Annotated in this window: 105 protein-coding genes and 7 tRNA genes; 77 read left to right on the top strand and 35 right to left on the bottom strand. The window is 65.7% G+C overall.

All coding sequences use genetic code 11. The features are described from left to right. Nucleotides 1-263: hypothetical protein (locus G579_RS15210; RefSeq protein WP_038017591.1), on the bottom strand; the 263-nt coding region annotated here is incomplete at its 3' end. A gap of 273 nt (nt 264-536) precedes the next feature. Here G579_RS15210 and G579_RS18885 point away from each other — a divergent pair. Then, complete coding sequence (locus tag G579_RS18885) at nt 537-698, top strand: hypothetical protein (protein WP_155989700.1); 162 nt, start codon at nt 537-539, stop codon at nt 696-698. Between the two features lie 42 nt (nt 699-740). Continuing rightward, complete coding sequence (locus G579_RS18890; RefSeq protein ID WP_028988788.1) at nt 741-1,694, top strand: hypothetical protein; 954 nt, start codon at nt 741-743, stop codon at nt 1,692-1,694. A 173-nt stretch (nt 1,695-1,867) separates the two neighbouring features. Here the strand turns inward: G579_RS18890 and G579_RS0101570 are convergent, their stop codons facing one another. Continuing rightward, a complete protein-coding gene (locus tag G579_RS0101570; RefSeq protein ID WP_028988789.1) occupies nt 1,868-2,158 on the bottom strand; it encodes an addiction module antidote protein in 291 nt (96 codons plus the stop codon). Nucleotides 2,159-2,160: 2 nt separating this feature from the next. Continuing rightward, on the bottom strand, nt 2,161-2,457 hold the full coding sequence (locus G579_RS0101575; RefSeq protein WP_028988790.1) for a type II toxin-antitoxin system RelE/ParE family toxin: 297 nt from the start codon (nt 2,455-2,457) through the stop codon (nt 2,161-2,163). Nucleotides 2,458-2,582: 125 nt separating this feature from the next. On the opposite strand from G579_RS0101575, the gene G579_RS0101580 reads away from it, so the two are divergent. From G579_RS0101580 to G579_RS0101635, 12 genes are all read left to right on the top strand, one after another. Next, nucleotides 2,583-2,831, top strand: a complete 249-nt coding sequence (locus tag G579_RS0101580) for a hypothetical protein (protein ID WP_028988791.1) — start codon at nt 2,583-2,585, stop codon at nt 2,829-2,831. 8 nt (nt 2,832-2,839) lie between these two features. After that, nucleotides 2,840-3,085: a hypothetical protein gene (locus G579_RS0101585; RefSeq protein WP_028988792.1), complete on the top strand. Its 246-nt coding sequence runs from the start codon at nt 2,840-2,842 to the stop codon at nt 3,083-3,085. Next, nucleotides 3,082-4,866: a hypothetical protein gene (locus tag G579_RS0101590; RefSeq protein ID WP_028988793.1), complete on the top strand. Its 1,785-nt coding sequence runs from the start codon at nt 3,082-3,084 to the stop codon at nt 4,864-4,866. The genes G579_RS0101585 and G579_RS0101590 overlap by 4 nt, the downstream gene beginning before the upstream one ends. Before the next feature lie 98 nt (nt 4,867-4,964). Continuing rightward, nucleotides 4,965-6,053 (top strand): hypothetical protein, encoded by a 1,089-nt coding sequence (locus tag G579_RS0101595; RefSeq protein ID WP_155989701.1) that lies wholly within the window; start codon nt 4,965-4,967, stop codon nt 6,051-6,053. Between the two features lie 7 nt (nt 6,054-6,060). Continuing rightward, nucleotides 6,061-7,863: a type IV secretory system conjugative DNA transfer family protein gene (locus tag G579_RS0101600; protein ID WP_155989702.1), complete on the top strand. Its 1,803-nt coding sequence runs from the start codon at nt 6,061-6,063 to the stop codon at nt 7,861-7,863. Next, nucleotides 7,860-8,012, top strand: coding sequence for a hypothetical protein (locus G579_RS18895; RefSeq protein WP_155989703.1), 153 nt, complete (start codon nt 7,860-7,862; stop codon nt 8,010-8,012). Before G579_RS0101600 ends, G579_RS18895 begins: the two co-directional genes overlap by 4 nt. A gap of 58 nt (nt 8,013-8,070) precedes the next feature. Then, a complete protein-coding gene (locus G579_RS0101610) occupies nt 8,071-8,385 on the top strand; it encodes a hypothetical protein (protein ID WP_028988796.1) in 315 nt (104 codons plus the stop codon). Continuing rightward, nucleotides 8,372-8,578 (top strand): hypothetical protein, encoded by a 207-nt coding sequence (locus G579_RS0101615; protein ID WP_028988797.1) that lies wholly within the window; start codon nt 8,372-8,374, stop codon nt 8,576-8,578. Before G579_RS0101610 ends, G579_RS0101615 begins: the two co-directional genes overlap by 14 nt. A 7-nt stretch (nt 8,579-8,585) precedes the next feature. Further along, complete coding sequence (locus G579_RS19125; RefSeq protein WP_028988798.1) at nt 8,586-9,377, top strand: hypothetical protein; 792 nt, start codon at nt 8,586-8,588, stop codon at nt 9,375-9,377. Continuing rightward, nucleotides 9,370-10,752 carry an AAA family ATPase gene (locus G579_RS0101625; RefSeq protein WP_162142950.1) on the top strand — a complete coding sequence of 461 codons (1,383 nt, stop codon included), beginning with the start codon at nt 9,370-9,372 and terminating at the stop codon, nt 10,750-10,752. Before G579_RS19125 ends, G579_RS0101625 begins: the two co-directional genes overlap by 8 nt. Before the next feature lie 421 nt (nt 10,753-11,173). Then, nucleotides 11,174-11,452 (top strand): type II toxin-antitoxin system RelE/ParE family toxin, encoded by a 279-nt coding sequence (locus G579_RS0101630; RefSeq protein ID WP_028988800.1) that lies wholly within the window; start codon nt 11,174-11,176, stop codon nt 11,450-11,452. A gap of 15 nt (nt 11,453-11,467) precedes the next feature. Beyond that, nucleotides 11,468-11,767 carry a HigA family addiction module antitoxin gene (locus G579_RS0101635; RefSeq protein ID WP_028988801.1) on the top strand — a complete coding sequence of 100 codons (300 nt, stop codon included), beginning with the start codon at nt 11,468-11,470 and terminating at the stop codon, nt 11,765-11,767. 40 nt (nt 11,768-11,807) lie between these two features. Here the strand turns inward: G579_RS0101635 and G579_RS0101640 are convergent, their stop codons facing one another. The 4 genes from G579_RS0101640 to G579_RS0101655 all read right to left on the bottom strand — a co-directional run bounded on the left by G579_RS0101640 (nt 11,808) and on the right by G579_RS0101655 (nt 14,161). Then, nucleotides 11,808-12,797 carry a tyrosine-type recombinase/integrase gene (locus G579_RS0101640; RefSeq protein WP_028988802.1) on the bottom strand — a complete coding sequence of 330 codons (990 nt, stop codon included), beginning with the start codon at nt 12,795-12,797 and terminating at the stop codon, nt 11,808-11,810. 103 nt (nt 12,798-12,900) lie between these two features. After that, nucleotides 12,901-12,976 (bottom strand) — tRNA-Arg (locus G579_RS0101645). A gap of 43 nt (nt 12,977-13,019) precedes the next feature. Next, nucleotides 13,020-14,024 carry a sodium:calcium antiporter gene (locus G579_RS0101650; RefSeq protein ID WP_028988803.1) on the bottom strand — a complete coding sequence of 335 codons (1,005 nt, stop codon included), beginning with the start codon at nt 14,022-14,024 and terminating at the stop codon, nt 13,020-13,022. Nucleotides 14,025-14,085: 61 nt separating this feature from the next. Further along, a tRNA-Ala gene (locus G579_RS0101655) sits at nt 14,086-14,161 on the bottom strand. 94 nt (nt 14,162-14,255) lie between these two features. On the opposite strand from G579_RS0101655, the gene G579_RS0101660 reads away from it, so the two are divergent. The 9 genes from G579_RS0101660 to G579_RS0101700 all read left to right on the top strand — a co-directional run bounded on the left by G579_RS0101660 (nt 14,256) and on the right by G579_RS0101700 (nt 24,989). Further along, the gene (locus G579_RS0101660; RefSeq protein WP_155989705.1) at nt 14,256-14,582 is read left to right on the top strand and encodes a hypothetical protein; all 327 of its coding nucleotides are present in this window, start codon (nt 14,256-14,258) and stop codon (nt 14,580-14,582) included. A 91-nt stretch (nt 14,583-14,673) separates the two neighbouring features. Continuing rightward, on the top strand, nt 14,674-16,164 hold the full coding sequence (locus G579_RS0101665; protein WP_051180704.1) for a TonB-dependent receptor: 1,491 nt from the start codon (nt 14,674-14,676) through the stop codon (nt 16,162-16,164). Nucleotides 16,165-16,173: 9 nt separating this feature from the next. Further along, nucleotides 16,174-17,070: a metal ABC transporter substrate-binding protein gene (locus G579_RS0101670; RefSeq protein WP_028988806.1), complete on the top strand. Its 897-nt coding sequence runs from the start codon at nt 16,174-16,176 to the stop codon at nt 17,068-17,070. Continuing rightward, on the top strand, nt 17,070-17,633 hold the full coding sequence (locus tag G579_RS0101675; RefSeq protein ID WP_038017601.1) for an ATP-binding cassette domain-containing protein: 564 nt from the start codon (nt 17,070-17,072) through the stop codon (nt 17,631-17,633). The genes G579_RS0101670 and G579_RS0101675 overlap by 1 nt, the downstream gene beginning before the upstream one ends. After that, entirely contained in the window at nt 17,630-18,424 is a 795-nt protein-coding gene (locus G579_RS0101680) for a metal ABC transporter permease (protein ID WP_028988808.1), read from the top strand. Before G579_RS0101675 ends, G579_RS0101680 begins: the two co-directional genes overlap by 4 nt. Nucleotides 18,425-18,738: 314 nt before the next feature. Further along, complete coding sequence (locus G579_RS0101685; RefSeq protein WP_162142951.1) at nt 18,739-20,526, top strand: PAS domain-containing protein; 1,788 nt, start codon at nt 18,739-18,741, stop codon at nt 20,524-20,526. After that, entirely contained in the window at nt 20,526-22,553 is a 2,028-nt protein-coding gene (locus G579_RS15220; protein WP_051180705.1) for a putative bifunctional diguanylate cyclase/phosphodiesterase, read from the top strand. Before G579_RS0101685 ends, G579_RS15220 begins: the two co-directional genes overlap by 1 nt. Before the next feature lie 146 nt (nt 22,554-22,699). After that, nucleotides 22,700-24,784, top strand: a complete 2,085-nt coding sequence (locus tag G579_RS0101695) for a carbon starvation CstA family protein (protein ID WP_028988810.1) — start codon at nt 22,700-22,702, stop codon at nt 24,782-24,784. Nucleotides 24,785-24,797: 13 nt separating this feature from the next. Next, on the top strand, nt 24,798-24,989 hold the full coding sequence (locus G579_RS0101700; RefSeq protein WP_028988811.1) for a CstA-like transporter-associated (seleno)protein: 192 nt from the start codon (nt 24,798-24,800) through the stop codon (nt 24,987-24,989). Between the two features lie 415 nt (nt 24,990-25,404). On the opposite strand, the gene G579_RS0101705 is transcribed toward G579_RS0101700, so the two are convergent. Together G579_RS0101705 and G579_RS15230 are read right to left on the bottom strand one after the other, a co-directional pair. After that, complete coding sequence (locus tag G579_RS0101705; protein ID WP_028988812.1) at nt 25,405-25,950, bottom strand: DNA-3-methyladenine glycosylase; 546 nt, start codon at nt 25,948-25,950, stop codon at nt 25,405-25,407. Between the two features lie 51 nt (nt 25,951-26,001). Continuing rightward, nucleotides 26,002-26,535, bottom strand: a complete 534-nt coding sequence (locus G579_RS15230) for a DUF1003 domain-containing protein (protein WP_038017607.1) — start codon at nt 26,533-26,535, stop codon at nt 26,002-26,004. Nucleotides 26,536-26,881: 346 nt separating this feature from the next. Here G579_RS15230 and G579_RS18030 point away from each other — a divergent pair, with 346 nt between their 5' ends. From G579_RS18030 to G579_RS19315, 5 genes are all read left to right on the top strand, one after another. Beyond that, a complete protein-coding gene (locus tag G579_RS18030) occupies nt 26,882-29,914 on the top strand; it encodes a PAS domain S-box protein (RefSeq protein WP_051180706.1) in 3,033 nt (1,010 codons plus the stop codon). Between the two features lie 12 nt (nt 29,915-29,926). Further along, nucleotides 29,927-30,385 carry a response regulator gene (locus G579_RS0101720; protein ID WP_028988813.1) on the top strand — a complete coding sequence of 153 codons (459 nt, stop codon included), beginning with the start codon at nt 29,927-29,929 and terminating at the stop codon, nt 30,383-30,385. A gap of 168 nt (nt 30,386-30,553) precedes the next feature. Then, nucleotides 30,554-30,955 (top strand): DUF3135 domain-containing protein, encoded by a 402-nt coding sequence (locus G579_RS18035; RefSeq protein ID WP_051180707.1) that lies wholly within the window; start codon nt 30,554-30,556, stop codon nt 30,953-30,955. A gap of 564 nt (nt 30,956-31,519) precedes the next feature. Continuing rightward, nucleotides 31,520-31,852, top strand: coding sequence for a hypothetical protein (locus G579_RS19310; protein ID WP_211218629.1), 333 nt, complete (start codon nt 31,520-31,522; stop codon nt 31,850-31,852). Continuing rightward, nucleotides 31,849-31,998 (top strand): DUF421 domain-containing protein, encoded by a 150-nt coding sequence (locus G579_RS19315; RefSeq protein ID WP_230973768.1) that lies wholly within the window; start codon nt 31,849-31,851, stop codon nt 31,996-31,998. The genes G579_RS19310 and G579_RS19315 overlap by 4 nt, the downstream gene beginning before the upstream one ends. Nucleotides 31,999-32,037: 39 nt before the next feature. Here G579_RS19315 and G579_RS15250 read toward each other — a convergent pair whose 3' ends face one another. After that, on the bottom strand, nt 32,038-33,348 hold the full coding sequence (locus tag G579_RS15250) for an SAM-dependent methyltransferase (protein WP_051180708.1): 1,311 nt from the start codon (nt 33,346-33,348) through the stop codon (nt 32,038-32,040). A 390-nt stretch (nt 33,349-33,738) separates the two neighbouring features. Further along, nucleotides 33,739-34,119 carry a hypothetical protein gene (locus G579_RS0101755; RefSeq protein ID WP_028988816.1) on the bottom strand — a complete coding sequence of 127 codons (381 nt, stop codon included), beginning with the start codon at nt 34,117-34,119 and terminating at the stop codon, nt 33,739-33,741. 727 nt (nt 34,120-34,846) lie between these two features. On the opposite strand from G579_RS0101755, the gene G579_RS15255 reads away from it, so the two are divergent. The 13 genes from G579_RS15255 (at nt 34,847) to G579_RS0101820 (ending at nt 47,217) form a co-directional block, all read left to right on the top strand. Next, complete coding sequence (locus G579_RS15255) at nt 34,847-36,127, top strand: glycosyltransferase (RefSeq protein WP_162142952.1); 1,281 nt, start codon at nt 34,847-34,849, stop codon at nt 36,125-36,127. Nucleotides 36,128-36,157: 30 nt separating this feature from the next. Beyond that, complete coding sequence (locus tag G579_RS15260; RefSeq protein WP_051180710.1) at nt 36,158-37,072, top strand: YihY/virulence factor BrkB family protein; 915 nt, start codon at nt 36,158-36,160, stop codon at nt 37,070-37,072. A 143-nt stretch (nt 37,073-37,215) separates the two neighbouring features. Continuing rightward, complete coding sequence (gene apbC / locus G579_RS0101770; protein ID WP_028988817.1) at nt 37,216-38,307, top strand: iron-sulfur cluster carrier protein ApbC; 1,092 nt, start codon at nt 37,216-37,218, stop codon at nt 38,305-38,307. An 87-nt stretch (nt 38,308-38,394) separates the two neighbouring features. After that, entirely contained in the window at nt 38,395-38,961 is a 567-nt protein-coding gene (gene dcd, locus G579_RS0101775; RefSeq protein WP_028988818.1) for a dCTP deaminase, read from the top strand. Nucleotides 38,962-39,167: 206 nt separating this feature from the next. Continuing rightward, nucleotides 39,168-39,704 (top strand): Na+/H+ antiporter subunit E, encoded by a 537-nt coding sequence (locus G579_RS0101780; protein WP_028988819.1) that lies wholly within the window; start codon nt 39,168-39,170, stop codon nt 39,702-39,704. Then, complete coding sequence (locus tag G579_RS0101785) at nt 39,697-39,981, top strand: monovalent cation/H+ antiporter complex subunit F (RefSeq protein WP_028988820.1); 285 nt, start codon at nt 39,697-39,699, stop codon at nt 39,979-39,981. Before G579_RS0101780 ends, G579_RS0101785 begins: the two co-directional genes overlap by 8 nt. Then, nucleotides 39,971-40,279 carry a monovalent cation/H(+) antiporter subunit G gene (mnhG, locus tag G579_RS0101790; protein ID WP_028988821.1) on the top strand — a complete coding sequence of 103 codons (309 nt, stop codon included), beginning with the start codon at nt 39,971-39,973 and terminating at the stop codon, nt 40,277-40,279. Before G579_RS0101785 ends, mnhG begins: the two co-directional genes overlap by 11 nt. Beyond that, nucleotides 40,276-41,232 carry a hydrogen gas-evolving membrane-bound hydrogenase subunit E gene (mbhE, locus tag G579_RS15265; RefSeq protein WP_051180712.1) on the top strand — a complete coding sequence of 319 codons (957 nt, stop codon included), beginning with the start codon at nt 40,276-40,278 and terminating at the stop codon, nt 41,230-41,232. The genes mnhG and mbhE overlap by 4 nt, the downstream gene beginning before the upstream one ends. Further along, nucleotides 41,229-41,537, top strand: a complete 309-nt coding sequence (locus tag G579_RS0101800; RefSeq protein ID WP_028988822.1) for a sodium:proton antiporter — start codon at nt 41,229-41,231, stop codon at nt 41,535-41,537. The genes mbhE and G579_RS0101800 overlap by 4 nt, the downstream gene beginning before the upstream one ends. After that, nucleotides 41,534-43,036, top strand: a complete 1,503-nt coding sequence (locus G579_RS0101805; RefSeq protein ID WP_211218630.1) for a complex I subunit 5 family protein — start codon at nt 41,534-41,536, stop codon at nt 43,034-43,036. The genes G579_RS0101800 and G579_RS0101805 overlap by 4 nt, the downstream gene beginning before the upstream one ends. After that, the gene (locus G579_RS0101810) at nt 43,033-44,535 is read left to right on the top strand and encodes a complex I subunit 5 family protein (RefSeq protein ID WP_028988824.1); all 1,503 of its coding nucleotides are present in this window, start codon (nt 43,033-43,035) and stop codon (nt 44,533-44,535) included. Before G579_RS0101805 ends, G579_RS0101810 begins: the two co-directional genes overlap by 4 nt. Further along, nucleotides 44,523-46,229, top strand: a complete 1,707-nt coding sequence (locus tag G579_RS15270; protein ID WP_038017611.1) for a complex I subunit 5 family protein — start codon at nt 44,523-44,525, stop codon at nt 46,227-46,229. The genes G579_RS0101810 and G579_RS15270 overlap by 13 nt, the downstream gene beginning before the upstream one ends. Before the next feature lie 58 nt (nt 46,230-46,287). Next, nucleotides 46,288-47,217, top strand: coding sequence for a universal stress protein (locus G579_RS0101820; protein ID WP_081662515.1), 930 nt, complete (start codon nt 46,288-46,290; stop codon nt 47,215-47,217). Between the two features lie 15 nt (nt 47,218-47,232). Here G579_RS0101820 and G579_RS15275 read toward each other — a convergent pair whose 3' ends face one another. The 5 genes from G579_RS15275 to coaBC all read right to left on the bottom strand — a co-directional run bounded on the left by G579_RS15275 (nt 47,233) and on the right by coaBC (nt 53,276). Beyond that, on the bottom strand, nt 47,233-49,983 hold the full coding sequence (locus tag G579_RS15275; RefSeq protein WP_051180714.1) for a cation-transporting P-type ATPase: 2,751 nt from the start codon (nt 49,981-49,983) through the stop codon (nt 47,233-47,235). A gap of 144 nt (nt 49,984-50,127) precedes the next feature. Next, entirely contained in the window at nt 50,128-50,685 is a 558-nt protein-coding gene (locus G579_RS0101830) for a YqhA family protein (protein WP_028988826.1), read from the bottom strand. A gap of 53 nt (nt 50,686-50,738) precedes the next feature. Further along, the gene (locus G579_RS0101835; RefSeq protein ID WP_051180715.1) at nt 50,739-51,602 is read right to left on the bottom strand and encodes a DMT family transporter; all 864 of its coding nucleotides are present in this window, start codon (nt 51,600-51,602) and stop codon (nt 50,739-50,741) included. Next, nucleotides 51,599-52,054 (bottom strand): dUTP diphosphatase, encoded by a 456-nt coding sequence (gene dut, locus G579_RS0101840; RefSeq protein WP_028988828.1) that lies wholly within the window; start codon nt 52,052-52,054, stop codon nt 51,599-51,601. The genes G579_RS0101835 and dut overlap by 4 nt, the downstream gene beginning before the upstream one ends. 19 nt (nt 52,055-52,073) lie before the next feature. After that, nucleotides 52,074-53,276, bottom strand: a complete 1,203-nt coding sequence (gene coaBC, locus G579_RS0101845; RefSeq protein ID WP_028988829.1) for a bifunctional phosphopantothenoylcysteine decarboxylase/phosphopantothenate--cysteine ligase CoaBC — start codon at nt 53,274-53,276, stop codon at nt 52,074-52,076. A gap of 52 nt (nt 53,277-53,328) precedes the next feature. On the opposite strand from coaBC, the gene radC reads away from it, so the two are divergent. The 13 genes from radC (at nt 53,329) to G579_RS0101910 (ending at nt 64,355) form a co-directional block, all read left to right on the top strand. Further along, nucleotides 53,329-54,003, top strand: coding sequence for a RadC family protein (gene radC, locus G579_RS0101850; RefSeq protein WP_028988830.1), 675 nt, complete (start codon nt 53,329-53,331; stop codon nt 54,001-54,003). Between the two features lie 10 nt (nt 54,004-54,013). Beyond that, nucleotides 54,014-54,364 (top strand): diacylglycerol kinase, encoded by a 351-nt coding sequence (locus G579_RS0101855; protein WP_028988831.1) that lies wholly within the window; start codon nt 54,014-54,016, stop codon nt 54,362-54,364. Between the two features lie 182 nt (nt 54,365-54,546). After that, the gene (locus G579_RS0101860) at nt 54,547-54,900 is read left to right on the top strand and encodes a hypothetical protein (protein WP_038017617.1); all 354 of its coding nucleotides are present in this window, start codon (nt 54,547-54,549) and stop codon (nt 54,898-54,900) included. A gap of 40 nt (nt 54,901-54,940) precedes the next feature. Then, nucleotides 54,941-55,303, top strand: a complete 363-nt coding sequence (locus G579_RS0101865) for a YtxH domain-containing protein (RefSeq protein WP_028988833.1) — start codon at nt 54,941-54,943, stop codon at nt 55,301-55,303. Nucleotides 55,304-55,626: 323 nt separating this feature from the next. After that, nucleotides 55,627-55,711 (top strand) — tRNA-Leu (locus G579_RS0101870). Nucleotides 55,712-55,850: 139 nt separating this feature from the next. Beyond that, the gene (gene tig, locus G579_RS0101875) at nt 55,851-57,146 is read left to right on the top strand and encodes a trigger factor (RefSeq protein ID WP_028988834.1); all 1,296 of its coding nucleotides are present in this window, start codon (nt 55,851-55,853) and stop codon (nt 57,144-57,146) included. A gap of 33 nt (nt 57,147-57,179) precedes the next feature. Beyond that, nucleotides 57,180-57,821: an ATP-dependent Clp endopeptidase proteolytic subunit ClpP gene (clpP, locus tag G579_RS0101880; protein WP_028988835.1), complete on the top strand. Its 642-nt coding sequence runs from the start codon at nt 57,180-57,182 to the stop codon at nt 57,819-57,821. 15 nt (nt 57,822-57,836) lie between these two features. Beyond that, nucleotides 57,837-59,108 (top strand): ATP-dependent Clp protease ATP-binding subunit ClpX, encoded by a 1,272-nt coding sequence (clpX, locus tag G579_RS0101885; protein ID WP_028988836.1) that lies wholly within the window; start codon nt 57,837-57,839, stop codon nt 59,106-59,108. 187 nt (nt 59,109-59,295) lie between these two features. After that, nucleotides 59,296-61,719 carry an endopeptidase La gene (lon, locus tag G579_RS0101890; RefSeq protein ID WP_028988837.1) on the top strand — a complete coding sequence of 808 codons (2,424 nt, stop codon included), beginning with the start codon at nt 59,296-59,298 and terminating at the stop codon, nt 61,717-61,719. A gap of 97 nt (nt 61,720-61,816) precedes the next feature. Continuing rightward, nucleotides 61,817-62,089 carry an HU family DNA-binding protein gene (locus G579_RS0101895; RefSeq protein WP_028988838.1) on the top strand — a complete coding sequence of 91 codons (273 nt, stop codon included), beginning with the start codon at nt 61,817-61,819 and terminating at the stop codon, nt 62,087-62,089. Nucleotides 62,090-62,099: 10 nt separating this feature from the next. After that, nucleotides 62,100-62,175 (top strand) — tRNA-Val (locus G579_RS0101900). 19 nt (nt 62,176-62,194) lie between these two features. Next, nucleotides 62,195-62,271, top strand: a tRNA-Asp gene (locus G579_RS0101905). A gap of 170 nt (nt 62,272-62,441) precedes the next feature. Then, complete coding sequence (locus G579_RS0101910; RefSeq protein WP_081662516.1) at nt 62,442-64,355, top strand: SurA N-terminal domain-containing protein; 1,914 nt, start codon at nt 62,442-62,444, stop codon at nt 64,353-64,355. A 95-nt stretch (nt 64,356-64,450) separates the two neighbouring features. Here the strand turns inward: G579_RS0101910 and G579_RS0101915 are convergent, their stop codons facing one another. From G579_RS0101915 to G579_RS15285, 7 genes are read right to left on the bottom strand one after another with little or no spacing between them, the layout of a single operon-like run. Then, complete coding sequence (locus G579_RS0101915) at nt 64,451-65,224, bottom strand: enoyl-ACP reductase FabI (protein ID WP_028988840.1); 774 nt, start codon at nt 65,222-65,224, stop codon at nt 64,451-64,453. 32 nt (nt 65,225-65,256) lie between these two features. Beyond that, nucleotides 65,257-66,099, bottom strand: coding sequence for an ABC transporter permease (locus G579_RS0101920; RefSeq protein ID WP_028988841.1), 843 nt, complete (start codon nt 66,097-66,099; stop codon nt 65,257-65,259). Further along, nucleotides 66,096-67,079 carry an ABC transporter permease gene (locus tag G579_RS0101925; RefSeq protein WP_028988842.1) on the bottom strand — a complete coding sequence of 328 codons (984 nt, stop codon included), beginning with the start codon at nt 67,077-67,079 and terminating at the stop codon, nt 66,096-66,098. The genes G579_RS0101920 and G579_RS0101925 overlap by 4 nt, the downstream gene beginning before the upstream one ends. A 42-nt stretch (nt 67,080-67,121) precedes the next feature. Next, nucleotides 67,122-68,771 carry a peptide-binding protein gene (locus G579_RS0101930; RefSeq protein WP_028988843.1) on the bottom strand — a complete coding sequence of 550 codons (1,650 nt, stop codon included), beginning with the start codon at nt 68,769-68,771 and terminating at the stop codon, nt 67,122-67,124. 10 nt (nt 68,772-68,781) lie between these two features. Further along, nucleotides 68,782-70,677, bottom strand: a complete 1,896-nt coding sequence (locus tag G579_RS15280; protein WP_162142953.1) for a lytic transglycosylase — start codon at nt 70,675-70,677, stop codon at nt 68,782-68,784. Nucleotide 70,678: 1 nt separating this feature from the next. Then, the gene (locus tag G579_RS18900) at nt 70,679-71,014 is read right to left on the bottom strand and encodes a hypothetical protein (RefSeq protein WP_028988844.1); all 336 of its coding nucleotides are present in this window, start codon (nt 71,012-71,014) and stop codon (nt 70,679-70,681) included. 33 nt (nt 71,015-71,047) lie between these two features. Then, on the bottom strand, nt 71,048-72,097 hold the full coding sequence (locus G579_RS15285) for an NAD(P)/FAD-dependent oxidoreductase (protein ID WP_051180716.1): 1,050 nt from the start codon (nt 72,095-72,097) through the stop codon (nt 71,048-71,050). Nucleotides 72,098-72,121: 24 nt separating this feature from the next. On the opposite strand from G579_RS15285, the gene gltX reads away from it, so the two are divergent. From gltX to G579_RS0102020, 16 genes are all read left to right on the top strand, one after another. Next, nucleotides 72,122-73,540 carry a glutamate--tRNA ligase gene (gene gltX / locus G579_RS0101950; protein WP_028988845.1) on the top strand — a complete coding sequence of 473 codons (1,419 nt, stop codon included), beginning with the start codon at nt 72,122-72,124 and terminating at the stop codon, nt 73,538-73,540. A 37-nt stretch (nt 73,541-73,577) separates the two neighbouring features. Further along, nucleotides 73,578-73,653 (top strand) — tRNA-Ala (locus G579_RS0101955). A 56-nt stretch (nt 73,654-73,709) separates the two neighbouring features. Next, the gene (locus G579_RS18905) at nt 73,710-73,868 is read left to right on the top strand and encodes a hypothetical protein (protein ID WP_155989707.1); all 159 of its coding nucleotides are present in this window, start codon (nt 73,710-73,712) and stop codon (nt 73,866-73,868) included. Between the two features lie 53 nt (nt 73,869-73,921). Then, nucleotides 73,922-73,997: transfer RNA gene (locus tag G579_RS0101965), tRNA-Glu, on the top strand. Nucleotides 73,998-74,420: 423 nt separating this feature from the next. Further along, on the top strand, nt 74,421-74,615 hold the full coding sequence (hemP, locus tag G579_RS18490; protein WP_081662520.1) for a hemin uptake protein HemP: 195 nt from the start codon (nt 74,421-74,423) through the stop codon (nt 74,613-74,615). Between the two features lie 88 nt (nt 74,616-74,703). After that, complete coding sequence (locus G579_RS0101970) at nt 74,704-76,833, top strand: TonB-dependent receptor family protein (protein WP_081662521.1); 2,130 nt, start codon at nt 74,704-74,706, stop codon at nt 76,831-76,833. A gap of 78 nt (nt 76,834-76,911) precedes the next feature. Further along, complete coding sequence (locus G579_RS0101975) at nt 76,912-78,120, top strand: ATP-grasp domain-containing protein (protein ID WP_028988847.1); 1,209 nt, start codon at nt 76,912-76,914, stop codon at nt 78,118-78,120. Beyond that, nucleotides 78,117-79,928, top strand: a complete 1,812-nt coding sequence (locus G579_RS0101980) for an IucA/IucC family protein (protein WP_211218632.1) — start codon at nt 78,117-78,119, stop codon at nt 79,926-79,928. Before G579_RS0101975 ends, G579_RS0101980 begins: the two co-directional genes overlap by 4 nt. Then, nucleotides 79,925-81,100, top strand: coding sequence for an MFS transporter (locus G579_RS0101985; RefSeq protein ID WP_028988849.1), 1,176 nt, complete (start codon nt 79,925-79,927; stop codon nt 81,098-81,100). The genes G579_RS0101980 and G579_RS0101985 overlap by 4 nt, the downstream gene beginning before the upstream one ends. A gap of 11 nt (nt 81,101-81,111) precedes the next feature. Beyond that, a complete protein-coding gene (locus tag G579_RS0101990) occupies nt 81,112-82,935 on the top strand; it encodes an IucA/IucC family protein (RefSeq protein WP_155989708.1) in 1,824 nt (607 codons plus the stop codon). Continuing rightward, nucleotides 82,932-84,164 carry a type III PLP-dependent enzyme gene (locus G579_RS0101995; protein WP_028988851.1) on the top strand — a complete coding sequence of 411 codons (1,233 nt, stop codon included), beginning with the start codon at nt 82,932-82,934 and terminating at the stop codon, nt 84,162-84,164. Before G579_RS0101990 ends, G579_RS0101995 begins: the two co-directional genes overlap by 4 nt. Continuing rightward, nucleotides 84,148-84,933 carry an HpcH/HpaI aldolase family protein gene (locus G579_RS0102000; protein WP_028988852.1) on the top strand — a complete coding sequence of 262 codons (786 nt, stop codon included), beginning with the start codon at nt 84,148-84,150 and terminating at the stop codon, nt 84,931-84,933. Before G579_RS0101995 ends, G579_RS0102000 begins: the two co-directional genes overlap by 17 nt. Nucleotides 84,934-84,943: 10 nt before the next feature. Next, nucleotides 84,944-85,600, top strand: coding sequence for a MotA/TolQ/ExbB proton channel family protein (locus G579_RS15290; protein WP_038017624.1), 657 nt, complete (start codon nt 84,944-84,946; stop codon nt 85,598-85,600). Nucleotides 85,601-85,607: 7 nt separating this feature from the next. Then, complete coding sequence (locus G579_RS0102010; RefSeq protein WP_028988853.1) at nt 85,608-86,024, top strand: ExbD/TolR family protein; 417 nt, start codon at nt 85,608-85,610, stop codon at nt 86,022-86,024. A 356-nt stretch (nt 86,025-86,380) separates the two neighbouring features. Beyond that, nucleotides 86,381-86,785 carry an energy transducer TonB gene (locus G579_RS19130; RefSeq protein ID WP_162142954.1) on the top strand — a complete coding sequence of 135 codons (405 nt, stop codon included), beginning with the start codon at nt 86,381-86,383 and terminating at the stop codon, nt 86,783-86,785. A gap of 3 nt (nt 86,786-86,788) precedes the next feature. After that, nucleotides 86,789-87,784, top strand: coding sequence for a PepSY-associated TM helix domain-containing protein (locus G579_RS0102020; RefSeq protein WP_028988855.1), 996 nt, complete (start codon nt 86,789-86,791; stop codon nt 87,782-87,784). A gap of 33 nt (nt 87,785-87,817) precedes the next feature. On the opposite strand, the gene bfr is transcribed toward G579_RS0102020, so the two are convergent. Then, the gene (bfr, locus tag G579_RS0102025; protein WP_028988856.1) at nt 87,818-88,282 is read right to left on the bottom strand and encodes a bacterioferritin; all 465 of its coding nucleotides are present in this window, start codon (nt 88,280-88,282) and stop codon (nt 87,818-87,820) included. Nucleotides 88,283-88,548: 266 nt separating this feature from the next. Between bfr and metE the strand changes: the two genes are divergently transcribed. Beyond that, the gene (metE, locus tag G579_RS0102030) at nt 88,549-90,909 is read left to right on the top strand and encodes a 5-methyltetrahydropteroyltriglutamate--homocysteine S-methyltransferase (RefSeq protein WP_028988857.1); all 2,361 of its coding nucleotides are present in this window, start codon (nt 88,549-88,551) and stop codon (nt 90,907-90,909) included. A gap of 1 nt (nt 90,910) precedes the next feature. Here the strand turns inward: metE and G579_RS0102035 are convergent, their stop codons facing one another. The 5 genes from G579_RS0102035 to G579_RS0102055 are packed head-to-tail and all read right to left on the bottom strand — an operon-like array spanning nt 90,911 to nt 96,606. Next, the gene (locus G579_RS0102035) at nt 90,911-91,552 is read right to left on the bottom strand and encodes a DedA family protein (RefSeq protein ID WP_051180717.1); all 642 of its coding nucleotides are present in this window, start codon (nt 91,550-91,552) and stop codon (nt 90,911-90,913) included. Between the two features lie 31 nt (nt 91,553-91,583). Next, complete coding sequence (gene galK, locus G579_RS0102040) at nt 91,584-92,648, bottom strand: galactokinase (protein WP_028988859.1); 1,065 nt, start codon at nt 92,646-92,648, stop codon at nt 91,584-91,586. Further along, entirely contained in the window at nt 92,648-93,742 is a 1,095-nt protein-coding gene (locus tag G579_RS0102045) for a M24 family metallopeptidase (protein ID WP_028988860.1), read from the bottom strand. The genes galK and G579_RS0102045 overlap by 1 nt, the downstream gene beginning before the upstream one ends. A gap of 9 nt (nt 93,743-93,751) precedes the next feature. Beyond that, on the bottom strand, nt 93,752-94,834 hold the full coding sequence (galT, locus tag G579_RS0102050; protein ID WP_028988861.1) for a galactose-1-phosphate uridylyltransferase: 1,083 nt from the start codon (nt 94,832-94,834) through the stop codon (nt 93,752-93,754). 8 nt (nt 94,835-94,842) lie between these two features. Then, entirely contained in the window at nt 94,843-96,606 is a 1,764-nt protein-coding gene (locus G579_RS0102055; protein WP_081662537.1) for a glycoside hydrolase family 2 protein, read from the bottom strand. Nucleotides 96,607-96,963: 357 nt separating this feature from the next. Here G579_RS0102055 and G579_RS15295 point away from each other — a divergent pair, with 357 nt between their 5' ends. After that, nucleotides 96,964-98,211 carry a glycosyltransferase gene (locus G579_RS15295; protein WP_051180718.1) on the top strand — a complete coding sequence of 416 codons (1,248 nt, stop codon included), beginning with the start codon at nt 96,964-96,966 and terminating at the stop codon, nt 98,209-98,211. A gap of 65 nt (nt 98,212-98,276) precedes the next feature. Then, on the top strand, nt 98,277-99,389 hold the full coding sequence (gene glf, locus G579_RS0102065) for a UDP-galactopyranose mutase (RefSeq protein ID WP_028988863.1): 1,113 nt from the start codon (nt 98,277-98,279) through the stop codon (nt 99,387-99,389). A 57-nt stretch (nt 99,390-99,446) separates the two neighbouring features. Here the strand turns inward: glf and rfbD are convergent, their stop codons facing one another. Further along, nucleotides 99,447-101,720 carry a dTDP-4-dehydrorhamnose reductase gene (gene rfbD, locus G579_RS15300; protein ID WP_051180719.1) on the bottom strand — a complete coding sequence of 758 codons (2,274 nt, stop codon included), beginning with the start codon at nt 101,718-101,720 and terminating at the stop codon, nt 99,447-99,449. Between the two features lie 171 nt (nt 101,721-101,891). On the opposite strand from rfbD, the gene G579_RS0102075 reads away from it, so the two are divergent. Together G579_RS0102075 and G579_RS0102080 are read left to right on the top strand one after the other, a co-directional pair. Then, nucleotides 101,892-102,428 carry a DsrE family protein gene (locus G579_RS0102075; protein WP_038017628.1) on the top strand — a complete coding sequence of 179 codons (537 nt, stop codon included), beginning with the start codon at nt 101,892-101,894 and terminating at the stop codon, nt 102,426-102,428. Between the two features lie 24 nt (nt 102,429-102,452). Then, nucleotides 102,453-103,232, top strand: coding sequence for a PhzF family phenazine biosynthesis protein (locus G579_RS0102080; RefSeq protein WP_028988865.1), 780 nt, complete (start codon nt 102,453-102,455; stop codon nt 103,230-103,232). A 179-nt stretch (nt 103,233-103,411) separates the two neighbouring features. Here the strand turns inward: G579_RS0102080 and G579_RS0102085 are convergent, their stop codons facing one another. Beyond that, nucleotides 103,412-103,909 carry a hypothetical protein gene (locus tag G579_RS0102085; RefSeq protein ID WP_051180720.1) on the bottom strand — a complete coding sequence of 166 codons (498 nt, stop codon included), beginning with the start codon at nt 103,907-103,909 and terminating at the stop codon, nt 103,412-103,414. Nucleotides 103,910-104,158: 249 nt separating this feature from the next. On the opposite strand from G579_RS0102085, the gene G579_RS0102090 reads away from it, so the two are divergent. Beyond that, nucleotides 104,159-104,878 (top strand): hypothetical protein, encoded by a 720-nt coding sequence (locus G579_RS0102090; RefSeq protein WP_028988867.1) that lies wholly within the window; start codon nt 104,159-104,161, stop codon nt 104,876-104,878. Between the two features lie 84 nt (nt 104,879-104,962). Then, complete coding sequence (locus G579_RS15305) at nt 104,963-105,418, top strand: rhodanese-like domain-containing protein (RefSeq protein ID WP_051180721.1); 456 nt, start codon at nt 104,963-104,965, stop codon at nt 105,416-105,418. Between the two features lie 19 nt (nt 105,419-105,437). Here G579_RS15305 and G579_RS15310 read toward each other — a convergent pair whose 3' ends face one another. The 4 genes from G579_RS15310 to G579_RS0102115 all read right to left on the bottom strand — a co-directional run bounded on the left by G579_RS15310 (nt 105,438) and on the right by G579_RS0102115 (nt 112,402). Further along, on the bottom strand, nt 105,438-107,462 hold the full coding sequence (locus G579_RS15310) for a hypothetical protein (RefSeq protein WP_051180722.1): 2,025 nt from the start codon (nt 107,460-107,462) through the stop codon (nt 105,438-105,440). 128 nt (nt 107,463-107,590) lie between these two features. Further along, nucleotides 107,591-109,510: a PrkA family serine protein kinase gene (locus G579_RS0102105; RefSeq protein ID WP_038017631.1), complete on the bottom strand. Its 1,920-nt coding sequence runs from the start codon at nt 109,508-109,510 to the stop codon at nt 107,591-107,593. A gap of 154 nt (nt 109,511-109,664) precedes the next feature. Then, nucleotides 109,665-111,158 (bottom strand): SpoVR family protein, encoded by a 1,494-nt coding sequence (locus tag G579_RS0102110; protein WP_028988869.1) that lies wholly within the window; start codon nt 111,156-111,158, stop codon nt 109,665-109,667. Further along, a complete protein-coding gene (locus tag G579_RS0102115; protein WP_028988870.1) occupies nt 111,155-112,402 on the bottom strand; it encodes a YeaH/YhbH family protein in 1,248 nt (415 codons plus the stop codon). The genes G579_RS0102110 and G579_RS0102115 overlap by 4 nt, the downstream gene beginning before the upstream one ends. Nucleotides 112,403-112,767 lie beyond the last annotated feature (365 nt).

The following is a 112,767-nucleotide window of genomic DNA, read 5'->3' on the forward strand; positions in this document are numbered from 1 at the left end:
GTCTCCAGTTGGCTGCGCAGCAGCTTCACGTAGGCGTCGTCCGGCAGCACGTGGGAGGACTTGTCGGTGGGCTTGGTGATGTCCAGGTACACCCGCCCCAGGGTGAACGCGCGGCCCTGCAGCTCGTTCTGCACCGTGGCCTTGTCGGGCAGCACGGCACCGCGCCCGCCGTCCACCAGCGCGGTGGTGGCGCAGCCGCCGAGGGACAGCAGGGCGGCGAAGCTGCCGGCCAGCACGAGGGTCTTGTGGATCTGCTTCATCATGGGATCTCCCTTCTTTGGACTTGGTTCTGCCCAGACCGTTGTCTGAGCCTGAAGCGACTGTACCGCAGAAGCTAGTTGCCGCAAGAAAATTTTCAACCCCTACGAATCACCCCCAAAGAATCCGCAAAATCCGCTTCAAACCCCGCCCTTCTATATAGGGAGGGGCGAATACCGTCCCGCCCGCGGGCCGGGGAGCCGGCCTCTTGGATCACCAGACCCATTTCCTCCTCTCCGCATAACCTCTCGGGACCCAAAGCAGAGGAGTGACCCGCCGTGACAAATCAGAACAACCATGCAAGCCAGAAACTCGCCCAGGAAATCGCCCGCTGGCGGGCCGGCCGCCCCGGCCCGGCGCGGCGGCCGGAGGTGGAGTACCGCCGGCGCAAGCGCCAGGCGGCGGAAGCCGAGCGGCTTGATTTCCTCGGCAACGAATAAGCGGCTGGCCGCAAATTTTTAGCTCAAAAAAGGAGAATCAAAATGCTGAAAAAAGTACTGATTGCCGCACTGATGTTGCCCGCCGCCGCCCAGGCCGAGACCGCGCGAGTGGATCTTGCCCCTGTTTTTTCCGGCGGCACGGTTGAGCTGGGCGGAGCGGAGGGCAGTGTCCAAGCAAAAACCCGCACCCTGGGCCTGGGAGTGGATGTCACGCCCGCGCAGGCGCGGTGGCTCACCCTGAGCGCCCGCGTGCAGCAGATGCATCTGGATGCCGGCCCGGAAGAGGCGACGGTGGATACCCAGGCGGTGGCGGCGACCGCCCGGCAAAGCTTCATGATGGGCTGGTCGTCCTGGGTCACGCCGGGCTTGGCGATAGGCTACACCCGTGCGGAGGGAGGCGAAGGTTCGGCCCAGGGGTTCGCCCTGACTCCCCAGCTTGAGCTCAGCACCATGGTGGGCGACCCCTGGGGTCGCTTTGGCACCGTGGCGGTCGGTTTTCGCCAGGCGCCGTGGCGTTTGGCGGACCAGGGTGACAAGTTGGCGGCGCCGCGAGAAATCTATGGCCAGGTCAAGGGGGACGGCTGGTTCGCAGGTGCGTCATACCTTGTGCCTGTGACTGATCAAAGCGAGGGTGCGAGTATTAGTCATGGCTGGTCGGTGCAGGGCGGCTATCAGCTTGGGCGGACGCAACTCCGAGCCCAGTACATCGAGGGGCTGGAATTCCAGGACAGCTCGGGCTTGGCGGTCACGGGCGCCGTCCAGTCCTATCTGCCGCTTGACCTGGCGAACCCCGAAGATGCTTACCGAAGCGGCTTGTTCCTCCATGCGTCGCATCCGCTCGGCCCGGTCCAGGCGCGGTTGAGCGTTGGGTTCGACCGGAACAGCAGCCGGACTCGAGCGAGCAGCCAGCCCGGCCTGCTCGCGCCCGGGGACGGAGCGGCGACGCTGAGAGAAAAAAATTACAGCATAGGGCTTGGGTTGAGCCGAGATTTCTGAGCATCGGCGACTTGGGGGCCTTCGGGCCCTCTTTTTTGTTGCGAGCCCGGATCCTCCAGCCCTCCAGGACCGCGCAGGATGCCCGTAGAGGCATTTTTACGGGTCGCTGGCCCCCTTTCCCCGCTCTTCTTCCTTTCTCTTCTCTTGGCGCGTTTAGCAGCGCCTAGCCACGCTCAGGCGTGGGTGCGCTTGGCCACCAGCTCGATGCCGAGCGCTTTCAGCACCGCCAGGATGGTCTTGAGCGTCGGATTGCCCCGCTCGCTGAAGGAGCGGTAGAGCTGTTCTCGCGAGAGCCCGGTTTCCTTGGCAATTTCGCTCATCCCGCGGGCGCGGGCAACCACACCCAGCGCGTGCGCGATGTAGCCGGCATCCCCGGATTCGAAGGCATCGGCCATGAAGGCCGCGATGGCTTCATCCGAGCTTAAGAGTTCTGCTGGGTCGAAAGTTGTCAGGTGTTCAGTCATGGTCATTCGCTCCACTCTGCGGCCAAGCGTTTGGCCGTCTTGATGTCCCGGGCCTGCGAGTCTTTGTCGCCGCCGCACAGCAGGACGATGATCGTCGCGCCGTGCGACTTGAAATAGACCCGGTAGCCGGGGCCGTAGTGAATTCGTAGCTCGCTGATGCCATCACCAACCGGTTCCACGTCGCCGGCCAGGCCGTAGGCCAGCCGGTCCAGGCGGGCGGCCACAATGGCGCGGGCCCGCTCGTCCCGCAGCTTCGTCCACCACTTCCTGAAGGTTTCGGTTTGCTTCAGCTCAATCATGGATCGATTGTAGTCTATAAACTACGAATGTTCAACCATATCTGTCATGACCTTCCGGCGCGTGTAAAACCTCAGTTTCCTCTCCCGCGCATAACCAATCGAACACAGCAAAAAGGAGATTTTTCATGGGCAAGCTTGCATTTCTGGTTCTGGTTGGGATTTTGGTTGGCATGCAACTCTTTCACCAAGCCGATGAAAAAACCGACCCGGCGCGCATCCAGCAGATCCTGGCCGAGCCGGCCGAGCCGGGGTTTTGGCTGAAGCAGCAGCAGGACGGCTCGCCCCTGTGGGTGGCTGCCCTGCAGACCTGCCAGACGGCACCCGAGTTGCCCGGCTGCAGCACCGTGCGCCTCGTCAAGGTCGCGGATCTTTAGGGGGCGGCATGAAGGCATTCATCTGGCGAATTGCGGCGCTTTGCGCCGCAGTCATCGCGGCGCGCATCCTGTGGCCGGATGCCTTCCTGTTTCTGGCCTGGATCACTGCCAATCATCCCTTGTATCTCGTCATGCTGGGCGTCAGCGCCATCCTGGCGCGGGATGCCGCGATCACCTGGGCGCGGCTGCACATCGGCCTGCATGGCGCCGGCGGCAAGTCGCGGCGGCAGATCGGCCAGGCGGAGCATGAATGATGGGCATCTTCAGTCGCGGTGGCGGCGAGATCGAGCGGCAACGCGCCAGCCCGAAAGCGCAGTACCTGACCAGGATAGCGGAGACCATCGAGCGGCAGCGGGCGGCCGAGCGGCGGCGGGTGGTGCGCCGGGTCGAGCGGCAGCTCGCCTATCGCCTGGCGCCCGGCATGGCGCGCCAGGCGGCCGTGATCCGGCGGGTGGATCGGGCCTTCAAAAGCGTCACGGGGCAGGGGCCGCGGGCGAACTACTTTGACCGGCTGCTGGCCGAAAACGGCCGCAAAACCTGGACCGGCAAAACCGCCCTCGATCCCCGCAGAGCCCGCAAAGCCCTGGCCGCGCGCATTCGGGCGGCGGGCGGGAGCGAACGCGACGTGCGCCGGGCGGACAAGGCCCTGCGCCGGCACGTGAAAAACCTCAAAAAATTCGGGGTGATCCAAAGCCGCTTTTTGGGCCTGTCGCAGCAGGCCAGCAGGCGCTGGACCCAGTCGGTGGAGCGGACGGAGCGCTGGATCCAAAAGCGACGCGCCGAGCGCGCGCGATCGGATGCCAAAACCGCCAGCCGCCCGGCATTTCTCAAATTCCGTCAGCGCCAGCCAAGTCTCCCGGATGGCGCCGGCAGGCAGGCCGTCGGCTCGGCCGCAAGCCGTGTGCAGGCCCGGCAGCAGCCGGCAAGAATGCCCGCGCGAGTCGCGCGGCCGGCGCCAGTTCCGCGCGGCACGCCCAGGCAGCCGCGGAGCGAGCCGGCGCGAGCCCGGCCGCCGGAAGCGGAGCGATCGAAAAGCTACGAGGAGATCAAGCGGGCTCGCGAATTCGTGCGTGGCTGGGATCCAAGCTCGGTGGCTGACAGAACCCGCACGCAGTACCACAAAGCGGTGGCGCGCCTGGGTGGTTTGGCGGCGGCCCGGCCCGAGGAGCGGGCCGGCACCTACCGTTCCTTTTTGTATCAGCGCGCGGCTCTGGTATTCGTCGCCCGCGCGCAATTGAAAGAGGCGCTGCGCGAGCGGGACCGCGCGGCGCGGGCCAAGGATCAGCAGGCGCAAAGCCAGGCCGAAAAGCGCATCCACGAAGCACTGGCGGTTCTCACCAGATACCCGCCCAGCGCCGGCGACCGGAGCGCCAACGCCGGCCGGGAAAATCCTTTCAGAAAATCCGACCTGGGCAGTCGTCACCGCAATGGCAAACGGGCTTCCCTGGATCACTTGCCGCGCGATTGGCGCGAGCGGATTTGGAACGAAATTCCCGCGCGCGACCGCGACGCCGTGGCCGTCGCCGCCCTCGCCGGCGCGCGGCCGGCCGAACTCAAAAAAGGCGTGCAAGTGGTCCGCGAGGGGCAGGACCTGGTGATCCGCATCCGGGGGGCGAAGCTCGATGAAAAACGCGGCAAGGGCCAGGCGTTGCGCGAGGTGCGCGTGGACCTGCGCGACGTGGCGGACAGCGTCGAAGGCCGCCATCTGCTGGGGCGGGTCGGCGGGCGCGGAAAAACGGTGCGCATCGAGGGTCGGCCGGATGCGTTCACGCACCGGGTGCGCGCCGCCAGCCGCCGCGCCATGCCCGAGGCGCGCACGGCCACGGTGAGCCCCTACACCTATCGCCATGCCTTCGCGGCCCGGCTCAAGGCGCAGCAGCTCGATGCGCAGGCGCGCGCCGCCGCCCTCGGCCACCAGCAGGAGCGCTCCGGCTGGCATTACGGACATGCCAGCCAAGCCGCCAGCGCCGGGCGCGGCGGCATCAAAAGCGCCCGCGCGACGCGCGCGGTTCGCCCGGCCCGCGGCCGGGCGTGATCGGCCTACGGCCGATGGGGCTTGGCGCTGACGCGCCCCGGCTTCGCCGGTCAGCCCCGCATTGTTCGAGTCCGCGCCGCAGGCGCGTCCTTCAAACAATGCGCCAATTCAAAGGCTTAGCCGTGCCCGTAGGGCCCCGGATTCGCCAAGTTCGAGGCATTTCCCATGCTGCGCATAACCATGCGTATACCGCGATACCGAGGAAAACCGGCCGCAAGCCGCATAGCGGCGCCAACGGCGAGTTTCGCGCCCCGTTTCCTGGCCGGTTTCGTCCGGGGTTGCGGGCGGTTGGGCTGATTTGTCGCGGTTTTTCAGGAAGCTTGGGAGGGGAGTGCATGGCAATTTTGAATGAAAAGGAAGAGGGGCTCTTGCGCGCCGCCTTGCATCATGGCGGGGTGCTCAGCGCCGCGCTGGCCGCCCGCCTGCTGGACTGCTCGCCGCAGTTCGCGCGCCGTCTGCTGGCGCGGCTGGGCGAGCTGGATTTGCTGGCTCCGGTGTACCTCAGCGGGCTGCCCGGCGGCACGCTGCACCTGGCGCCGACGCGACGCGCCGCCCGATTTTTCGGGCATCCGAATGCGGCCGCGGCGCGCACGGACCGGAGTGAAACGGACTTGCTGCGCGGCCTCGCGCGCTTCTGGTTTCGTGCCAGCCATCCGCTGGCAAACGGCGAACGGTTTTTGGACGGCGGCCGGGAGATTGCCGCGGAATTTGCCGCGCGGGAGATTCCCGTGCCGACGCTCGGAATGCGCGCCGGCGATCCCGGCCGCGCGCGCTTTTCGGAAACGGTGATCGCCGCGGCCGAGTCCCTGCAGGTGTATGCCTTTCCGCCTGTGCACGCGGCGCCGGAAACGGTGGTGCGCGGCACGCTGGCCCGGTTCGCCGATGCCCTGGGCAGCGTGCGCATCGGCTTTGTCATCGAGCGCCGGCGTGCGCCACTCCTAGCACACGCCCTGGCGGCATTCGGCGCCATCGAGCAGCTGGCGCCCAAGACGCCGGAATCGGATCGATTGGCGGAGCTGCGCGAGCAGTTGGCCCGCGAGCGCGCGGCCGGCGCCGCGCCGGTGGCCCTGGCGCGCCTGGCGGGCGAAATCGCGGCCTTGGAAAAGGCCGCAAACCAGCCTGAAGCGCCGGGCGTTTCCGCAGTGGCAGGGGTCTTCCTGCCAAGCATCATCCATGATCTTTTTTGAGGCGGGCATGAAACGAGAAGACTTGCTGGATTTTGTGGATTTTGGGGCACGCGGCGCGGCGATCGGCGCGAGCTTGTTTGTGGCCGGGGAGGCGGGGTTGCGCGAGGTGCTGACGCTGCCCCAGGCGCTGGCCTGGGGCGCGGGCCTGAGCGCGGTGACCCTCGCCGGCGCGAGCGTCGCCGGCCGTGCCATGCGCACCTACGCGGACCTGATTTTCCCGGCGCGCGAGCCGGATCCGCGCGAGGTCGAATACCTTCTGCCGGCATGGCCCGAAGGGCCGGAACTGCAAATTGTCTTGGGCGAGGATCACGACCGCGCCGGCGGCTTTTGCGAGCGCCCGCGTTGGTACACCCTGCCGGCCCTGGGGCTGTTCACCGGGGTCGCGGTGCTGGGTGCGACCGGCGCGGCCAAAACCGCCGGCGTCGGCCTGCCGGTCCTGCGCCAGTTTTTCGAATACGCGGCCGCTGATCCGGCCCGGCGCTGCGCCGGGCTCATCATGGACTACAAGGCGTCCCTGGTGCGGCCCGCGCGGGAGCTCGCCGAGCAGCACAATCGGGCGGCCGATCTGATCCTGATCGGGCCGGATCACCCGATCCGCTGGAACCCGATCCACGCGCCGGAGCTGGAGCCGCGCGTGCTGGCCGCGCGCGTGCTGGCGGTGCTGGAAAATCTGTCCGGCCAATCCCATGCCGGCGATAGCTCCTGGGTGGCCGAGAACGCCGGTCGCATCATCGAAAACGCGCTGGGGATCATCCGCATCACGCAAGGCTATGTGACCCTGGCGGATATCCATGCCTTCCTGCAGGAGCTCGAGCGCGCCTTGGCGGGCGATGCCGACCAGGAGAAAAGCCCGGCGCAACTGATGGACGAATACCTGGCCGGCTGGCAGGCGTTGCTGCCCGCGGATCTTGATTCGGCAAGCCGAACCCAGTTCGAGCACCATTGCGCTTATTTCGCGCGTGAGTACATCGCCAATGATCGGAAGTTCCGGGGCATCTATCTCTCCGAGATTGCCCGGATCACGCAATACTTTGCCGACCCACGCTACCTGGAGCAGTTTTCGCCGCGGCGCGAGGACATCAATTTCCCTGGCTTTCGCGCGGCGATCGACCGTGGGTTGATCGTGGTCTTGGACGCCACGGCCGAGCGCTTTGGTCCGCTGGCAAATGCGCTGGGCATCTTCGCCAAGCTGGAGTTCCAGCGCGCGGCCCTGGCGCGGCCGGACGAGCACCGGCGCAATCCGGACTACAACTTCGAACGGCCGCTGGTGTTCTTCTGCGACGAGTATCAGGAGTTCGTCAGCACTGGCCAGCAGGGCGACGACCAGTTTTTTGCCCTATGCCGCGAATCGAAAACCGCGAACGTGGTCATGACCCAAAGCCGCAGTTCCCTGGTGAAAAAGCTGGGCGAGGTCAAGACGCAGGTGGTGCTGGCGAGCCTGCGCAGCAAAGTCTTTCTGGGCCTCTCGGAGCCCGAGGATCGGGACTACGCCGCGCGGATCTGCGGCGAGGACTGGGGCTACGTGGAGCATGTATCGGCTTCGGAGAGCATCGAGGCGGCGGGGTTGACCGCGGGCGGGCAGTTCCTCGGCCGGCAGACCACGGTGGCGGAGTCGCGCAACCTCAGCCGGCAGAAGCTGAATCGCTTCGAGCCGACGGTTTTTCGCGACCTGCCGACCTTCAGCGCGGTGGTGTCCGGCTTCGACGGCCGCCAGGCCCTGCCGCCCAAGCTCATTTACCTGAAGCCGTTTTTCCGGCCGCGCGACGAGCGCTACCGGGATTTCCTTGCTGAATTCGGGAGGGAGGCATGAAGAAGTTCATCTTCTTTGGGATTGTGCTGCTGATCTGCGCGGCGCTGCTTTTTTCCTACCTGCCGGCCGCGGATCCCGTGTGGCCGGTGCTGGGCACGCTCCTGGCCGTGGATATCGTCCTGTTCCTGCTGCGGGCCGCCACGAAGTGATTTCCGGCCAGTGCCATAACAGGTGAGAAGGAACCGCAACTGTGAGAAGGAGGAGACCATGAACGACTTTGCGTACATTTTCGCTGTGCTGCAAGGATACATACTCGACCGACGTGAGAAGGAGGAACTCATGAACGACTTTGCGTACACGATTACGTGCATGGATAGCGACAGCCTGCTTGAAGCCTTGTGCCATTGCGAAAGGGAAAAAGTCGGCCTGCAGTTTTTGCTTGGCTTGGTTGAAGATTCCAAGCGGCTTCAGGAGCTCAATGCCGAGCTGCAAGCCTGCATCGAGGCGAGCGCCTCAATTCGCGACGAAATGATGAATCGCCTGATGAATCGCCTGGAAGGAGGAAACCGTGGATTCCAGTAAGCTGAAAAGCAGAAAGGCACTGCTGCTGGAGCAATTGCGGGCCGTGGAGCGGCGCATTCGGGAGGCGGAGAAGCCGGAAATCCTCGATCCCGCTGCCGCCCGGCGCCTGGTGAAGATCATCAACCGGCGCTGGCCCGCGCTGAGCACGGTGGATGCGGTCTTGGACGTGATCGAAAATGGCATGGCCAAGTGAGTCAGTCATGAAGGAGTTCGACAAGCTGCGCGAGCTTTGGTCCACCCCGGAGAAACGGCCGCACCTGCTCGGTGCGGTCGCGGCGCTCCTGGGCGCCGTCCTGATTGCCGGGAGCATGGTGCTGGATGCCTTTTCCCGTTCGCCAACCCAAGCGATGCCGGTTGCCCCGGCGGCCGAGGCGCCCGCCGGCGCCGCAACCGCAGTCGCGGTGTCGACAGCGGCCACGGCGCCGGCGGTGTCCGTTTCAGAACCGGTTGCCCCGGTCCCTGCCGCGTTCCCCCTGGCGTATCCGATGCGGCCGGGCCTGCAGTTGAAGTACGCGGTACTCGCCGAGAGCGGACCACCCGCAGAGATCGGCATCGAGGAGATAGCCAACGGCTGGGGATCGAACTTGCCATCCGCCCCAATCGGCAAAGATTTCGACCTGTCGGACAAGAATCTGGCCGTCGACGCGCTGGGCTTTATCCGCGTGGACAGGGAGGGTCCAAGTACCATCGCGCTCAAGATGGTCCGCACTCAGGAGCCTGGGGTTTGGCAAGCTGATCCGGGCGTCCAGGCTCAAATCTGGCTGGACGGCATTGAGCTTGGCAGGGTGACGGCGGAACAGTTTGGGCCGAGCGAAAAAAGCGGTATCTTTGCTACGCCGCCCCTTGCTGTGGGCTGGCACAAAGTCGCCGTGCGTTATGCCAGCTTGGCCCGCTGGCGGGCGTCGGTCCAAGTGCGCCTGCCGGGCGGTGTCTTCCAGGAGGCGCAGCCGTCGCTGCCAGAAAACAAAAACGAGGAAAGAAATCATGTTTAGTGCTGTATTGCGTTTCCTGCAAATGCGCCTGGGGCCGATCCCGGTTTGGGGTTGGCTCATCATCTTGGAGCTGGTCGCCTGGGTCATCAAATCCGCCGAGACCGTGTTAGGGCTGGTGGTGTTGGGCTTGATCGGCTACGCATTGCACAGCAACCAGAAGCAACAACCGCAGGCCGGCACGGTTCCGCAACCCCAGGAACCCTTGCCGCAAACCCAGCCGCCACATCCCCCGGCCGAAACCGCATCCATTCCCACCGACCCGCAGCCGAGCCCGCAAGCCGCCGGCCCCGCGCCGCAGGCGCAGGCCGCGGCAGGGCCGGCATTCGCGTTGCACGTCGCGCCTGGCGTTGAAGCCCGGCCGCCGTTGGCGTTCCGGCCGCTGTCGGAGGCCTCCACCCGGATCGTCGGACAGGAGGCCGGCTTGGCGGTGATCGAGCAGGGCCTGCGCCTGGCGCTGGAGGGCATGACCGGCGGGCGCGGCAAGCCGCTCGCCACATTCCTGCTGCTGGGGCCGTCCGGCGTGGGCAAGACCGAAACCGCCAAGTCCATTGCGGAGGTGATTTATGGTGACGCCAATCGCATTGCCCGCCTGAATTGCAACGAGTGCGTGGGCGAGGGGGGCCAGTGGCGCGCCTTCGGCCCGCCACGCGGTTATATAGGCTCTGACCAGGGCGGCCAGATCACCCAGGCAATAAAGCGCTTTGGCGGCCGCTGTGTGATCCTCTTCGACGAGCTGGAGAAGGGCAGCCGCGAGTTGTTCGACGGGCTCATGACGGGTTTGGATGAAGGCTGGCTTGAGGATGCCAGCTTCGGAGAGCGGATCTCGATCGAGGAATGCGTCCTGATCATGACCTCCAACGCCATCCGGGAAGAGGGCGCGGAGCTGAACGAGGATGGATTGCGGCGCGCCATCACCGAGTTTGAATCGGTGGATCCCCGGCTGGGCCGGATTCGCCCCTTCCGGCCGGAGTTTGTCGGGCGCATCGGGCGCGTGCTGGCCTATCGGCCGCTGGAGCGGGCGGTTTATGCCGAGATCGTGCGCCAACGCTGGCAGCAGCGCCACGCCCCGCGCGTGTACCAGGCCCGCGGGCTCTACGTGCTGGACATGACGCCGGCGGCGGCCGAGCTGGTCGTTTCCAAGCTCGGTCAAGGGGAGTTCGGGGCCCGGGCAGTGGATCGGGTCATCGAGGATCTGATGCTGGCCGGCTTGGCGAATGCGAACGTGCCGCAGGATGGGTTCATCTGGCTTTGGGATTATGATTCGGCGACAAGTCATCTGCGGCTGATTGCGCCGGCGGATGCCAGCGAGAGCGTGGACACGGCGGCGCTGGCCAGGCTGGCGGAAGCGCTGCACGCAAACAAGCAGGCTAGATGAGCACTCGACCCCGGAGCGCTTGCAGAGCCGGCGCTGACCCGTTCCACGGTCTGGCGATTGCGTTGCAATTTTGGCACGCAATCGCCGGTGGCGGTTATTCTGAACATTCCCATTGATACAATGGCTTATGTGTTCCCGTTCATCATCCTATAGATGCGATATGGATGCGATATCGCATCTATAGGGCGCGCAAGGACGGGTGGAGCATCGTTATCGCATCGATATCGATGCGATAACGATGCGATGTCTGATGGAAAAATCCTGGAGTGGCGCGGGCTTAGGTGGATGTCGGCGTGACTTTTTGCGCGTGCTTTTGTACGGGCTTCAGCATGGGTGTCCCCACGGCGGAGACTTGGACGGGGGAGTGTGCCTTGTGTGTGTTACTCTTGACGTAACGGGTAACACCCTGCTACCTTGCATCATGATCCGATCTTTCCGCGACAAAGACACCGAGGCACTGTTTGCCGGCCGGTCCGTGAGGCGCTTTGAGAGGTTTCGAGCGCAGGCCGAGCGGCGCTTGCAAATTCTCGATAGCGCCACCTGCATTGAGGATCTGGCGCAACTGCCCAGCAACCGCTTTGAAGCGTTGCGTGGCGATCGCCAGGGGCAGTTCAGCATCCGCATCAATGCTCAGTGGCGTGTCTGCTTCACGTGGCGGGAGGGTGGGCCGCACCAAGTGGAAATTGTGGACTATCACTGACCTGGAGGTGACGCCATGACCCCGAACAATGCCATGCGCCCGATTCATCCTGGCGAGATCTTGCGTGAGGAAATGGACGCATTGGGGCTGTCCGCGCGCGCGCTGGCGCAGGCGCTCGATGTGGCGCCCAACCGTATTACCGGTATCCTAAACGGCGAGCGGGCGCTGACGGCGGACACCGCGCTACGTCTTGCGCGCTACTTCGGCACCGCGCCGGAGTTCTGGCTGAATCTGCAGACCGCCTACGACCTGCGCCTGACGCAACGCGAGAAGGGCGAGGAGATTGCCCGCCACGTCCATCCGCACGCAGCCTGAGGCCCACAACCCCGCACATGCTCGGAAAACCCGGCTTGGTTCATTCTGAGGCGGTTGCGCGGTACTGCAGTTTCTTTGCCAGATCCTCAGCCCGGAGGTGGGTGTAGCGCTTGAGCATCTGCAGGGTGGAATGCCCGGTAATGGAAGCCACTTCCATCAGGTTCAATCCCCGTTCGAACAGCCGGCTGGTAGCTTCATGACGCAGGTCGTGGAAGCGTAGATCCTGGAGGCCAGCCGCCTTGCAGGCGCGATCGAACGCCTGGGTGATGCTGTCCGGCCGGAATCCCCAGATCATGCCATCCAAGCGACGAGGCAGGTTTTGCAGGATGTGCACGGCTTCCTGGGAGAGTGGAACCCAGCGCGTTTTGGTCTTGCCTTCCGGCACCAGCAGCACGCGTTTTTTAAAGTCCACGTGCTCCCAGCGCATGCGCGCCATTTCCGAGCGACGCATGGCGGTTTCGATGGCGAAACAGCACAGGGCGTCATGGGGAGCTGGCAGCGCGGCCAGGAGCGCGCCGCCTTCACCGGGCCGCAAGCGCCGATCACGTCCCTCCGGCAGCTTGGGCATCTTGATCTGCTGCACAGGATTGCCGCCAGGCAAGGCAATGCCCCATTCACGCATGGCCACGTTGAGCAAGCGCGAAAGCACCGACAGGTCATGCTTGACCGTCTGGGGCCCCACCTCCTGCAAGCGTTCGTCCCGGTATTTCGCTATCAGCGCCGAGGTGATAGCCGCCAAGGAGTAGCTGCCCAGGCGCTCTCTCAGGGCGCGGATATGTGGCAGCGTGCCGGTAATGGATTTCTTGGTGGGCAGGACTTCGCGTTCGTAGCGGTCCAAGGCTTCGGCCAGGGTGGTTTGTTCCGCCTCGGCCCGGGAGACGAAAACGCCCCGGTCCATTTCGGACTCCACCAGGCGCGCCCAGCGTTCCGCCTCGGCCCGGGTGTTGAAGGTACGGGATTGCACCGGGTAGCCCTTGCGGCGAATTTTTGCCCGCCATTGCAGGTCACCGCGCCGTTCGAACGTCGCCATGAATTGCCCCTCCCTGGGTCTGATCCTTGCGAGTCAGTGTCCCAAAATTGTCCCAAAAATTCAATCCGGGAGGGGTGTTGATGTTATAAGTTACTGATTTTGTTGGCGCCCCGGGCAGGAATCGAACCTGCGGCCTACCGCTTAGGAGGCGGTTGCTCTATCCACTGGGCTACCGGGGCACGCGGGCATTCTAGCAGACCGGCCGGGACCCGGCCAGTTGGCTCAGAAGACGAGCACCGTGAAGTAGGCGAAGTAGCACAGGCCGTTGAAGACCATGTGGATGGGGCGCAGGGTGCCGCGCCGGTGCATGAGGAAGAGCCAGAGGCTGGCGAGCAGGGTCAGGCCGGCGCCCAGGAGCACATCTGGGGTGGGTTGCCAAGGGGTGAGCATGACGCCGAGGGCGGGGAGGATGGACCCTTGGAACACCATGGCGCCGGTGATGTTGCCGAAGGCCAGGGTATCCTTGCCGCGGCGGATCCACAGGATGCTGTTGACCTTCTCGGGCAGCTCCGTCGCCACCGGGATGACCAGCAGGGACAGGGCCAGGGCGGACATGCCGAGCAGCACCGAGATGTGCTCGACGCCGGCCACGAAGCCGTGCGCGCCGGCGATGATCGCACCGAAGCCGAGGCCAAGCTGGGCGAGGATGGTGAGCAGGTTTTCCGGCAGGTGCAGCTTGCTCAGATACAGCGGAGCCTCGGCTTCGGTGCCGTGGCCTTCGTTGACCAGGCCGGCCGAGGCGCGCAGGGTCAGCATGATGTAGAAGAAGTACATCAGCACCAGGCTGATGCCGATGACGCCGCGGGTCAGGGTCTGTTCGATGGGCACGAACATGGCGATGACGCCCAGCGAGAAGGCGGCAAGGAACCAGCTCAGGTCGCGCTGGAAGCCGCTGCGCTCGGGCGTGAAGTCGCCGGCCCAGCCGCGCCGGCGGGCGGCGAAGTAGGCCATGAGGAAGATCGACAGGGTGGAGAGCATCATGGGCGCGCCAAGGATGGCGCCGACGCCCACCTCTTCGCCCACGCGCTGGCTGCTGGCCGCGCCGCCCAGGATGGCGATGATGGGCACCATCGCCTCCGGCAGGGCGGTTCCCACTGCCGCGAAGATGGAGCCGGTCACGCCCTCGGAGATCTTGAGCCGTTCGCCCAGGTGTTCCAGGGCGTTGGTGAAGGCTTCCGCCCCGATCAGGATGACGATCAGGGAAACGAGCAGCAGCAGATAATCCATTCTTGTTCCCGTTGGCCACACGAAAACGGGGTAGAACCCATGGATTCTACCCCGGTGAATTTGGTGGAGCGGAGGAGGATCGAACTCCCGACCTTCGCATTGCGAACGCGACGCTCTCCCAGCTGAGCTACCGCCCCAAAGATCGCGCTAGGATACTGTGGAATCGTCCGCGGTGCAACCGGCGCTGTCTTGCTTGACAGCCGGGGGTGCGCCGGCTAGCGTAAAAAAACCATGACTCCATCTTCCGCTCTCTCACCCAAGCATGTGCGCGGCTGGCAGCGCTGGGCGCTCCAGTGGGCGCTGCTCTGCTTCCTGGGTTTCTACAGCCTGGGCGCATTGCCGCACAAGCACACCAGTGTCCTGGGGGAGCTGGACTGCCCGGTCTGTCATGTGGCCGGGCATCAGTCGCTGGATACCCCCTCGACCGCCGGCCCCATGCCGGCCGTGGTCATGGTCTTCCTGCTGCTCCTGGCGCTGCCGGGTCTTGCAGTGGTGGTCGTCACCCGTCCCATCGCCCGGCCGCCCGGGCGTGGCCCGCCGTCTCTCTCCCGCGCTTGAGATCCCATTGATCGTGCTCCGGCCGGCCGGTCCGGCCGGAGTGGTGCCGTGCGCACGGCTGTGCGCGCGCTTGCGCTGACGGAGAGAATACATGTTCGAGAAGAAGCTCCTGGCGGGTGCCGTGCTGGCGCTCGCCTATGCCCAGGCGGCAGACGCCCAGCCTGGACCGACCCTGGACGGCCTGCTGCAGAAGATCCAGGAACTGGAAAGGCGGGACGCCGAGAAACAGCGGCAGATCGAGGCGCTGCAGCAACGCTTGCAGACCCCGCAGGCGCCGGCGACCCCGCCGGCCGCCGCTGCGGCTTCACAGGCGGAGGCGGCTCCGCCGCCGACTGCCCAGGTCGCCCAGCCCCCCGTGACCGAACCGCAGTCCCTCGATCCGGTGCAGAGTCCCGGGTTGACCCCCTATCCGGTCCCCGGCCTCGGCAGTGGCACGGTGACCGCGGGCACCGCCTTCAATCCCGCCATCTCCATGATCCTGGATGGCGTGTACTATCACGACGACCGGGGGAGAGAGATCCCGGAGGCGGACGGCTTCCATGCGCCCGCGGCGGACGGGCACGATCACGGCGGCGAGCTGGACCGCGGCTTCAATCTGCGCGAGACCGAGATCGTGCTGTCGGCGGCGGTGGACCCCTACCTGGACGCCACCGCCATCCTGAGCGTGAGCAAGGAGGGTGCGCGGGTGGAGGAGGCCTACGGCAGCACCCGGCGCCTGCCGGCGGGCCTGCAGCTCAAGTTCGGCAAGTTCTACAGCGACATCGGCTACATCAACAAGCAGCATCCCCACCAATGGGATTTCGTCGACCAGGCCCTGCCGTATCAGGCGCTCTTCGGCGGCTCCCTGAACGAAACCGGCGTGCAGCTCAGTTGGCTGCCGGACTCGCCGTTCTACACCCGCCTGGGCGTGGAAGTCCTGCAGGGGGAGAACCCGGGGGCGGCCAACTACCTGGGTCCGGATGCGGACCCCGCCTTCAGCCGCAAGGCCGGGCCGCGTCTCGTCACCGCTTTTGCCAAGTTCTCGCCCGATCTCGGCTACAACCACGCCCTGCAGGCGGGCCTCTTCGGCGGCCGCGGCTTCAAGCACCAGGAGCTGGACGAGGGCGCGGCCCTGGACGGCGACACTTGGTTTGCGGGCACGGACTGGGTCTACAAGTACGACTCGCCGCGTTCCTTTGGGCAGGGCGATCTCACCCTGCAGGGCGAGTACCTCTACCGGGTAAAGGATCTCACGGTGCGGAGCGACCCGGCCGACCCGGCCCTGCTCGGCCAAGGGCGGCGCTTCAGCCAGGATGGTTTCTACGTGCAGGGAGTCTACGGTTTCGCGCCACGCTGGACCAGCGCCCTGCGCTTCGATACGGTGGGCCTGACCAACCGGCTCCAGGCCGGCACGGAGACGAGCAGCCTGGATGATTCCCGGCGCTGGAGTGCCAACCTGACCTGGAATCCGACCGAGTTCTCCCGCTTCCGCCTGCAGTACGCCCGCGGCGATTACGCGGTGAGCGGCGCCCGCGAGCGCTTCAACCAGATCTTTCTCCAGTACCAGCTGAGTCTGGGCGTCCACGGCGCGCACAAATTCTAGGAGACCAACATGAAAACCTGGCTCGACAAGTGGCTTCTGGTTTTGCTTCTGCTGATCGTCGGCGCGCCCGCCCAGGCCGCCGTCAACGTGGTGGCCACCACCGCTTCCATGGGCATGCTGGCGCGCAGCGTGGGCGGCGACGGAGTGCGGGTGACCGTGCTGGCGCCGCCCGACCGCGACGCCCACTATCTGCAGGCCCGGCCCAGCATGATGCTGGCCCTGCGGCGTGCCGATCTGTTGCTGGCGGTCGGCGCCGATCTGGAGGTGGCCTGGCTGCCGGCGGCCCTGCGCGGTGCCGGCAATCCGCGCATCCTGCCGGGGCAGGCCGGCTATCTCGAAGCGGCGGCCCAGGTGCCGCTGCTCGACAGGGGCGGCGTGGCAGACCGCTCGCGCGGTGATGTGCATCCCATGGGAAATCCCCACATTTACCTGGACCCGCAGCGCATGGCCACGGTCGCCCAAGCCCTGGCGCAGCGCCTGGGCCGCCTGGATCCGGCCAACGTCGCCCGCTACCAGGCCAACGCCAAAGCCTTCGCCGGGCAGGTGGCGGCGCGCCTGCCCCAGTGGCGGGAGCGGGCGCGGGGTGCCAAGGGTGTGCTGCTCTATCACAAGGACGGCAACTACCTCATGAGCCTGCTGGGCGTGCCCATCCTGGGCTACGTGGAGCCCATCCCCGGCATTCCGCCCAGCGCCCAGTATCTGAGCGAACTGGTGCAACGCCTCAAGGGCCAGCAGGGCGTCATCCTCTACGCCGTGTTCCAGCCCAGCCAGGGGCCGCAGTTCCTGGCCGGGCAACTGGGCTGGAAGGCGTTCCGCCTGCCACTGGAGCCGGCCGTCGACGCCGACAGCGCCGGCTACTTCGCCCTCATCGACCAGTGGGTGAACGCCGTGGCCCAGGCGCGCTGATGGACGCCCTGCTCGAACTGGACGGGATCGTGGCGGGCTACGACGCGCCCATCATCGGTCCCGTGTCGCTTCGCGTGCAGCCGGGGGAGGTGGTCGGCATCCAGGGCCCCAATGGCATCGGCAAGTCCACCCTGCTGCGCGCCGTTACCCGCGCGGCCCGCGTCTTCGCCGGCGAGATCCGGCGGCGGCCCGGGCTGCGGGTGGCGCACCAGCGGCAGCGGCCGGTGCGGCTCAGCCCCATGCCTATGTTGGGGCGGGAGCTGCTGCGCCTGACCGGCGCCGAGGGCGGTTCCCTGCCGCCGCTTTTGACTCCCCTCCTGGACCGGCGCCTGGACCGGCTGAGCGGCGGGCAGATGCAGTTCCTGCAGATCTGGGCCTGCCTGGGCGGCGCGGCGGAGCTGGTGCTGCTGGATGAGCCCACCAACAATCTGGACCCGAGGGGCACCGCGGCTTTGGTCGAGGTGCTGCGGACCCTGGATCGCAGGCGCGGCGTGCTGCTGGTCAGCCACGAGGCGGACTTTGTGCAACGCGTCTGCACGCGGGTGGTGGAGGTGGCGGCATGAGCCTGGGCCTCGTCTTCGACCCGCTGTTTCGCCTGCCCTTCCTGACCGGGCTCGGCTTTGCCGTCGTATTGCCGCTTTTGGGCGCTTATCTGCGCCTGCGCGAGGAATGGCTGGCGGCCCTGGGTCTGGCGCAGGTGGCGGCCGCCGGCGGGGTACTGAGCCTCTTCGCCGGCCTGCCTGCGCTGGCGGCGGCCCTGCTGGCGGCGGGGATCGCTGCCGGAATCAAGGGCTGGATGCAGCGCCCCGGCAACGACACCTACGCGGTCATGATCCTGCTGGGCTGGAGCGCGACCTTGCTCTTGGCCGCCAACAGCCCGCACGGCGAGGAACTGAGTCACGCGCTCATGGACGGCCAATTGTATTTCACCGGCAAGTCGCATTTGCTGAGTGCCGGCGTGCTGGCGGCGGCGGTGCTCATCCTGCTGCCCTGGCTCTCGCCGCGCCTGCTCACGGCGCGCTTCTTTCCCGATCATTTCAGCGCCAACGGCTTGCCCGGCTGGCGTTATCACCTGGGCTTCGATCTCCTGGCCGCCTTCGGGCTGGCGCTGGCCACCGCCGCGATCGGCGTCATGGCCGCTTTCGCCCTGGTCTTCATCCCGCCGTGGCTGGCCTTCGCCTTCGCCAGCGGCTGGCGGTTCGGCCTGCTGGCGGCGGCGCTGCTGGGGATGCTGGCTTACCTGGCCGCGTTCGCCCTGGCGGTGTCCCTGGATCAGCCCTTCGGGCCGGTGCTGGTGGCTGTGCTGCTGCTGTTGGCCGTGCTGCGCCTTTTCGCGCCGCGTCGCGCCTTTTAGTCGCGCCACGGCGGACATGGCGCTCACCCAGCGCCTGGATTTTCTCCCGTTTTGTTCTAATTTGGTATGTAACCGCCTATTTTCACGTCGCGGCCCGCAGGCGCGAAGATGCGTGGCGGTCTGGTCGGCATCAAAAGGCAGCATCTGCGGCGCGTCCGGGCCGGCGATGGCTGCTGAGAACCGAGCTTGCCGCGTGGCGCATGCCATCGCCTGTAGGCCCGACAAGAACGAGACATGCACCTCCGATGTTCAGTTTGTCCTCCTGGGTGATGAGTCACCTGGATCTGCTTTTTTTCTTCTATGGTCTCGCTTTCGTGGTGCTCGGCATCACGGTGCTGGCCCAACCCAAGAGTACGAGTTCGCACGCTCCGTTTGTCCATTTCTGGCTGCTGGGCGCCTTCGGTCTGCTCCACGGCGCACTGGAGTGGTTGGATTACTTGATCCTGTTCCAAGGCGATGATCCGAGATTCTGGTGGCTGAAGCCATTTTTGCTGTTTTTTTCCTTTGTCGCGCTCTTCGAGTTCGGTCGTCGCCTGGTCGCGAGCGCCGATCATCCGCTTTTGCGCGCATGCTGGTGGCTGCGCTGGGTCACGAGTCGCTGGGTTCATGTGGCGATTGTGGCACTGCTCGCCACGAGCATCGGAGGCGCGGCTGATCCACTGGGCCAGTCGGAAATCAGCATTCGTTACTTGCTGGGGTTGCCGGGTGCCCTTTTGACCGGAGCCGGCTTTCTGTTGCACCTGCGGCGTGCCGGCCAAGCCCGTGACATCCCAACGCGAGCCGGAATGCGTTGGGCGGGTGGCGCCTTCATCGCCTATGCGCTGTTCGCCGGCCTCGTGGTGCCGCCGGGAATGTGCTTCCCCGCGGACTTCATTAATACCCGGTCCTTCTTTGCCCTGGTCGGCCTGCCGGTGCAGCTTTTCCGGGCGGCCATCGCTTTGACGGCTGCGCTGGCCGTGGGAATATTGCTAAGGGGCTTTCACCAGCAGGCGCAAGAACGGCTCGAAACGGCGCTGGCGCAGGCGCGGCAGTCCCTGGCTGAGACCGTGCGCCTGCGCCAGCGCAACGAGCTGATCCTGCAGGCGACCGGGGAGGGCATTTTCGGCCTGGACCGGCAGGGGCGCATCACCTTTGTGAACCGGGCCGCGCAGGAGTTGCTGGGCTTTGCTGAAGACGATCTGCTGGGCAAGCCGGTGGCGGAACTGCTGGCGACCGAAATGGCGAGCCCGGGATCGTCCGCTGACCCGCTGGCGGCCAGTTACGCTCGCGGGATGGCCCTGCGCTCCGACGGGGAGTGCTTCCGCCGCCGGGACGGCACCGTGTTCCCGGTGGAATTTTCCAGCGCCCCTCTGCATGAGGAGGATAGCTTGCTCGGTGCCGTGCTCGCTTTCCAGGACATCAGCGCCCGCAAGGCGGCCGAGCGGACGGCTCATTGGGAGCAGGAGGAGCGCTTCCGCAGCATCTTCGAGCAGGCGGCCGTTGGCATGGCACTGTCTGCTCCCAATGGGCAATTGCTGCAGGTTAATCAGAAGCTCTGCGAGATGCTTGGCTATGCACGCGAGGAGCTGCTGCGACTCACCGTGCAGGACATCACCCTGGCCGAGGACGTGGCGGATGAGTGGGCATTGCGTGAGCGCCTGCTGAGCGGTGATTTGTCCAGCTACGCCCTGGAAAAGCGTTTCCGGTGCAAGGCCGGCAGTTGGGTATGGGTCAAGCTCAATGTCGCCTTGGTGCGCGACGCCGACCGGCAGCCACTGTACGCCGTGGGTGTGGCCGAGGATATCACGGCACGCAAGCAAGCGATCCTGTCCTTGGAGGAGGAGCGCAACTTCATTTCCGCGGTGCTGGATACGGCCGGGGTGCTGGTGCTGGTGCTGGTGCTGGATCGCGAGGGCCGCATCCTGCGTTTCAACCGCGCTTGCGAGGCCCTGACCGGCTACCGCTTCGCCGAGGTCGAGGGGCGCCTCGTCTGGGATGTGATATTGCCGCCGGAGCAGGTGGAGGAGACCCGGCAGTACTTTGACCGGCTGGTCGCCGGCGATTTCCCGAGCCAGCGGGAGAAGAGGCCGAGGAACTGCTCGGCCGGACGCCCTTCGACCTGATGCCGGCCGCGGAGGCCGAGCGCGTCGCCCCTGTGTTCGATGCCATTGTCGCGCGGCGGGAAAGCTTTGCCGCGCTGGAGAACATCAACCGCCATAAGGACGGCCGTCTGGTCATCCTGGAAAGCAGCGGCGTGCCCGTCCTCGACGAGCAGGACCAACTGCTGGGCTATCGCGGCATCGACCGCGACATCACCGAGCGCAAGCGCGCGGAGATGCTGCTGGCCGAGGAAAGGCGCGTTCTGGAAATGATCGCCCGCGGCGCGCCGCTTCAGGAAGTGCTCGAAACGCTGATTTGCACTTTCGAGCAACAGGCCCGCGAGCGGCTCTTCGGCTCCGTGCTGCTGCTCGATGCCGACGGTCGGCACCTGCGTCTCGGTGCCGCGCCCAACCTGCCCATGGATTACAACCGGGCGATCGAGGGCACGGCCATCGGCCCGCAGGCCGGCTCGTGCGGCACCGCGGCCTACTTTCAGGCTCCGGTCATCGTCACCGATATCGCCCGCGACCCGCTGTGGGCGGATTTCCGTGCCCTGGCCCTGCAATATGGCCTGCAGGCCTGCTGGTCCACGCCGATCCTGTCCGCCAAGGGCAAGGTGCTGGGCACCTTCGCCATCTACTATCCCGAGCCGCGCAGCCCCAGCGACGAGGAGGTGACGCTGATCGGGCGCATCTGCAACGTGGCCGCCATCGCCATCGAGCGGGAACAGGCCGAGGAGTCGCTGGCGACCATGGCCTACTACGACATCCTGACCGGCCTGCCCAACCGCACCCTCCTGCAGGACCGCCTGGCGCAGTCCATCGCCCACAGCCGCCGCCAGGGGCTGTCCATGGCCGTGCTGTTCCTGGACCTGGACGGCTTCAAGCAGATCAACGACACCCTCGGCCATGAAGCCGGCGATCAATTCCTCGTCGAAGTGGCCGCGCGGTTGCGGGAGCACCTGCGCGCAGGGGACACGGTGGCGCGCCTGGGCGGCGACGAGTTCGTCCTGGTGGTGGACGATGTGGCGCAGGACGAGGAAGTGGCGCCGCTGGCCGAGCGCATCCTGGAGGCCCTCGCCCGGCCGGTCCTGCTGGCCGGCCAGGAACTCTTCGTCACCACCAGCATCGGCATCAGCGTGTTTCCACGGGACGGCGAGGACGTCACCACCCTGCTCAAGCACGCGGATACCGCCATGTACCAGGCCAAGGCGCAGGGCCGCAACCGCTACCAGTTCTACACGCCGGCCATGAACGCCGAAGTGGTCAAGCGCCTCACGCTCAGCAACCAGTTGCGCCGCGCCTTGGAGCGGGACGAGTTCTGCCTGCACTACCAGCCGCAGGTGGACACGGCCAGCGGCCGGGTGCTCGGGGTGGAGGCGCTGCTGCGCTGGCAGCATCCGGAGCGGGGCTTGGTCGCGCCGGGCGACTTCATTCCGCTTTTGGAGGAAACCGGGCTGATCGTGCCGGTCGGCGAATGGGCGCTGCACAGCGCCTGCGCCCAGGCGTCAGCTTGGCAGCGGCAAGGCTTTGCCGGATTGCGCATTGCCGTCAATCTGTCCGGGCGCCAATTCAGGCAACAACACCTGCTGCGTACCGTGGCCCAAGCCCTGGACAGCAGCGGCCTGCGTCCGGAGCACCTGGAGTTGGAGCTGACCGAAAGTCTGCTGATGCAGGACCCCGTGAGCGCGGCGGCGGTGCTGCAGGCCCTCACCGCCATGCGGGTATCGGTGGCGCTGGATGATTTCGGCACCGGCTACTCCTCCCTCAATTACCTGCAGCGCTTCCCCATCCACACGGTCAAGATAGACCGTGCCTTCGTGGCCGACATCCTGGAAAACCCGCGCGATCGGGCCATCATCACCGCGATCATCACCATGGCCCACAGCCTGGGCCTGAAGGTGGTGGGCGAGGGCGTGGAAACGGCGGGCCAGCTCGATCTCCTGCGTCAGCTCCGCTGCGACGAAGTGCAGGGCTACTATTTCAGCCGGCCGCTGGCGGCCGATCAGCTGCCTGCCTTCCTGGAAGCAAGCACCTTGATGCCGGCCTGAGCCGGGCCGCGCTTTGGCCGCCCGCCGGGACCTGCGGGGAAGCCATAGGCGCCCTGGCGGTACGCCGATTTGCAGATCCCCGGAAAAAGCATTATGAATAGGCCTCAAAAAGGCCGCCGCGCCGGGGACAAGACAAGAGGGGAGACATGCAAAGCGAAAACAGGATGAGGCTGGGCGCCGTGCTCGGCTGGGGCGCGGTGGCCGTGCTGGGGGCGGGCGCGGTGGGCGGCATCGCCCTGCATCGGGGCGAGCAGATCAACGCCCTCTGGTTCATCGTCGCCGCCGTCTGCGTCTACGCCATCGCCTACCGCTTCTACAGCGCCTTCATCGCCGCCAAGGTCCTGGCGCTGGACGCCACGCGCGCCACGCCGGCGGAGCGCTTCAACGACGGCCGCGACTTCGTGCCCACCAACAAGTGGGTGGTCTTCGGCCACCACTTCGCCGCCATCGCCGGCCCCGGCCCGCTGATCGGCCCGACCCTGGCCGCCCAATTCGGCTACCTGCCGGGCACCCTGTGGATCCTTTTCGGCGCCGTGCTGGGCGGCTGCGTGCAGGACTTCGTCACGCTCTTCTTCTCCACCCGCCGCGACGGCCGCTCCCTGGGCCAGATGGCGCGCGACGAGCTGGGCCCGGTGGGCGGCGTCACGGCGCTCGTCGGCGTGCTGATGATCATGGTCATCCTCATCGCCGTGCTGGGCCTGGTGGTGGTCAACGCCATGAAGCACAGCCCCTGGGCCACGGCCACGGTGGCGGCCACCATTCCCATCGCCGTGCTGGTCGGTCTCTACATGCGCAACATCCGCCCCGGGCGCGTGCTGGAAGGCACGCTGCTCGGCGTGGCCCTGCTGCTGCTGGCGGTGGTGGGCGGCGGCTGGCTCGATCATCAGCCCGGCCTGCGCGAATGGTTCGACTACGACGGCCCGGCCCTGGCGCTGATGATCATCGCCTACGGCTTCGTCGCCGCCGTGGTGCCGGTATGGCTGCTGCTCGCCCCGCGCGATTACCTGTCCACCTTCATGAAGCTCGGCACCGTCACCCTGCTGGCCATCGCCATCGTGCTGCTGGCGCCCGAGGTGAAGATGCCGGCCCTGACCCAATTCGTCGACGGCACCGGCCCGATCTTCGGCGGCGCGCTCTTTCCCTTCGTCTTCATCACCATCGCCTGCGGCGCGATCTCGGGCTTCCACGCCCTGATCGCCTCCGGCACCACGCCCAAGCTGCTGGCCAACGAGGTGGACGCCCGCTTCATCGGCTACGGCGCCATGATGATGGAGTCCTTCGTTGCCATCATGGCCATGATCGCCGCCACCGTGCTCGACCCCGGCGTCTATTTCGCCATCAACAGCCCGGCGGGGGTGGTCGGGCAGACGGCGGAGCAGGCGGTGGCGACCATTTCGAGCTGGGGCTTCCCGGTGAGCGTGGCGCAGATGCAGGAGCTGGCCCGCGAGATGGGCGAGGCGACCCTCTTCGCCCGCACCGGCGGCGCCCCGTCGCTGGCGGTGGGCATGGCCAACATCTTCGCCACCGCCTTCGGCTCCAGCCTGCTGTCCATGTGGTACCACTTCGCCATCATGTTCGAGGCGCTCTTCATCCTCACCACCCTGGACGCCGGCACCCGCGTGGGCCGCTTCATGCTGCAGGACCTGCTCGGCAACATCTACCCGCCGCTGGGGCGCACCAGCTGGTACCCGAGCGTGCTGCTGAGCAGCGCCGTGATCGTGGCGGCCTGGGGCTATTTCCTGTACATGGGCACCATCGATCCCTTGGGCGGCATCAACAGCCTCTGGCCGCTCTTCGGCATCTCCAATCAGATGCTGGCCGCCATCGCCCTGTGCGTGGGCACCACCATCCTGGTGAAATCGGGCCGCGCCCGTTACGCCTGGGTCACGGCCGTGCCGCTGGGCTGGCTGGTGGTGGTGACCACCAGCGCCGCCTGGGAGAAGCTCTTCAGCCCCGAGCCGCGCATCGGCTTCATCGCCCATGCCCACGACCTGGCGCAGAAGCTGGCTGCGGGCGCGCTGCCGCCGGACAAGGCGGCCCAGGCGCCGCAGCTCATCTTCAACGACAAGCTGGACGCGGTGCTGACCGCCTTTTTCCTGATCACCACCTGGGTGCTGGTGCTCGACACCCTGCGGGTCTGCTACCGCGCCCTGCGCCGGCTGCCGGTGCCGCCCATCAGCGAAAGCCCGCACGAGCCGAGCCGGCTGGTGGAGGACTGGGTGCGGGATTGAGAGGAGAATGCGCATGCGCACTTGCTTGAGCCACCTGCGCCGTTTCTGGCGCGGCTTGCGCCAGGCCACCGGCGACGACGCCTACGAACGCTACCTGGTCCACTGGCACGCCTGCCACGCCCACGAGGGCCGGCCCCTGAGCCGCAAGGCTTTCTTCAAGGCCGAGCAGGAGCGCAAGTGGAATGGGATTCGGCGGTGTTGTTGAGCGGGGAGCGTAGCCTGCTTTTTGAGACGTGTGGTGGGCTGACCCGGATCAACCGTACCAGTTAATGATGGGGTAGGTTGCCGCCCCCGGCTGTAGGAGCGAGCTGGCTCGCGATCAGCCGTGTCGATTAACGAGCAATCGCGAGCCAGCTCGCTCCTACAAGCCAAGGTGCGGCCCGCCACGCTTGGCACCGCACCCGCCCGGAGCGGGCCGGGTGAGGGCGCCCGGCCATTGCCCCTGGGCTGAGCTGCCGCCGCCGGCCGTAGGAGCGGGCTTGCCCGCGATAGTCCGCCGGCCGGCTTGGGTGATCGCGGGCAAGCCCGCTCCCACGTGCCCTCCTCCGGCATGTCATGGGTTTGCAGCTGACAGTGCCGGACGGCCAGAGCCCCATCTGCCCCGCCTGGCGACTCAGCATTCATCGCTTGGACACCGCCCGGCTGTCCGCGTCGTAGAAGCGCAGCGGCGCTTCCTTCCAGGGGCCGGCGTAGTCCACGCCGATGCGGGTGGTGGTCACCATGCGGGCCGGGGACGGGCCGGGTTCCAGGAAGAGCCGGCCGCCGGTCAGGTCCTCGCGATTGAGGCTGCGGTCGATGCCCAGCGCGCGGGTCAGGCGCCCCGGTCCGTTCAGCGGTCCCGTGCAATGCGCCAGCGGTTCGGCGGCGCGGATCAGCACGGCCTGGGCATCGCCTGCGGCGCCGGTCACGACATTGAACAGCTCGTGCATGCCGTAGACGAGATAAATGTAGGCATGGCCGGGCGGGCCGAACATCACCTCGGTGCGCGGGGTGCGGCCCCGGGCGGCGTGGGAGGCGCGATCGTGCACCCCCACGTAGGCTTCCGTTTCCACGATGCGGGCGCGCCGCTCCACGCCAGCGTGACGGTGCACCAGTACGCTGCCCAGCAGGTCGCGCGCTACGCTTTCGGCATCGCGGGCATAGAAGCCGCGCTCGAAAGCGCTCATGGCGCCCGGCCTTTGGCCTTGATCCGAATCGCCAGCATGGGGGACCTGAGCTCAGGCACTCGGGATGTGTTTTTCCAATGCCCGTTCCAGCACTTCCGGATGGGAGCTTTCCTCCAGTTCGCGGGTCTCTTCATCGCGTGTGTATTCGAGGCCCAGGTGCTCGCAAATGGCTTCCAGCATCTGCAGCGCCTTGGTGGACTCCTGTTCGGCGAGCAGGTTGATCTGCAGGTCCAGATGCGCCCGGCGATCCGCCTGACGACTGGCGCGGTTTTGGCTGATCAGCACGAAAATGGTCAGAAAGATCGCTTCCAGCGAGACGACGGTGGTCAGCAGTTCGAAAGGGAAGGGGTCGAAGGGGGGCAGGAAGGGAATCATGCCCGAGTTGACCACGACCCATCCCCCGAACCAGAGCACGTGCAGGATGACCGTGGTCATGCTGCCGGTCCAGCGGGTGACCGCGTCGGCGATGCGGTCCGTGGTCGACCGGCTTTGCCAAGCTTTTTCTTCGAGCTGGGCAATGGTGCGGATGTTGCGCTGGACGAGCTGCCCCAACTCCAGCGGTTCTTTGGCTTCGAGCTTGCTCATGGAATGGCCCCTGAAGGTGAAAGCTGTCGGTCGGAATGCGCCGGGATGCCGCCGGCGCCGTGTTCTCCTGCTATTCATCGCCTGAAGGACACCCTATAATCGAATTTTGCCAGAAAATGGCACTTCCGCTATACGCCTGCCGTCCCCGTGGGCTGCCCGCGGCATCTGCCGTTCTGCTTTCCGGCAGTCCGGCTCGGCTCACGGGAGGGCTGCCTCCCTGGTGGCTGTAGCTATTATGGCGGATTGCCCCCCGGCCGGCCGCGCTGCGAAAATGCTTGTTTCCAGGCCGATTGGCGGCTAGCCCCGAACAACTATGTCCTCAAGGCTGAAAACCGAGCGAGCGTCCATGGCGACAGAAGAGCGCGGCGGCAACGAGGCCGCCCGGGAAAAGCTTTGGTCTCCCATAGGCGGCATCCTGGTCACCATTGCGTTGCTGCTGCCCATCGAGCTGCTGCACCAGACCGTGCTGCAGATCGTCAATCCCAGTCCCATCATCCTCACCGCGGTGGTATACGCCGCCTACAGCGGCGGTCTGCGCTCGGGACTCATCAGCGCGGCCATCGCCCTGGCCTACGTGGTCTACTACTTTTCCGAGCCGGGCCAGTTGTTCCAGTACAGCGATCATGATTCCGAAAGCCTGATCATCCTGGTCTTTTCCATCCTGCTGGTGGTGCCCATGGTGGCTTTTCTGAAGCGCCGCGCCCGGACCGCCGTGCGCGAGCAGATCGCCCGCGGGCGGGCGGAGCTGCGGGTGCGCGAAACCCAGCGCCAGCAGAAGTGGCTGGAGACCGTGCTCGACCGCATGCCCACGCCGCTGCTCCTGACCGAGCCGAATTCCGGGCAGGTGCTGTTTGCCAACACGGCGGCCAAGGAGCTCACCGAGGCCGTCGCGCCGAGCGGCGCCGCGGCGCTCCAGCCCGCCGCCGGCGCCGAGGATGCCCCCCTGGAAACCGCGGACGACCAGATGCTCTGCGTGCGCGCCGCGCGGGGCGAGTACGCCAATATCTTCCGCCTGCAGTGGCGCACCTCCGCCGGGCTGCGCTCGTACATCACGCGCACCAGCAACCTGCCGGCCATGTACGGCCATCCGGAGGCCGTGCTGATGGCCTTCGAGGACATCACGGAGCTGAAGCGGGCGGAGGATCTGTCCAGCCGCCTGGGCCGCATTCTGGATGACTCGGTCAACGAGATCTACGTCTTCGATGCCGCCTCGCTGCGCTTCATCCAGGTCAACCGGGGCGCCCTGCGCAATCTGGGCTACTCCGCCGCCGAGATGGCGCGCAAGACCGTCCTGGACCTGAAGCCCATGACCCTGGCGGAGTTCGAAGCCCTCGCCGAACCCCTGCACAGCGGCAGGCAAAATCAGGTCCTCTTCGAGAGCGAGCATCGGCGCAAGGACGGCAGCCGTTATCCCGTGGAGGTCCGGCTGCACCTGTCGACGGCCGAAAAGCCGCCGGTCTTCGTGGCCATCGTGCAGGACATCAGCGAGCGCCGTCAGGCCGAGGACGCCTTGCGCCAGGCGATGCTGATCATCGAGAACAGTCCGGCGGTGATCTTCCAGTGGAAGGCGGAGCCCGGCTGGCCGGTGGAATACGTCTCCAGCAACGTGGCCCGCTTCGGCTATCGCGCCGAAGAGTTTCTGTCGGGCGGTCTGGGTTATGCCGCCATCATTCATCCCGACGACCTGGCGCGCATCCAGGCGGAGGTGGCCGAGAAGACGCAGGCGAGCAGCCCCACCTTCAGCCAGGTCTATCGCATCTGCACCGGCACCGGCGGGGTGCGCTGGGTGGAGGATTACACCACCATCGAGCAGGACGCCGACGGCCAGGTCACCCACTACCAGGGCGTCATTCTCGACATCACCGAGCGCAAGCAGGCGGAGAACGCCCTGCGCGAGCGCGAGGAGCAGTTCCGCGCCACCTTCGACCAGGCGGCGGTCGGCATCGCCCACGTGGCGCCCAGCGGGCAGTGGCTGCTGGTGAACGACAGGTTCTGCGAGATTCTGGGCTATGAGCGGGGCGAGCTGCTGCAGCGCAGCTGGATGGACGTGACCTATCCCGAAGATGTCGAAGACGACCTTGAGCACCTTGGTCGGATTCTGGGCAACCAGGTTCAGCACTACACTAAAAGAAAACGTTACATCCAGAAAAACGGCACGCCGATCTGGGTGAATCTGACCCTGTCTCTGGTCCGTACGCCGGCCGGAGAACCGAAGTATTTCATAACTGTCATTGAAGATATTACCCAAACCAAGCAGGCGGAAGAGGAGCTGAAGAAGGCGAACGAGTTCCGCGAAAAGGTGCTGGAAAGCGCAACGAACGCCATTTTCGCATTGAATCTGGGGGGCTATTTCACGCTGCTCAACCGGCGCGCCTCCGAGATCAGCGGCTATGCCGCCGACGAGCTCATCGGCCAGCCCTTTGCCAAGCTCTTCTCTCCGGAAACGCTGGGCGCGGTGCAGGAGCAGATCAACCGCACCACCGGGCGCGGGGAAGAGATCCGCAACTACGAGGTGGAGCTGACCCGCAAGGACGGCAGCAAGCGCATGATCAGCTTCAGCGTGGTGCCGCTGGCCGAGGACGGCCGGGTGATCGGCTCCGTGGGCACCGCCGAGGACATCACCGAGCGCAAGCAGGCGGAGGAGGAGGTGCGCCGCCTGAATGCGGAGCTGGAGCAGCGGGTGGAAGAGCGGACGGCGGAACTGACGGCCGTGAACCGGGAGCTGGAGGCGTTCAGCTATTCGGTGTCGCACGATTTGCGCGCGCCGCTGCGCGCCATCGACGGCTTCAGCCAGGCGCTGCTGGAGGACTATGCCGATCGCCTGGACGGCGAGGGCATCCGCCATCTCGAGCGGGTGCGGGCCGCCACCCAGCGCATGGGCCAGCTCATCGACGATCTGCTGAATCTCTCCCGGGTCACGCGCAGCGAGATGCACCGGGAGCGGGTGAACCTGAGCGCCATTGCCCAGCGCTTTGCCGAAGAGCTGCGCGCCAGCCAGCCGCAACGGCAGGTGGAGTTCGTCATCGCGCCGAACGTGACCGCCCGCGGCGACGCTCGCCTGTTGCAGGTGGTGCTGGAGAATCTGCTGCGCAACGCCTGGAAATTCACCAGCAAGCACGAGCGGGCGCGCATCGAGTTCGGCGTGACGCAGCGCGACGGCAAACGGACTTATTTCGTGCGCGACGACGGCGCCGGCTTCGACATGAGCTATGCCCACAAGCTCTTCGGCGCCTTCCAGCGCCTGCACGGCGCCACCGAGTTCGAGGGTACCGGCATCGGCCTGGCCACGGTGCAGCGCATCATCCACCGCCACGGCGGCCGCATCTGGGCCGAGGGTGCCATCGAACAGGGCGCCACCTTCTACTTCACCTTGAGATAAGGCCATCAACCCATGCAGAACAAGCTGATCTTATTGGTGGAAGACAATCCGGATGACGAGGCGCTGACGTTGCGGGCGCTGAAGAAGAGCAATCTGGCCAACACCGTGGACGTGGTGCGGGACGGGGTGGAGGCGCTGGACTATTTGTTTGGGACGGGGACCTATGCCGGGCAGGAGAACGGGCTGCTGCCGCAGGTGGTGCTGTTGGATCTGAAGCTGCCGAAGATGACCGGGCTGGAGGTGCTCAAGCGGCTGCGCGCCCATGAGCGCACGCGGCTGCTGCCGGTGGTGGTGCTGACCACCTCCAACGAGGAGCGGGATCTGATCGAGAGCTACAGCCTGGGCGCCAACAGCTACATCCGCAAGCCGGTGGACTTCGCCCAATTCATGGAAGCCGTCCGCCAACTCGGCCTCTACTGGCTCGTCCTCAACGAGCCCCCGCCGCCCTACGAGCAGCGGAGCGGCAAGTAGCTTGCCGTTCCGTCCGCTCCGGCCCGTCGTGCCGGAGCGCGCTTTCCCTGCTAAGCCCTTGGACCGATTCCAAAGATCTGCCAGGAAGAGAAACATAGAACCTGTCTGAATCCCACCGTCAGCGTGCGCTTGCCGCCTTTGCCACGCTGTCCGACAGAGGAGATTCTCATGGGTTCCATGCGCGATGGTCCGCTGTTCGATTTCGACGAGTGGCTCGATTTGGCCAGCACTGATCCGGCGGGCTTCGAGCGGCGCCGCCAGGAATGGATCGAGGCCGCCATTCAAAGCGCACCGCCCAAGCACCACCGGCGCCTGCGCGGCCTGCAGTTCCGCATCGACATGGAGCGGACGCGGGCGCGCACGCCGATGGCGGCCTGCCTGCGCGTTGCCGACCTGATGTGGGATTCCCTGCTCGGCCCGCGCGGGCTCCAGCCGGTGCTCAAGTCCCTGCTGGCCGTCCTGGGCGGGGCAGAAGCGGTGCCAAGCCGGCCGTCGCCGGCTCAATCCGCGCGCATTCTGCCTTACCCGAAGATCACACCCGATCCGGACGCCCGTTTGGGCGAGCATTAGATCTGCTCGTGCGCTGCGGGGGCCGATTCCCGCAGGCTTGGTAATTCTCCGTCCGGGCGTGGCATCGCCGTTCCGTGGTGCCATGGCGGCTTGAGCCAAGGAGGGATAGTGAGAGAGGCGCAGCGCGTAGGCGACTTGGCACTGATGCAGGATCTCGAGTTCCAGCATCGCGCCTGGATGGTGCAGCGTGCCGGCTGGGTGCTGATGGCGTTGGCGGTGCTGGCGGCGCTGCTGGGCCTGCTGGGTTCAGGTGGCCCCTGGAGCCGTGCCAGTGCGGCATGCCGGGAACGCCGTCGCCGGCGCAAGTGGACTACGACCGCTTCGGCCGCGTCAGCGCTCCCACGACCTTGGAGCTGCGCTTGGCGCCCTACAGCGCACAAGCTGGGCAAGTCCGCGTTTGGCTGAATAGCGAGTATCTGGCGGGCGTGGGGGGGAGCGGATGACGCCGGTGCCGGAGCGCATGGAGTCCGGGCCGCTTGGCTTTCGTCTTCGCGCTGCGGGATGCGCAAGGGCCTATGGCAGTGAAGCTTCACCTGAAGCCTGAGCGCCCGGGATTGCTGAAAGGTGAACTGGCCCTGGACAATGGGCAAGCGCTTCGCTTCAGCCAATTCATCTACCCATAGCAAGCGGCATAGCCCACAAAAAGGGTCGTTCCATGGAATCGGTATTCCGCGGCGTCGCCATTTATCTGTTCGTGTGGCTGATTTTCCGCATTGCCGGCAAGCGCTCCTGGGCGAGGATTTTTCCATCACCAATGCGTTCGTGGTGATTGTGACCATGGTGGGTCTGGACATCGGCCTGTCGCTGCTCAAGCAGCGCTGGCCTTTTTTTGACAAGCTGCTGGAGGGGGCCCCCTGGTCCTCGTCGAAGACGGGCACCCGCTTCGGGAGCGCATGAGCAACGCGCGCGTGGACGAGGAGGACATCCTGACGGCGGCGCGCGAGCTCCAGGGCCTCGAACGCATGGATCAAATCAAATACGCGGTGCTGGAGCGCAGCGGCGGGATTTCGATCGTGCCGAAACGGGGGTCGGGCGGGGAGTAGGGCCGGCTTGGCCCGGCCCCGCTGCAATACCGTGCGTTGTCAGCCGGCGAGCTGCTCTGGCTGAATGGCTTCCCGATGGCGCGGCGCCACGCTGCCGTCCGGCCAGCGCGGCTGTGCCAATTGCGCGCCGTCCGCCGGTGCCGATCCGTACTGGTACTCCCGCGTCCAGGGGCAGGGAGCCAGTCCCGGCTGCGTCTGCTTGGAAGCCAGCAGTTGATGGATGGATACCCAGCCACGCTCGAACGCGTGTGCGCAACCGGCCATGTAGATCCGCCAGATCCGATAGCGCTTCTCGCCCACCATGGCAATGGCCTGCTCCCGCTGCGCTTCCAGCCGCGTGACCCAATGCATCAGCGTTTGCGCGTAGTGGGGGCGCAGGCATTCCACATCCTGCACCTCCAGATGCTGCTGCTCCATCTCCAGGGCGGCGCGACTCACGTGCGGCAATTCGCCGTCGGGGAAGACGTACTGGTGGATGAAGCTGTCCGTATTCGGGCCGCCGTCCTGCTGGGCCGGGTCGCGGGTCGTGATGCCGTGATTCAGCACCAGGCCGCCTTCCTTGAGCAGGCGCTGAATGCTGTGGAAATACACGGGCAGATTCTTCAGGCCCACGTGCTCGAACATGCCCACTGAAGCGACCTTGTCGAAGACGTTCTCGCCAGGAATATCGCGGTAATCCTGCAAACGCACTTCCACCTGTCCGGCCAATCCTTCCGTCTCCACCCGCGCCCTGGCGTACGCATATTGCTGCCGGCTGAGGGTCACGCCGACCGCCTTGACGCCGTAGTGCTTGGCCGCCCAGCGGATCAGCCCGCCCCAGCCGCAGCCGATGTCCAGAAACTGCTCGCCGGGCCTGAGCCGCAGCTTGCGGCAGATGTGGTCCAGCTTCTGCTCCTGGGCGCGGTGGATGTCCTCTTCGCCCGTTTTGAAGTACGCGCAGGAGTACACCATGTTGCGATCCAGCCACAGCGCGTAGAAATCGTTGGAAACATCGTAATGATATTGAATGGCCCGGGCATCGCGCTGGCGGGTATGGCGTCTGACGAAGTACTTGAGCATGGTGCTGGAGCGCCGGCGCGGCGTGTCGCCGCTCAGCTGCTCCGCGATGGACATGACGGCTGGCAGCGGGCCCTCGATGTCGATCTCGCCTTCCACGTAGGCGCAGCCAAGGCGGTCCAGGTTGGGAGACAGAAAGTGGCGCACGGCCTGGGGCGCTTTGAGGCGCACCTGGACGCAGGGCTGGGGCCCCAGGTCGGCCATGTGGCCGTCCCAGAAGCAGATGCGCAGCGGCAGCTGCCTCGAGTGCCAGCGTTTGCTGAGCTGCGACAGCAGGCGAGCCTCGTAACGCATAAAGCAGCCCCTCCTTTTGAGAGACAAACACTTTTCGGCTCCGGTCCGGGTACGTCCGGACCGCGCGTCGACAGGATCAGTGATTGTAGGCGACAGTCCGTGTGAGCCGCGCGAGACAGCGTTTCAGCGCAGGGCGCGGCAATGAACAAGTATTATGAATGGCGCCCGTGGGCTTCCCAATAGGACCTTCATTGTATCCAGCTTTGGTCAGGTCATGGGAGCGGCGGGCGGGGCAGGGCGAAAAGGGCAGGATCAGGGTGTGCGGTTCGGCAAGTGCAGGCCGGCGCCGCCTGCGCTTGCACGCAAAGCTGCTGCGCTCTTCTGCGTGGCGCCCGTGTGCTGGGGCTCGCGCCTGGCCTGCCGAAATACGTCGAGTAGGAGTGGAACGGATCAGAGTGTGCTGCTCGCCGGTCTGCGCCCCCGGCGCCCACGCCGGCTCTGCAGTTGCTGCTGCTGGGTTTGCCCCTCGGTTTTCAGCTGCTCCGATACGTGGGGATTGGACTCGGCTTCCTGCTTCATGCGGGCCACCGCGCCCAGCACCTGAATGGGTTCCCAATCCGGTACCAACTGGAAAATTTGCTTCATCAGCGCCTTGCGCTCCTTTTCAGCCGCGCGGTTTGCCTGGGAGCTCTGCTGCAGGCGTCGGATCTTGGCTTCCATGGCGTCAAGCTGCTGTTTTGCACGCAATTCGATTTGCCGTTTTTTCTCGGCCAATTCCGCCAATCGCTCTTCCTTGGATTTGCGAACACGCTTGGTGCCTTCCGTCGTCATGACGTGATCTCCTTGTCTTTTGAATTAATTATTCACTACCTGGATTTCGAATGCCAAGTATAAGCACAAATTTTGAAATGCGCCACGTTTGCCTTACGAGCAGACAGTATTTTTGCATTGCGCATCATGAGAAAACGGCTCTTGTCGAATCCGGTTTTTTACATGGCAGGGCACATCGAATTAGCGCGTGGAGCAATTCGCGCAATTCATATGAAAAGCATGAGAGGCACGCATGATCACAGGTGTGCGCGTGCGCGGTTTGACGCCCAGGGATGCCGGACGCCGGCTCAAGCCGGGCCCGGCACGGAGCAATGCTCCCAATCCGCGGGGGCGGCACATGTCTGCATCGGCATGGACACACCAAGCCGCTGTCGCGCGATGAATTTCTCCGACGTAGGTCAGATTCGGAAAACATGACTTACCTTTAGATTAGCAAACAGCCAAAAATTCCAACTTTGCGCCCGCCTTTTGCCGGCGGTGAAGCCGTCTCGCCAAAACCATTCTTGAATGCGGATGCGCAGTATTCGGCCATTGAGGAATACTGCATTTCCTGCGGTTGCAGGAAGGCATCAATTGTTGCGTGAGGTTCGGCAAGCGCTCCAGCTCCAGTTTCCGGTGTTCGGGAGCAGGGGTGTCGGACAGGGTAGGCGTGGTGATGGCTTGCCGCAGTACAGTCGGCTGTCCGGCCTCTTCGATATTTATCGCAGTGACATTGTTGGGAGGCGAGATGGATAATCCGGGTAGGTACGACGGCGTACGCTCGCTTGGCCCGGATTTCACGCTGCTGGTACACAGCCACTGGCGCTGGGACTTGGGGGAGCGACGCTCGCAACAGATCCTCGCGCGGCTGGCAAAGCGACACCCCGTGCTGTTCGTGGAGGAGCCTGGTTTTGCGGCGGCTGGTACGTCCGGGTGCTTGGATTTGAGCGAAGTCCATCCCAATGTCCTGCGCGTAACGCCGCAACTGCCCGCGCACTGTCGACATGCGCGAGACGCGACCCGGCTGCGGGTGCGTGCCCTGCTGCAGAATTTCTGGGCCGCGGCGGGACGGGGAAGACGTTGCGTGCAGTGGTTCTGCACGCCGCAGCCGGCGCCGGTGATGCTGGGTCGCTTCAACGAGGTCGGGGTGGTGTACGACTGCACGGCCGACCTGTCGCGCCTCGATGCCGGCCCAGCGGAATGGGCGCAGCGGGAGGCCCATCTGTTGCGGGCGGCGGATGTGGTGCTCACCAGCGGGCATCAGCTGCATCGGGCCAAAGCGCAGCAGCACCCGAACACGCATTACTGCGGCTGCGGCGTGGACGCGGCGCACTTTCACGCCGCTCGCGTGCCGGACACGGCGCTGCCCGCCGACATCGATTTCATCCGCGGGTCCATACTGGGATACTGCGGCATCATCGACGCGCGGCTGGATTATGACCTGCTGCAGCGCTTGGCGCAGGCGCGGCCGGACTGGTCCGTGGTCATGATCGGTCCGCTGGTCGGGGTGGAGCCGGCGATGCTGCCGCAGCTGGAAAATCTGTACTGGCTGGGGCCGCGGGGCTACGACGAACTGCCGGCTTATATAAAAGCCTTCGACGTGTGTCTGATGCCTTATGCGCTCACTGCGGCAACCGAACATCTCAATCCCGTCGAGGCGCTGGAGTACCTGGCCGCCGGCAAGCCGGTGATTTCCACCGCGCTGTCAGAGGTGATCCACGAGTTCGCCCCCGTCGTGCAGGTGGCGCACGGCCACGCCGAGTTTGTGCACTTGGCGCGCGAAGCGCTGCAACGGCCCGATCCGGAACGCTTGGCTGCCGGACTGGCGCGGGCGCAAGCCGCCAGTTGGCACGCCGTGGTCCAGCAGGTGCAGCAGCGGCTTTACACCGCCCTGGGCACCAAGCTGGCCGCAGCGATGTGCGCGCAGGCCGGGCAGGGGCCGGGGATTGCTTGGGAAGGGACAGCCGGTACCTGCCCGCCATCCGGCCTGGCGCCCGCCACGGAGCCCGCGGGCAGGTTGCGACGGTGATCTTGAGCCAAGGCGGAGAATCCACGATCTATGGCACCTGCCAGCGAGCGTAGCAAGCAAGCCCATGACCCCTGGAAACTCGGCGGCCTGTCGGTGGTGGAACTCGGCAAGCGGGTCTGGAAGAACTACAACGAGCACAACGTCCCAGTGTGGGCCACTTTCCTGGCTTTTTCCTTTTTGCTCTCCCTCTTTCCCATGTTCATCGTGTTTGCCAGCCTAGGCGCTTACCTGGACATCACGCCGGCCCAGGTGTTGGATCTGCTGGCGCGCTTCGCGCCGCCGGAGGCCGTGCAGCTGCTGCGGGGCACGGTGCACGAGGTGTTGGGCAACCGGAATCCTGGGCTCATTTCCTTCGGTATCCTGCTGTCCTTATGGGCCGCTTCCCGCGGCATCATGGCTATCATGCGCGCCCTGAACCACGCCTACGAGATCGAGGAAGACCGCAATTTTTTCATGCAGCGAGCCACTGCGCTCTTTCTTCTTCTCACGGCCGGCGCCATTCTGCTGTTCAATCTGCTGCTCATCACCGTTGGGCCGGTGATCGGCGATTGGCTGAACCAGCACATACCGCCGGGCTCGCTGTGGGAGCTGGTCTGGAACGTCTCGCGCTGGCTGGCGCAGTTCATCCTCGCCCTGCTGATGGTCGCCCTGATCTACTATTTCGCGCCCGCAGCCGACAACGACTGGAAATGGATCACCCCCGGCTCGCTGGTGGCGGTCATCCTGTGGATCATCGTTTCCATCGGCTTTTCCCTCTACGTGCAGAACTTCGGTCATTACTCCACTGCCTACGGCAGTCTCGGAGCGGCCATCGTGCTCATGCTGTGGCTGCAGCTGACCGGCATGGTCATCCTGATCGGCGGCGAAATCAATGCCCAGATCGACAAGGCGGCGGATGCCGCCCGGGAAAAAGACAAGACATCGGAAGACAGGACGTCGGAGTGATTCCTGGCCCGCAGATGCGTTCACGGGCCAAAGCTGCATGACAATCGGCGTCGTATTCCCCGACGCGTCAAATCCGAGTAATATCTCATGCCAATCCGCGTTGCCTTCACAGGCAAAACCGGCTACGGACTTTGGAGGAAGCGATGAGCAACATCTCGGAGTTGCAGGTTCAGACCGCCTTGAAGGAGGTCCAGGATCCTTACCTGGGGAAGGACCTGGTCGGCGCCAACGAGGTCAAGAAAATCCAGGTCGACGGCGGCCGCGTGCAGGTCGACATCGAACTGCCGTATCCGTCCGCTGGGGTGAAGGACAAGTTTGCCGCCGAGGTCAGCCGGCGCGTGCAGGCCATCAAGGGCGTGGAGCAGGTGACCGTGAACGTTGGCCACAACATCAAGGCCCATCAGGCGCAACGCGGCGTCAAGCTGTTGGCCGGCATCAAGAACATCATCGCCGTGGCTTCCGGCAAGGGCGGCGTCGGCAAGTCCACCACCGCCGTCAACCTGGCTCTGGCCCTGGCCCGCGACGGTGCCCGGGTGGGCATCCTGGACGCGGACATCTATGGTCCGAGCCAGCCGCGCATGCTGGGCATCAGCGGCAAGCCCACCTCCAAGGACGGCAAGAGCATCGAGCCCATGGAGAACTACGGCGTCAAGGCCATGTCCATCGGCTTCCTCATCGAGGAGGAGACTGCCATGGTCTGGCGTGGCCCCATGGTCACCCAGGCCTTGGAGCAGCTGCTCAACGACACCCGCTGGGGCGAGCTGGATTACCTGGTCATCGACCTGCCGCCCGGCACCGGCGACACGCAGTTGACCCTGGCGCAGAAGATCCCGGTCACCGGCGCGGTCATCGTCACCACGCCCCAGGACATCGCCCTGCTGGACGCCCGCAAGGGCTTGAAGATGTTCGAAAAGGTGGGCATCCCCATCCTCGGCATCGTCGAGAACATGAGCTTCTACATCTGCCCCAAGTGCGGCAACGAGGACGACATCTTCAGCCACGGCGGCGGCGAGCGCATGGCGGAACAGTACGACGTGGACTTTCTGGCGGCCATTCCGCTGGACCGGCGCATCCGCAACGAGGCGGACGGCGGCAAGCCTACCGTGGTGGCCGAGCCTGACTCCCGCCTGGCCGAGCTGTACATGGAGCTGGCGCGTCATGTGGCGGCGAAGCTGGCCGCCCAGGCGGTGGACTTCAGCCACAAGTTCCCCAATATTGTCATCCAGAACAAGTAAGCCCCGCGCCGAGGGTCTGAACCAGAGCACTGAGGCTGGTGGGCAACGGCCTCAGTCGTTTTTTATGTCGCCCGGGAGGACGGCCGTATGGCCCTGAAGTCGGACAAGTGGATCCGCCGCATGGCGGAGCAGCACGGCATGATCGACCCCTTCGAGCCGCGCCAGATCAAGAGCGTGGACGGCAACCCCATCGTTTCCTACGGCCTGTCGTCCTACGGCTACGACATCCGCTGCGCCGACGAATTCAAGATCTTCACCAACGTGCGCAGCGCCATCGTGGACCCGAAGCAGTTTTCCGAAGACTCCTTCGTGGACTTCAAGGGCGACGTCTGCATCATCCCGCCCAACTCCTTCGCCCTGGCGCGCACGGTGGAGTACTTCCGCATTCCGCGCAGTGTGCTGACCATCTGCCTGGGCAAGTCCACTTATGCCCGCTGCGGCATCATCGTCAACGTCACCCCCTTCGAGCCGGAGTGGGAGGGCTACGTGACTCTGGAGTTCAGCAACACCACCCCGTTGCCTGCCAAGGTCTACGCCAACGAGGGCGTGGCCCAGGTCTTGTTCCTGGAGTCCGACGAGGAGTGCGAGGTCTCCTACAAGGATCGTGGCGGCAAGTATCAGGGGCAGCACGGCGTCACTTTGCCGCGTACCTGATCATCCCGGCGGCTGGCCGGCCCGGCCGGACCCATTCGCCCGACCCATCCTTTGGTGCCGCCGGCCTCGTGCTGCTGCCTGCGCGCATCTGACTTTCGTCTTTCCAGGTCACCGTCCCACCTTTGCCATACTGAAGACGTTGCCGGCGATCGGCCGCGCGTTGTCCACTCCGCACAAGCATCGTTGCTTCCGAAGACAGGTGAGCCATGCCCCCGAACACTGGCGGACATCCCCGACGGTTGTGGTCGCGGCTTGGGCCCGGCCTGCCGCGCCTTGCCTTTCTCACCTTGCTGTGGTGGGTGCTGAGCGGCGGTGCGGCCGCCGCTTGGGCGGTGGGCGTGCCGACCATCGCCGCCGCCTACCTCCTGAGCCTGGCCTTGTCCAAGCCCGTGGTCCGGCGCTGGCGCTTGCCGGCGCTGTTCCGTTTCCTGAGCTATTTCGCCATCCATTCGGTGCGCGGCGGCGTGGATGTGGCATGGCGAGCCCTCCATCCAAGCATGCCGCTGCATCCCGGTATCGTGCACTACCGCTGGCGTCTGCCGGCCGGTCCGGAGCGCATCTTTCTGGCCAACATCGTCAGCCTGTTGCCGGGTAGCCTGAGCGCCGAGTTGGATAGCCGCAGCTTGACGTTGCACGTGCTGGACAGCCGATTGCCTTTTGCGACGGCGTTGCGGGAGCTGGAAGCTCGGGTCGCCGATGTCTTCGGCCTGCCGCTCCCGGCGCAGGAGGGCGGACGTGACTGAGTTCTACGGCGCGCTTGCCGTCTTGCTGCTGCTGAGCATCACTGCCGGCCTGGGCCGTATCCTGCGCGGGCCGACGCCGGCGGACCGCATGCTGGCGGCGCAGCTTTTCGGCACCACCGGGGTGACCATCCTGCTCCTGCTGGCCCACGGTCTGCATATGTCCGCGCTGCAGGACGTGGCCCTGGTCTTCGCCCTGCTGGCGGCACTGGCTGCCATCGCCTTCGTGCGCCGGGTCTGGCAGCCCCCGGCTGCGAAAGGAGGCAAGGGTGACCATTAGCGACTGGGTCGGCGGGGCACTGGTGCTGCTCGGCATGCCGTTCTTTCTGGCCGGCACCGTGGGCCTGCTGCGCTTCCCCGATGTCTACACCCGCCTGCACGCCTTGACCAAGGCCGACAATCTGGGCCTGGGACTGGTGGTGGCAGGGCTGGCGCTGCAGGCCGATTCGTGGCTCGCCGTCATGAAGTTGCTGCTGATCTGGCTCTTGGTGCTGGTGGCCAGCGCCACGGCCAGCCACCTGGTGGCGCGCACCGCGCTGCACCGGGGCCTGGCACCCTGGCGAGCGGAGCGGCCATGAGCCTCTGGGCTTTTGATGTCTTGCTGGTTCTGAACCTGCTTTGGCTGGCCTGGCGCATGCTGGCGGCGCGGGATCTTTTCAAGGCGGTGGTCCTCTTCATCGCCTTTGGACTGCTCATGTCGCTGGCCTGGGTACGGCTGCGGGCGCCCGATGTGGCGCTGGCCGAGGCCGCCATCGGCGCCGGCCTGACAGGTGCCTTGTTTCTCGCGGCCCTGGGGCGCATGCGCGGCGATGATGAGGAAGGCCCGGCAATGGTCCGCAGCATGCGCGCGGGCAGGGTCTTGCTCATGAGCTTGAGCGGCGTGCTGCTGCTGGGGCTCGCCTGGGCGGTGTGGACACTGCCTTTGTACTCGGTTGGCCTCACCCGGCACGTCCTGGCCGCGCTGCCCGACAGCGGCGTGGAGAATCCGGTGACCGCGGTGCTGCTGAATTTCCGGGCTTATGACACCTTGCTGGAATTGGCGGTCCTGCTATTGGCGGTGCTGGGGGTGTGGTCCTTGGGGAAAGCGGCGCCCCGGCAATTGGCCGCGCCGCCCAGCCCGGTACTGCGGGCGATAGCCAGACTGCTGCTGCCCGTCATGGTGCTGGTGGCGGGTTACCTGCTCTGGGTTGGCGGTCATGCGCCCGGCGGCGCCTTCCAGGGCGGTGCGGTGCTGGGCGGTGCCGCCGTACTGCTGTTTCTGGCCCATGTGGCGTTGCCGCGCCTGGCCGGCGCTTGGGTGTTGCGTCTGGGCCTCGCGCTTGGACTGATGGTGTTCCTGGCGGTGGCACTTGGTGTCATGGCGCTGGGCGGGCGCCTGCTCGAATATCCCGGGAGCTGGGCCGGCCTGCTGATCCTGGGGGTGGAGGCGGCCGCCACCTTGTCCATCGGCCTGACGCTGGCGGCGCTCTTCGCCGGCGGGCGGCCGCCGGCAACGGGCGGACGCGCGTCCGACCGGGGGGCGCTGAGATGACGGCGGCGCAGCTCTACGCTCTGCTCGGGATAGCGCTTTTCGTCATCGGCACTCATGCGCTCGTTGCCCATGCCCATCTCTTACGCAAGATACTGGCCGTGAACGTCATGGGCAGCGGCGTCTTTCTGGTGCTGGTCGGGCTGGCCGACCGCAACCCGGCGGGTGGTCCCGATCCAGTGCCGCACGCCTTGGTGCTGACTGGCATCGTGGTAGCCGTCAGTGGGACGGCAGTGGCTCTGGCGCTGGCGTTGCGCATCCACCGTCTGACCGGCTGGATGACGCTGCCCGAGGACGAGGAAACGTGAACGGTCCGGCCGATATCCTGGCTGGCTGGCCCTGGGCGGCTTGGACCGTGCTGTTGCCCTTCATCGCGGCGTTGCTGAGCTTCATCGATCAGCGCCGTGCCGCGGCTTGGGGCGTGGGCGCGGGGCTGGCTACGCTGCTCGCCGTGGCGGGACTGGTCTGGCAGGTAGTCCAGCAGGGAGCGCAGCGCTACGCGGTGGGCGGCTGGGGCGCGCCGCTGGGCATCGAGCTGTATGCGGATGGACTCAGCGCCCTCATGCTGGCCATGACCGCGGTGGTGGGCGCGGTGGTGAGCCTTTATGCGGTGCCTTACTTCGGCGGCACGCGTGCCGATGCCGCGCCCGCTGGAACCTGGTTCTGGCCGCTGTGGTTGCTGCTGTGGACGGCGCTCAATGCGCTGTACCTCTCCGCCGACGCCTTCAACCTCTACGTGACCCTGGAGCTGCTCGGTCTGTCGGCCATGGCGCTGGTGGCCCTGGCCGGCGGCGCGGCGGCTGTTGGCGCCGCCATGCGCTATCTGCTGGTGGGGTTGCTGGGCTCCCTGGCGTATCTGCTGGGCGTGGCCCTGCTTTACGCAAGCTATGCCACCCTCGATTTGGCGGCCTTGCGGGCCGCCGTGGCGGCGGGGCCGGCGGCCTGGACCGCCATGGCGCTGATGACGGCGGGCCTGCTGCTGAAGACGGCGCTCTTTCCCCTGCATTTCTGGCTGCCGCCGGCCCATGCCAACGCGCCCACGCCGGTCAGCGCCTTGCTCTCGGCGCTGGTGGTGAAGGCGTCCTTTTATCTGCTCTTGCGGCTCTGGTTCGATGTCTTCGCCCCCCTCGCGACCCCGCTGGCTTACCAGATGCTGGGTGCGCTGGGGGCGGCGGCCGTGCTCTGGGGCTCGCTGCAGGCGTTCCTCGCCACCCGCCTCAAGCTCCTGGTGGCGTACTCGACCGTGGCGCAACTGGGCTATCTCTTCCTTGCCTTTCCCCTGGCCCAAGGCGGGGCCGCCTTCACGGCCTGGAGCGGAGCGGTCTATCTGGCGCTCGCCCACGCCTGCGCCAAGGCCGCGCTTTTCCTCACGGCCGGGAACATCGCGCAGTCGGCGGGACACGACCGCATCGCGGAACTGCCCGGGCTGAGCCAGCATCTGCCGGTGACGCTCTTTGCTTTCGGCCTGGCCGGCGTCAGCTTGATGGGACTGCCGCCGAGCGGCGGCTTCGTGGCCAAGTGGTTGCTGCTCAACGCCGCCCTGGCCGGCGGCCAGTGGTGGTGGGCCGCCGTGATCGTGCTGGGCGGCTTGCTGGCCGCCGCTTATATCTTTCGGGTGGCCGTCAGCGCCTTTCGGCCGGCCGCGGCCGACCCCGGTTGCCGGCCGGTGGCGGCGGGCATGGAGTGGGCGGCTCTGTCGCTGTCGATACTGGCGATCCTCTTGGGTTTGGCGGCGTCGCCGCCCCTCGCGCTGCTGGCCGTGGGCGCGCCCGTGGCCGGTCCGGTGCTTACCACGGGGGCGCCATGAACTGGGATGCTTGGCTGCCCTTGCTGATCGTTCTGAGCTCCCTGGTGCCGGGCTTGGCCATCTTCATTCTGCGGGAGGAAAGCCATGCCCTGCGCACGGCACTCAACATGAGCGGTGCGGTGCTGAAACTGTTCCTGATGGCGGTCATGACCTGGGGCGTATTCCATGGCCACGCCTACGAAACACGCTGGACCCTGGTGCCCGGCTGGGATCTGGTGCTGCGTGCCGACACCTTGTCGGTGCTCTTCGCCAACCTGTCCGCGCTGCTCTGGTTTCTCACCACCCTCTATGCCATCGGCTATCTGGAGGGCTCCCCCCACCGCAGCCGCTTTTTCGGCTTTTTCAGTCTCTGCGTCAGTGCCACCGTGGGCATTGCTCTGTCCGGCAATCTGATCACCTTTCTGCTTTTTTACGAGGCCCTCACCCTTGCCACTTATCCGTTGGTGGTGCACCGCGGCACGGAGGCCGCTCTGCGGGCCGGGCGGATTTATCTGGCCTACACGCTCGGCGGTGGCGCGCTGCTGCTGGTGGGTGTGGTGTGGCTGCAGGTGCTGGCGGGCCCCCTGGACTTCACTGCTGGCGGCGTGCTTGCCGGCCTGGGAGATGCCCGCCGTGCCACGCTGATCGTGATTTTCGCCCTGCTGATCGCGGGTTTGGGCGTCAAAGCGGCGCTCGTGCCGCTGCACGGTTGGCTGCCAATGGCCATGGTGGCGCCGGCGCCGGTGAGCGCCCTGCTGCACGCGGTGGCGGTGGTGAAGGCCGGAGCTTTCGGCATCGTTCGGGTCGTCTATGACGTGTACGGGGTGCAGTTCGCCGAGCAGCTCGGCGTGCTCGGCCCGTTGGCGGCACTGGCGGCCGCGACCATCGTGTACGGCTCCCTGCGCGCCCTCGGGCAGGATGATCTGAAGCGCCGGCTGGCTTACTCCACGGTAAGCCAAGTGTCTTACATCACGCTGGGCACGGCCATCTTCGGTCCGGTCGCCACCATCGGTGGGGTGGTGCATCTGGTGCACCAGGGATTGATGAAGATCACCCTCTTTTTTTGCGCGGGCAACCTGGCGGAGACGCTCGGCATCCACCGGGTCAGCGAAATGAACGGCGTGGCGTGGCGCATGCCCTGGACCATGGGGGCGTTCACGCTGGGCGCGCTGGGCATGATCGGCGTGCCGCCGTTGGCGGGATTCATCAGCAAGTGGTATCTCGGTGTAGGCGGACTCGTGGCCGACCAGCCCTGGGTGGTCGGCGTGCTGGCCGTCAGCACCTTGCTCAATGCCGCCTATTTTCTGCCCATCCTGTACGCCGCCTGGTTCCGGGAGGCGGCACAGCCCTGGCCCGCGGCCAATGCCGGCCAATGGGAGACGCGTTGGATGCTGCTGTTGCCACCGCTGGTGACGGCATTCTTGGTGCTGGGCGCAGGACTCCTGGCCAACCTGCCCCTCAGTCCGCTGGCGTGGTCCCGCCTGATCGCCGACCGCGAGTACGTCTCATGGACGCCATAATGGTTCTGCTGCTGATTCTGGTGCCCGGCTTGCCGCTGGCGTGGGCGCTGGCTCTCGTCTGCCGCTCTTGGCGTTCGGTGTTCCTGCGCCTGGCGCCGTGGACCGTGCTGCCGGGCATGCTGGCGGCCATGCCGTTCGCCGATGGCACGGTGCTGCAAGTGCCGTGGCTGCTCCTGGGCGCGCGCTTGGGACTCGATCCCGTCGGCCGGGTTTTCCTGGGCGTCAGCGCCTTCTCATGGCTTGTCGCCGGCATATACGCACAGCGCTCCTTGGCAATGGACCCGCGCCGCAGTCGCTTTTTCTTTTTCTATCTGCTGACGGCGAGCGGCAATCTGGGCATCATCGTGGTGCAGGATCTGGCGAGTTTTTATCTGTTTTTCACCCTGATGAGCTTGGCATTCTATGCTTTGATCATTCACGACGGCACGCCCGGCGCGCGACGCGCCGGGCGCGTCTACATCAGCTTGGCCATCATCGGCGAGGCGCTGCTCTATGCTGGTTTCACGCTGCTTGCCCGACGTGCCGGGACGCTGGATTTGCCGGCAGTCGCTGTGCCTGCCGGCGAGGCGGCCTTCGCTCTGCTCTTTCTGGGCTTCGGGATCAAGGCAGGCAGTTTGCCGCTGCACGTCTGGATGCCGCTCGTCTATCGTCATGCGCCCATAGCGGCCGCCGTGGTGTCGAGCGGCGCCCTGATCAATGCTGGCCTGCTCGGTTGGCTGCGCTTTCTCCCTCTGGGACAGGAGGCGCAGCCCGAATTGGGGCTGCTGTACCTGACCGCAGGCCTGGCGGCCGCTTTTTATGGTGTGATGGTCGGGCTGACCCAGACCGAGCCGAAGAGCCTGCTGGCTTATTCCAGCATCAGCCAGATGGGACTCATGACCGTGCCCGTCGGCATCGGCCTGGCGGCGCCGGCCGCCTGGCCGCTCGCCCTGGCGGCCGTGCTCGTCTATGTCGTCCATCATGCCCTGGCCAAGGGCGCTCTCTTTCTCGGCGTCGGGCTCGCCGCCGCGAACGGCGGCCCGGACCGGCGTCGTCTGCTGAGTGTCGGTCTGCTGCTGCCGGCCCTTGCCCTGGCCGGTATGCCGCTGACCAGCGGCGCCATTGCCAAGCTGGCCCTGAAGCAGGCGGCGGCCGCTTGGCCCGTGTCCTGGATCGGCTGGCTCGAACTGCTGCTGTCCCTGACGGCGGTGGGCACCACGCTGCTGATGGTGCGTTTTTTGTTTCTCTTCCGGGCCCACCCATCCGGCAGAACAAACCTGGAGAAGGGCTTGAGCATGCCATGGGGCATCTCGCTGGCCGCCGTCGCCGCGGCTCCGGTGCTTTGGCCCTCGTTGGCCGTGGCCTCGCTCGATCCAGCCAAGCTTTGGTCGGCTTTCTGGCCGGTAGGGTTGGGTGCGTTGATCGGTGGGGGAGCGGCTGCGCTGGCCGGGAGGACGGGCACACGCATGCCGGTGCGGATCCCGGCTGGGGATATCCTGTTGCCGGTCGAGCGCGGCGGCCGGTCCCTGGTCGCGGCTTGGGCGGCACTGGCTGAGCGGCGGCCCGCGTCCTTCTGGCCGCGTGCGTTGCCGGCAGGGCTGGCTGGCCACGACCGCTGGTTGCGGCTGGAGGCCCGGTTGCGCCAGTGGTTCGTTGCCGGTTTGCTGTTCCTCGCCATCACGGCAGCGTTGTTGCTCGCTCTTCCTGATCCCTGAGGGAAAGGATTTCCGGTGCGGCTGTCTCAGCAAAAGCAAGGCAGGCAAGGAGGCGGGTATGTTCAAACGCATTCTACTTATGGCGGATCAGCGCACCCGGTGGCAGTCGGCCCTGGAGCGCGCGGCGGCGCTGGCCAGACGGCATCAGGCCGAGTTGGTGGTGGTGGATGTGCTGGAAAATTTGCCGGGACATGTGGAGAAACTACTTCGCGGGCAGTCATTGGCGGCTGTGCAGGCGGCGGCCGTCGCCCGCCGGCGCGAGCAGCTCGAACGGGCAACGGCCCCCCTGCAGCAGGCGGGGATCTGCCGCGCAGTCCGAGTGCTGACGGGCAAGCCTTTCCTGGAGGTCATCCGCGAGGTACTGCGGGAGAAGCACGATCTGGTGATGAAGGCTGCCGAAGGCAAGGGCGGTGCACGGACGCGGCTCTTCGGCAGCACCGATATGCACCTGCTGCGGGTTTGCCCGGTGCCGGTCTGGATCATCAAACCCGGTCAGCCCCCGAACTATGCCCGGATCGTGGCGGCAGTGGACCCGGATCCCACGGACGACCGGCGGGATTCGCTGAACGCGCAGATCCTCTGCCTGGCCGGGGAGCTGACGCGCGCCGAACAGAGCGAGCTCCATGTCGTCCACGCATGGACCATGCAGCGCTGGGGTGGGCTCGGCATTTCGCGCGCGGAGCAGCACGCATTGGCCCAGCAGGAACAGTCCTGGCATGAGGAGCGAATTGCCGCGCTGCTGAAGCGCTGGATACCCGACGACCTGCAGCCGCAGGCGCATCTCCTGCTTGGCGATGCACGGGAACGCGTTCCGGCCTTGGTTCGGGAACTGCGAGCCGACCTGCTGGTCATGGGCACCGTCGGCCGGACGGAGATCCCCGGTTTTTTCATCGGCAACACCGCTGAGGACATTCTCAATGAAGTGCGGAGCGACGTCCTGACGGTCAAGCCCCGCGGCTTCGCCACGCCCGTGCGCCTGGCGGACTGAGCGGCGGCGCGCCGGTCACAGGCGACTCTGGGGATTGGCGTTTGGACGCGCAGCACCCTTGCGCATCGCCCGGCGCAGCAGCCACTTCTCGAGTTCCACCAGCACGAAGACGGACGGCGAAACCAGCAGGATCCAGGCCCAATCCCGCAGGCCCAAGGGCCGCGTGTCGAAGAGCTGCTGCATCTGGCCGTTGTAGGTGAAGAGCAACTGCAGGAGCAGCACCGCAATGATGCTCAGCAGAATGTAGCGATTCCCTGTCAGGCCCGGCACCGAGAGCACCGAGTCGGTGAAATAGCGGGCGGTCAGGAGGTAGAAGACCTCGAACATGACCAGCGTGTTGACCGCCATGGTTCTGGCATAGGCGATGTCCGCCTCGTGCCCGCGTTCCCATTCCCACAGAAAAAGACCGAAGGTGCCGGCGACCAGAATGATGGATACGAAAGCGAGGCGCCACAGCAGGAAGGGCGACAGGAGGGCTTCGTCCGGTGCGCGCGGCGGGCGGCGCATCACCATCGGCTCCGCCGGCTCGAAGGCGAGCGCCAGGGCCAGGGTCACGGCGGTGACCATGTTGACCCAGAGGATCTGCACCGGTGTGATCGGCAGCATGAAGCCCATGGCCGTGGCCGCCACGATGGTCAGCGCCTGCCCGGCGTTGGTGGGCAGGATGAAGAGCAGGGATTTGCGGATGTTGTCGTAGACGGTGCGACCTTCCTCCACCGCATGGGCGATGGACGCGAAGTTGTCGTCGGCGAGCACCATTTCCGCCGATTCCTTGGCCACTTCGGTGCCTTTCTGCCCCATGGCGATGCCGACGTTAGCCCGCTTCAGGGCCGGCGCGTCGTTGACGCCGTCGCCGGTCATGGCCACCACCCCGCCCTCGGCCTGCAGGGCGGCCACGAGGCGCAGCTTGTGCTCGGGGCTGGCGCGGGCGAAGACATCCACCTGCATTGCCTTGCGGCGCAGCAACTCGTCGGACAACCCCTCGAGATCCTGGCCGGTCAATGTCTCGCGCCCGTCGCCGATGCTCATCTGGACGCCGATGGCGCGCGCGGTGGCGGCATGGTCGCCGGTGATCATTTTCACCCGGATGCCCGCCGCCCGGCACCGGGCGACGGCCGCGACGGCCTCCTCCCGGGGCGGATCGCTGATGCCGACCAGGCCGAGCAGGGTGAGGCCCTGTTCCACGTCGCTGAAGCGCAGGCTGTCCTGGCCGGCATCGGCGGCCTTGAAGGCCAGGGCGAGGAGCCGCTGGCCGCGCCCGGCCAAGGCGTCCATCACTCCGGCCCAGTAGGCCGGATCCAGCGGCATGTCCTCCCCGTGCAGCCGTTGCCGGCTGCACATGTCCAGCACCCGCTCGGGAGCACCTTTGAGATAGACGAAGCCGTGGCCCGCGTGATCGTGGTGCAGGGTGGCCATGAAGCGGTGCTCCGATTCGAAGGGAATGACGTCGGTGCGGGGCAGTTCTTCGCGCAGCAGGGCAGGGGCGAGCCCCGCCTTCATGCCCAGGGCCAGTAGCGCGCCTTCGGTGGGGTCGCCGTGCAGGCTCCAGCGTTCCTCCGCCTGGATGAGATCAGCGTCATTGCACAGGAGCGCCGCCTGCGCCAGCGCGCGCAGCAGGGGTTGTGCGTCCGGCTCCATCTCCCGGCCATCGAGCAGAAAGGCCCCGCGGGGTGCATAGCCCGTGCCGGTGACCTCGAACAGTCCTTCGGCTGTCGCTACCGCCTGCACCGTCATTTCGTTGCGGGTCAGGGTGCCGGTCTTGTCCGAGCAGATCACCGTCACCGAGCCGAGCGTTTCCACCGCCGGCAGGCGGCGGATGATGGCATTGCGTCGGGCCATGCGCTGCACGCCGATGGCCAGGGTGATGGTGATGATGGCGGGCAAGCCCTCCGGGATGGCCGCGACCGCCAGCCCGACGGCGGCCATGAACATCTCCCGCGGCGCCTGACCCTGCACGGCGACCCCGTAGGTGAAGGTGGCCGCGGCGACGGCGCCGATGGCGGCGGTCAGCCAGCGGGAGAAGCGGCCGATCTGCTGCAGCAGCGGCGTGGTGAGCGGCTCGATCTGCCCGAGCATGGCGCTGATGCGCCCGATTTCCGTGTGCTGGCCGGTGGCCACCACGACGCCGCTGCCTTGCCCGTAAGTCACCAGGGTTCCCGAGTAGGCCATGCCGCTGCGATCGCCGATGGGCGCGTCCGCCGCCACGGATCCAACGGCCTTTTCCACCGGCACCGACTCGCCGGTGAGGGTGGCCTCGTCGATGCGCAGATCCTTCACGCTGAACAGGCGCAGGTCCGCGGGCACCTTGTCGCCGGATTGCAGAAACACCACGTCGCCGGGGACCAGCTGTTCCGCCGGCAGGGTGATGCGCCGGCCGTCGCGCCGCACGGCGGCGCTGTGGGAGAGGAGTTGGCGGATAGCGTCGAGCGCTTTCTCGGCCTTGCCCTCCTGGATGAAGCCGATCACCGCGTTGATCACCACCACCCCGACGATCACGCTCGTGTCGACCCAGTCGCCGAGCGCCGCGGTGATCGCCGCCGCGGCCAGCAGCACATAGATCAGAAGATTGTTGAACTGGGCAAGCAGGCGCAGGAGGGGAGGCGTTTTCCGGCGCGCCGGCAGCCGGTTGGGGCCGTGGGCCTGCAGCCGCTGCTCGGCTTCATCAGTGCTCAAGCCGGACGGGCTGCTGCCGAGCGCCGCGAAAGCGCGATCCGGATCGAAGCCATGCCAAGGTGGTGTGCCCGGGTCAGAGGTATGCTTCGTCATGGCCAAGTCGTCGGAGGCGGGGAGGCAAGGACAAGCCTAGCGTGCAGCTACGGGGAGAGCGCCCGACCAAAGGGGGACCGCAATCGCGGTCCCGTGCAGAGGCAAGCGGAAGGCGGGGTGTCAGAGAAGGGCGGCTGCGGACGCTCAGTGGCCGCTTTCCGTCTTTTCACCGGGGGCGTGACCACCGCTCTTGTGGGTGAAGTAGAGTGCCAGCGAGACCAGCAGGATGCCGATGGCGAAGTAAAGGAGATCCAGCGGGCCCTCGAAGGCCATGCGCACGGAGCGCTCGAAAAAAGTCACCACCAGGATCATCAGCACCACCTTGGCCAGGCGGTCCTTGAGGTCGTCCAGGTTGCGGATGAAAAGCACCCGGGAGGAACCCTGGCTCTGTTCGGCGGCGTCGATCTTGCTGATGAAAAGCTCGTACAAGCCCAGCGCGAAGATGAGCATGACGGTGGAGAGCAGATAGCCGTCCACCGCCGCCACCACGTGCGCCACGGTTTCGGCCCGGATGTTCTCGCGCATCTCGGCCGTGAGATTCGGGTCGCCGTAGTGGGTGACGTGCAGCACCAGGTGGTAAACGTCCACGCTGGTCAGGTAGAAGAGCCCGATGGCGGCGGCCAGGCTGGCGATCACCGCGGTCAATACGATCAGGCGGCTGTTCCAGAGGAACTTTTCAAACAGCAACTCGATTTGCTTCATCCTGTGCTCCGATTGTTTGGGAGCCGCAACGTTAGCAAGCAGTCGATGGTGTTTCAAGCCGCGCGGGCCGGCGCCGGCGTGGCGGTGGCCGCCAGCAGGCCGGCCAGCACCAGCACGCCGAGCCCCAGCCAGCCCAGCAGATCCGGATGCACGTGCCACAGCGCCAGGCCGAGCAGGGCGGCGAAGCCGACCGTGCTGTAGGACAGCGCGCTCATTTGGCTGGCCGGCGCCATCTGGTAGGCGCGGGTGATCAGCAGTTGCCCCAGGGTGGCCGGGATGCCCATGCCGAGCAGCAACGGCAACGACTCCCAGGTGAGAGGGCTGAACCCGTCCACGGCGGCCCAGACGCCGCTGATGGCGCTGGACAGCAGGCTGAAATAAAAGACGATGCGTCCCACCGGCTCCGTTTTGGAGAGCAGCTTCACGCTGAAAAGCGCAATGCCGGCCGCCAAGCCGGAGCCGAGGCCGACGGCGCCCGCCAGGAGCGGTCCGCCCAGACCCGCCGGGCGCATCACCAGGACCACGCCGACGAAGCCCAACAGCAGGCCCAAGGCCAAGCGCAGGTTGATGCGCTCCCGCAGGTAGAGCAGGGACAGCAGGGCGATGAAGATGGGCGAGGTGTACTGCAGGGTCACGGCGGTGCCCAGCGGCAGGTGGACGACGGCGTAGAAATACATGCCCATGGAGACCACCCCCATGGCGCCGCGGGTCAGATGCGCCCACGGCCGCGCCGTCCCGAGCTGGATGCCGCCGCGGCTCAGGGCCGGCAGCAGAAAGAGCAGACCGACGAAGGAGCGGTAGAACACCAGCTCCGAAAGGTGGAAGTGCTGGGCACCGAGCTTGACGAAGGCGCCCGTCACGGCAAAGAAGCCCGAAGCCGCCACCATGATGGCGGCGGCTTGCGCGCCCTGGGTCATTGGTGGCCGGTGCTGCCGAAGCCGCCGATGCCCCGGCCGCTCTCGCCGAAATCGGCGACCACCTGCAAAGCCGGCCGCAGGACCGGCACGAAGAGGAGCTGGGCGATGCGATCGCCCGGCTCGATGTGGATGACCTGGCTGCCGCGGTTCCAGGCCGAGATCATGAGCGGTCCCTGATAGTCCGAATCGATGAGGCCGAGGAGATTGCCCAGCACCAAACCCTGCTTATGGCCCAGGCCCGAGCGCGGCAGGATCATGGCGGCCACCCCGGGATTGTCGATGTGCATGGCAAAGCCCGTGGAGATCAGCTCCGCCTGTCCGGGTGCCAGATCCAGGGGCGCTTCCAGGCAGGCGCGCAGGTCCATGCCGGCGGCCTCTTCAGTGGCATAGGCGGGCAGGGGCCACAGGGTCCCCAGGCGGGAATCGAGAATCTTGATGTCAACGGCCTGCATGTTCTCTCCAGTCAGATTTTTATGATGAAAGCCTTCGCGCCAGCTCGGCGACCAGCGCCCGCGCCAGCGCGAGCTTGTCGGCCGTGCCCAGGTCCAGTCGCCCGTCGGGCCCGATCAGCACCAGGCGGTTGCGTTCCGAACCGAAACCCAGCCCCGGCTGGCTCACGTCGTTGACGGCGATCAGATCCGCCCCCTTTTCCTGGCGCTTGGCCGCCGCCAGCGCTTCGGCATCGTGGGTCTGGGCGGCGAAGCCGACCACCAGGCGCGGGCGCTGCGCATGGCGGGCCACCTGGGCCAGGATGTCCGGATTGGGGATGAGCGCGATCTGCGTCCCCAGCTCTGCTTTCGTCAGTTTGACGGCGGCGCTTTGCGCCGGCCGGTAATCCGCCACCGCCGCGGTGGCCACGAAGATATCGGTGCCGGCCAGGTGCGCCTCGACGGCCTGCAGCATCTCCTGGGCATTCTGCACGGCGACACGTTCCACGCCGACCGGCGCGGGCAGGCTGGTGGGCCCGCTCACCAGCAGCACCTGCGCGCCGGCCTCCGCCAGCGCCTGGGCCACGGCGTAGCCCTGCCTGCCGCTGGAGCGGTTGCTCAGGCCGCGCGCCGGGTCGATGGCCTCCCAGGTCGGCCCGGCCGTGACCAGGGCGCGCCGCCCCAGGAGCGGCTTTGGCGCCAAGTGCAGGCGCACGTGAGCCAGCAATTCCTCCGGTTCCAGCATGCGGCCGGGACCGGCTTCGCCGCAGGCCTGCTCGCCTTCCGCCGGGCCCAGGATCACGGCGCCGTCCGCCTGCACCTGGCGCAGGTTGCGCTGGGTGGCTGGGTGGCGCCACATCTGCTGGTTCATGGCCGGCGCCAGCAGCGGCGGGCGCGGGCTGGCCAGCACCAGGGTGCTCAGCAGGTCGTTGGCCATGCCCTGGGCGAAGCGGGCCAGCAGGTCCGCCGTGGCCGGCGCCACCAGAATGGCGTCGGCCCAGCGGGACAGGGCGATATGGTCCATGCCCGCCTCGCTGGCGGGATCCAGGAGCTCGCTGCGCACGGGATTGCCGCTCACCGCCTGTAGCGCGAGCGGCGCCACGAAGTGGCCGGCGGCGGCGGTGAGCACCACCCGCAGCTCGGCGCCGCAGCCCTTCAGGCGGCGCACCAGTTCCGGGATCTTGTAAGCCGCGATGCCGCCGCCGACGCCGATCAGAATGCGTTTGCCTGCCAGCGGGTCATTCATGGTAGAGTTGGGCTGAATAGTCATGCGAGCAGTTTAAGGGAGGAATAAGAATATGGCTATTCGCGACTGGCCCGAAGGGGAGCGACCGCGCGAAAAACTCTTGGCCTTGGGTGCCGGGGCCCTGTCCGATGCCGAACTGCTCGCCATCTTTCTGCGCACCGGCGTGGCCGGCAAGAGCGCCGTGGATCTGGCCCGCGAGCTCCTGCAGCGCTTTCAGGGGGTGCGCGGGCTGCTGAGCGCCGAGCGGCGCAGCTTCTGCGAAGGACTGGGTCTCGGCGCGGCCAAGTACGCCCAGCTGCAGGCGGTGCTGGAACTGGCGCGCCGCCACCTCAGCGAGCACCTGCGGCGCGGCGAGGCGCTGGAATCGCCGCAGGCGGCCAAGGCCTATCTGCGCGCTTGTCTGCGCGATCAGCCGCGCGAGGTGTTCGCCTGCCTCTTCCTGGATACCCGCCACCGGGTCATCTGCTACGAAGAGCTCTTTTTCGGCAGCATCGACAGCGCCACCGTCCACCCGCGCGAGGTGGTGCGCCGCGCCCTGGTCCACAATGCCGCGGCGCTCATCTTCGCCCACAACCATCCCTCGGGCGTGGCCGAGCCCAGCCAGGCAGACCTCCTGCTGACCCGGCGCCTGGCCGACGCCTTGAGTCTCGTCGAGATCCGGGTCCTGGACCATCTCATCGTCGGCGATGGTGAACCGGTTTCCCTGCAGGAGCGGGGCGGCTGGTGAGGAGGGGGTGGTGAAAGGGCGCCCCTTCCGATGGCGTGCCGGCTTCGCGCTGGCTGGACTCCGCGCCGCCTGGCGCCTGGAGGCGAGCTTTCGCACCCATGTGCTGGCGGCCCTGGGCGCGCTGGGGCTGTTGGTGCTGTTGCGCCCGCCGGCCATCTGGTGGGCGCTGGTGATCCTCGTGGTGGCGCTGATCCTGGCGGCGGAGCTCTTCAACACCGCCCTGGAGCATCTGGCCGACCATCTGCATCCGGAGGAGCATCCCACCATCAAGATCGCCAAGGATTGCGCGGCTGCGGCGGTGCTGGTGCTGAGCCTGGCGGCGCTAGGACTTTCGGCCCTTATACTTTGGCAGTTTTTGTAGAAAGATTGCAAAAAACAAGTTTTTGCATGTCGGAACCAGCAACGAAGCGCTGGGTGCGCGACCAAGATTTGCTTCCGCACCTGCTTTCCCGGCTCGCGGCAGTGGGATAAACATTTTCTAACATCCTTGCCAAGGCAATTTGTCGCTTCTATATTAAAAAAACAAATAAAGAGGAGCTGCTCGTGAGCGCCGATCTCGCCCTGAGTATCATTGCAATCGTCATGGTGGTCTTTCTGCTCATCGGCTTGGGCCTGGCCCTGGCCTTGTGGCGCACGCTCAGCATCATGGTCCGGCTGGCCCAGCGGGCGGAGCAGGAGTTGAATCCGCTGATCTTCGATTTGCGCATGATCCTGGCGGACGCCAAGAAGATCAGCGAGACCGCGGAGCAGCAGGTGCGGCGCGTGGATCACACCATGCATTACCTGAGCCACAACCTGATGGACGCAGCCGATGCCGTGATGGCGCCCGTGTATCGGATGCGGATCTGGTCCCGCGCCCTGGCCACCGGCATGCGTTATTTTTTTCGGCGCGGTTGAAAGCGCTTCGTTTGACAATGCCCCATCTTAGGAGTCGTTCATGAACAATACCGAAAGCTTTATCCTGGGTGGCCTCGTCGGCGCAGCTGCCGCACTGCTGCTGACCCCGCGCACCGGCGCCGAGAACCGCCAGGAGCTGCGCCGGGCCTTGGAGAAGGGCCGGGAGCGGCTCGGCGACGCTGAAGCGGTGGCGCAAATCAGGGTCATGGCGCTGGTCGACGAGATCCAGGAGAAGACCGGCAAGTTGCTGGCGGCCGGCAGTGAAATGGCCGAGGCCAAACGCCAGGATCTCATGGAGGCGATCCAGGTGGCCAAGCGCGCGTTGGCCGAAGAACGGGAGATCCTGATGCGCAGCCACCGCGAGCGGCGCGCCGCCATCGAAGACGCCGCCAACGAGGAATAAGCCCGTCGCACGCCGGCTGGCCGGAGCGGGTACCGTCGGCCAGCCGGACGGCCTCTGTCGGGAGTGCGCCCTGCTGCGTGGCGAGCGCCACGCAGCTCAAGGTGGCCTTTGCTGCCGGGAGGGGCATCCAGTGGGTCGGTTGCGCCGGCACGCTTCGTATGCCCACGGGTTCTGCCGCTTGTCCTGTGGCCGGCCGATCTTGCTCCCGTCTCTTGCGTCATATCCGGACGAAGCTTGGCCCGCACTGGCTTTTCCGCCTGTCCGGACATAAAATGTCACGGACGCCAGAGATGGCATCTCTGGTCGCAAAGGAGCCATCTCTCGCGAAAGTGGCGGAATTGGTAGACGCACTGGATTTAGGTTCCAGCGCCGCAAGGCATGCGGGTTCGAGTCCCGCCTTTCGCACCATCTCACGCTGTCGCAGGGTCTGATGCGCCCTCTTGCCGGTTCCGTCCGGCGCCCGCCGTGCCTTGTGGGCCCGGCTTGCTGCCGCTATGATTGTTTCGAATTGCCCGTGAGTTTTTTACCCTAGTATGAGGAATTTGTAATGCAAGTCTCCGTCGAAGCCGGTGGACCACTCGAAAAACGCTTGAAGGTGACGGTGCCCGCCGAAGAAGTGGAAAGCACCGTCTCCAGCCGCCTGCGCCGTCTGGCCTCGACCGTACGGATGCCCGGCTTCCGTCCCGGCAAGGTGCCCATGCGCTTGGTTGAGCAGCGCTACGGTGATCAGGTGCTGATCGAGGCTTACGACGAGCTCATCAACCGTACCTACTCCAGCGCCATTGCCGAACAGGGCCTGCGCCCCGTGGGCCAGCCGGACATCGCCATCGAAGCCAGCGGCCGAGGCCAGGACTTCTCCTACTCCGCCACCATCGAGATTTACCCCGAATTCGAACCCGCGCTGGGCGAAGGCGAGCTGAAGCGGCCGACCGCCGAGGTCGGCGATGAGGACGTGGAGCGCACCATCCAGGCTTTGCGCGAGCAGCGCCGCACCTACGAGACCGTGGACCGCCCGGCGGCTCTGAACGATCAGGTGATCATCGATTTCAAGGGCTTCATCGGCGATGAGGCCTTCCCCGGCGGCGAGGCACAGGGCTTCAATCTCGTCCTCGGTTCCAAGCGCACCATCGAGGGCTTCGAGGAAGGCATCGTCGGTGCCGTTGCGGGCGAAACCCGCAGCGTCGAAGTCGCTTTTCCCGAGGACTACGGCAACAAGGAGCTGGCGGGCAAGCAGGCGCGCTTCGAGATCAAGGTCCAAGCCGTCATGGAGCCCCGGCTGCCCGAGGTGAACGACGAGTTCGCCAAGTCGCTGGGCGTGGAGGAGGGCGGCGTGGATGCCCTGCGCCAGGAAGTGCGGGAAAATCTGGCCTTCGAAGCGGAGCGTGCCAGCCGCGCACGGATGAAGTCCCAGGTGCTGGACATGCTGGCCGATGCCAATCCCATCGACGTCCCGCGCAAATTGCTGGATGCGGAAATGCAGCGCCTGCGCGAGACCCTGGGCTCGCAAGGCCAGCAGCAGGAGCCCTCGGCCGAGGCCGACGGCAAGCTGGAGGAGCTGGCGCGCCGGCGCGTGATCCTGGGCCTGGTCATTTCCGAGCTGGTGCGACGCAATGACCTGCAGCCCGATCGCGACGCGGTTCGCCAGGAGCTGGAGCGCATTGCCAGCCAATATCAGAACCCGGATCAGGTCGTGGCCTGGTACCTGGGCAACCCCGAGCGCCTGGGCGAAATCGAGGCCATGGTGCTGGAAAACAAAGTGGTGGACTGGGTGCTGGCACGTGCTAAAGTTAAGGAAGAGGCCGTCACTTTCAACCAACTCATTGGGCGCGATGAGGTCGCTTAAGATCCGCCGTCCTTTCACAAAGAGGCTATCTCAATGATACATGCCCCTCATGACCGTTCCGCCCCCGCTGTGCAGAACCTGGGTTTCGTGCCGATGGTCGTCGAGCAGACCGGCAGGGGCGAGCGTGCCTACGACATCTACTCCCGCATGCTCAAGGAGCGGGTCATCTTCCTGGTCGGTCCCGTGGAAGACAACATGGCCAACCTCATCGTGGCCCAGCTGCTCTTCCTGGAAGCGGAGAATCCGGACAAGGACATCTACATCTACATCAACAGCCCGGGCGGTTCGGTGACGGCGGGTTTGGCGATCTACGACACCATGCAGTTCATCCGCCCGCAGGTGGGCACCGTCTGCGTGGGCCAGGCGGCCAGCATGGGAGCCGTGCTGCTGGCCGCCGGCGCGCCCGGCAAGCGCTTCGCGTTGCCCAATGCCCGCATCATGGTGCATCAGCCCTCCGGCGGCTTCCAGGGGCAGGCGATGGACATCGAAATCCACGCCAAGGAAATCCTGCGCATCCGGGAACGACTCAATCAAATCTTAGTCCAACATACTGGACAGCCTTACGAGCGCATCGACCGCGATACGGAACGGGACTTCTTCATGTCTAGCCAGGAAGCCCTGGAGTACGGCCTTGTCGATGCCGTGATGGCGCATCGAGACACCAAACTGGGCTAAGAGAAGGAAAGAGAAATGGCGAGCAAAGACGGCAAGAGCGGAGAGAAGCTGCTGTACTGTTCTTTCTGTGGGAAGAGCCAGCATGAGGTGCGCAAGCTGATCGCTGGTCCCTCGGTCTTTATCTGCGATGAGTGCGTGGAGCTCTGCAACGACATCATCAAGGACGAGGTGCAGGAGGAGGCGTCGCGCCAGTCGGGCAGCCACCTGCCGCGCCCCATGGAGATCCGCCAGATCCTGGACGAGTACGTGATCGGCCAGGAGCAAGCCAAGAAGGTGCTGTCGGTCGCCGTGTACAACCATTACAAGCGCCTGGATCGGGCCGGCAAGGACGATGGCGTGGAGCTGGCCAAGAGCAACATCCTGCTGATCGGGCCCACCGGCTCCGGCAAGACGCTGCTGGCCCAGACGCTTGCCCGGCTCCTGAACGTGCCGTTCGCCATCGCCGATGCGACCACGCTGACCGAAGCCGGCTACGTGGGCGAGGATGTGGAGAACATCATCCAGAAGCTGCTGCAGAAATGCGACTACGACCTGGAGAAGGCCCAGACCGGCATCGTCTACATCGACGAGATCGACAAGATCTCGCGCAAGGCCGAGAATCCCAGCATCACCCGCGACGTGTCCGGCGAAGGGGTGCAGCAGGCTCTGCTGAAGCTCATCGAGGGTACCGTCGCCTCGGTGCCGCCCCAAGGCGGGCGCAAGCACCCGCAGCAGGAGTTCCTGCAGGTGGACACCACCAACATCCTGTTCATCTGCGGCGGCGCGTTCAGCGGTCTGGACCGCATCATCGCCCAGCGTTCCGAGAAGGGCGGGATGGGCTTCTCCGCGGAGGTCAAGAGCAAGATCGACAAGAAGAATGTCGGCGAAGTGCTGCGCGACCTGGAGCCGGAGGATCTCATCAAGTACGGCCTCATTCCGGAGTTCGTCGGCCGCCTGCCGGTGGTCGCCACCCTGGACGAGCTGGACGAGGAGGCGCTGGTGATCATCCTGACCGAGCCCAAGAACGCCCTGGTGAAGCAGTATCAGAAGCTGTTCCAGCTGGAAGGCGTGGAACTGGAGTTCCGGCCGGAAGCCCTGCGCGCCGTGGCCCGCAAGGCCCTGGCCCGCAAGACGGGAGCCCGCGGCCTGCGCTCCATCCTGGAGCAGTTTCTGCTGGATACCATGTATGAGCTACCGTCCATGAATCACGTCAAGAAGGTGGTCATCGATGCTGCCGTGATCGAGGCCAACGGCAAGCCCCTGCTGATCTACGAGGAAGGCGCGAGCCGCGCGGACGCCAATGCCTGAAGCGCGCTTGACAGCCCGCTTGCCCAGCTCCGTCCCGATAGCACCTTGAAAGCGTCAGGGCTGGCACAGGCCGACCGCCACGGAATGCCGGCCCCAGGGCCGGCGTTCCTGTTTAGAAGCAAAGCTTGAAATACGCCGCGCCTGCCCATATTTAAAGTTATGCGACACTTTGCATGAGGTGCACCTTATGGCACAAGAGGAAAACAAAATAACAGTCGTGGAGAATGCCTCCGTCACCGTGCCGGTCCTGCCGCTGCGCGACGTGGTGGTGTTTCCCCACATGGTCATTCCGCTTTTCGTCGGCCGGCAGAAATCCATTACCGCACTGGAAGACTCCATGGCCGGCGACAAGAACATCCTGCTCGTGGCCCAGAAGAACGCGGCCGACGACGAACCGGATGCCAAGGACATCCACACGGTCGGCACCCTGGCGACCATTCTTCAGCTCCTGAAACTGCCGGACGGTACCGTCAAGGTGCTGGTGGAGGGCAACGAACGGGCCAAGGTCGAGGAGTTCATCCCCAGCGCCAATCGCCTGATGGCCCGGGTGCATGCCTGGTCCGAGCAGCCGGTCGAGGACCGCGAGGTGGAAGCCCTCATGCGCTCGGTTCTCAACCAGTTCGAGCAGTACGTCAAGCTGAACAAGAAGATTCCGCCGGAGATCCTGGCCTCGCTGGCCAGCATCGACGATCCCGCGCGCCTGGCGGACACGGTGGCTGCCCACCTCTCCCTCAAGCTGGAGGAGAAGCAGGAAATTCTCGAAATGAAGGGCATTCGCCAGCGCCTCGAGCATCTTCTGGGCCTGATGGAATCGGAAATCGACCTGCTGCAGGTGGAAAAGCGCATTCGCGGCCGCGTCAAGCGGCAGATGGAGAAGAGCCAGCGCGAGTACTACCTGAACGAACAGATGAAAGCCATTCAGAAGGAACTCGGCGATCTGGAGGGCGAGGGCGGCGGCGATCTGGACGAGCTGGCCAAGCGCATCGAAGCGGCCGGCATGTCCAAGGAGGCGCGCGCCAAGGCGGAAGCGGAGCTCAAGAAGCTGCGCATGATGAGTCCCATGTCCGCCGAGGCCACGGTGGTGCGCAACTACATCGATTGGCTGGTGAACGTGCCCTGGAAAAAGCGCAGCAAGGTGCGCAAGGACATCGCCCTGGCCAAGCAGATCCTGGACGAGGACCACTACGGGCTCGAAGAGGTCAAGGAGCGCATCATCGAATATCTTGCGGTGCAGAACCGCACCGGCGGCTCCAAGGGGCCGATCCTGTGCCTGGTCGGCCCGCCCGGCGTCGGCAAGACCTCGCTCGGCCGCTCCATCGCCCGGGCCACCAACCGCAAGTTCGTGCGCATGGCCCTGGGCGGCGTTCGTGACGAGGCGGAGATCCGCGGCCATCGGCGCACCTACATCGGCGCCCTGCCGGGCAAGATCATCCAGACCATGGCCAAGGTGGGCACCAAGAATCCGCTGTTGCTGCTGGACGAGGTGGACAAGATGTCCATGGATTTCCGCGGCGATCCGGCTTCCGCCCTCTTGGAGGTGCTCGACCCCGAACAGAACAGCACCTTCAATGATCATTACCTGGAGGTGGACTACGATTTGTCGGAGGTCATGTTCGTGACCACCGCCAACACGCTGCACATGCCCGGGCCGTTGCTGGACCGCATGGAGATCATCCGCTTGGCGGGCTACACCGAGGACGAAAAGACCCACATCGCCCTCAAGTACCTGGTGCCGAAGCAGATGCAGAACCATGGCCTCAAGGACGGCGAGATTGCCATTCACGAGGACGTGATCCGCGACATCATCCGCCACTACACCCGGGAGGCGGGCGTGCGCGATCTGGAGCGCCAGATCGCCCGCATCTGCCGCAAGGTGGTCAAGGAACTGCTGCTGGACAAGCAGATCACCAGCGTGACGGTGACCCAGGACAGCCTGGACAAGTATCTGGGCGTGCGCCGCTTCAGCTTCGGCAAGGCGGAGACGGAAAACCGCATCGGCGAAGTGACCGGCCTGGCCTGGACCGAGGTGGGCGGCGATCTGCTCACCATCGAGGCGGTGGCCCTGCCCGGCAAGGGCAAGCAGACCTTTACCGGCAAACTGGGCGACGTCATGCAGGAGTCCATCCAGGCGGCCATGAGCGTGGTGCGCTCCCGGGCCCGTCTGCTGGGCATCGATCCGGAGTTCTACCAGAAGATGGACGTGCATATCCATGTGCCCGAAGGCGCCACGCCCAAGGACGGCCCGAGCGCAGGCATCGGCATGTGCACGGCCCTGGTGTCCGCGCTTACGGGGATTCCGGTCAAGGCCAGCGTGGCCATGACCGGCGAAATCACCCTGCGCGGCGAGGTGCTGCCCATCGGCGGCCTGAAGGAGAAGCTGCTCGCGGCTCACCGCGGGGGCATCGAGACCGTCGTCATTCCCAAGGAAAACGAGAAGGATCTGAGGGATATTCCCAACAATGTCCTGGAGCAGCTGACCATCAAGCCGGTGCGTTGGATTGACGAAGTGCTGGAAACGGCATTAGAGTACCAGCCCACGCCCCTGCCCGAGGCGGCGCATTCGGAGAAAACCGCGGGCGCCAAAGTGGGGGAAGGGGCCACGGCCCATTAAAAACCAAGGCGTGTCAAGGCTTCCGGCCTTGACACCCTCTTCGCGGGCTTGCTATATAGATATCCAGGCACACAAACAACTAAAGGGGGAGTAAAACGTGAACAAATCTGAACTCGTGGAAAAAGTAGCGCAAGGTGCTGGCATTTCCAGGACCGCCGCTGGCCATGCCATTGACGCGACCGTCAAAGCCATCACCGAAGCGCTGGCTGCGGGTGATCAGGTGACTTTGGTCGGCTTTGGCACTTTCTCCGTTGCTGCCCGCGAAGGCCGCAAGGGCCGCAACCCGCGCACCGGCGAAGAGATTGAAATCAAGGCTTCCAAGACGCCTAAATTCAAGGCTGGTAAAACGCTGAAGGATGCGGTAGGATAAGCATCTTTCAGGGCGGTTAGCTCAGCTGGGAGAGCGTCGGTTTTACACACCGAATGTCGGGGGTTCGAACCCCTCACCGCCCACCAGTGTGAGTGTCCAAAATCAGGGGTGGTAGTTCAGTCGGTCAGAATGCCGGCCTGTCACGCCGGAGGTCGCGGGTTCGAGCCCCGTCCACCCCGCCACAACCGAAAGGCGAATCTGCAAAGGTTCGCCTTTTTTATTGCTTGCGGCATCCGTCTCCTGCCGCTTGCAGAATCGGCAGGAAATGGTCTGAAAGTACTGTTTAGCCGACAGGATTTGGGTATCATGTAGCGCGAATTCGTTTCCGCCTTCTGAATTGGATCATTGACCTATGCTTGACGCGTTTCGAAATGTTGGCCAGTCCTGGGTGGCCAAGCTGCTGTTGGTGCTGATTGCCCTGTCTTTCGTCTTGTGGGGCGTAGGCGACTATTTTACGGATCGGCCGGACAAAACCGAGGTGGCGGAGGTGGACGGCACGCCCATCAGCCAGAAGATCTTCCAAGAGCGCTACAAGCAGGAAAGCGAACGCTATCGGCAGATGCTGGGCAAGGATTTCACCCCGCAGATGCTGGAACAGCTCAAGCTGAAGGAGCAGGTGCTGGACGCCCTGATCAATTACCAGGTACTGGTGAACGAATCCAAGCGCTTGGGGCTGCAGGTCACCGATGCCGAGGTGGTGCGCTTCATTCAGGGATTGCCGGTTTTTTCCGACGAGAAGGGTTTTTCCAAGCAGCGCTATGAGCAACTGCTGGCGCAACAGGGACTGACGCCCACCGCCTTCGAGGCGCAGGTGCGCGAGGAACTGGCGGTGCGCCAACTGGAGCAGGGCATCACCGTCGCGCCGCTGACGACGCCGCAGGAAGTGGCCGCCCTGTACGCGATCAGCGAGGAAACGCGCAATGTCCAGGTGGCCTTTCTGCCGGCGCAGGCCTTCAGCGCCCAGGTGAGCGTGACCCCGGCGGAGGTGGAGCAGTACTACAAAACGCACCAGGCGGAGTTCAAGCTGCCGGAGCGGGTGAAGGTCAATTACGTGATCCTGGGACCCGAGCAGTTCGCAGCGCAGGCCAAGGTCAGCGAGGACGAGCTGAAGGCGGCCTATGAGAAGCAGAAGTCGAATTTCACCGTGGAAGAGCAGCGTCGCGCCCGCCACATTTTGATCAGCGTGCCGCAGGATGCCAGTGCCGAAGCGGTGAAGCAGGCACAGGGCAAGGCGGAAACCCTGGTCAAGCAGTTGCGCGGCGGCGCGGATTTCGCCGCCCTGGCCAAGGCGGAGTCGCAGGATCCCGGTTCCGCCGCGCAGGGCGGCGAGCTCGGCTTCTTCGGGCGCGGCACCATGGTCAAGCCGTTCGAGGATGCCGTATTCGCGCTGAAGCCGGGCGAGATCAGCGCGCCGGTGCGCACTCCCTTTGGTTTCCACATCATTCAGCTGGAAGAGATCCGTCCGGCCCACACGCAGCCCTTCGAGGACGTGCGCGCCGAACTGGAGAATCAGGTGCGTCGCCAGAAGGCCGAGCAGGCCTTCGATGCCGCCGTGGAGAACTTCAAGGACGTGCTGTTCACCCAGCAGACCCAGGGGCTGGCAGGAGTGGCCAAGGAATTCGGGCTGCAGGTGGAGCAGAGCGACTGGCTGACGCGCGACGGTCCGGCCCAGGGGGTGTTTGCCAGTCCCAACGTGGTCGCCCAGGCTTTTTCGGCCAAAGTGCTGCAGGGCAAGAACAGCGATGCGGTGGATCTGCCCGATGGGCGCGTGCTGGCAATGCATCTGGCGGCGCGTGAGCCGGCCAAGCAGCAGGATCTGGCGGCGGTGCAGGAGCGCATCAGCACGCTGCTCAAGGAGCAGAAGGCGGAGGCGCTGGCCAAGGAGAACGCCCAGGCGCTGCTGAAGGCGGTGCAGGCGGGACAGGGCCTCAGCGAGGCAGCGCGAGCCAAAGGCTATCAGGTGGACGCCGCCACTGTGTCCCGTCGCAACGCCGAGCAACTGCCGCAGCCCCTGGCCATGGCCATTTTCAAGGCGCCGCCGCCGGCCGCCGGCAAAGTCAGCGTCGGCACGGCCAGCATGCCGGGCGGCGCCTTCGTGTACAGCGTGGATGCGGTGAACAAGCCGGCGCCGGACACCCTGCAGGCGCCCATCCGTCAGCAGATCGCGGATTTCCTGCAAAACCAGCGCGGCAATCAGGCGTTCAGGAGCTATTTGCAGACCCTGCGCGCCAAGGCAGAAATCAAGGTCTACAAGGACAAGCTGTAGCCGCTCAGCCGGCCAATACGAAAGGCGTGAGGGAGTCTCCCTCACGCCTTTTCGTTTGCCTGCCGCGGGTACGGCCCGGGTGGGAGTGCTGCTAGCTAGATGCCCATGGCGCTGTAGCCGGCGTCCACGTAGGTGATTTCGGCGGTAATGCCGGACGCCAGATCGGAGCAGAGAAAGGCGCCTGCGTTGCCGACTTCCTCGATGGTGACGTTGCGCTTGAGTGCGGCGTGCTGCTCGTAATGGTCGAGGATGCTCTTGAAGCCGCTGATGCCGCTGGCCGCCAGGGTGCGGATGGGGCCGGCGGAGATGGCGTTGACGCGGATGCCCTCGGGGCCGAGCGAGTGGGCCAGGTAGCGCACGCTGGCCTCCAGGCTGGCCTTGGCGAGCCCCATGACGTTGTAGTTTTCCATGGCGCGCACTGCGCCCAGATAGCTCAGGGTCAGCAGAGCCCCCCGCCGGCCCTGCATCAGCGGCCGACAGGCCTTGGCCAACGCCGTGAAGCTGTAGCTGGACACGTCATGGGCGATCTGGAAGCCCTCGCGGGTGACCGCGTCGATGTAGGGTCCGGCCAGCTCGTTTTTCGGGGCGAAGGCGGCGCCGTGCACGGCGATGTCGAGGCCGTCCCAGCGCCGCTGCATGTCGGCCACCACGGCATCGAGCTGTTCCTGCTCGCCCAGGTCGAGGGGCAGGGGCGCGGGCGCACCGAGTTCGGCCGCCAGGCTCTCCACCCGCTCGCGCAGGCGCTCGTTCTGGTAGGTCAGCAGCAGTTCGGCCCCTTCGCGCTGCATGGCCTGGGCGATGCCCCAGGAGATGGAGCGGTCGGAGGCGACGCCGACGATCAAAGCCTTCTTACCTTGCAGGAATCCCATACATTCTCCTTGTGTCGATCATCGAAACGGGTTCATGGACGATCAGGCATGCGCTCATGATGCGGATCGAGCGCGTCGCGCAGCCCCTCGCCAAGCAGGTTGTAGCTGAGTACGGTGACCAGGATGGCCAGTCCGGGATAGACGGACAGCCACCAGGCAAACTGGATGTATTCCTTGCCCTCGGTCAGGATGTTGCCCCAGCTGGCGGCGGGCGGCTGCACGCCCAGGCCGAGGAAGGACAGGCCGGATTCGACCAGGATGGCGCCGGCAATGCTGAGGATGACGGTGACGATGACCGGGGCCAGACTGTTGGGCAGGTAGTGCCGGAAGATGAGGCGCAGGTCGCTGGCGCCCTGGGCCCGGGCGGCCAGGACGAACTCCCGGTCGTGCAGGCCCAGGAATTCGGCGCGCACCAGACGTGCTACCCCCATCCATGAAGTCAGGCCGATGACCACCATGATGTTGAAGATGCTGGGTTCCAGGAAGGCGATCACGGCCAGGATCAGGAAGAAAGTGGGGATGGCCAGCATGATGTCCACCAGCCGCATCATGAAGCTGTCGGTGAGCCCGCGGTAGTAGCCGGCAATGGCGCCGAGCAGCACGCCGATGAGCGTGGCCAAACCGACGGCCACCAAGCCCACGGACAGGGAGATGCGGGCGCCGTAGATCATGCGCGACAGCACGTCCCGGCCCAGCCGGTCCGTGCCCATGGGATGGGCCAGGGACGGGGGCTTGAGGATGGCGTTCACGTCGATGGCGTTGGGGTCGTAGGGGGCTACCCAGGGCGCGGCCAGGGCCAGGAGGGCGATGGCGGCCATCACCAGCCCGCCCAGGACGGCGGTCGGGTTGCGGCGCAGGCGCTGCCACAGGCTCATGCGTTCAAACCCCGGCGCACGCGCGGGTCGGCCCAGGCATAGGCCAGATCCGCCAGCAGGTTGCCCAGAAGGGTGAGCACGGCGCCGATGACCAGGATGCCCATGACCACGGGAAAATCGCGCATGAGCACGGCATCGTAGAAAAGCTTGCCCATGCCGGGGATGGAGAAGAGGCTTTCCACGATCACCGAGCCGCCGATGAGGCCGGGAATGGACAGGCCCAGAATGGTGATGGTGGGCAGCAGGGCGTTGCGCAGGGCATGGGTGTAGATGACCTGCTGCTCGCGCAGGCCCTTGGCGCGGGCGGTGGTGATGTAGTCCTGGCGCAGCACTTCCAGGGTGTTGGAGCGGATGTAGCGGCTGAAGCCGGCAATGCCGCCGATGGCCGAGATGAAGACGGGCAGCACCAGGTGGCGGGCGCTGTCCCACAGCCGCTCCCAGAAGGGCAGTTGGTCGTGGTCCAGGCTGGCCAGGCCGGTGATGGGCAGCCAGGCGTGCTCCACCCCGAGCCAGATCATCAGGATCAAGGCCAGCCAGAAGCTGGGAATGGCAAAGCCGATGAAGACCAGCACGGTGGTGATGCGGTCGAAGCTGGAGTGCGCGCGCACGGCGGAGGCGACACCGACCGGAATGGCCGCGGCCAGGATCAGGAGCATGGCGAGAGCGTTGATCAGCAGGGTGACGGGCAGGTGCTGGGCGATTTTGTCGATGACCTTGGCGCCGTCGGGGGCGAAGGAGTTGCCGAAGTCCAGATGCACCAGGCGCTCCAGCCAGAGGCCGTACTGCACCAGCAGGGGCTTGTCCAGGTTGTAGGCGGCACGCAGGCGCTCGCGGGCCTCAGCACCCATGCGCGGGTCCAGGCTGGCCTCGGTGCTGGTGATGTCGCCGGGCGCCAGGTGCATGATGACGAAGGAGATCAGGGTGATCCCCAGCAGTATCGGCAGCATCCAGGCCAGGCGTTTGGCGATGTAGCTCAGCATAGTGCCAGCATCATACTATGGCCCCGGCGACAGGGGCTACTCCTACGGCTGCAGGGCAAGCTGCTGCAGGGGCTTGGGGATGTACCACTGCTCGAGGTTGTAGCCGATGCCGGCCGGCGCGGGCTCGATCCCGCGCACCCGCTTGTGCACGGCTACGAGCGAGTAAGGGGCGTAGAGGAACACGATGGGGGCGTCGGCATGCAGTTCCCGGGCGAACCGATGATAGATGCGGACGCGCCGGTCGAGGTCCATTTCCCGGCGGCCGGCGACCAGCAGCCGGTCGACGGCGGGATTGCTGTAGCCGATGAAGTTGAATTTGCCGGGGCCCTGCTCGCTGGAGTGCCAGATGCTGTACTGGTCCGGATCCAGCGAGAGACTCCAGCCCAGGATCACGGCGTCGAAGTTGCCGGTGTGGATGAATTGGCTCAGGAAGGCCGCCCACTCCACCAGGCGGATGCGCACGTCGATGCCCAACGCGCGCAGGCGGCGCTGGATCAGGGTGGCGGCCAGTTGCCGTGATTCATTGGCGTTGTTGGTGACGATCTCGAAACGGAAGGGGCGGCCGTTTTTGTCCAGCCAGCCGTCGCCGTCCGAATCGCGCCAGCCGGCCGCGGCCAGCAGTTGCCGGGCCTTGGCCGGATCGTAGGGGTAGGGCCGCAGATCGGCCGGATACCAGCGCGTGCCCGGCTTGAAGGGAGCGGCAATGGGCAAGCCCTGGCCCAGCGCCACTCCCTTGATCAGTTCGTCCTTGTCGATGGCGTAGTCGAGCGCCAGCCGGACGCGACGGTCGTTGAAGGGGGCTTTCTTCAGGTTGAAGCCCAAATAAGTGTAATTGTTGCCCAGGTACTTGTAGGTGTTGAAGGATTCCCGCAGGGCCGGGCGCGCCGGGAAAACCCGGGTGTACTGGACCGGGCTCAGTCCCATCTGGTCCAGATTGGCGGCGCTCAATTCCAGGAACTGGGCGGCCGGGTCCGGCATGATGCGGTAGTTGATCCGGTCGATGAAGGGGCGGCCGGCGAAGCTCCTCGGGTTGTAGCGCAGATTGATGAACTGGCCTGGCACCCACTGCGCCAGCTGATAGAAGCCGCTGCCCACGGGATTGCGGGCGAAGGGCGTGTTGTTGATGTCTTGGCCTCGCAGGATATGGGCCGGCAGGATGGACAGGGCGGCCCAGGTGGACAGGGCGGGGGCGAAAGGCTCCTTGTAGCGGACCACGACGGTGCGGGCATCGGGCGTGCTGAGGGAGGCCACCAGTTCGTAGTCGCTGCTGTAGGGCGTGCGGGTCTTGGGATCGATGATGGTATCGAAGGTGTAGCGCACGTCCGCGCTGGTGAGCGGCGCGCCGTCGGCCCACCGGATGTCGGGCCGCAGGGTGAAGGTGAGGGTGAGCCCGTCGGGGCTGACGGTCCAGCGGCTGGCCAGGTCGCCGACCAATTCCAGGTTCTTGTCGTATTTGAGCAGGCTGTTGAACAGGTAGCCGGCGATCTCGTGGGAGGCCGAGTCCGCGCCGATGAAGGGAATGAGATTGCTGGCGTCGGCACCGACCGCATTGCGCAGCTGTCCCCCGGTGGCCGGCGGCAGCGGGGTATCCAGCAGGCGGTTGTTGTGGGGCGCGGGCTTGGAGCCGCCGCCACAGGCGCTCAAGCCGGCCGCCAGAAAAAGCAGCAGGGCAAGTCGGGCGGCCGGGCGCATCGTCGGCCGGCTAATCGCCCTTGCCTGCCTGCTTGCCGACGTACAGGGTGATGCTGTCGCCGGGGCGCAGTTCCGGGCGCTCGCCAAGGCGGTTCCAGGCCAGCAGCTGGTGGAAGGCGACATTGAAGCGCCGGGCGATGCTCCACAGGGTATCGCCCAGTTGCACCACGTAGGTGATCTTCCTGGTCTGGCCGGCGTGCTCCGCATCCGCGTCATCGCGGCTGCTTCTGCTGGGCATGCCGATGCCGGGGGTGCTGGCCAGGGGGGTCGGGCCGGTGCGGCTGAACAGTTGGCCGTTGCCGGCTGTGCCACTGTCGGTCAGGACCAGGCGCTGGCCGGGTCGGATCTGGTCGTCGGCAGCCAAGCGGTTCCAGCGGCGCAGGTCTTCCAGCGGCACGTTGGCGTTTTTGGCGATGCGGAAGAGGGTCTCGCCCGCTTTCACGACCACTTCGCGGATCTTGCCGGCGGGCTCGGCGTTGCTCCAACGCCGGTTGCTCTCGGCCAGGACCGCGCTATGGGCTTTGGGCGTACCATTGACCAGGCTCGACAAGGCGCTGGCGGAGATGCGTTGCGGGACGTTGCCGCCCGAAAGTCCGGCCAATACCGGCGCGCTGGGCTTGGCTTTGCCCGGCTCCGCCGCGCTGATGGACTCGCCGGCGGAGGCCAGGAAGCTGCTCGGGTAGCGCACCGGCGACTGGGCGATCAGCAGCGTTTCCCCGGCCCGGTAATTGCCGGTTTCGCGCGGATTCTGCTTTCTCAGCTGGTCCGGGTCCACGCCGTAGCGGCGGGCCACCGATTCCAGGGTCTCGCCCTTGGCCAGCACGTGGCGCTCCCAGGGCTGCTTGTCCGCCGGGGCCAGTTGGGCCAGCGCCGTGGTGAAATTCTTCAGCTTGTCCTTGGGAATGGCCAGCTTGTATTCCCGGTCCGGCGGCGTGGAAAATTTCTTCAGGCCGGGGTTGAGCAGCTTCAGGTCATCCACCGGCATGTCCAGGATGCGGGCGGCCACGCCCAGGTCCAGCGGCTCCTGAATGGGCACCGAGGCGACAGTGGCCGCGGCCGGAATGGCCGGCAGGGTCAGGCCGTGATTGCGGGGTTCGCGCACGATCTGCGCCATGGCCAGCAGACGCGGCACGTAGTCCCGGGTTTCCCGAGGGAGGTCCAGGTTCCAGAAGTCGGTCGGCAGTCCAGCCGCCAGGTTCTTCTCCACCGCCTTGCGCACGCGGCCCTCGCCGGCGTTGTAGGCGGCGATGGCCAGGAGCCAGTCGCCGTTGAAGAAGCCGTGCAGGTAGGTGAGGTAGTCCAAGGCGGCATTGGTGGAGGCGTTCACGTCACGGCGCAGATCCATCCAGTCGTCGGCATTGAGCTTGAAGCGGCTGGCCGTGATGGGAATGAACTGCCACAGTCCCGAGGCGTGGCTGCGGGAATAGGCAAAGGGATGGAAGCCGCTCTCGATGGCGGGCAGCAGCGCCAGCTCCATGGGCAGGTCGCGTGCTTCCACCTCCTTGACCACGGAATGCAGGAACGGTTTGGAGCGTTCGAAGATGGCCGAGATCAGCTTGGGGCGCTGGCTGTAGTATTCGCGCCAGTAGTCCACTTCGACCCGGGACAATGTGCTGATCTGGAAGCCGCCGTTCAGGTGCTCCCAGATGGTGCTTTCTTCTTCCTGCAGATCCAGGGTCGGGTAGCTCCCCTCGCCGGCGTAGGCCGTGGAGGCGCTGCTTTGTCCTGCTTTGCTGCGCTTGGATTGGGATTTTTGCAGCTGGACGCTGCTGGCGGCATCAGCGGCCTGGAGATCCTGGGGGGCGGCGGGGACTTGGGACGCTTGCGCCGGCGCGGTGGCCGTGGTATCGACGTGGGCGCAGGCGCTCAGGCCCAGCGCGGGCAATAGTAGCAGTAGGGCTCGCATGTCATCTACCTCCCGTGGCTGCGGCGATGGCCGTCCGACTCCATTCGGGAATGGAGTATGCGGCCAGCACCTGGGCCTCTGACGGATCGAGATAGGCAATTTCCCGGCCATTGCCGGGCAGGCCGTGGATTTCGATCCGGATTTCTTGGCTACCTGTCCTTTCGATGCGCTGCTGATCCGGCCCGCTGGCGCACAGGCGCCGGCTCAGGCCGAGCAGGCGCTGGTGCAGCCGATAGGTGTGCAGCCCGTCCGCGTGCGCCAGCAGGCCGTAGTCCTTGTTGCGGGATACGCGACCGGTGCGCAGGGTGTGAAGCAGAGCGGTGTTACAGGCTTGCATGGCAGCACATGGTAAGATCTAGGTCTGAGTGCGTCAAATTTTTGTACTATCCTCGGCTTGGCGCGGACGCGTCCTGCCGAGGTCCAGCGGCCCGATGTTGGACGAATAGGCCGTGGGTAAGCGTGTACCTGGGTATATATAGTTGAAAGCATGGCGTGCGGCAATGGCCGCTTCGCTGAATCCGATCACGATGAGCTTGGCCTTGCCCGCATACGCGGCCATGTCGCCGATGACGTATAATTGGCGCTGCGGACTTTCCATGCTCGCCGGGTCGACGGCAACGGCGCCGGCCTGCAGGGGCAGCGCCCAATCCTTGATCGGGCCCAGCGCGGCGCCGAAACCCAGCAGCGGCAGGAAGAGATCCGTTTCCACGGTGACGTCCGCCGTGCCGTATCCTTTGAGTTTAGCCCATTTCAGCTGCGCGTCGGTGCCGCCGAGCGCATTGACCGTGTAGGGAATGCGGCAGCGGATCCGGCCGGCTTGGCGCAGCTGGCGGAAGGGCTCGGCATGATGGGGCAGCAGTTCGAATTCATCCTTGCGGTGCACGAGGTCCACGCCGGCGGCCGTCTGCGCCGCCGCGACGGCCGCAGCCACCGCCTGGGCCGTGCCGCCCTGGATCAGGATGCGGCGGCCATGCCAGTCGGCCGCCGCATCCGCCTGGTAGCGGACCTGATCGAGCCGCTCGTAGTGTTCCAGCCCTTCCGCGCGCGGTCTTTTGGGCGCAAAGGCGCCGATGCCGGCGGCCAGCACCACCACCGGGGCGCGCCATTGCCCCTGGGCGGTGCCCACGGTCCAGCGGCCGTCGGCGAAGTTGAGGGTGTCCACCCGTTCTCCCCAGCGGTAGCGGGGCTCGAAGGCCTCGGCCTGCGCCAGCAGCCGTTCGATCAGCTCCTGGGCCAGGACGCTGGGAAAGCCGGGTACGTCGTAGATGAGCTTGTCCGGGTAGAGGGCCGCCAACTGGCCGCCGGGCTGGGGCAGGGCGTCGATGAGCAGGCTGCGCATGCCGTAGAGGCCGGCCTGGAAAACCATGTGCAGGCCTGCCGGGCCGCCGCCAATGATGATAACATCCGTATCTTTATCCATGGTTCTTACTCGATAGGATCGTCCATGACCGTTCGTACCCGCTTCGCGCCCAGCCCCACCGGCTACCTGCACATCGGCGGCGCCCGCACCGCCCTGTATTCCTGGCTCCATGCCCGCAGCCACGGCGGCCAGTTCGTGCTGCGCATCGAGGACACCGACCTGGAGCGTTCCACGCCCGAGTCGGTGCAGGCCATCCTGGACGGCATGGGCTGGCTCGAGCTGGACTGGGACGAGGGGCCATATTACCAGACCCAGCGCTTCGACCGTTACCGGGAAGTCATTGGGCAGCTCCTGGACGCCGGCCAGGCTTATCACTGCTACTGTACCCGGGAGGAACTGGACGCCATGCGCGAGGAGCAGCGCGCCCGTGGCGAGAAGCCCCGCTACGATGGCCGTTGCCGCCATCGCACCGCGCCCCGGGAAGGCGTGGAGCCGGTGGTGCGCTTCCGCAGTCCCGACGAGGGCGAAACGGTGGTGGATGATCTGATTCACGGGCGCGTGGTCTTCCAGAACAGCGAGCTCGACGATCTCATCATTGCCCGCAGCGACGGCTCGCCCACTTACAATTTCTGCGTGGTGGTGGACGACTGGGACATGGGCATCACCGACGTGATCCGCGGCGACGACCACCTCAACAACACGCCGCGCCAGATCCAGATCCTGCAGGCCCTGGGCGCGACGCCGCCGCGCTATGCCCACGTGCCGATGATTCTCGGGCCCGACAAGCAGAAGATGTCCAAGCGCCACGGCGCGGTGAGCGTGGTGCAGTACCGGGACGAGGGCTACCTGCCCGATGCCCTGTTGAATTACTTGGTGCGGTTGGGCTGGTCCCACGGCGATCAGGAGGTCTTCAGCCGCGAGGAGATGATCCGCTATTTCCACATCGAGGACGTGAACAAGGCGGCTTCGGTGTTCAACCCGGAAAAGCTCCTGTGGCTGAACGCCCATCACATCAAGCACAGCGATCCAGCGCAGCTGGCCGCGCGGCTGCGGCCCTTCCTGCAGCAGCGCGGCGTGGATTCGGACGCCGGTCCGGCGCTGGCGGAGGTGGTCAGGACCCAGCAGGAGCGTGCCCGGACCCTGGTGGAGATGGCCGACAACAGTCTGTTCTTCTATCGGGCGCCCGCGGCCTACGAGCCCAAGGACGCGGCCAAGCACCTGACCGCTGACGCGCTGCCGCTGCTGGAGGCCGTGCAGCAGGCCTTCGAGGCGCTCGAGGACTGGAGCGCACCGGCCATTCACGAGCTGGTGAACCGGGTGGCCGAGGCGGCGGGCGCCAAGCTCGGCAAGCTGGCCCAGCCCCTGCGCGTGGCCATCGCCGGCCGCGCCGTCTCGCCGCCCATCGACGTGACCCTGGCGCTGCTGGGCCGGGCGGAGACCCTGGCGCGGCTGGGGCGCGCCCTGCATTGGGCACGTGCCGGGGGGAGCGGAACGAACACTTGACACGGCCCGCGGGCCTAGGTAAATTACGCCCCACATCGGGGCCATAGCTCAGCTGGGAGAGCGCTTGAATGGCATTCAAGAGGTCGGCGGTTCGATCCCGCCTGGCTCCACCAAATCCCCGACATCAGGCTAGACGATCCGTCTAGCCTTGATTGTTTAGAGGCGTCGCATGGCCGGCAAGCTCCTGGTGGTTTTTGGCACGTTGCTGATCGTGGTCGGTTTCGTCTTCGGCATCGTCGACGAGTGGCAGACCAACGGCTTCATGCTGATCCCCATCGGCTTCTTCGTGCTGCTCATCGCCGCCGTCGCCAGCATGCAGAAGCCTTGAGCCGCCGTCCTTGCGCGGCCTTGGCATCTCGAATAAACTAAGCGCGTTTCCGCGTCCCCATCGTCTAGAGGCCTAGGACACCCGCCTTTCACGCAGGTAACTGGGGTTCGAATCCCCATGGGGACGCCACCTACATCACCCGGCTCGGACTTGCTCCGAGCCGGGTTTTTTATTGGCGCCGAGCGCTGGGCGGTTGGATCGGCCAGAGGATAGCCGGTTTTGGCTCCGCGCAGGGCCGCACCCCTCTCTGGACGCAGTTCTTCTTCCTGGGAGGCGGTGTTTCGGGTTGCATGCTGCGGATGATCTGCGCACCTCGTACGCTCCAGCCTGATACTTTGATGCCAAGGCGATTCGCGCCGTGCTTTTATTTCAGATGTCCATCATGGGGGTGGTTGCCCATGGCAGGTGTGGCTTGAGCGGATGAATGTCCAATCCCGACCGTGGCGCGGCTTCACGGCCAAGCGCAATCAGGGCCAATTCAATAATGCTATTGATAACGATTCGCATTTGTAATACTATGCCTGCCGTAGCGTATACGATTCGGGGTTTCCAATGAGCAATAAGAATGCACCGGATGCCAAGCGACGCACCGGCAAAGCGTCGGAAGGGGAGCAAGCGCAACAAGGCCCACCGTGCTTGAGCACGAGCGAGCTGTTTCACGCGGCGCGGGAACTCGTCATCGAGCATCAGGGAGAGCTGTACCGCTTGCGCATTACCCGAAACGGGAAATTGATTCTCACCAAATAAACCGTTGCTTTAGCCAGCCATCCCGCCCCTCCTGGGCCAGGGTAGCCAGCCACTTATCAGTGCTTGCTTTGAACCAGGAGAGAGTTACATGCGGCGATCTTCCAAACGGGTCACGTTCGTGACCACCCAGCTTGCCATCGCCATTGGTCTGGCGTGCGGCGCCATCCCAGCTTACAGCCAGGACAAGGAAAGCGAGAGCGCTACGCGGAGCAAGGCCGCGGCCGCTGTCAGCGGTGGCGATGCCCAGAGCACCCGCTTGAAGGAGGTGACGGTTGCCGCCGACTGGCTCGGCGCGCCCACCGAAGAGTCCATCAAGACCTATCCCGGCGCGCGCGATGTGGTCACCGAGACCGAGCTGCATGATTCCGGCTCGCGCACCGTGGAGGACGCCCTGCGCTTGGTGCCAGGCGTGCGCACCCAGGACGAAAGCGGGGTGGGCACTCTGCCCAACATCGGCGTGCGCGGCCTCAATCCCCTGCGTAGCGAGCAGACGCTGATCCTGGTGGACGGCATCCCCATCACGCTGGCGCCCTACGGGCAGACCGGCATGTCCCTGTTTCCGCTGACCATGGAAATGGTGGAGCGCATCGACGTGGCGCGCGGCGGCGTGGCGGTGCACTACGGGCCCAACAACGTGGGCGGCGTGGTCAACTTCATCACCAGGCCCATTCCCGAGAAGTTCAGCGTCGGTGCCCGGGAGACGCTCACGATTTCGGAAAACGGTCATTTGCTGACCGACAGCTTCGCCCGTGCCGGCGGTTTCATCTCCGATCGCTTTGGCATCCAGCTCATGGCCAATCGCATCGACGGCCAATCCTTCCGGGATCATTCGGATACGAAGGTCAACAACATCATGTTGGATGCCGACTGGCTGCCTACGGACAGCACCGAGGTCAGGGGCCGGCTCCAGTACTATGATGCCGACACCGAGCTGCCCGGAGCGCTGGCGCCCACGGCCTATGATCAGGACCGCAATCAATCCACCCGCCCCTATGATTACTTCAAGGGCGACACGGTCCGCGGCAGTCTGGTTTTCAACAAAGCCTTCGCCAATCAGAGCGAGTTCAGCTGGACCAACTTCGGGCATCGCAGCCATCGTGAGTTCGGCTTTGGCTCGCCGCTGGATTCGGCCAATCCGACGGCAGTCAGCACCTCGCCCAGGGACTATTGGGTCTTTGGCACGGAACCGCGCTACACCTTTACCGTGAATGCCGGCGCCAAGCAGAAGATCATGCTGGGTGCGCGCTACATGCGGGAGGAGGTGGATTTCGTTGTGGACAGTCGCAGTCTGGCCAGCGGGGTGGTCACGGTCCCGCGCGACTGGCGCTTCGAGAATGATGCGATCGCGCTCTACGCCAGCGACACCTTCAGCCTGCTGGACGACCGGTTCAAGATTACCCCCGGCTTGCGCTATGAGTCAGCGAGGCTGTATTACCGCAACAATCAGACCGGTGCCGAAGACCGCAATCCCACCAATGACCTGTTGCCGGGTCTGGACATCGGCTACCAGATGAATGACCAACTCTTTGCCTTCGCCAATTATCACGAATCCCTGCGCCCGGTGCAGTTCGTCCACATCGTCTACGAGGGGGAACTAAGCGCGGAACGTGCGAAGAACTACGAAGCGGGCGTGCGGCTGACGCCGGCCGAAGGCTTGAGCACCAGCGTCACCGCCTTCCGCATCGACTTCAAAGACAAGATCGAGGCGGACCGTTCCGGGGGCAGCTTCCGCTTCAGCAATTTGGGCGAGGCGCGGCACCAAGGCGTGGAAACGGAGCTGGCCTGGTCGCCGGTCGCGTTGCCCGGCTTGGATCTGCGGGCCAGCTATACCTATCTCGACACGGAGCAGTTGTCCGGCACCACCGCGGGCAAGGAGCTGCCCTTTGCTTCCCGCCATCAGTTCACCACCATGGCGAACTATCGCACGGGCAGTCTGAACTGGAACGTGAACAGCTCCTATTTCAGCGCCGCCTATACCGACGCCGCGAATACCGAAGCGGAAAATGCCACGGGCTCGGTGGGCAAAATTCCCGCCTACTGGCTCTGGAACGCCCAGGTGACCAAAGGATTCCGCTGGAACAATACGCCGATGCAGGTCGGCCTGGGCGTGAACAACATCTTCGACGAGGATTACTACTTCCGCGGCGTCGATTACAGCTTTGGCCGCATGCCCGGGCCGGGTCGTGCCTATCTGCTGAAGCTGGGCGTGAACATCTGATACTGGCCTCCCAGGGCTGGCCGGTGAGCCTGCCAGCCCGTCGGAGCCGATCCGCACATGCGTTTCCAGGAGGAATCCATGCAAGAATTGATTCTGATCGCGCACGTCCCGACACCCTCTGTCAATGAGGGCTTCCTGCCCGCCGCGCGTGCGCTCGGCCTGCCGGTCGTCCTGCTGACGGACCACGCCGAGGCCCACCGGCAGCACTTCAGCCAGCCCGGGTTGAATGCCTATCCCAATGAAATTCAGCCCTGCGATGTTTTCAATCCCGTCGCCGTGATCGACGCGGTCAGCCGTCGCAAAAGGCGGCCGGCGGCGATCTTTTCCAACAGCGATCATTTGCAGACCAGCACGGCCATCGCGGCGGACTATTTCGGCTTGCCTGGCAAGGACTGGCGCGTGTGCTACCGGGCCAAGAACAAGGCGGAAATGCGCGCGTATCTGCAATCGCAGTCCATCGATACGGTCTGGCATGCCCAAGCCTGGGATCAGGCCAGCTTGGCGCAGGTGGCGGGCGCGGTGCCTTTCCCGTGCATATTGAAGCCGCGCGAGGGCGTGGCCAGCCAGCAGGTGTTAATGGCCCATGATCGCGCGGAGCTGGAGGCGCACTGCCAGACGATATGGAAAGGGCGACCCGGTCAGGTGCTGCTGATCGAGGAGTTCCTGGATGGACCGCTCTACACTTTGGAAACCCTGGGCAGCGGCAGGCAGATACACGTTTTGGGCGGATTTCGGGTAACGTTGTCGCCGCCGCCCCATTTCATCGAACTGGAAGCCCGGTGGGGCACGGGGCTCGGGTGCGATGAGGAAAGGGCGGTGCTGGAACAGATCACCCGCTTCGGGGTGGGATTCGGTGCCTGCCACACGGAATTCGTCCTGACGCCGGCCGGGCCGCGCCTGATCGAGATCAATTACCGCAGCATCGGCGATCACCGCGATTTCCTGATGCAGGAGGCGCTGGGCATGTCTTACTTCGAAACCGTGCTGCGCCTGCATCTGGGCGAGTCCCTCGCGCTTGCGCAAGGTAGCAGCAAGGCCGCCGCCATCCGGTATTTTGTGGCGCAGCAGGCGGGCAAGGTAGTCAAGGCGCCGGCACCGTTTTTTCGATCCGAGCTGGAAACGCTTCTCAGTTACGTGCCGCTGCGCAGTGCCGGCGAGACCGTGTCGCTGAGCCGCTCCAACAAGGATTATCTGGGCGTCTTGCGCGGCGTAGGCAGGAGTGCGGCAGCCGTGGAGGAAGCCATGCACCGCGCCAGCGCCGACCTGCATTGGGAGCTGCAGCCATGAGGACCGCGCCAGTCATGGCCAGTCGGGATACGCATGCCGATTACATCTGCCGTCGGGTGGTGGATGCCTTGCTGCGTGAGGACGTGCGCGAGTGCGTCAGCCGGGCGCAGGTGGTGACGGGGGAAGTGGTGCCCTTTGCGTCGCGGCTTCCGCCCGCGCTGCGGGATGGGCAGTGGCTGATGGTGACCCATCTGGGAGAGGGGCGCCTCTGGCTGCCGGTGCAGCGTTGCCGCTTCATGCAGGATTGGCGCCTGCGTGCGCTCGTGCTCATCTGGGAGCATGGCCGCGGTCTGGAGCATCTGCAACACCTGCCCGCGATTTTGGCGCGTTTCCAGCACGGCTTGCAGCCGGAAGCGGCCCGGCGCTTCGACGACTTTGCCGCCGAATGCCTGACCGCCGTCGAGCACCGGGAAATCTGCGAGGATGCGCGGCGGCATTACGCCCGGACTTGGCAGGGGGAGGCTGGAGCGGTACACGCCCTGGACCGCCTCGACTGGTCGACGCGCATGCTGCATTACGACCGCTGGGCGGCCTTCCAGGATCATCCGTTTTATCCCACGGCACGCGCCAAGCTGGGTTTCGCGGCCGCCGATCTCGCGCATTATGCGCCGGAGTTCCAGCCCGTATTCCAACTTTGCTGGCTGGCGGTGCCGCAGGCGCTGTACGTCGGGGACATTGTGCCTGCGGAATGGTGGCCGGGCTTCGCCGATGTCGGCTTGGATCCGGCGCTTCGCAAAAGCCACGCCTTGCTGCCCGTGCATCCTTTCATGTGGGCGCGACTGGACGGCTACCTGGCTGAAAGCGGCCTGCGCGACCGGATCATGCCGGCACCCCGCGATCATCTGGAGGTCAGTCCGACCTTGTCGGTGCGCACCGTCGTGCCTGCGGTCGCGCCGCACTGGCACCTTAAGCTTCCGCTGCCCATCCGTACCCTGGGCGCCCGGAACATCCGCACCATCAAGCCGAGTACCATCCGTGACGGACAGGTTATGCAGGAGATCCTGGCTAGCATCGCCGCCCGGGAGCCGGCTATCGGCGACCGCCTGCTGCTCACCGATGAGGGCTTGGGCGCGCATGTGGCGCATCAAGCTTTTCTGGGCTTCATTCTGCGCCGTTATCCGGACGGTTTGGAAGACAGTCATCTGGTGCCGGTGGCAGCCCTGCCCGCCGCCGCGCCGGACGGCCGGTTGGTCATGGCATCCTTGGCGGCACGCTTTTTCGCCGGACGCGTGCTGGATTTCTTCGATGCTTACCTTGATTTGACGCTGCGCCTGCATCTGCTGCTCTGGATACGCTACGGCATCGCCCTCGAATCCAACCAGCAGAATTCGGTGCTCGTGCTCTCGGATCGGGAGCCGCGGCTGCGTCTCCTGCTCAAGGACAACGACGCCGGGCGCATCTGCGCAAGCATGTTCGCCGCCCGCTGCCCGGACTGGGCCCCGCGGTTAGGCCGCCTGCAGGACCGGCGCATCGTCGTGGATAGCGCGCTGCCCCTGGCGCAGATGTTCAGCACCATCACCCTGCAGTTGAACGTGGCGGCGCTGGTGGAAAGCCTGGCGGAGGCGGGGCACGGCACACGGGAGGCACTGTACGCCCGCGTGCGCGGCAAGTTGGAAAACGTGCTGGCGGCCCTGGAGGGGCAGGGGGAGGACACGGCTCTGGCGCGCCGGGTACTGCTGGAGGACGAGCATCTGTACATCAAGTATCTGTTGCGCGCCGCCAGCCTGGAAAGCAAGGAGACTACAGGGGCGGCGGATGTGAACAAGTTCTATGGCAAGAGCGCGCCCAATTTCCTGAGGTGGTCATGACCCAGGCGCAGAGACGGGTGGTGGCCACGGTGATGCTGGGGCACTTCATTGCCGCTTTTGCCGCCTTGGGCATGCCGCCTTTCTTTGGCCTGATCCTCAGCCAATCCCTGCACAGCGATGCCCTTTACCTGGCGGGTTGGCTGTACGTGGTACCGACCCTCGTCATGGCACTGAGCAGCCCCTGGTGGGGGCGGCTCGCGGACCGTTTCGGCAAACGGGCCCTGCTCCTGCGGGCACAGCTCGGCCTGGCGGGCAGCTTTCTCCTAGCCGGTTTTGCCGACAGCCCCGCCATGTTTTTCGCGGCGCTCGCGTTGCAGGGATTGCTCGGGGGCACCTTCGCGGCTTCCAACGCCTATCTGGCGACGGTCGTCGACGGGTCGGCCCTGACTCGCAGCCTGACGCTGATGCAGGGCTCGGCCCGCGCCGCTTTGGTCGTGGCGCCCGTGGTGCTGGGGCTGTTCGTGGGCATGGACTCGCCCATTGAGCTCTATCGCTATCTGGCATTGCTGCCCCTGGCGGCCGCGTTTCTGATCTGGCGCTTGCCGGAATGGACCGGCACACCGGGGGCGCAAGCCGCCGTCCGGCCAACGGGCAGTCCTGGCGAGTCCGTGGCGCCGCAGCATGTCTACGTCTTGCAGTTCGTGTTCGTGCTCGCGACGGTGATTACCTTTCCTTATTTCGTCTCCTTTGCCCAGCAGTATTTCGCCGGCTTGTCCGCGAGCATGGCCGGGCTGCTGTTCGGCTTGCCCCACCTGGTGTACCTCGTCATTGCCGCGCCGTGGAGCACTTATCTTGGGCAAAGGCGACTCGCCGCACTCGCGCTGGCATTCTTGGGACTGGCCGTCACCCTCGTTGGCCAAGTCCTGGCACAGAGTCTGTGGGGATTGGCCTTTTGGCGTGTGGCGATGGGTGTGGCCATGACCCTGGGCTTCGTCGCATTGCATGGCTTGGTGGCGTCCGTGGTGCATGCCGGCAATGCCGGCAAGACCTTCGGCTGGCTGGAAAGCGGTTCCAAGTGGGGCGCGGTGCTCGCCGGCCTGCTTGCCGGGCTGGGCGCGCAAGCACTGGATCTGCGTGCGCCGTTTCTGCTGGGAGCGGGGCTCATCGCCTCGGCTGCCGCATATCTCCTCGTCCTGAGCGTTTATCGGCACAGGACGCTGGCACCTGATTGATGGAGGAAGGGATGTCAAACACGCTGCAACGCTTCTACCAAACCCGGCTCGCCGAGGACAAGGCCGGCCAGCGTTGTCTGGAGACTCTGCTCAATTGCTACTGCCGCGAGGTGGCCAGTCCGGAGGGGCAGGTCAGCGTCGGACCGCTGTTCGGCCAGAACGACTGGCCCCAGGCCCTGCGCGCGGCACTGCCGCGGGGACAGGCAATGCACATCCTGCTGCCGCGCATCGATACGCGCGTGCTGGTGGTGGTGGAACGGGCTTCGCCCACGGGCAACTATCGTTATCAATCGCCATCTTATTACAAGGCGCCCGGGCAAGCCTGGGCCCCGCTGGATTGGCAGACGCTTTCCGTGTTGCTGATCGAAGATCTTGCTTGCAGATACGAGCGGCCTTTCAATGAAGAACTGCTGGCGCAGATCCGCGACAGCGTGGAGGTCACCACCGCCATTCTGGCTGTCCCTGCGCCCATGACCGGGAGCACTGAGCCGCTCAGCGCTTACCTGGAGTCGGAGCAATCCCTGAGTTACGGCCATCCCTTCCATCCCGCGCCCAAAAGCCGGCAGGGATTCTCCAGTGCGGATCAGCAGCGCTATTCGCCCGAGCTGCGCGCGCACTTTCCCTTGCACTATTTCGCCGTGCGTCGGGAGTATCTGGTCCAACAGTCCCTGCTGGCCGCGCCCTGCGATGCCGTGGTCGGTGCCCAGGCTCCGGCTCATCTGCACGTGCCGGCAGATTTCGCCCTGCTGCCCGTCCACCCGTGGCAAGCGCGGCATCTGCAGGCGCATCCGTTGGTCAGGAACGCTTTGCGGCAAGACCTGCTGCGCGATCTCGGCCCTCAGGGCGAGGCCTATTTCCCCACCTCGTCCATCCGTACCGTATTCCATCCGGCCAATCCTTATTTCTATAAATTCTCGCTCCACGTGCGCGTGACCAACTGCGTGCGCAAAAACGCCCCGTACGAGCTGGAAGGCGCATTGCAGGTCACGCGCATCATGCGGGAGATCTTGCCGGACCTGGCGGGACGTTTCCCGGGGCTGCGCATCATGGAGGAGCCCGCCTATCAGTCCGTCGATCTGCGCCACCCGGATGTCCAGTGGAATAAGGAGGTCACCGAAGGTTTCGGCACAATCCTGCGGCAGGGACTGCCGGCCCTGCTGGAAGACGGCGTGACGCCGCTGCTGGCCGGCGCGCTCTTCGGCAATCATGTCATCGGCCAGGCGCGCCTCCGGTCACTCGTGCATGCCTTCGCGGCGGCGGAAGGACTGGCGCAGGAGGAGGCGTCGGAGCGATGGTTCGCCCACTATGTGGAGCAGGTGCTTCCGCCGGTGCTCTACTGCTTTTTCACGCACGGCGTGATCTTCGAGCCCCATTTGCAAAACATCCTCATCGGCCTGCGCGATCGCCGGCCGGACCAGGTCTTTCTGCGCGATTTCGAGGGGGTCAAACTCGTGCCGGAGCGTTTTCCTGCGGAGCGCCTGGAAGGCATCAGCCCACGGGCGCGGGAGGCGCTGTGGTACGCCGAGGAGCAAGGCTGGAATCGCATTGCCTATTGCCTCTTCGTCAATAACTTCTGCGAGGCCATCGATCAGCTCGCGGCGGGGCGGCCTGCCCTGGAGGCACGCTTGTGGGGCATCGTGCGCCAGCAGTTGCGCGAGTATCAGAGCCGCTACGGCAACCGCGGCTCGGCTCGCCGCCTCAATGCGTTGCTGGCGGGTCAGCCGCTGCCGGCCAAGGCCAATTTGATCAACCGCTTTTTCAAGCGGCCCGACCGCAGCGTGACCTACATATCGCTGCCCAACCCGCTGGTCCAGGCCGAGGAGCCGCAGGCATGAAGCTCGATCTTTCCCGTGTTGCGGCAGCGGCGCGGCAGGCACAGGCCGCTGCCAGCGAACCCTTCTGCGCTTATCTCTACGATCTCGCTGCCCTGCGCCGGCACGCTGCGGCACTGGCGCGCTCCCTGCCGGTGAATTGCGAGCTCTTTTACGCCATCAAGGCCAACTCGGATCTGCCCATTCTGCAGACACTGGCGCCTTTGATGGCAGGCTTCGAAGTCGCCTCGGGTGGGGAGCTCGCCTGGGTGCGCGCCCATTTTCCAAGCATACCGGTGATCTTCGGGGGACCGGGCAAGACGGATCAGGAGCTTCGGGAGGCTTTGGCGCAGGATGTGGAGCGCCTGCACGTGGAAAGCCTGGGCGAGCTGGAGCGCTTGGCTTGGATTGCGCGCGAGCGCGGACGGACCGTGTCCGTGCTGTTGCGGATCAACCTGCCCCTGCATGATTTGCCTGAGACCACCTTGACCATGGGCGGGCGGCCGACTCCCTTCGGCATCGACGCCGACCAAGTGCCGCAGTGTCTGGCATGGCTCAAGCAGCATCCGGAAATCCACCTGAAGGGTTTTCACTTTCATCTGTTGTCCCATCAGCTCGACGCCCGGGCCCATTTGAAGCTGCTGGAAAGCTATTTCCGCCAGGTGCGCGATTGGCAGGAGCGCCATGCGTTGACTATCGAGGAGCTCAACGTCGGCGGCGGTATCGGCATCAACTACCGGGAGCCGGACAGGCAGTTCGATTGGCCGGCCTTCACTGGCGGTCTGGCCGCGTTGGTCCGGCACTGGCGCATGGAATTCTGCCGCATCCGCTTCGAACCGGGCCGCTATGTGAGCGCCGCCTGCGGCTACTACCTCATGGAGGTGCTGGACATCAAGGAAAATCTCGGCCGCACCTTCGTCATCGGTCGCGGCGGCACCCACCATTTCCGTACGCCCTATGCCCAGGGGCACAGTCACCCGTTCCAGGTGTTGCCGGTGGAGCGCTGGCCCTATCCCTTCCCGCGGCCCCAGGTTGCCCGGCGAGCGGTCTCGGTGGTGGGCCAGCTCTGCACGCCCAAGGACGTGCTGGCCGTGGATGTGCCCGTGGAGCAGGTGCGCGTCGGTGACCTGCTGCTTTTCCCCTATGCGGGCGCCTATGCCTGGCACATTTCCCATCACGATTTTTTGCGTCACCCACACCCCTTGCACCTGTATCTGCCCACGGAGGCGTCCTGCCATGCTGCAAACCAATAGGCTCAAGGCGGCACTGGGCGAGGGGAAAACCGTCTTCGGCCTGCTGAATTCCGTGCCGTCGCCGCTCCTGGTGGAGATGCTGGGATATGCAGGCTATGACTTCGTGATCATCGACATGGAACATGTCTGCATCAATCCGGAAACCCTGGAAAACATGGTGCGTGCCGCCGAGTGCGCCGGCATCACTCCCCTGGTGCGGGTGCCCGGCGTCATGCCCGAAGTGATTCTGCGCGTGCTGGACTCCGGCGCCCAAGGCGTGGTGGTGCCTCATGTGCGCAGCCGCGCCGAGGCCGAACAGGCGGTGCAGGCGAGCCGCTATCACCCCTGCGGGGCACGCGGCATCAGCGGCGGCCGTACCACCGGATTCGGCACCATCGATCTGCCCACCTATTTTGCGCGCGCCAACGCCGAGCTCATGGTCGTGCTCATGATCGAAGATCGTGAAGGCGTGGAGGCCATCGATGAGATCCTGTCCGTGCCGGGCGTGAATCTGGTGCTCGAAGGCGCCATCGACCTGTCTCAGTCCTACGGCGTGCCGGCTCAGGTCCAGCACCCACGGGTGCAGGCCGCCATCCAGCGTGTCGCCGATGGCTGCCGTCGTAGCGGCGTACCGTTTTGCGCCATCCCGCGCCATCCGGGCCAGTTGGAACACTGGGCTGCCCGGGGCGTGCATGCTTTCCTCCTGGGCGACGACCGCGGCGTGGCATTCCGGGCCCTGAAGGCTCACGTGGCCGGTCTCAGGCAAACGCTTCCCACTTCCGTCACATAAGGAACTCTCTATGGAATCCAGCTATCTGCTTGTCAATCTGTTCATCAAGGGAGGGGCCATCATGTGGCCCCTGCTGCTGACTTCCACTCTGGCGCTCATGGTGATTCTCGAGCGTGGCTGGTTTTGGTGGACGACCCTGCGCCAGCGTGAGCCGCAACGGGTGGAGGAGGCTTTGGCCCTTCTGGAGAATGGCCAAGTGCAGGCCGCCGCCAAGGCGTTGGAGGGTTCGGAGGATTTCATCGCCCGTGCCCTGCGTCATGGTCTGAACCATCACCACGGTTCCCTGCAGGGTGCCCTGCAGACGGCCGCCGGCGCGGAGCTTGCGCGCATGGGACGCTTCCTGCCGGTATTGGACACCATCGTCACCCTGGCACCGCTGTTGGGCTTGCTCGGCACCATCTTCGGCATCATGCACAGCTTCCAGATGATGGGGGATGCCCAGTTGGCCGAGCCGAAGGCGGTGACCGGCGGCATTGCCGAGGCGCTGATCGCCACCGGCTTTGGCCTGGCCATCGCCATCTTCAGCCTCATCCCGCTGAATTTCTTCACCACGCGTCTGCATAGAGCCCAGCACCTGCTCGAAACCTACGCCACCCATGTCGAGGTCCTGTACCAAGGGCGCCAAGCCCAGCAGCATGCCTCGTCCGCTCGCTCCATTTCCGCCTGAGGCGCCGATGAAGCTATCCACGCCCTATCCGCCGAAAAAGCCGCGCATCGAGCTGATTCCGCTCATCGACGTCATGTTCTTCCTGCTGGCGTCCTTCATCTTCGTGTCACTGAGCATGGTGCAGCACCGGGGCATCCGGGTGGATGTGCCCCAGGCCGCGGCCAGCCAGCCGGATCGCCACGATTACTTCGCCATCAGCCTGACTGCGGACGGCAAGCTCTACGCCAACAAGCGGCTGGTATCCGAGCAGGAGCTGCGCCGGGAGCTGGCCGCTCTGCTGGGCCGTGAGAAGGAGCCGCGGGTCTATATCAATGCCGACCGGCGCGTGCCGCATGGCGAGGTCATCGCCGTGCTCGATCTGGCTCGCCGCACGGGGATCAATAAGATCGCCTTCGAAACCAAGCCGGTGCAGGTCGGGCCATGAGGGACTGGCGCGAAGCACGACAGTCATCCTGGGTGGGGCTGGGGGTGGCCGCGGCGGCCGCTGTCGGGCTGCAGCTTGCCTTGGTCCTGATTTTTCCCGAACCCCCGCCGCGGCTGCAGGTGCGGCCCCAGGACCCCATTGAGGTGGAGCTCGTGGTGCCGCCGATGGCGGTCCGATCCGAAACGCAGCCAAGCACGCCCGCGCCGGAACCGCAAGCCAGCACACCACCCCCGAAAGCGGCACCTGCATCTCCGGCTCCGGGAACGCAGGCCAGTGCGCGCGCGCCAACGCCACAGGCGGAGCCGCAGCCTCCGATGCCAGCCAGTGAAGCACCGCCCCCATCGGCGCCAGCGGCAATGCAGCCAGTGCCGGCGACTCCGCCGCAGGCGCGGACGGAGGCTTCGCCAGCCGAAACAGCACCCAGGGAGGTACGCCATGCGGCGCCTGCGCCCGCTGCACCCCAGCGTCCCGCAGGCAATACCCTCGTCGCGGCCAGGCCCGATTATCTGAGCAATCCGCCGCCCGCCTATCCGGCGCTGGCGCGCCGTCGGGGCTGGGCCGGGACCGTCCTCTTGAAAGTGCGGGTGTCCGCCAGCGGCGTGGCGCGGGAGGTGCAGCTGCTGAAAGGCTCGGGGCACGAGGTGCTGGATCAGGCCGCCCGGCAGGCGGTGGAGGGCTGGCGCTTCATCCCCGCCAAGCAAAACGGCGAGCCGGTGGAGTCTTGGGTCGAGGTGCCCGTGCGCTTCGAACTTGCGTCCTGAAAAATGCCCAAGCGCGTCCTCTTCAAAATTCATGTCTATGCCGGCACGGTGTTGAGCCTGCCTTTGTTCGTCATTGCCCTGACGGGCATCGTCCTGGGTTTTTACGACCCGCTACGGTATGCCGGGCCACCCTATGGCCTGGAAACAGCGGCGAGCAGACCGCTCCCGCCGGCTGCCTTGGCTGAGCGGGTACGGGCGGCGTACCCGCACCTCTCGCTGGAGGTTCTGTACCTGCCCACAGATCCCGGACGTGCGGCACGGGCCAAGCTCGTGGGTGAAGACAAGCCCGTGCTGGCCTTTCTCGATCCGCTCTCGGGAAAGACGCTGGCTGAGCAGGATCCGGCCGAGGAGGACTGGCTCCAGTTCCTGTACCACCTCCACCGGGGCCAGCCGCTGGGACTGGCCGGCCAGATCATGGCCAGCGCCACCGGCGTCCTGATTCTGTTGCTGTGGCTGGCGGGACTGTGGCTGTGGTGGCCGAAGCGGCATGTGGCGAGGCCGTGGAAGGCGGGCAGCCCGCGCGCAAGGCTGCTCGGTTTGCACCGCTGGCTCGGCCTATGGCTGGGGGGACTGCTGGTGCTGCTTGCGCTTGCCGGCGCGCTGTTGAATTTCGCCGGGCCGCTGGGCAAGGCTTTCAATCCCCCGCCGCGGGCGGAAGCAGTCGAGCAGTCATCCCTGTTGCCGCTGGCGCATATCGTCGCGCGGGCCGAGCGGGCCTATCCTGCCGCACCCGTGGAGCGCATTTATTTCCCCAAAGCGGGCGGCGCGCTGTGGCAGTTTCGCTTTCGGGACGGCGGCCGCGTCTTCGTGTCCGCGGCCAGCGGCCAGGTGCTCAAGGTGGACACACCGTTTTCGCACTGGACCAGCCTCTTATACCCCTTGCACAGCGGCCGCGTTTTCGGAGAGAACGGGCCCAGGCTCATTGCCATCCTGGGGCTTGGGCTGCTGGCGTCGGGCGTGAGCGGCTTGGCGTTCTGGCGCCGTATCCCGCGGAAATGAAAAATGGGCCTTGCGGCCCATGGGAGAAGAAAATCACATTTGGGATTGCAGATAATTTTGTATGCCCACCTTTTGGACGAGTTCCAATTGGATTTCCAACCAGTCGATGTGTTCCTCGGTATCCTTGAGCAGGCCCTGCAAGAGATCCTTGCTGACCTCGTCACCCTGAGTGCGGCAGTACTGGAGCGCCTCCAGCAGCAGAGGACGGTCGCTCAGCTCCAGCTGCAGGTCGAGGCGGAGTTGCTCTTCCACGTTTTCACCGACGTTGATCTTGTGCAGGTCCTGCAGGTTGGGGATGCCTTCCAGGAAGAGAATGCGATCCATCAGCCGCTCCGCGTGGCGCATCTCTTCGATGCTCTCCTTGCGTACGATCTCCGCCAATTTCTTGAAGCCCCAGTTTTCCTGCATTTTCGCATGCATGAAGTACTGGTTGATGGCAGTGAGTTCGTAGGTAAGCGCCCGGTTGAGATAATCGATGACCTGCTTGTCGCCTTGCATGGTATACCCCCGTGGCAATTGTTTTTCTTCCAGCCAATAGCATAGCACGATGGGCATGGTCGGCCTATGGCTGGCACAAGCCATTCGCAGATTGCCTTATGGAGTCCAACGAACTGGATGTCTGTGTGTTGCAATCCGTGTTCCCGGATGAGCCGCGACAAACATTAATTTTGTTCATTTATTGTTTGAAAAATTTGAATTTGATTAATCATTGCTGGGACTTGAAGCTATGTCTATATCTGTATCCATGTTCTAAGGAGATCGGCATGACCCTGACTCACAACCTGGGATTCCCCCGTATCGGCCAACGCCGGGAGCTGAAGAAAGCGTTGGAGAGTTTCTGGAAAGGGGAGATCGACGAAAGCACGTTGCGGGAAACCGGACGCGCGTTGCGGGCCAAACACTGGCAGATCCAGCAAGCAGCCGGTCTGGATCTGATTCCCGTCGGAGATTTCTCCTACTACGACCAGATGCTGGACATGAGCGCCCTGCTCGGGGCGATTCCAGCCCGCTACGGCTTTGCTTACGGTACAGTGGACTTCGCCACGTATTTTGCCATGGCCCGAGGCGACGCAGCGCAGCCCGCCCTGGAAATGACGAAGTGGTTCGACACCAACTATCACTATCTGGTGCCGGAATTCACAGCGGAGACCCGCTTCCAACTATCCAGCACCGCTCTGTTCGAAGCGGTGGCGGAGGCCCAAGCTCTGGGGGTACAACCCAAGCCGGTGCTGATCGGCCCGCTGACTTACCTGTGGCTGGGCAAGGAAAGGGCGGCACAGGCGGAGCGGGCTGAAAATCATCCGCCCGCTGTGGCAGGCTGCGGGCACAGTCATGCCGCTCCCCGCGTGCACGCTGCCGGGTTTGACCGGCTCTCCCTGCTGGACCGCTTGCTGCCCGTCTACGCGGAGATCCTGGCCAGGCTGAAGGCGCAGGGGGTGAACTGGGTGCAGATGGACGAGCCGGCCTTGGTGCTGGATCTGCCCGCGGAATGGCTAGGGGCTCTGGACAGGATCTATGCGGCACTGGCGACGGCGGACGCTCCAAGGATCCTGCTGACAACCTATTTCGGCTCGGTGGCGGAGATCGCCGGGCAATTGAAGAGGCTGCCCGTGGCCGGCCTGCACCTGGATCTCGTGCGGGCGTCGGGGCAGTTGGAGGCTTTCTTGGCCGACTACCCGGCGGACAAGGTGCTGTCACTGGGCGTCGTGGATGGCCGCAATGTCTGGCGCGCCGATCTGGACGCAGCCTTGAGCACGCTCGAAGCGGTCAGGGCCGTGCTGGGCGAGCGGCTCTGGATTGCGCCCTCTTGCAGCCTGCTGCACGTCCCCATGGATTTGGAGGAAGAAAGCGGGCTGGACCCTGAACTCAAATCCTGGCTTGCCTTTGCCGTGCAGAAATTGGACGAGGTAAAAATTCTCGGCACCGCCCTCGACCATGGGCGGGAGTCCGTGGCCGAGCCGTTGGCCGCCGCCCGCGCTGCTCGGCAAGGCCGGCGGAACTCCACGCGCATCCACAATCCGGCGGTCAGCGCCCGGGTGGCAGCGCTCACGCCTGGCGACGATCAACGCCGCAGCGCTTTCCCCCAACGCCAAGCAGCCCAACGGGAACGGTTCGGACTGCCATTATTTCCCACCACCACCATCGGCAGTTTTCCGCAGACCGACGCCATCCGGCGCGCACGCCTGCAGTTCAGGAAAGGCATGATCGAGGCAGCGGCATACGAGCAGGCCATGCAGGGCGAGATCGAGTACGCGGTGCGACGCCAGGAAGCCTTGGGCCTGGATGTGCTCGTGCATGGCGAGGCCGAACGCAACGACATGGTAGAGTATTTCGGTGAGCAACTGGAAGGCTTCAGCTTCACCCGGCATGCTTGGGTGCAGAGCTATGGTTCCCGCTGCGTGAAGCCCCCGATCATTTTCGGCGATGTGTCCCGACCGCGGCCCATGACCGTTTCCTGGACGCGCTACGCGCAATCCCTCACCGAGCGGCCCATGAAGGGAATGCTCACGGGGCCTGTGACCATCCTGCAGTGGTCATTCGTCCGCGACGATCAGCCGCGTGCCGAGACGGCGCTGCAGATCGCTCTCGCCATCCGGGACGAGGTGCGGGATCTGGAAAGGGCTGGCATCGGCATCATTCAGATCGACGAGCCCGCCTATCGCGAGGGACTGCCTTTGCGGAAAAAGGACTGGGAAGACTACCTGGCCTGGGCCAGCCGGTCGTTTCGCATCGCGGCCAGCGGGGTGGATGATGCCACGCAGATCCATACCCATATGTGCTACAGCGAATTCAACGACATCCTGCCGGCCATTGCGGCCATGGATGCGGATGTCATCACCATCGAGACGTCCCGCTCGCAGATGGAACTGCTGGACGCCTTCGGCCAGTTCGACTATCCCAACGAGATCGGGCCGGGTGTCTACGATATCCATTCACCCCGCGTTCCCGCTACGGAGGAGATGATCGCGTTGCTGGAGAAGGCGAGCCGGGTGGTGCCGCCGGAACGGCTGTGGGTCAATCCGGATTGCGGTTTGAAGACGCGCAAGTGGGAAGAGGTCGAACCGGCGCTGCGGAACATGGTGGACGCGGCCCGGGCGCTGCGCGCATCCACACGCCGTGGCTGAGCTAACCGCGCTTGCGTGCCCGGTATCCCAGCCAGCCCAGCACGGAAGCGAGCAGCAGCATCAGCAGCAGGATTTCGGCATGCTTCATGCGCGCGAGCAGGAAGGCGAGGCTGGCGCTGAAGGCGTAGCCCAGGCCCGCGATGCCGGCGCTCCAGAGCAGGGCGGCAGGGATGTTGATGACGGCGAAGCGCACGCGGGGGTAGCCGTGGCTGGCCAGCAGCAACAAGGACACCGTGCGCACGCCGTAAAGGAAACGAAAGAATACGGCGGCGAAATCGCCGTAACGGGCGATGAAGGCCTCCGCCCGGGGCGCATGCAGAGACAGGCGCGGGTGGCGCGCCAGCAGTCTCGGGCCGTAGCGCTGTCCGGCCAGGAACAGGCCCTGTTCCGCCAGGGTGCTGGCAGCCCAGCCGGTGAGAATCACGCCGGTCAGGTGCAGGTGCCCGGCGTGGGCCATGGCCCCGGCCAGCATCAGAATGGTTTCCCCTTCCATGAGCACGCCGACGAAGAGCATCCAGTAGCCGTAGCGTTGGAGAAAAGCGCCGAGGCTGGCCAGGGTGGCGTTGTCCACGCCCAAGGCTGCCAAAAGCTCGTGCATGAGGTCTACTCCGCGCGCCGCTTGCGGCAGGATGATGTCGAGCACGCCGGGGCGCCGCCGGCCGGTAACGCCGCGGCTAGGCCGTCGGCACCAGAACGCGGCCGCCATGCTGCCGGTTGTATTGGGCCAGGATCCGTTCCGCCACGCCTTTTCCCTCCCCCCGTTTCACCAGCGCCACGCAGGCGCCGCCGAAGCCGGCGCCGGTCAGGCGGGCGCCGTAGGTGGCGGGGTCCTGCTGCAGCAGCGCCACCAGGGTGTCCAGGGCGACGACGGAGACTTCGTAATCGTCGCGCAGGCTGGCGTGGGAGGCGTTCATGAGCTCGCCGAAGCGCGCGGCGGACACGCCGCCGGCGGCCTCGAGCACGCGCCGGTTCTCCGAGATGACATGGCGGGCGCGGCGGCGCAGCGGTTCGGGCAGCCGTTCCGCCTGCGCTGGATCGCCGACGTCGCGCAGGGCGGCCACCCCCAGGCGCCGCGCGGCCTCCTCGCATTCGGCGCGGCGCTGGTTGTACATGCTGCCGGCCAGGGTGCGCGGCACGCCGCTGTCGATGACCACGATCTCGGCCTGGTCGGGCAGGGGCAGCACCCGGCGTTCCAGCGTGCGGGTGTCGAGAAACAGCATGTGCTCGGTGTCGGCCAGGCTGGCGGCCATCTGGTCCATGATGCCGCAGCGCACGTGGGCGTATTCGATCTCGGCCTGCTGGGCGACTTGGGCGATGATCACATCGTCCAGGCTGAGCGCGAAGAGCGCGCGCAGGGCGCGCAGGGTGGCCACTTCCAGGGCCGCGCTGCTGGACAGGCCGGCGCCCATGGGCACCTGCGAGTCGATGTGCAGCAGGACCGGGCCGAGCGGGTGGCCGCGCGCCTGCAGGAGGCGGATGCAGCCGAAGACATAGCTGGCGAAGCCCTGGGGGGCGGGGCCGTCCGGCGCCGCGCCGATGAGCTCGTCCAGGCGGGCGGCGTAAAAATGGTGGCGGTTGTCCGGGCTGCGCGACGCCTGCACGTGGGTGCGCTGCGGGATGGCGGTCGGCAGGACGAAGCCGTCGTTGTAGTCGGTGTGCTCGCCCAGCAGGTTGACGCGGCCTGGGGCGTCGGCCCGGGCCTCGGGCGGGATGCCGAAGATTTCCTCGAAAGACTTCATCAGCGCTCCAGCGGCAGGGGCCGTGGCCGGCCCTGGGTGGTGGTGTGGGGCCAGGCGGGGTCGTAGGTGAGATTCTCGAGCTCGCCGTCGGGCGTGATGAGGATGGTGTCCTCGATCTTGGCGCCCGGCACGCTCGGGTTCCAGGCCACCGCCATGCCCTCGGTGAGCGGGTCGGTGGTGTCCGGGGTGGCGATCACCTCCCGGGAAAGATAACCGGTCAGGCCGCCCTGATGATGCTCGCGGATGGCGTCGGGGTAGCCGTGAGTCTGGTAGGCATGGTCGAGGGTGCGGTAGATCTCGTCCAGGCGCTTGCCGGGGTTGCAAGCCTGCAGGGCGGCGGCCTCGATCTCGCGGACATGGCGGTGCCGTTCGGCGGCCGCGTCGCTCAGGGGTCCAAAGCTGACGAAGCGGGTGAGATTGGCGAAAAGCCCGAACTTACGGGCGCAGAACACCAGCATGGCCTGGTTGCCGAGCCGTTCCCGGGTGGGGGTGGGATGGCGGTAGCGGGGCAGCCGGTTGGCGCCGGCCGCCAGGGTCAGCGCCGGTTCCAGCCCGCGCGCCCACAGGGCCTCGGCGCCGGCGCCGGCCAGTTGGTATTCCTTCCAGCCCGGCTCGGCCCGGGACAGGACCTCGGTCATGGCTTCGCCGGCGAGCCGCCCGACCAAGCGGTAGCGTTCGATCTCGCTGTCGAGCAGGATGCGGCGCTGGCGGCGCCAGCCGTGGGGCAGGGGCGCTTCCCCGGCCTGCGGACGGTCGCTGAGCACGATGGCGCCGTCGGTCATGTCGCGGACCCGGGCCTCGCGCTCCTGCGGCTGCGCCCAGGGGGTGACCAGCAGGTCGAAGTTGGACGGCAGCTCCTCCTCTTCCAGTCGCCTTGCCTCGATTTCATCGGTCAGCACCCAGGCACTCTCCAAGGTGACCAGGATTTCGGCGACGCCGGTTTCCGCGGTGAGCAGCACCGTGGGCGAAGCACCGGCCGTGATCCAGGTGAACCAGTCGGTGCCCCGCAGGCGCACGCCCCCGGCGTCCGCTTCCATCAGGCCGGCGCGGAGGGTAGCCAGCTTGGCGTTGACTTCGTCGCTGCGATTTTGCACGGCATCACCTCAATCGATGGAGACCTCCACCGCCTGCAGCTCCCGGGCCTTGTCCTCGGGCAGGGCGTCGCTGGCGAACATGCCGGCGGCGAGTTCGGTGCCGGCCAGGAATTTGAGCCGGTCGCGGGTGCGATAGGGCGGATAGAACTCGGCGTGCAGATGCGCTTCCGGGTGCGCCTGTCCGTCGGTCGGCGCCTGGAACCAGGCCATGAGATAGGGGAGGGAGCGCTGCCACAGGCCGTCATACTTGAGCAGCACGGTTTTCAGGGCGCGCGCCAAGTCCTGCCGCGCCGCGGGCGGCAGTTCGTAGAGGTAGGGCACGGCGCGGCGCGGCGCGACCCAGACTTCGTAGGGGTAGCGGGCCCAGGCGGGCAGCCAGGCGAGCGCGTGCTCGCCCAGGTAGAGCACGCGCTCGCCGCTCCCGATCTCCGCGTCGATGAGGTCCTGGAGTAGGGAGCGGCCGTGGCGCTCGTGGTATTGGCGCTCCTGGGCATTCATGCGCGCCGGTACCGGCGGCACGAAGGGGTAGGCGTAAATCTGGCCATGGGGGTGGTGCAGGGTGACGCCGACTTCCACGCCCTTGTTCTCGAAGGGCAGCACGTACTGGATGTCCGGCTGCGCGCCCAGGGCCCGGGTGCGTTCCGCCCAGACCTGGATCAGCAAGTCGATGTGGGCCAGCGGCAGGGCAGCCAGGGAGGTATTGGGGTCCTGGGTGAAAACCACCACCTCGCATTTGCCGGTGGCCGGCAGGGTGTCGACGATGGACGGCGGGGCATCGTGGGCGAGAGGGGTGAGCGACGGGAAGCGGTTGTCGAAGACGGCGACGTCGTAGTCGCCGGCGGGCAGTTCCGTGGGGTTTTGCGGGTCGGTGGTGATGGCCAGGGGGTTGTACTCGGGGGGCGGCATGAAAGTGCGCCCCTGCCGGTAGCTGGCGTAGGTCACCCACTCGCCGCGCAGGGGATGCCAGCGCAGGTGCGGGTTGGCCCGGATGGTCTCGCCGGGGGCCGGAGCCGACAGGGTCGGGTCAATGGGGCGGCGGCTGTAGAGGATGAGTTGCCGGCCATCCGGCTTCTGCAGGGTCAGCGAATACATGGGTTTCCTCAGTCGGATCCGCAGGTGGCCTTGCGGATCGCTGCAATGGGGATCTTCGGCGTGCGGTCGGCGTAGAGTAGGCCGTTGGCCTCCTGGAAGGTGTCGGTGAACTGGGTGTAGCAAAATCCGCTGAACATGCCGATGTCGCGCACGGTCTCCAGGTAGGCCGTGTAGCGGCGCTCGAAATCCTGGACGCTGCTGGTGCTGCTGTAGCCCCAGATGCCTTCCGCCTCAGGGGTCTCGGTTCGCGACAGGGCGATGCCGCCGAATTCGGTGAGCATGATGGGCTGGCCGCGGTGCGGGTAGCCGTCCAGGGTGAGGATGCGCCCGCCCGGGCGCCGGCGGTCGAAGAGTTCCTCGGGCTTGATCTTGGGACCGTAGCGCTCATGGAAGTTGGACGGGTCCCGGTCATAGTCGTGAATGCCGATGATGTCGGTAGCCGTGCTTTCCCAGCCGTCGTTGCCGATGACCGGGCGCGTGGGGTCGAGGGTCTTGGTCAGGTGATAGAAGGCCTGCACCGCATCGCGATGTTCGGCGGTCTGCGGCAGATCCGGCACGCCCCAGGACTCATTGAAGGGCACCCACACCACGATGCAGGGATGGCTGTAGTCGCGGTCGATCACTTCCTTCCATTCGCGCATGAGGCGCTGCACCGCCCGGCTGGTGAAGCGATAGGCGCTCGGCATTTCCTCCCAGACCACCAGGCCCAGGGTGTCGGCCCAGTAGAGGAAGCGCGGATCCTCGATCTTCTGGTGCTTGCGCACGCCGTTGAAGCCCATGGCCTTGACCAGTTCGATGTCGCGGCGCAGGGCTTCGTCCGAGGGCGGAGTCATGAGCGTGTCCGGCCAGTAGCCCTGATCCAGCACCAAGCGCAGATAGTAGGGGCGGCCGTTCAGCATGAAGCGGTCGCGCTGGACGTACACCGCGCGCAGGGCGGTATAGGACTGCACCCGGTCGACCAGCCGGTCGCCGTCCCAGAGGGTGACTTCGGCCTGGATGAGCTTGGGTGATTCCGGGCTCCACAGCAGCTCGTTGCGGTAATCGTCGATGCCGGGATCGGCCAGGACGATGCGCCGCACCACTTCGCCGTAGATGACCGCGTAGTTGTCGTCGGCCAGGATCTGTTCGCCGTGGCTCAGCCGGACGCCGATGCGCATCTGATGGCTGAGGTCGCCGGCGATGTAGGCTTCCATGGTGATTTCCCAATCCACCAGATCGGGCGTCCAGCGCAGCCGTTCGAGATAGGTCTCGGGGACGCGCTCCAGCCACACCGTCTGCCAGATGCCCGAGGTGCGCGGATACCAGATGCTGTGGGGTTCCAGCATCCAATCCTGCTTGCCGCGCGGCTTGGCCAGGTCGTGCGGGTCGTCGAGGGCCTGCACCGTGACCCGTTGCGGTCCGTCGGGACGCAGCGCCCGCGTGATGTCCGCCGTGAATGGCGTGTGTCCGCCCTCGTGTTCCACCACCAGCTGGTCGTTCACCCAGACGCGGGCCTGATAGTCCACCGCGCCGAAGTGGAGCAGGACGCGGCCTTCGCCGGGCGGCGCTTCGAATTCGCGCTCATACCAGCATACCGGGTGGAAGCCGGTATCGCCGATGCCGCTGCGCTCGCTCTCGGGCGCGAAGGGCACCTGGATGCGCAAGGGCCAGTCCCGGATGTCGCCGGGCAGCTCATGGCGTCCCTGGTCATCGAAGGTGAAGCGCCACTGGCCGTCCAGCGATTGCCAGGTGGCGCGTTGCAGTTGCGGGCGTGGGTGTAGCGTCTGATCCATGCAGCCCTCGGTGATGGCGACGGTAAAGAAGGATTCGAGCACAGAAGTGGCGGGCGGTGTGATGGCCGAAAGTCTGAGCGCCTGAATTGAACCACATAATCTAGGACTAAGGGGCTATTCTAGTGCCTGTTTTCTATCTATATAGTGTCTGATTCTGGGGGATCGTGCGATTTTTGTCGGAATAAAATAATTTTTTGTTTAGATCAAGAGCAAGATGCGGTCCTGAGTCGAAAGATGTTGCGCTTGGGATACAACTGGGGTGGGCTGGATGTGACCCGAGTCGATGGGTATTTTGAAATTATGGCGGTTTCGCTACCTGTTTTGGAAAAATGGTGAAAAAGCCCAAAAGGACTATCTATGGAAAAATCCCGACCCGACAACTTCAGCAGTGCCGAGCCGCAACAGCGGCTAGCGCCGCAGCAGAGGCTCATCAAGCATGGTTCGACCGCCCATTCGGAGCTGTCCCTCATCGTTCACAGCCATCTGCGCTGGGATTTCGTGTGGCAGCGGCCGCAGCAGATCCTGTCCCGCCTTGCGGAACGCTATCCGGTGCTCTTCGTCGAGGAGCCGGTATTCACGGAGGAGGCCGCGCAGGGTCAACTGGAAGTCGCGGCCGTGCACGCCAACGTGCTCAGAGTCATACCCCGGTTGACTGCCGCGCTGCGGGACGCGCGCGATGCCGCCCAGACCCGGGTGCGTGATCTGCTGCAGGATTTCCTGCGCTCCAGCGAGCACCTGACGCGGCGCTTCCAGCAGCCGGTGCAGTGGTTCTACACGCCGATGCCGGCGCCGGTGATGCTCGGCCAGTTCGGCGAGATCGGCGTGGTCTACGACTGCATGGATGAATTGTCCAAATTCCGCTTTGCGCCCGCTGAGCTCATCGAGCGCGAAATCCAACTGATGGAGGCCGCCGACGTGGTGTTCACGGGCGGCTACAAGCTGTACGAGGCCAAAGCCTGCAAGCATGACAATGTGCATTTTTTCGGCTGCGGCGTGGATGTGGCGCACTTCCAGAAGGCGCAGTCGCCGGCAACCAAAGTGCCCGCCGATGTCGCGGCGGTCCCGGGGCCCGTCCTGGGCTTTTACGGCGTCATCGACGAACGCCTGGACTACGAGCTGCTGCGCAAGCTGGCCGCGGCGCGGAGCGACTGGTCGCTCGTGATGGTCGGGCCGGTGGTCAAGGTCGATCCCGCCGAATTGCCCCGCGCGGACAATATCCACTGGCTGGGGCAAAAGGATTTCAGCGAACTGCCGGCCTACGTGAAGGCCTTCGACGTTTGCCTGATGCCCTTCGCCCTGAACGAAGCCACCGAGTACATCAATCCCACGAAAACGCTGGAGTACATGGCCGCCGCCAAGCCGATCGTCTCCACCGCGGTGGCCGACGTGATCCGCAATTTCACCCCCATCGTGCGGGTAGCGCACAGCCACGAGCAATTCGTGCAGACGGTGACCGAGGCGCTGGCCGCCGAGCCCGAGTTGCTGGCCCAGGGCGTGGCGCGCGCCGCGGCCTCCACCTGGACGGCGATCGTGGCCGAGATGGAGCAGATCATGTGCAACGCCGTGCTGGGCGGCCAATCGCCGGCGGTCGCCGGCGCGGTCTAGGAGTCGCGCGAGCCGGGGCGTAGCGCTTGCGCCCCGGGAACGCCCACAATTGCTGAGAGGTCCATATGATCAAGATAGATTTTCTGGTGGTCGGCGCGGGCTTTGCCGGCAGCATCGTCGCCGAGCGGCTCGCCAGCGCCGGCCGTCAGGTGCTGATCATCGACAAGCGCCCGCACGTGGCGGGCAATGCGTACGATGAGCACGACGCGCACGGGGTGCTGGTGCACCGCTACGGACCGCACATCTTCCACACCAATGCCCAGCGCATCGTGGACTACCTGTCGCAATTCACCGAGTGGCGGCCTTACGAGCATCGCGTGCTCGCCCAGGTGGAAGGACAGTTGCTGCCGATCCCAATCAACCGCGACACGGTCAACCGGCTCTACGGGCTGAACCTGGACGAGGCGGGAGTGCAGGCCTTTTTCGAGCGGGTGCGCGAGCCCCGCGAGCCGGTGCGCAGCAGCGAGGACGTGGTGCTGAACACGGTCGGCCGGGATCTCTACGAGAAATTCTTCAAGCACTATACCCGCAAGCAGTGGGGCTTGGACGCCTCGGAGCTGAGCGCCGGCGTCGCCGCCCGCATTCCGGTGCGGACTAATCAGGACGATCGCTATTTCACCGACACTTTCCAGGTGATGCCGCTGCACGGCTACACCCGCATGTTCGAGCACATGCTCGACCACCCCAACATCCGAACGGAGCTGGGGGTCGATTTCGCCGCGATCCGGAACAAGGTCAAGGCCGGGCACATCGTCTACACCGGGCCCATCGATGCCTACTACGACTACTGCTACGGCAAGCTGCCATACCGCTCGCTGCACTTCGAGCACGAGCACCTGCCGGCGCTGGCGCAATACCAGCCGGTGGGTACGGTGAACTATCCCAACGACCATGCCTACACGCGCATCACCGAGTTCAAGCACCTGACCGGGCAGGCGCACGCGGGCACCTCCATCGTCCGCGAGTATCCGCAGGCGGAAGGCGATCCGTACTATCCCATTCCGCGGCCCGAGAACGAAGCCCTATACAAGCGCTATCAGGCCCTGGCGCTGCAGGAGCCGCACGTGACCTTCGTCGGTCGCTTGGCGCAGTATCGCTACTACAACATGGATCAGGTCGCCGCCGCGGCCCTGAAGGCGGCCGACAACATCCTGGGGGTGGCGCAGGAAGTCGCCTGAAGGCCTTGTTCTCGCACTGGACAGCCGGTCGGCCGAAGCCGCCGGCTGTTTTTCGCTTCAGGACGTGCCCTGCGCAGGCACGCTGACGCGCGTGTCCACCGCCAGGGCGGCCTGCCAGTCCACTTCGCACTCGGCCAGGTAGCGCTCCAGCGCCCTGTCCAGCGGAGGCAGCAAAATGCCCCGCCCGCTGGACAGGGCGCTGTAGCGCGGCCGCCGGGCGGGCAAGGCCAACTCGTCCTGTCGGCAGGCGGTGACGCGCCTGGGATCCAGGCCCGCGGCTTGCGCCATCCGCCGCGCCAGCGCCGCCCAGGAGATCTGTCCCCGGTTGGCCAGATGCCAGATGCCGGATTCGCCGTCGATCAGGAGGTCCAGGCAGGCATTGACCAGGTCGGGCACGTAGGTGGGCGAGACGATGGCGTCGTCGGCGGCCCGGAAGCGCTGGCCGGCCGCCAGGGTGCGCAGGGCCACGGTCACGAAGTTGTACTCGTCCCACGGACCGAAAAAGGCGCTGGTGCGGACGACGAGGGAACGGGGGCAGTGGGCCAGCACCAGCCTTTCCGCTTCGGCCTTGCTCCTGCCATAGACGTTCAGCGGCAGCGCCGGATCTGCCTCATGGTAGGGCCGATCCTGTTCTCCGTCGAAGACCAGATCGGAAGAGAAGGTCAGCAGGGGCAGGCCCAGCCGCGCGCAGACCTGCGCCAGTGCGCCGGGCCCCTGGGCGTTTTCCCGAAAGCAGCGCTCCGGCTCGCGTTCCGCGTCGTCGACGCGGACGTAGCCGGCGGCATTGACCACGGCCCAGGGCTGGAGCGCGCCGAGTGTCGCGGCGACCATGTCGGCATCGGCGATGTCCATGTCCGCCCGGCTCAGCAGCCGGTAGGGGATGCCGCGGATCTTGCAGATCCGGGCGAAGGCCCGGCCCAAGGTGCCGCGCGCCCCGACGATCACCAGCGCCCGTGGGAGGCCGAATTGGGCCGTGCGCCGGTCCCGGCGCTTCTGTTTCAGCTGCTCGGCCGTGCTGGCGTCGAGCACGGAGATGCCGAAGCTGAGGCGCTGCGGCCGTTGCCACCAGCCCGGCGAATCCAGCAGCGGGTGACGCGGCTCACGGCCCTCGCTCAGGTCCCGGAGCAGCCCGGCCAGGGCGGTGGGGCGCGGCTGCGTCCCGCTCAGGTCGAAGACCCCGGGCTCGTAGTGGCCGTTGGCCTGAGTGACCAGACTGTTCCAGTCATAGGCGCCCAGCAGGGTCCAGGCGGTGACGGCGCGCAGGTCCATTCCCGCGCGCCGGGCGTCCGCGGCCGCCTGCCAGACGTACATGAACCAGCGCAATTGCTCTTCCCGCGTGCAGCCGTTGTGGACCTCGGTGATCGCCATCGGCAGCCGGAAGCGCTCCCAGCATTCGCCCAGCAGGGCTTTCGGCCCCCACAGGCCCAGGGCACGCACGCGCACGGCCTCCGCGTCCACGTAGCGGTCGCGGCCGTTGCCGCCGTGGGTGTGCGGCGGATAGCGTTCGAGACACTCGTCCAGGAAGCGCTCGCTGGTCAGATAATAGTTGAGCCCCAGCACGTCCGGCGGGCAGGCGTGCTCCTGAAACCAGAGGATGTCGGCCTCGCGCTGCCCGCTTTCGAGCAGGTAGGACCACAGGGGGTGATGCTGGTCCACGCGGCCCATCAGCAGATCGAAGCCGAGCCAACGCCGTTCATTTTCGAAATCGGCCTGGTAGGCCAGCCTGGCCGTGCTGAAGACCTTGCGCAGATCCTCGGTCTGGATCAGGCGGGCGGCCGGATTGACGGCGCGGATGGCCTCCATGGCGCGCACGACGCCGCGGCATTCGTTGAAGAGAATCCGGATGAAGCTCGCCTCGTCGCGCCGGTGCGGATGCCAGAGGCCGTACAAGCCGCTGAAGCGCGCCGTGGTGAGCGGCTCGTTCACCGGCGTGAACAGTTCCACCCAGGGGTAGCGCTGCGCGAAGGCGGCGGCGAAGGCTGCCAGCTTGTCGGCGAAGGCCGGGTCCAGGAGGCCGGTGTAGCGGGGGCCGCTGCCGTGGTGGACGAAACCGACGATGGGCGTGATGTCCAGCTCGCGCAGGCGGTGCAGGCGCTCATCGGCCCAGCGCCAGTCGGCCGCGTCGATCCCGTCGGGCGCGATGCGTTCCCACAGGATGGGATAGCGCAGGATTTTCAGGCCCAAGGACGCGAAGCGATCCAGATCCTCGATGCGCTGGGCATGCCCACTCCAGGCCAGTTGGTCGAAGTATTGATCTCCGACCCGGTTCACGGTGCATTCGACGCCGCCCCACAACTCCAGGCCGTGCGTGTTGAAAACCGGTGAGTTCATGGGTTTCCCTCCTGATTCCCGGCAAAGCGCGATTTTTGCAGACAGGAGACTCCGAATGTAAAGGAGCCGTTGCGCTGTAACCATCAGGCTTCGGACTGAAGCAGAGCGGCCGGGGCTGCTTGGGGTCGGCTATACTCGACGGTATCGAAACGCATTGCTGAGGATGTTTTCATGTTTCGTCGAATCCAGTTCCTTTTTCTGCCGCTGGCCGTCGCCGCGTCGCTGAGCCTCCCCGCCGCCCACGCCGCGGCGCCGGCTGCCGCAGCGACGGCGGCCCAGCGGCCCATCATCCAAGTTGAGAAGCGCCAGGACATCCGTGTGGCCTATGACGTCAAGGACGACGTCTGGGAGGCGGGCATCGGCAAGGCCTTGTACTACGTGCGCGGGCTGCTGGAGGCCTACAAGTCGCAGGGCGTGGCGCCGGGGCAGCTGCACGTCAGCGTGGTCCTGCACGGACCCGCCGCCTATTGGGTGCTCAACGATGCCGCCTACCAGCGCTTCAAGAAGGACGAATTCGCCTACAATCCCAATGACAAGGTGATCGGGGAGCTGCTGGCCCACGGCGTAAGCGTGGAGCTGTGCGGCGTCACCATGAAGGCGCAGGGCTGGCGGCCCGAGGACGTTTTGCCCGGGGTCGTCATCGTCCACGATGCCTATACCCGCCTCATCGACCTGCAGCAGCGCGGCTATGCCTACATCCGCTTCTGAGCCGCGGCAGGGGAGAGCCTGACCATGCCTATCCCGCTCTACCAGATCGACGCCTTCGCCAGCCGCGTCTTTGCCGGCAATCCAGCCGCCGTATGCCCGCTCGACGGCTGGCCGGAAGACGGGCTGCTGCAGGCCATCGCCCAGGAAAACAACCTGTCGGAAACGGCCTTTTTCGTGCCGGAAGGCGAGGCTTTCCGCATCCGCTGGTTCACGCCAGTGACGGAAGTGGACCTGTGCGGCCACGCGACCCTGGCCGCCGCCTTCGTGATCTTCGGCATGCAGCCGGGCAGGTCCGACGAGGTCGTATTCGAATCCCGCAGTGGTACGCTGCGCGTGCGCCGGGACGGCGAGTGGCTGGTGATGGATTTTCCGGCGGAAGTCGTGCAGCCCTGCGCGGCGCCCGCCGCGCTGCTCGACGGGTTGGGCGTGGCGCCGCTCATGGTGCTGGCCGGCACGGATTACCTGGTGCTGCTCTCCGATGAGGCGGCCGTGCGCGCCCTGCGGCCGGACATGCGCCATCTGGAGCGGCTGGACCGGCGCGGGGTGATCGTCACGGCGCCGGGGCGCGAGGCGGATTTCGTGTCGCGCTTCTTCGCGCCGCGCTGCGGCATCGACGAAGACCCGGTGACGGGCTCGGCCCACTGCGCACTGACCCCGTTCTGGACCGGGCGCCTGGGCCGGCAGTGCCTGCGTGCACAGCAGGTGTCGCGGCGGGGCGGGGAGCTGTGGTGCGAGCTGAAGGGCGATCGGGTCGCCATCGCCGGCCAGGCCGTCCAGTACCTGGCTGGACAGATCACGCTCTGAGGCGGCATCCGCCGCACGTTGTACAGTTCGTTTACAACATGGCGGAGCCATCGCGCAGACGCTGCCATGTCAAGCCGGATGCCGTGCCTCCCCGGCCGCCGCCGGTGCAGGGTGCGACTTTGGCAGCACTTATCCCTTTTGTGCACAGGGTTATCCCCGGAAATTGTGGATAGTTCCCGCTAGCGGCCCGGGCCCGGCAGCTTGAGCAGGCCAAGGCCGCTGCCGGCCACCAGCGCGTCCTCGGCCGCGCCGACCAGCGGATCGCGCACGTGCAGTTTCTGCCCGGCCCGCCGGCGCAGGCGCAGGCTGCCGTAGGCGGCGGCCACCGCAGCCACGGAGCCGAGCAGGGCGCCGGCGCCGCGCCTACGGCCGTCTGCGGCAAAGAGAGTGGCGCCGACCAGGGCGCCTGAGCCGGCCCGTCCGAGCAGGAACGGCAGGATGGTGCGGTCCGGCGTTACCGGCAGCTTGTCGCCCATCATTTCGCCGGCCGCCAGCCATTTGAGCAGAGCGGAGGTCCTGGGCGAGCTCATGCGTCTGATCAATTTGTCCTCATTTGGCGGTGCTGGTTGGCGGGCCAGGTGATCGCTCAGGAGCGCGGGCGCCGCCATGCTGCGCATGCCGGCAAGGGCGCCGAGGCCCAGGGTCTGCAGGAAGGTGCGCGTGCGCGGGGAAATCATAAGGTCCTCCTGTTCGTGATGGCGGGAATACGGACTCGCTGACCCGTGCTGCGCCGGCCGGCTTCATGACGGCGGGCGCCGGAGGAGCAGGCTTATCCCTAATGAGCTTGTCCGCGGGCGGGGAGTTCCGGCGTCGCGGCACGCCTGCGCGGGCGTGCAACCAAGGTCGGAAACGCGTGTTCCGCAGTGAAACTCGCAGCCGGTGAACTGTCTACCAGACCAGATGACCCATGCCGGGGAGGATGGCGGATGCTGACGCTGATCGCTGCGCTGCTGCTGGTCTCGGTGCATCTTTTCGCCGGCAAGCTGCGCTTTCTGGAGGGCATTCCGCGCAGCCGCTGGCTGTCGGCGGCCGGCGGCGTGTCGGTGGCTTACGTATTCATGCACCTGCTGCCGGAATTGGATCGGGGACAGGAGGTGTTCCGGCGGCTGGGCGTGCTCCGCTTCATGGAAAGCCATGCTTATCTCATCGCCCTCGTCGGCCTGATCACCTTCTACGGCCTCGAGCGGCTGGCCAAATCCTCGCGCCACGCCCAGCGCAGCGCCGGCGCGGCGGACGCCACCAGCCCGCAGGTGTTCTGGCTGCACATGGCCTCCTTCGCCTTGTACAACGGCTTGGTCGGCTATCTGCTGGTGCATCGCGAGCAACCGGGCGTCATCAGCCTGGTGCTCTTTACCGTGGCCATGGCCCTGCACTTCGTGGTCACCGACTTCGGCCTGCGCGAGGACCACAAGGCGGCCTATACCCGGGTAGGGCGCTGGATCCTGGCCGCCGCCATCGTGGCGGGCTGGGCGCTGGGGCGCGCCACGGTGATTTCCGATCTGGCCTTGGTGGTGCTGGTGGCCTTCCTGGCCGGCGGCGTGATCCTCAACGTGCTCAAGGAGGAACTGCCCGAGGAACGGCGCAGCCGCTTTTCCGCCTTTCTCCTGGGCGCCGGCGCTTACGCCGTGCTGCTGCTGGCCATCTGATGCGCCACTGTCATTTTTTTGCAAAAAAGTTCTGCTAGGCTGCAGCGCACTGACAATTTCAGCGAAACGACACGGAGAATTGAGATGCGCCAAGCTGCAGTCCAAGATGCCTTCAACCCGGCTTTGCAGCGGCCCGAGATCAGCATCGCCACGGCGGCGGACCTGATCGGCGCCGGTCTGGGCGTGGTGGTCGACGTACGTCAGCCTTGGGAGCTGGAGTGCTCGCCCGTCATTGGGCAGGCCGAGCGGCTGCCGCTGTATGCGCTCAAAGCCTTTGCCAAGCGGCCGCTGACGGCCGAGGAAGCCGAGGAATGCGCCGACGGGCTGGAGCGCGTGCCCGGCGTGCTGGCCGAGCTGCGCCGGCTGAGCGAGCAGGGCGTGTTCCTGCTCTGCGTGTGCCGCTCCGGCAGCCGCAGTCTGGCGGCCATTGAGCTGCTGCATGAACTCGGCTGTCACACGGCCGTGAGCATGGCGGGCGGCATGCATGCCTGGGCGGCGGCGGGTCATCCGGTGCTGCAGCCGCTGCTCGCCGCCTCCTGAGCGGCACAGCGGCCGCATCCTACTGATGGGCGGATTCCTGGGCCTCGATCGCCTTCTCCAGGCGCGCCTGGTCGCAGCGATCTCCGCGCAGGGTGAGCAGCCGCAGGGGGGCGGCCAGCAGGGCGAGCAGAGCGCGCCCCAACTGCTGGGCGGCACGGCGCGGCGGGGTGCGGGTCGCCCGCAAAGCCACGTAAAAGGCCAGCCCGAAGCTCACCATGAGATTGGCGAAGCCGATCAGCAGCACGCCGGCCAAGGCCAGCGCCAGGGTGTGGTTGACTGCGTGGAAGTTCAGGCTCTGCCAGGCATAGGCGGTATTGGCGGCGGAAAAGGCGATGTGCCGGATGTCCAGCGGCAGCCCGGTCAGCTTGCCGAGCGCGCCGAAGAGGCCGAGATAGAGCCCGAAGAAGGCGTTGCCCATGATGCCGCCGAGATGGTCGCCGGCATACTCGCTCATCCGGCGCCAACGGCCCGGTCCGAACACCCGCGCCGCCCAGCGCAGTCGGGCCAGGCGTTCGCTCACCTGCTCATAGACCGCCTTGTTGTCGTAGTAGCCCGACACCACGCCCGATAGAAAGAGGCCGACGCCCGCCACCCCGGCGTAGAACAGCGCCAGGGACGTGAAGGGCTGCACGTCCTGCAGGAGCTGCAGCGCCTTGGCGGGTTCCACCAGCCGCCAGCCCAGCGCCTCCCGGGCGGCGTAGGCCAGGGCGAAGGCCGTGCCGAAGGCGAGAAAGAGGTTGCCCAGGATGGACATCATCTGCGACTTGAAGACCCGGCCGACGAAGCAGACCAGCATGCGCCGCTCCTGCTGGCTGTTGCGGATCTGCTGCAGGGCATTGACCATGAAGGTGGCGGTCATGGCTGGCTGCTTGGTGGCGACCGTGAAATGCAGCATGTAGATGATGACGAAACCCAGCGCGTAATCGAGACTGACCAGCGCCAGTTCCGACAGGGGCGCATAGTGCATGTCCTGGAGGCGGATCTTGAGGAGCGCCATCAGGGCGATGATGGGACCGGCGCCGGCCGCCGCCAGGAACATGGTCCAGTGCTCGCGCGGACTCTCCGCCACGTAGTGCTGGCCGGTGTGGGCCACGTGCTGGGTGATCTGGTAGGCGAGCCGCCCGGTGGTGGCGGCCATGAGCGCCTTGGGGCTGTAGCGCTGGGCCGCGCCGGCGAGGATGCCGGCCAGGAGCTTCGCCAGGATCGGCAGTTGCTGCCCGATGCCGGGCGCTTCCAGCAGGGTGAGCAGGTCCTCCAGGCGCTGGATTTGCTGCTCGAGACGGATGGCGGCGTAGGTCAGCTCCACGCTGGTGCCGGCCGTGTGGGCGCGACGGCGGATCTTGTCGAGCACTTCCGCGCATTGAGCGAGCAGGACGCGGGCGTGGCTGGCGTCGGCGTCCGGAGCCGTGCGCCCGCGCAGCCAGGCGTTGATTTCCTCGTACTGGGCGAGAAAGGGCGAGTCGTACTCGTCGAGGCTGGGATCCAGGCGCAGCAGTTCCGGATTCAGCCCGCCGGCGGCGATCTGGTGGGACAGGGCGACTACCACGGTTTCCATCCGCTGCACGAGTTCGGCCTTGTCCTCGCCGCTGATCCGCTCGAAGTGCAGGGCCGCCAGCAGCCGTTCCCAGAGACCGGGATCGATGCCTTCGATCCAGGCATGGTCCTTGGGCAGGAAGACCCGGTCGGTCCAGTCGCGCAGCGAGTTGGGATTGGGCGGCAGCGGCAGGAGGCGGAAGCGCAGTCGGCGGGAGAGCTCCTTGCCGAAGCCCCGCTCGGACAGGATGCCCGAGTCCAGCAGCAGGCGGAAGAAATTCTTGGCCAGCAGCAGGGCGATCACATGGCGGCGCAGGGCCTCGGCGTAATCCGGGCGCCGCTGCAGCAGCGCGGTCAAGGCTTCGAGCAGCACCGCGGCCGCGCCCACGTCCCGCGGATCGCGCGGTCGCAGGGCGCATAGGAGCCGGCGCACCAGACGCCCGTCTTCCGTGAAGGGCTCCCGGTTCATCTGCGCCAATATCTGCTCGATGGTGACCAGGGCGTTTTCCATGTGATCCCTGTGACAGGCTCGGAAGCGGTACTCTAGCGGGCCGGACCTGCGGGCGCGCCCGGCGCGAGTCTGATTGCCAAAAAACAGGCGCCCGCAGGCGCCTGTGTCTCGGTTGCTGCGGCGAGGCCTCAGGAGCTCTTGCGCACCCGCATGAACCAGTCCACCACCAGGTGCACCTGCTTGGGCGTGTAGCCACGCTCCTGCATGCGCTCCACGAAGGCATCGTGCTTCTTCTGCTCGTCCTGGCTGCCCTTGCTGGTGAAGCTGATCACCGGCAGGATCTCCTCGGTATTGGCGAACATGCGCTTTTCCAGCACGGTCTTGATCTTCTCGTAGGAGTCCCAGCGCGGGTTGCGGCCGCCGTTGTTGGCCCGGTAGCGCAGGCTGAAGTTGACGATCTCGTTGCGGAAGTCCTTCGGGTTGGCGATGCCCGCCGGCTTCTCGATCTTCTCCAGCTCGGCGTTCAGGGCCGCGCGGTCGTAGATCTGGCCGGTGTCCGGATCGCGGAACTCGTTGTCCTGCATCCAGTAGTCGGCGTAGAGCACGTAGCGGTCGAAGAGGTTCTGACCGTAATCGGAGTAGCTCTCCAGGTAGGCGGTCTGGATCTCGTGGGCGATGAACTCCACGTAGCGCTGCTGCAGCTCCTTGAGGATTTCCAGGTAGCGGCTCTGGGTCTCCTCGGTGAACTGCTCGCGGATGATCTCCTGCTCCAGGATCAGCATCAGGTGGATGGGGTTGGCCGCCACCTCGGTCGGATCGTAATTGAAGACCTTGGACAGCACCTTGAAGGCGAAGCGGGTGCTGATGCCGCTCATGCCCTCGTTCACCCCCGCCTGCTCGCGGTACTCGGCCACCGACTTGGCGCGCGGATCGGTCTCCTTGATGTTCTCGCCGTTGTAGACGCGCATCTTGCTGTAGAGCGAGCTGTTTTCCGGCTTGACCAGGCGCGTCATCACCGAAAACTCGGCCAGCATGCGCAGCGTGCCCGGCGCGCAGGGGGAGGCGGCCAGCGAGGAATTGTGCAGCATCTTCTCGTAGATCTTGATCTCTTCGTCCACCCGCAGGCAGTAGGGCACCTTGATGGTGTAGACGCGGTCCAGGAACGCCTCGTTGGCCTTGTTGTTGCGGAACTGCAGCCACTCGCTTTCGTTGGAGTGGGCCAGGAGGATGCCCTGGAACGGAATGCCGCTCATGGACTCGGTGCCGTTGTAGTTGCCCTCCTGGGTGGCGGTCAAGAGCGGGTGCAGGACCTTCAAGGGCGCCTTGAACATCTCCACGAACTCCATGATGCCGCGATTGCCCTTGCACAGGGCGCCGGAGAAGCTGTAGGCGTCCGGGTCGTCCTGGGAGAAGTCGGCCAGCTTGCGGATGTCCACCTTGCCGACCAGGGCGGAGATGTCCTGGTTGTTGTCGTCGCCGGGCTCGGTCTTGGCGATGGCGGTTTGATGCTGGATGGAGGGATAGAGCCGCACCACCCGCAGCTTGCTGATGTCGCCCTTGTTCTCGCGGATGCGCTTGATCAGCCAGGGCGACACGATGCCGGTGAGATAGCGGCGCGGAATGCCGTATTCCTGCTCCAGGTATTCGCCGTCGTGCTCCGGGTCGAAGAGGCCGAGCGGGTCGTCGAAGACCGGCGAGCCCTTGATGGCGTAGAAAGGCACCATCTCCATCAGGCGCTTGAGCTTTTCCGCCAGGGACGACTTGCCGCCGCCGACCGGGCCGAGCAGGTACAGGATCTGCTTGCGCTCCTCCAGGCCTTGGGCGGCATGCTTGAAGAAGCTCACGATCTGCTCCACCGCCGCTTCCATGCCGTAGAACTCGCGGAAGGCCGGATAGACCTTGATCACCTTGTTGGAAAAGATGCGGCTCAGGCGCGGATCGTGCTTGGTGTCCAGCAGTTCCGGTTCGCCGATGGCCTGCAGCAGCCGCTCGGCCGGCGTCATGTAGGCGGACGGATCCTCCTTGCAGAGGTCCAGAAACTCTTCGATGGTGTAGCTTTCCTCGGGTTCGGAATACTTGCGTTTTACGCTGCTCAGTAGGGTTTGCATGCTGACTATCTCCATGACGCGTCCCGCCCGCGGCGGGCAAATAAGGAGCCGGTTCTGCGCTTTGAACAATGACGCTATGGCACTGACTTCGCTGATCTTTTGCTACCTCTCGCTGCCTGCTCGCAGCCAGGCGGCCTGCACTGGCTGCCTCCTTTCACCATTCCGGGGCTTCCGCCGGATCCATGCTCATCCATAGGGTGGGTTCGCCGTCCTCGACCGTTTCCAGGATCACCGGAAAGCCCCACAGGTTGGCCAGGTATTCCAGGGTGTCGCGCGCCTGCGCCTCGTCCAGCGGACGGCGCTGGTAGGGGGTGTGCCGCAGGGTCAGCACCCGGTCGCTGTCCAGGTTGGCGGACTGGATCTGGATGTCCGGCACGAAGTTGTGGCGGGTATAGAGCTGGCTCAGCTTCTCGCGCACGCCGCGGTAGCCGCGCTCGTCGTGGATGGCGCCGATCTCGATCTCGTCCTCCCGCTCGTCGTCCACCACCACGAAGAGCCGCAGGTCGCGCATGACCTTGGGGCTCAGGAACTGGGCGATGAAGCTGTCGTCCCGGTAATCGCGCATGGCGCCGTGCACGGCTTCCACCCAGTTGCGGCCGACGAGATCCGGGAACCAGCGGGCGTCCTCCTCGGTGGGCTCCTCGCAGATGCGGCGGATGTCCGAGTAGATCGAGAAACCCAGCTTGTAGGGGTTCAGGCCGCTGTAGCGCGGGTCGTCGTAGCCGGGCTGGAAGATCACGTTGGCGTGATGCTTGAGGAACTCCAGCATGAACTTGTCGCTCACCAGGCCGCGGTCGTAGAGGGCGTTGACCAGGGTGTAATGCCAGAAGGTGGCGTAGCCCTCGTTGCTGACCTTGGTCTGGCTCTGCGGATAGAAATACTGCTGCAGCTTGCGCACGATGCGGATGATTTCCCGCTCCCAGGGCTGCAGCTTCACGCCCTTCTTTTCGAAGAAGTAGAGGATGTTCTCCTCGGGCGCCTCCTGGCTGCGCTTGGCGGCCGGCGTGTCGGCGATGGGCACGGTGCGCCACACCTCGTCGTAGCCCTCGCGCTGGAACTCCAGGCGCTCCAGGGCGCGCCGCTCCTCCTCCTCGGCGGACAGGGGCTTGGGCTTCTTGTAGCGGTCCACGCCGTAGGCGGATAGGGCGTGGCAGGCATCGAGCAGATACTCCACCCGCCGTTCGCCGTACTTTTCCTCGCAACGGCGGATGTAGTTGCGGGCGAAGAGCAGGTAGTCGACGATGCCTTCGGCATCGGTCCACATCTGGAACAGGTAGTTGTTCTTGAAAAAGGCGTTGTGGCCGAAGGCGGCGTGGGCGATGACCAGGGTCTGCAGCACCATGGTGTTCTCCTCCATCAGGTAGGAGATGCACGGGTTGCTGTTGATGACCATCTCGTAGGCCAGGCCCATCTCGCCGCGGCGGTAGGACTGCAGCGTGCGGATGAATTCCTTGCCGTAGCTCCAGTGGCCGTAGTGGATCGGCATGCCGACCGAGGTGTAGGCATCGATCATCTGCTCGGCGCTGATGACCTCCAACTGGTTGGGGTAGGTGTCCAGGCCGTATTCCGCGGCGATCTCGCCGAGGATGGACAGGGCCAGCTCCAGCTGCTCGAAGCTCCAGTCGCCGCTTTCAAAGGGATACTTCATGCGGCCTCCGGACTGAAGAGCTCGCGGAAGACCGGATAGATGTCCTCCGGTCCTTCCACTTGCTTCATCTGCAGATGCTTGAACTCCTCCGCCACCCGCGCGTAGGGGGTCCACAGATCGCTCAGGGCCTTGCCGCCGATCTCCACATAGGCGTAGTACTGCACCCGCGGCAACAGATCGCGCAGCAGGCGGATGCTGGTCTCGTTGTCCTGGATGAAGTTGTCGCCGTCGGTGGCCTGGCAGACGTAGACGTTCCAGTCCGCGTTGTAGCGCTCCTCCAGGATGCGGCGGGTGAGGCTGAGCGCGCTGGAGACGATGGTGCCGCCGCTGCTCGTGCTGTAGAAGAATTCGTTCTCGTCCACTTCCTGGGCGATGGCGTGGTGGCGGATGAAGACCACGTCGATCCGGTCGTAGCGCCGCTGCAGGAAGAGGTAGAGCAGGGCGAAGAAGCGCTTGGCCATGTCCTTCTCGTGCTGGCCCATGGAGCCGGAGACGTCCATGATGTTGAAGACCACGGCCTTGGTGGTCGGCACCGGCATCTTCACGCGGTTGTGGTAGCGCAGGTCCACCGGGTCCAGGAAGGGCACCCGCGCGATCCGCGTCCGCAGCGCGTGGATCTCCTCGGCCACGGCCGCTTGCGCGCCGTCCTCCAGCGGCTCGTCGGTCCGGCCCTCGGCGGTCAGCTCCGCCAATCGCCGGCGCTCCTTGCTGGTCAGGGCGATGTGCCGCCCCATGGATTGGCGCAGCGTGCGCACCACGTCCATCTGCGAGGGAATGCCGCTGGTGGACCAGCCGGCGCGCTTGGGCTTCCACTCCTCGATGCTGGCGAGCTTCTTCTTCACCATGGCCGGCAGGGCCAGTCCGGCGAAGAGAAAATGCAGGAATTCGTCGCGGTTCAGCTCGAAGACGAAATCGTCCTCGCCGCCGGTCTCGTCGGAGGCGCCGCCGCCCCGGCCGCCGCCCCCGTCGGGCCGCGGGATGCGGTCGCCGGTCGTGTACTCGCGGTTGCCGGGCAGCACGCCTTCGTGCAAGCCGCCCTTGGCATGGCGGAAAGTGGGCTCGTCCAGCAGCTTCCGGGGAATGCGAACCTTGCCGCCGTTGCCCATGTCCGTGATGGACTTCTGGTCCACCAGATCCACCACGGCCTTTTCGATGGCCTCCTTGTAGCGGCGGATGAAGCGGCGGCGGTTGTCCACGCTTTTGCCGGGACCATTTTGCCTGCGATCAATAATCATGTTGGTCATAAGCTACCTTCTTGGGCCCGCTTATTGTTGGATTATAGGATACGGGGGCGGTGGACAATGGGTACGAAATGCGGACCTGGGGCCCGCCCAAACGCCAGCGGGGATGCAGCAGGACCGCTGCGATTCCTCAAGGCTGGCGTGGAGAAAAGTGAGAAAGAACGAGCCAGAACAGACTGCTGCCAGGCACGCCATCGGCCCCGACGGGCGTTGGAGATGGCGTGACGGTGGCCGGCTGGCGAGCGGGAGCGCGCCGGGATGGGAGCGTGCCGCCGGTTTCCGCGCCTGACTTAAGACTACAGCGTAGTCCCGAAGAGTGGCGTTGGAATCCACCGTAAGGCTCAAGCTGTCTGAAGAGCAATTAGGCC

The organism is Thermithiobacillus tepidarius DSM 3134 (genome assembly GCF_000423825.1).
GTDB lineage: Bacteria > Pseudomonadota > Gammaproteobacteria > Acidithiobacillales > Thermithiobacillaceae > Thermithiobacillus > Thermithiobacillus tepidarius.

Bases quoted from the DNA above. Each gene is read 5' to 3' on its own strand.
- G579_RS18890 (WP_028988788.1), top strand. From the start codon at position 741: ATGCTGAAAAAAGTACTGATTGCCGCACTGATGTTGCCCGCCGCCGCC.
- G579_RS0101570 (WP_028988789.1), bottom strand. From the start codon at position 2,158: ATGACTGAACACCTGACAACTTTCGACCCAGCAGAACTCTTAAGCTCG.
- G579_RS0101575 (WP_028988790.1), bottom strand. From the start codon at position 2,457: ATGATTGAGCTGAAGCAAACCGAAACCTTCAGGAAGTGGTGGACGAAG.
- G579_RS0101580 (WP_028988791.1), top strand. From the start codon at position 2,583: ATGGGCAAGCTTGCATTTCTGGTTCTGGTTGGGATTTTGGTTGGCATG.
- G579_RS0101585 (WP_028988792.1), top strand. From the start codon at position 2,840: ATGAAGGCATTCATCTGGCGAATTGCGGCGCTTTGCGCCGCAGTCATC.
- G579_RS0101590 (WP_028988793.1), top strand. From the start codon at position 3,082: ATGATGGGCATCTTCAGTCGCGGTGGCGGCGAGATCGAGCGGCAACGC.
- G579_RS0101595 (WP_155989701.1), top strand. From the start codon at position 4,965: ATGCGCCAATTCAAAGGCTTAGCCGTGCCCGTAGGGCCCCGGATTCGC.
- G579_RS0101600 (WP_155989702.1), top strand. From the start codon at position 6,061: ATGAAACGAGAAGACTTGCTGGATTTTGTGGATTTTGGGGCACGCGGC.
- G579_RS18895 (WP_155989703.1), top strand. From the start codon at position 7,860: ATGAAGAAGTTCATCTTCTTTGGGATTGTGCTGCTGATCTGCGCGGCG.
- G579_RS0101610 (WP_028988796.1), top strand. From the start codon at position 8,071: ATGAACGACTTTGCGTACATTTTCGCTGTGCTGCAAGGATACATACTC.
- G579_RS19125 (WP_028988798.1), top strand. From the start codon at position 8,586: ATGAAGGAGTTCGACAAGCTGCGCGAGCTTTGGTCCACCCCGGAGAAA.
- G579_RS0101625 (WP_162142950.1), top strand. From the start codon at position 9,370: ATGTTTAGTGCTGTATTGCGTTTCCTGCAAATGCGCCTGGGGCCGATC.
- G579_RS0101630 (WP_028988800.1), top strand. From the start codon at position 11,174: ATGATCCGATCTTTCCGCGACAAAGACACCGAGGCACTGTTTGCCGGC.
- G579_RS0101635 (WP_028988801.1), top strand. From the start codon at position 11,468: ATGACCCCGAACAATGCCATGCGCCCGATTCATCCTGGCGAGATCTTG.
- G579_RS0101640 (WP_028988802.1), bottom strand. From the start codon at position 12,797: ATGGCGACGTTCGAACGGCGCGGTGACCTGCAATGGCGGGCAAAAATT.
- G579_RS0101650 (WP_028988803.1), bottom strand. From the start codon at position 14,024: ATGGATTATCTGCTGCTGCTCGTTTCCCTGATCGTCATCCTGATCGGG.
- G579_RS0101660 (WP_155989705.1), top strand. From the start codon at position 14,256: ATGACTCCATCTTCCGCTCTCTCACCCAAGCATGTGCGCGGCTGGCAG.
- G579_RS0101665 (WP_051180704.1), top strand. From the start codon at position 14,674: ATGTTCGAGAAGAAGCTCCTGGCGGGTGCCGTGCTGGCGCTCGCCTAT.
- G579_RS0101670 (WP_028988806.1), top strand. From the start codon at position 16,174: ATGAAAACCTGGCTCGACAAGTGGCTTCTGGTTTTGCTTCTGCTGATC.
- G579_RS0101675 (WP_038017601.1), top strand. From the start codon at position 17,070: ATGGACGCCCTGCTCGAACTGGACGGGATCGTGGCGGGCTACGACGCG.
- G579_RS0101680 (WP_028988808.1), top strand. From the start codon at position 17,630: ATGAGCCTGGGCCTCGTCTTCGACCCGCTGTTTCGCCTGCCCTTCCTG.
- G579_RS15220 (WP_051180705.1), top strand. From the start codon at position 20,526: ATGCCGGCCGCGGAGGCCGAGCGCGTCGCCCCTGTGTTCGATGCCATT.
- G579_RS0101695 (WP_028988810.1), top strand. From the start codon at position 22,700: ATGCAAAGCGAAAACAGGATGAGGCTGGGCGCCGTGCTCGGCTGGGGC.
- G579_RS0101700 (WP_028988811.1), top strand. From the start codon at position 24,798: ATGCGCACTTGCTTGAGCCACCTGCGCCGTTTCTGGCGCGGCTTGCGC.
- G579_RS0101705 (WP_028988812.1), bottom strand. From the start codon at position 25,950: ATGAGCGCTTTCGAGCGCGGCTTCTATGCCCGCGATGCCGAAAGCGTA.
- G579_RS15230 (WP_038017607.1), bottom strand. From the start codon at position 26,535: ATGAGCAAGCTCGAAGCCAAAGAACCGCTGGAGTTGGGGCAGCTCGTC.
- G579_RS18030 (WP_051180706.1), top strand. From the start codon at position 26,882: ATGGCGACAGAAGAGCGCGGCGGCAACGAGGCCGCCCGGGAAAAGCTT.
- G579_RS0101720 (WP_028988813.1), top strand. From the start codon at position 29,927: ATGCAGAACAAGCTGATCTTATTGGTGGAAGACAATCCGGATGACGAG.
- G579_RS18035 (WP_051180707.1), top strand. From the start codon at position 30,554: ATGGGTTCCATGCGCGATGGTCCGCTGTTCGATTTCGACGAGTGGCTC.
- G579_RS19315 (WP_230973768.1), top strand. From the start codon at position 31,849: ATGAGCAACGCGCGCGTGGACGAGGAGGACATCCTGACGGCGGCGCGC.
- G579_RS15250 (WP_051180708.1), bottom strand. From the start codon at position 33,348: ATGCGTTACGAGGCTCGCCTGCTGTCGCAGCTCAGCAAACGCTGGCAC.
- G579_RS0101755 (WP_028988816.1), bottom strand. From the start codon at position 34,119: ATGACGACGGAAGGCACCAAGCGTGTTCGCAAATCCAAGGAAGAGCGA.
- G579_RS15255 (WP_162142952.1), top strand. From the start codon at position 34,847: ATGGATAATCCGGGTAGGTACGACGGCGTACGCTCGCTTGGCCCGGAT.
- G579_RS15260 (WP_051180710.1), top strand. From the start codon at position 36,158: ATGGCACCTGCCAGCGAGCGTAGCAAGCAAGCCCATGACCCCTGGAAA.
- apbC (WP_028988817.1), top strand. From the start codon at position 37,216: ATGAGCAACATCTCGGAGTTGCAGGTTCAGACCGCCTTGAAGGAGGTC.
- dcd (WP_028988818.1), top strand. From the start codon at position 38,395: ATGGCCCTGAAGTCGGACAAGTGGATCCGCCGCATGGCGGAGCAGCAC.
- G579_RS0101780 (WP_028988819.1), top strand. From the start codon at position 39,168: ATGCCCCCGAACACTGGCGGACATCCCCGACGGTTGTGGTCGCGGCTT.
- mbhE (WP_051180712.1), top strand. From the start codon at position 40,276: ATGAGCCTCTGGGCTTTTGATGTCTTGCTGGTTCTGAACCTGCTTTGG.
- G579_RS0101800 (WP_028988822.1), top strand. From the start codon at position 41,229: ATGACGGCGGCGCAGCTCTACGCTCTGCTCGGGATAGCGCTTTTCGTC.
- G579_RS0101810 (WP_028988824.1), top strand. From the start codon at position 43,033: ATGAACTGGGATGCTTGGCTGCCCTTGCTGATCGTTCTGAGCTCCCTG.
- G579_RS15270 (WP_038017611.1), top strand. From the start codon at position 44,523: ATGGACGCCATAATGGTTCTGCTGCTGATTCTGGTGCCCGGCTTGCCG.
- G579_RS0101820 (WP_081662515.1), top strand. From the start codon at position 46,288: ATGTTCAAACGCATTCTACTTATGGCGGATCAGCGCACCCGGTGGCAG.
- G579_RS15275 (WP_051180714.1), bottom strand. From the start codon at position 49,983: ATGACGAAGCATACCTCTGACCCGGGCACACCACCTTGGCATGGCTTC.
- G579_RS0101830 (WP_028988826.1), bottom strand. From the start codon at position 50,685: ATGAAGCAAATCGAGTTGCTGTTTGAAAAGTTCCTCTGGAACAGCCGC.
- G579_RS0101835 (WP_051180715.1), bottom strand. From the start codon at position 51,602: ATGACCCAGGGCGCGCAAGCCGCCGCCATCATGGTGGCGGCTTCGGGC.
- dut (WP_028988828.1), bottom strand. From the start codon at position 52,054: ATGCAGGCCGTTGACATCAAGATTCTCGATTCCCGCCTGGGGACCCTG.
- coaBC (WP_028988829.1), bottom strand. From the start codon at position 53,276: ATGAATGACCCGCTGGCAGGCAAACGCATTCTGATCGGCGTCGGCGGC.
- radC (WP_028988830.1), top strand. From the start codon at position 53,329: ATGGCTATTCGCGACTGGCCCGAAGGGGAGCGACCGCGCGAAAAACTC.
- G579_RS0101865 (WP_028988833.1), top strand. From the start codon at position 54,941: ATGAACAATACCGAAAGCTTTATCCTGGGTGGCCTCGTCGGCGCAGCT.
- tig (WP_028988834.1), top strand. From the start codon at position 55,851: ATGCAAGTCTCCGTCGAAGCCGGTGGACCACTCGAAAAACGCTTGAAG.
- clpP (WP_028988835.1), top strand. From the start codon at position 57,180: ATGATACATGCCCCTCATGACCGTTCCGCCCCCGCTGTGCAGAACCTG.
- clpX (WP_028988836.1), top strand. From the start codon at position 57,837: ATGGCGAGCAAAGACGGCAAGAGCGGAGAGAAGCTGCTGTACTGTTCT.
- lon (WP_028988837.1), top strand. From the start codon at position 59,296: ATGGCACAAGAGGAAAACAAAATAACAGTCGTGGAGAATGCCTCCGTC.
- G579_RS0101910 (WP_081662516.1), top strand. From the start codon at position 62,442: ATGCTTGACGCGTTTCGAAATGTTGGCCAGTCCTGGGTGGCCAAGCTG.
- G579_RS0101915 (WP_028988840.1), bottom strand. From the start codon at position 65,224: ATGGGATTCCTGCAAGGTAAGAAGGCTTTGATCGTCGGCGTCGCCTCC.
- G579_RS0101920 (WP_028988841.1), bottom strand. From the start codon at position 66,099: ATGAGCCTGTGGCAGCGCCTGCGCCGCAACCCGACCGCCGTCCTGGGC.
- G579_RS0101925 (WP_028988842.1), bottom strand. From the start codon at position 67,079: ATGCTGAGCTACATCGCCAAACGCCTGGCCTGGATGCTGCCGATACTG.
- G579_RS0101930 (WP_028988843.1), bottom strand. From the start codon at position 68,771: ATGCGCCCGGCCGCCCGACTTGCCCTGCTGCTTTTTCTGGCGGCCGGC.
- G579_RS15280 (WP_162142953.1), bottom strand. From the start codon at position 70,677: ATGCGAGCCCTACTGCTACTATTGCCCGCGCTGGGCCTGAGCGCCTGC.
- G579_RS18900 (WP_028988844.1), bottom strand. From the start codon at position 71,014: ATGCAAGCCTGTAACACCGCTCTGCTTCACACCCTGCGCACCGGTCGC.
- G579_RS15285 (WP_051180716.1), bottom strand. From the start codon at position 72,097: ATGGATAAAGATACGGATGTTATCATCATTGGCGGCGGCCCGGCAGGC.
- gltX (WP_028988845.1), top strand. From the start codon at position 72,122: ATGACCGTTCGTACCCGCTTCGCGCCCAGCCCCACCGGCTACCTGCAC.
- G579_RS18905 (WP_155989707.1), top strand. From the start codon at position 73,710: ATGGCCGGCAAGCTCCTGGTGGTTTTTGGCACGTTGCTGATCGTGGTC.
- hemP (WP_081662520.1), top strand. From the start codon at position 74,421: ATGAGCAATAAGAATGCACCGGATGCCAAGCGACGCACCGGCAAAGCG.
- G579_RS0101970 (WP_081662521.1), top strand. From the start codon at position 74,704: ATGCGGCGATCTTCCAAACGGGTCACGTTCGTGACCACCCAGCTTGCC.
- G579_RS0101975 (WP_028988847.1), top strand. From the start codon at position 76,912: ATGCAAGAATTGATTCTGATCGCGCACGTCCCGACACCCTCTGTCAAT.
- G579_RS0101980 (WP_211218632.1), top strand. From the start codon at position 78,117: ATGAGGACCGCGCCAGTCATGGCCAGTCGGGATACGCATGCCGATTAC.
- G579_RS0101985 (WP_028988849.1), top strand. From the start codon at position 79,925: ATGACCCAGGCGCAGAGACGGGTGGTGGCCACGGTGATGCTGGGGCAC.
- G579_RS0101990 (WP_155989708.1), top strand. From the start codon at position 81,112: ATGTCAAACACGCTGCAACGCTTCTACCAAACCCGGCTCGCCGAGGAC.
- G579_RS0101995 (WP_028988851.1), top strand. From the start codon at position 82,932: ATGAAGCTCGATCTTTCCCGTGTTGCGGCAGCGGCGCGGCAGGCACAG.
- G579_RS0102000 (WP_028988852.1), top strand. From the start codon at position 84,148: ATGCTGCAAACCAATAGGCTCAAGGCGGCACTGGGCGAGGGGAAAACC.
- G579_RS15290 (WP_038017624.1), top strand. From the start codon at position 84,944: ATGGAATCCAGCTATCTGCTTGTCAATCTGTTCATCAAGGGAGGGGCC.
- G579_RS0102010 (WP_028988853.1), top strand. From the start codon at position 85,608: ATGAAGCTATCCACGCCCTATCCGCCGAAAAAGCCGCGCATCGAGCTG.
- G579_RS19130 (WP_162142954.1), top strand. From the start codon at position 86,381: ATGCAGCCAGTGCCGGCGACTCCGCCGCAGGCGCGGACGGAGGCTTCG.
- G579_RS0102020 (WP_028988855.1), top strand. From the start codon at position 86,789: ATGCCCAAGCGCGTCCTCTTCAAAATTCATGTCTATGCCGGCACGGTG.
- bfr (WP_028988856.1), bottom strand. From the start codon at position 88,282: ATGCAAGGCGACAAGCAGGTCATCGATTATCTCAACCGGGCGCTTACC.
- metE (WP_028988857.1), top strand. From the start codon at position 88,549: ATGACCCTGACTCACAACCTGGGATTCCCCCGTATCGGCCAACGCCGG.
- galK (WP_028988859.1), bottom strand. From the start codon at position 92,648: ATGAAGTCTTTCGAGGAAATCTTCGGCATCCCGCCCGAGGCCCGGGCC.
- galT (WP_028988861.1), bottom strand. From the start codon at position 94,834: ATGTATTCGCTGACCCTGCAGAAGCCGGATGGCCGGCAACTCATCCTC.
- G579_RS0102055 (WP_081662537.1), bottom strand. From the start codon at position 96,606: ATGGATCAGACGCTACACCCACGCCCGCAACTGCAACGCGCCACCTGG.
- G579_RS15295 (WP_051180718.1), top strand. From the start codon at position 96,964: ATGGAAAAATCCCGACCCGACAACTTCAGCAGTGCCGAGCCGCAACAG.
- glf (WP_028988863.1), top strand. From the start codon at position 98,277: ATGATCAAGATAGATTTTCTGGTGGTCGGCGCGGGCTTTGCCGGCAGC.
- rfbD (WP_051180719.1), bottom strand. From the start codon at position 101,720: ATGAACTCACCGGTTTTCAACACGCACGGCCTGGAGTTGTGGGGCGGC.
- G579_RS0102075 (WP_038017628.1), top strand. From the start codon at position 101,892: ATGTTTCGTCGAATCCAGTTCCTTTTTCTGCCGCTGGCCGTCGCCGCG.
- G579_RS0102080 (WP_028988865.1), top strand. From the start codon at position 102,453: ATGCCTATCCCGCTCTACCAGATCGACGCCTTCGCCAGCCGCGTCTTT.
- G579_RS0102085 (WP_051180720.1), bottom strand. From the start codon at position 103,909: ATGATTTCCCCGCGCACGCGCACCTTCCTGCAGACCCTGGGCCTCGGC.
- G579_RS0102090 (WP_028988867.1), top strand. From the start codon at position 104,159: ATGCTGACGCTGATCGCTGCGCTGCTGCTGGTCTCGGTGCATCTTTTC.
- G579_RS15305 (WP_051180721.1), top strand. From the start codon at position 104,963: ATGCGCCAAGCTGCAGTCCAAGATGCCTTCAACCCGGCTTTGCAGCGG.
- G579_RS15310 (WP_051180722.1), bottom strand. From the start codon at position 107,462: ATGGAAAACGCCCTGGTCACCATCGAGCAGATATTGGCGCAGATGAAC.
- G579_RS0102105 (WP_038017631.1), bottom strand. From the start codon at position 109,510: ATGCAAACCCTACTGAGCAGCGTAAAACGCAAGTATTCCGAACCCGAG.
- G579_RS0102110 (WP_028988869.1), bottom strand. From the start codon at position 111,158: ATGAAGTATCCCTTTGAAAGCGGCGACTGGAGCTTCGAGCAGCTGGAG.
- G579_RS0102115 (WP_028988870.1), bottom strand. From the start codon at position 112,402: ATGACCAACATGATTATTGATCGCAGGCAAAATGGTCCCGGCAAAAGC.